Origin of the sequence: Pseudomonas sp. RIT-PI-o, assembly GCF_001297215.1 — a bacterium.
Classification (GTDB): Bacteria; Pseudomonadota; Gammaproteobacteria; order Pseudomonadales; family Pseudomonadaceae; genus Aquipseudomonas; species Aquipseudomonas moraviensis_A.
Window position 1 is genome coordinate 172110 of record NZ_LHPA01000044.1, and the last position, 113493, is coordinate 285602.

General features: G+C 60.4%; 107 protein-coding genes (2 of these 107 running past the window's edge). 49 read left to right on the forward strand and 58 right to left on the reverse strand.

Going from position 1 to position 113493, the window contains the following annotated elements:
- Together AEQ63_RS24690 and AEQ63_RS24695 are read left to right on the forward strand one after the other, a co-directional pair.
- Positions 1-642 carry the 3' portion of a FecR domain-containing protein gene (locus AEQ63_RS24690; RefSeq protein ID WP_064365202.1) on the forward strand. It extends 306 nt beyond the left edge of the window, so the window shows 642 of its 948 coding nt (coding positions 307-948); its start codon lies off the left edge, out of view; the stop codon is at positions 640-642.
- A gap of 118 nt (positions 643-760) precedes the next feature.
- A complete protein-coding gene (locus AEQ63_RS24695; protein WP_064365203.1) occupies positions 761-3196 on the forward strand; it encodes a TonB-dependent siderophore receptor in 2436 nt (811 codons plus the stop codon).
- Positions 3197-3240: 44 nt separating this feature from the next.
- Here AEQ63_RS24695 and mnmE read toward each other — a convergent pair whose 3' ends face one another.
- The 5 genes from mnmE to rpmH form a co-directional block, all read right to left on the reverse strand.
- Positions 3241-4608: a tRNA uridine-5-carboxymethylaminomethyl(34) synthesis GTPase MnmE gene (gene mnmE / locus AEQ63_RS24700; RefSeq protein ID WP_064365204.1), complete on the reverse strand. Its 1368-nt coding sequence runs from the start codon at positions 4606-4608 to the stop codon at positions 3241-3243.
- An 81-nt stretch (positions 4609-4689) separates the two neighbouring features.
- Positions 4690-6372 (reverse strand): membrane protein insertase YidC, encoded by a 1683-nt coding sequence (gene yidC, locus AEQ63_RS24705; protein ID WP_064365205.1) that lies wholly within the window; start codon positions 6370-6372, stop codon positions 4690-4692.
- Positions 6373-6374: 2 nt separating this feature from the next.
- Positions 6375-6620: a membrane protein insertion efficiency factor YidD gene (yidD, locus tag AEQ63_RS27490; protein ID WP_027901580.1), complete on the reverse strand. Its 246-nt coding sequence runs from the start codon at positions 6618-6620 to the stop codon at positions 6375-6377.
- Entirely contained in the window at positions 6613-7014 is a 402-nt protein-coding gene (gene rnpA, locus AEQ63_RS24710) for a ribonuclease P protein component (RefSeq protein ID WP_064365270.1), read from the reverse strand. The genes yidD and rnpA overlap by 8 nt, the downstream gene beginning before the upstream one ends.
- 16 nt (positions 7015-7030) lie before the next feature.
- Positions 7031-7165, reverse strand: a complete 135-nt coding sequence (gene rpmH, locus AEQ63_RS27495) for a 50S ribosomal protein L34 (protein WP_003213577.1) — start codon at positions 7163-7165, stop codon at positions 7031-7033.
- A gap of 566 nt (positions 7166-7731) precedes the next feature.
- Between rpmH and dnaA the strand changes: the two genes are divergently transcribed.
- The 4 genes from dnaA to gyrB are packed head-to-tail and all read left to right on the forward strand — an operon-like array spanning position 7732 to position 13933.
- Complete coding sequence (dnaA, locus tag AEQ63_RS24715) at positions 7732-9249, forward strand: chromosomal replication initiator protein DnaA (protein WP_064365206.1); 1518 nt, start codon at positions 7732-7734, stop codon at positions 9247-9249.
- A gap of 39 nt (positions 9250-9288) precedes the next feature.
- Positions 9289-10392, forward strand: coding sequence for a DNA polymerase III subunit beta (dnaN, locus tag AEQ63_RS24720; protein WP_016772390.1), 1104 nt, complete (start codon positions 9289-9291; stop codon positions 10390-10392).
- A gap of 14 nt (positions 10393-10406) precedes the next feature.
- A complete protein-coding gene (recF, locus tag AEQ63_RS24725) occupies positions 10407-11510 on the forward strand; it encodes a DNA replication/repair protein RecF (protein WP_042607980.1) in 1104 nt (367 codons plus the stop codon).
- Between the two features lie 5 nt (positions 11511-11515).
- Complete coding sequence (gene gyrB, locus AEQ63_RS24730; protein ID WP_024014948.1) at positions 11516-13933, forward strand: DNA topoisomerase (ATP-hydrolyzing) subunit B; 2418 nt, start codon at positions 11516-11518, stop codon at positions 13931-13933.
- Between the two features lie 70 nt (positions 13934-14003).
- On the opposite strand, the gene AEQ63_RS24735 is transcribed toward gyrB, so the two are convergent.
- Both AEQ63_RS24735 and AEQ63_RS24740 read right to left on the reverse strand, forming a co-directional pair.
- Positions 14004-15194: a CgeB family protein gene (locus tag AEQ63_RS24735; RefSeq protein WP_064365271.1), complete on the reverse strand. Its 1191-nt coding sequence runs from the start codon at positions 15192-15194 to the stop codon at positions 14004-14006.
- Between the two features lie 47 nt (positions 15195-15241).
- Entirely contained in the window at positions 15242-15961 is a 720-nt protein-coding gene (locus AEQ63_RS24740) for a response regulator transcription factor (RefSeq protein ID WP_064365207.1), read from the reverse strand.
- A 164-nt stretch (positions 15962-16125) separates the two neighbouring features.
- Between AEQ63_RS24740 and AEQ63_RS24745 the strand changes: the two genes are divergently transcribed.
- Positions 16126-17661, forward strand: coding sequence for a sensor histidine kinase (locus tag AEQ63_RS24745; protein ID WP_064365208.1), 1536 nt, complete (start codon positions 16126-16128; stop codon positions 17659-17661).
- 167 nt (positions 17662-17828) lie between these two features.
- Here AEQ63_RS24745 and AEQ63_RS24750 read toward each other — a convergent pair whose 3' ends face one another.
- The 4 genes from AEQ63_RS24750 to glyQ all read right to left on the reverse strand — a co-directional run bounded on the left by AEQ63_RS24750 (position 17829) and on the right by glyQ (position 22240).
- Positions 17829-18608, reverse strand: coding sequence for a lysophospholipid acyltransferase family protein (locus AEQ63_RS24750; protein WP_042607977.1), 780 nt, complete (start codon positions 18606-18608; stop codon positions 17829-17831).
- An 83-nt stretch (positions 18609-18691) separates the two neighbouring features.
- Positions 18692-19231, reverse strand: a complete 540-nt coding sequence (gene gmhB, locus AEQ63_RS24755) for a D-glycero-beta-D-manno-heptose 1,7-bisphosphate 7-phosphatase (protein WP_177330619.1) — start codon at positions 19229-19231, stop codon at positions 18692-18694.
- A 4-nt stretch (positions 19232-19235) separates the two neighbouring features.
- Positions 19236-21290 (reverse strand): glycine--tRNA ligase subunit beta, encoded by a 2055-nt coding sequence (glyS, locus tag AEQ63_RS24760; protein ID WP_064365210.1) that lies wholly within the window; start codon positions 21288-21290, stop codon positions 19236-19238.
- Positions 21287-22240, reverse strand: a complete 954-nt coding sequence (glyQ, locus tag AEQ63_RS24765) for a glycine--tRNA ligase subunit alpha (protein ID WP_003187265.1) — start codon at positions 22238-22240, stop codon at positions 21287-21289. Before glyQ ends, glyS begins: the two co-directional genes overlap by 4 nt.
- 81 nt (positions 22241-22321) lie before the next feature.
- On the opposite strand from glyQ, the gene tag reads away from it, so the two are divergent.
- Both tag and AEQ63_RS24775 read left to right on the forward strand, forming a co-directional pair.
- Positions 22322-22879 (forward strand): DNA-3-methyladenine glycosylase I, encoded by a 558-nt coding sequence (gene tag / locus AEQ63_RS24770; RefSeq protein ID WP_042607974.1) that lies wholly within the window; start codon positions 22322-22324, stop codon positions 22877-22879.
- Positions 22880-22919: 40 nt separating this feature from the next.
- The gene (locus AEQ63_RS24775; RefSeq protein WP_024014955.1) at positions 22920-23807 is read left to right on the forward strand and encodes a lysophospholipid acyltransferase; all 888 of its coding nucleotides are present in this window, start codon (positions 22920-22922) and stop codon (positions 23805-23807) included.
- Between the two features lie 51 nt (positions 23808-23858).
- Here AEQ63_RS24775 and AEQ63_RS24780 read toward each other — a convergent pair whose 3' ends face one another.
- The 5 genes from AEQ63_RS24780 to def form a co-directional block, all read right to left on the reverse strand.
- The gene (locus AEQ63_RS24780; RefSeq protein ID WP_064365211.1) at positions 23859-24173 is read right to left on the reverse strand and encodes a tetratricopeptide repeat protein; all 315 of its coding nucleotides are present in this window, start codon (positions 24171-24173) and stop codon (positions 23859-23861) included.
- A gap of 149 nt (positions 24174-24322) precedes the next feature.
- Positions 24323-25699, reverse strand: a complete 1377-nt coding sequence (trkA, locus tag AEQ63_RS24785) for a Trk system potassium transporter TrkA (RefSeq protein ID WP_042608251.1) — start codon at positions 25697-25699, stop codon at positions 24323-24325.
- Positions 25700-25720: 21 nt separating this feature from the next.
- Positions 25721-27031, reverse strand: a complete 1311-nt coding sequence (gene rsmB / locus AEQ63_RS24790; RefSeq protein WP_064365212.1) for a 16S rRNA (cytosine(967)-C(5))-methyltransferase RsmB — start codon at positions 27029-27031, stop codon at positions 25721-25723.
- Positions 27028-27987, reverse strand: coding sequence for a methionyl-tRNA formyltransferase (gene fmt / locus AEQ63_RS24795; RefSeq protein WP_064365213.1), 960 nt, complete (start codon positions 27985-27987; stop codon positions 27028-27030). The genes rsmB and fmt overlap by 4 nt, the downstream gene beginning before the upstream one ends.
- A 57-nt stretch (positions 27988-28044) precedes the next feature.
- Positions 28045-28551 (reverse strand): peptide deformylase, encoded by a 507-nt coding sequence (gene def, locus AEQ63_RS24800; RefSeq protein ID WP_042608254.1) that lies wholly within the window; start codon positions 28549-28551, stop codon positions 28045-28047.
- Between the two features lie 159 nt (positions 28552-28710).
- Here def and AEQ63_RS24805 point away from each other — a divergent pair, with 159 nt between their 5' ends.
- The 4 genes from AEQ63_RS24805 to AEQ63_RS24820 all read left to right on the forward strand — a co-directional run bounded on the left by AEQ63_RS24805 (position 28711) and on the right by AEQ63_RS24820 (position 32461).
- Entirely contained in the window at positions 28711-29736 is a 1026-nt protein-coding gene (locus AEQ63_RS24805) for a LysM peptidoglycan-binding domain-containing protein (RefSeq protein WP_064365214.1), read from the forward strand.
- A gap of 84 nt (positions 29737-29820) precedes the next feature.
- Entirely contained in the window at positions 29821-30918 is a 1098-nt protein-coding gene (gene dprA / locus AEQ63_RS24810; protein WP_064365215.1) for a DNA-processing protein DprA, read from the forward strand.
- A 54-nt stretch (positions 30919-30972) separates the two neighbouring features.
- A complete protein-coding gene (locus AEQ63_RS24815) occupies positions 30973-31530 on the forward strand; it encodes an L-threonylcarbamoyladenylate synthase (RefSeq protein ID WP_042608257.1) in 558 nt (185 codons plus the stop codon).
- A 184-nt stretch (positions 31531-31714) separates the two neighbouring features.
- Complete coding sequence (locus AEQ63_RS24820; protein ID WP_236562764.1) at positions 31715-32461, forward strand: hypothetical protein; 747 nt, start codon at positions 31715-31717, stop codon at positions 32459-32461.
- A 171-nt stretch (positions 32462-32632) separates the two neighbouring features.
- Here the strand turns inward: AEQ63_RS24820 and AEQ63_RS24825 are convergent, their stop codons facing one another.
- Positions 32633-33610 carry a quinone oxidoreductase family protein gene (locus tag AEQ63_RS24825; protein WP_064365217.1) on the reverse strand — a complete coding sequence of 326 codons (978 nt, stop codon included), beginning with the start codon at positions 33608-33610 and terminating at the stop codon, positions 32633-32635.
- Positions 33611-33760: 150 nt separating this feature from the next.
- Here AEQ63_RS24825 and hemF point away from each other — a divergent pair, with 150 nt between their 5' ends.
- Together hemF and aroE are read left to right on the forward strand one after the other, a co-directional pair.
- Positions 33761-34675, forward strand: coding sequence for an oxygen-dependent coproporphyrinogen oxidase (hemF, locus tag AEQ63_RS24830; protein ID WP_064365218.1), 915 nt, complete (start codon positions 33761-33763; stop codon positions 34673-34675).
- Positions 34676-34684: 9 nt separating this feature from the next.
- On the forward strand, positions 34685-35506 hold the full coding sequence (gene aroE / locus AEQ63_RS24835) for a shikimate dehydrogenase (protein ID WP_042608261.1): 822 nt from the start codon (positions 34685-34687) through the stop codon (positions 35504-35506).
- Between the two features lie 108 nt (positions 35507-35614).
- Here the strand turns inward: aroE and AEQ63_RS24840 are convergent, their stop codons facing one another.
- The 3 genes from AEQ63_RS24840 to betC form a co-directional block, all read right to left on the reverse strand.
- Entirely contained in the window at positions 35615-37183 is a 1569-nt protein-coding gene (locus AEQ63_RS24840; protein WP_064365219.1) for a SulP family inorganic anion transporter, read from the reverse strand.
- 254 nt (positions 37184-37437) lie between these two features.
- The gene (choX, locus tag AEQ63_RS24845; RefSeq protein WP_064365220.1) at positions 37438-38358 is read right to left on the reverse strand and encodes a choline ABC transporter substrate-binding protein; all 921 of its coding nucleotides are present in this window, start codon (positions 38356-38358) and stop codon (positions 37438-37440) included.
- 16 nt (positions 38359-38374) lie between these two features.
- Positions 38375-39889 carry a choline-sulfatase gene (betC, locus tag AEQ63_RS24850; RefSeq protein ID WP_064365221.1) on the reverse strand — a complete coding sequence of 505 codons (1515 nt, stop codon included), beginning with the start codon at positions 39887-39889 and terminating at the stop codon, positions 38375-38377.
- Positions 39890-40003: 114 nt separating this feature from the next.
- On the opposite strand from betC, the gene AEQ63_RS24855 reads away from it, so the two are divergent.
- On the forward strand, positions 40004-40954 hold the full coding sequence (locus AEQ63_RS24855; protein WP_064365222.1) for a choline sulfate utilization transcriptional regulator: 951 nt from the start codon (positions 40004-40006) through the stop codon (positions 40952-40954).
- 44 nt (positions 40955-40998) lie between these two features.
- On the opposite strand, the gene AEQ63_RS24860 is transcribed toward AEQ63_RS24855, so the two are convergent.
- Positions 40999-41664: an NAD(P)-dependent oxidoreductase gene (locus AEQ63_RS24860; RefSeq protein WP_064365223.1), complete on the reverse strand. Its 666-nt coding sequence runs from the start codon at positions 41662-41664 to the stop codon at positions 40999-41001.
- An 81-nt stretch (positions 41665-41745) separates the two neighbouring features.
- Here AEQ63_RS24860 and AEQ63_RS24865 point away from each other — a divergent pair, with 81 nt between their 5' ends.
- A complete protein-coding gene (locus tag AEQ63_RS24865) occupies positions 41746-42072 on the forward strand; it encodes a DOPA 4,5-dioxygenase family protein (RefSeq protein WP_042608267.1) in 327 nt (108 codons plus the stop codon).
- Here the strand turns inward: AEQ63_RS24865 and AEQ63_RS24870 are convergent.
- Positions 42069-42473 carry a GFA family protein gene (locus tag AEQ63_RS24870; RefSeq protein WP_064365272.1) on the reverse strand — a complete coding sequence of 135 codons (405 nt, stop codon included), beginning with the start codon at positions 42471-42473 and terminating at the stop codon, positions 42069-42071. The genes AEQ63_RS24865 and AEQ63_RS24870 overlap by 4 nt on opposite strands.
- 334 nt (positions 42474-42807) lie before the next feature.
- Between AEQ63_RS24870 and AEQ63_RS24875 the strand changes: the two genes are divergently transcribed.
- Both AEQ63_RS24875 and AEQ63_RS24880 read left to right on the forward strand, forming a co-directional pair.
- Positions 42808-44115: a CitMHS family transporter gene (locus AEQ63_RS24875; RefSeq protein WP_064365224.1), complete on the forward strand. Its 1308-nt coding sequence runs from the start codon at positions 42808-42810 to the stop codon at positions 44113-44115.
- An 85-nt stretch (positions 44116-44200) separates the two neighbouring features.
- Positions 44201-44968, forward strand: coding sequence for a TerC family protein (locus AEQ63_RS24880; protein ID WP_042608270.1), 768 nt, complete (start codon positions 44201-44203; stop codon positions 44966-44968).
- A gap of 129 nt (positions 44969-45097) precedes the next feature.
- Here the strand turns inward: AEQ63_RS24880 and AEQ63_RS24885 are convergent, their stop codons facing one another.
- Positions 45098-45463 (reverse strand): DUF6124 family protein, encoded by a 366-nt coding sequence (locus tag AEQ63_RS24885; RefSeq protein WP_064365225.1) that lies wholly within the window; start codon positions 45461-45463, stop codon positions 45098-45100.
- A 545-nt stretch (positions 45464-46008) separates the two neighbouring features.
- Between AEQ63_RS24885 and AEQ63_RS24890 the strand changes: the two genes are divergently transcribed.
- From AEQ63_RS24890 to AEQ63_RS24935, 10 genes are all read left to right on the forward strand, one after another.
- Positions 46009-46506 (forward strand): PAAR domain-containing protein, encoded by a 498-nt coding sequence (locus AEQ63_RS24890; RefSeq protein WP_064365226.1) that lies wholly within the window; start codon positions 46009-46011, stop codon positions 46504-46506.
- 17 nt (positions 46507-46523) lie between these two features.
- On the forward strand, positions 46524-47681 hold the full coding sequence (locus tag AEQ63_RS24895; RefSeq protein ID WP_042608273.1) for a DUF2515 family protein: 1158 nt from the start codon (positions 46524-46526) through the stop codon (positions 47679-47681).
- Positions 47681-48310, forward strand: a complete 630-nt coding sequence (locus AEQ63_RS24900) for a hypothetical protein (protein ID WP_042608274.1) — start codon at positions 47681-47683, stop codon at positions 48308-48310. The genes AEQ63_RS24895 and AEQ63_RS24900 overlap by 1 nt, the downstream gene beginning before the upstream one ends.
- A 245-nt stretch (positions 48311-48555) precedes the next feature.
- Complete coding sequence (locus AEQ63_RS24905) at positions 48556-50214, forward strand: Na/Pi cotransporter family protein (RefSeq protein WP_042608278.1); 1659 nt, start codon at positions 48556-48558, stop codon at positions 50212-50214.
- Between the two features lie 165 nt (positions 50215-50379).
- Positions 50380-51774 carry a M16 family metallopeptidase gene (locus tag AEQ63_RS24910; RefSeq protein WP_064365227.1) on the forward strand — a complete coding sequence of 465 codons (1395 nt, stop codon included), beginning with the start codon at positions 50380-50382 and terminating at the stop codon, positions 51772-51774.
- Positions 51775-52004: 230 nt separating this feature from the next.
- Entirely contained in the window at positions 52005-53033 is a 1029-nt protein-coding gene (locus AEQ63_RS24915) for a DUF5924 family protein (RefSeq protein ID WP_064365228.1), read from the forward strand.
- Positions 53034-53087: 54 nt separating this feature from the next.
- On the forward strand, positions 53088-54236 hold the full coding sequence (locus AEQ63_RS24920; RefSeq protein WP_064365229.1) for an ABC transporter permease: 1149 nt from the start codon (positions 53088-53090) through the stop codon (positions 54234-54236).
- Positions 54233-55036, forward strand: a complete 804-nt coding sequence (locus AEQ63_RS24925) for an ABC transporter ATP-binding protein (protein ID WP_064365230.1) — start codon at positions 54233-54235, stop codon at positions 55034-55036. The genes AEQ63_RS24920 and AEQ63_RS24925 overlap by 4 nt, the downstream gene beginning before the upstream one ends.
- 1 nt (position 55037) lies before the next feature.
- Positions 55038-55976 (forward strand): MlaD family protein, encoded by a 939-nt coding sequence (locus AEQ63_RS24930; RefSeq protein WP_042608283.1) that lies wholly within the window; start codon positions 55038-55040, stop codon positions 55974-55976.
- Positions 55973-56599, forward strand: coding sequence for an ABC-type transport auxiliary lipoprotein family protein (locus tag AEQ63_RS24935; RefSeq protein ID WP_064365231.1), 627 nt, complete (start codon positions 55973-55975; stop codon positions 56597-56599). The genes AEQ63_RS24930 and AEQ63_RS24935 overlap by 4 nt, the downstream gene beginning before the upstream one ends.
- A gap of 115 nt (positions 56600-56714) precedes the next feature.
- On the opposite strand, the gene AEQ63_RS24940 is transcribed toward AEQ63_RS24935, so the two are convergent.
- From AEQ63_RS24940 to AEQ63_RS24955, 5 genes are all read right to left on the reverse strand, one after another.
- Positions 56715-57944, reverse strand: coding sequence for a nucleoside recognition domain-containing protein (locus AEQ63_RS24940; protein ID WP_042608285.1), 1230 nt, complete (start codon positions 57942-57944; stop codon positions 56715-56717).
- A gap of 199 nt (positions 57945-58143) precedes the next feature.
- Positions 58144-59475 (reverse strand): glutamate/aspartate:proton symporter GltP, encoded by a 1332-nt coding sequence (gene gltP / locus AEQ63_RS24945; RefSeq protein ID WP_039757150.1) that lies wholly within the window; start codon positions 59473-59475, stop codon positions 58144-58146.
- Between the two features lie 715 nt (positions 59476-60190).
- Entirely contained in the window at positions 60191-60655 is a 465-nt protein-coding gene (locus AEQ63_RS24950) for an inhibitor of vertebrate lysozyme family protein (protein WP_042608286.1), read from the reverse strand.
- A 2-nt stretch (positions 60656-60657) separates the two neighbouring features.
- Positions 60658-60822: a DUF1328 domain-containing protein gene (locus tag AEQ63_RS27500; RefSeq protein ID WP_003177151.1), complete on the reverse strand. Its 165-nt coding sequence runs from the start codon at positions 60820-60822 to the stop codon at positions 60658-60660.
- Positions 60823-60897: 75 nt separating this feature from the next.
- A complete protein-coding gene (locus AEQ63_RS24955) occupies positions 60898-61182 on the reverse strand; it encodes a hypothetical protein (protein WP_039757148.1) in 285 nt (94 codons plus the stop codon).
- A gap of 428 nt (positions 61183-61610) precedes the next feature.
- Between AEQ63_RS24955 and algB the strand changes: the two genes are divergently transcribed.
- Both algB and AEQ63_RS24965 read left to right on the forward strand, forming a co-directional pair.
- Entirely contained in the window at positions 61611-62957 is a 1347-nt protein-coding gene (gene algB / locus AEQ63_RS24960) for a sigma-54-dependent response regulator transcription factor AlgB (RefSeq protein WP_024014980.1), read from the forward strand.
- 10 nt (positions 62958-62967) lie between these two features.
- On the forward strand, positions 62968-64758 hold the full coding sequence (locus AEQ63_RS24965; RefSeq protein ID WP_064365232.1) for an ATP-binding protein: 1791 nt from the start codon (positions 62968-62970) through the stop codon (positions 64756-64758).
- Here the strand turns inward: AEQ63_RS24965 and AEQ63_RS24970 are convergent.
- The 7 genes from AEQ63_RS24970 to AEQ63_RS25000 form a co-directional block, all read right to left on the reverse strand.
- Complete coding sequence (locus AEQ63_RS24970; protein ID WP_064365233.1) at positions 64755-66368, reverse strand: EAL domain-containing protein; 1614 nt, start codon at positions 66366-66368, stop codon at positions 64755-64757. The genes AEQ63_RS24965 and AEQ63_RS24970 overlap by 4 nt on opposite strands.
- Before the next feature lie 75 nt (positions 66369-66443).
- Positions 66444-67226: an N-acetylmuramoyl-L-alanine amidase gene (locus tag AEQ63_RS24975; protein ID WP_042608289.1), complete on the reverse strand. Its 783-nt coding sequence runs from the start codon at positions 67224-67226 to the stop codon at positions 66444-66446.
- Between the two features lie 101 nt (positions 67227-67327).
- Positions 67328-69346 carry a diguanylate cyclase gene (locus AEQ63_RS24980; RefSeq protein ID WP_064365234.1) on the reverse strand — a complete coding sequence of 673 codons (2019 nt, stop codon included), beginning with the start codon at positions 69344-69346 and terminating at the stop codon, positions 67328-67330.
- On the reverse strand, positions 69343-70221 hold the full coding sequence (locus tag AEQ63_RS24985; RefSeq protein WP_024014985.1) for an endonuclease/exonuclease/phosphatase family protein: 879 nt from the start codon (positions 70219-70221) through the stop codon (positions 69343-69345). Before AEQ63_RS24985 ends, AEQ63_RS24980 begins: the two co-directional genes overlap by 4 nt.
- A gap of 14 nt (positions 70222-70235) precedes the next feature.
- Positions 70236-70877, reverse strand: coding sequence for a thiol:disulfide interchange protein DsbA/DsbL (locus AEQ63_RS24990; RefSeq protein ID WP_064365235.1), 642 nt, complete (start codon positions 70875-70877; stop codon positions 70236-70238).
- A gap of 199 nt (positions 70878-71076) precedes the next feature.
- Positions 71077-71688, reverse strand: coding sequence for a c-type cytochrome (locus AEQ63_RS24995; RefSeq protein ID WP_064365236.1), 612 nt, complete (start codon positions 71686-71688; stop codon positions 71077-71079).
- 30 nt (positions 71689-71718) lie between these two features.
- Positions 71719-72024, reverse strand: coding sequence for a c-type cytochrome (locus tag AEQ63_RS25000; RefSeq protein WP_039757140.1), 306 nt, complete (start codon positions 72022-72024; stop codon positions 71719-71721).
- A 191-nt stretch (positions 72025-72215) separates the two neighbouring features.
- On the opposite strand from AEQ63_RS25000, the gene yihA reads away from it, so the two are divergent.
- On the forward strand, positions 72216-72860 hold the full coding sequence (gene yihA, locus AEQ63_RS25005) for a ribosome biogenesis GTP-binding protein YihA/YsxC (protein ID WP_056791221.1): 645 nt from the start codon (positions 72216-72218) through the stop codon (positions 72858-72860).
- Between the two features lie 416 nt (positions 72861-73276).
- On the opposite strand, the gene polA is transcribed toward yihA, so the two are convergent.
- Positions 73277-76081: a DNA polymerase I gene (gene polA, locus AEQ63_RS25010; protein WP_064365237.1), complete on the reverse strand. Its 2805-nt coding sequence runs from the start codon at positions 76079-76081 to the stop codon at positions 73277-73279.
- A gap of 74 nt (positions 76082-76155) precedes the next feature.
- Here polA and AEQ63_RS25015 point away from each other — a divergent pair, with 74 nt between their 5' ends.
- The gene (locus tag AEQ63_RS25015) at positions 76156-76446 is read left to right on the forward strand and encodes a DUF2782 domain-containing protein (RefSeq protein WP_042608295.1); all 291 of its coding nucleotides are present in this window, start codon (positions 76156-76158) and stop codon (positions 76444-76446) included.
- A 53-nt stretch (positions 76447-76499) separates the two neighbouring features.
- Positions 76500-77453 (forward strand): homoserine kinase, encoded by a 954-nt coding sequence (locus AEQ63_RS25020; RefSeq protein WP_042608296.1) that lies wholly within the window; start codon positions 76500-76502, stop codon positions 77451-77453.
- Positions 77454-77543: 90 nt separating this feature from the next.
- On the opposite strand, the gene AEQ63_RS25025 is transcribed toward AEQ63_RS25020, so the two are convergent.
- Positions 77544-78464: a zinc ABC transporter substrate-binding protein ZnuA gene (locus AEQ63_RS25025; RefSeq protein ID WP_082367967.1), complete on the reverse strand. Its 921-nt coding sequence runs from the start codon at positions 78462-78464 to the stop codon at positions 77544-77546.
- A 66-nt stretch (positions 78465-78530) separates the two neighbouring features.
- On the opposite strand from AEQ63_RS25025, the gene AEQ63_RS25030 reads away from it, so the two are divergent.
- From AEQ63_RS25030 to AEQ63_RS25045, 4 genes are read left to right on the forward strand one after another with little or no spacing between them, the layout of a single operon-like run.
- Positions 78531-79013 carry a Fur family transcriptional regulator gene (locus tag AEQ63_RS25030; RefSeq protein ID WP_042608298.1) on the forward strand — a complete coding sequence of 161 codons (483 nt, stop codon included), beginning with the start codon at positions 78531-78533 and terminating at the stop codon, positions 79011-79013.
- Entirely contained in the window at positions 79013-79798 is a 786-nt protein-coding gene (gene znuC, locus AEQ63_RS25035; protein ID WP_039757132.1) for a zinc ABC transporter ATP-binding protein ZnuC, read from the forward strand. The genes AEQ63_RS25030 and znuC overlap by 1 nt, the downstream gene beginning before the upstream one ends.
- The gene (znuB, locus tag AEQ63_RS25040) at positions 79791-80579 is read left to right on the forward strand and encodes a zinc ABC transporter permease subunit ZnuB (protein WP_016772340.1); all 789 of its coding nucleotides are present in this window, start codon (positions 79791-79793) and stop codon (positions 80577-80579) included. The genes znuC and znuB overlap by 8 nt, the downstream gene beginning before the upstream one ends.
- A gap of 37 nt (positions 80580-80616) precedes the next feature.
- On the forward strand, positions 80617-81330 hold the full coding sequence (locus AEQ63_RS25045) for a PA5502 family lipoprotein (RefSeq protein WP_042608299.1): 714 nt from the start codon (positions 80617-80619) through the stop codon (positions 81328-81330).
- A gap of 95 nt (positions 81331-81425) precedes the next feature.
- Here the strand turns inward: AEQ63_RS25045 and katE are convergent, their stop codons facing one another.
- Entirely contained in the window at positions 81426-83567 is a 2142-nt protein-coding gene (gene katE, locus AEQ63_RS25050) for a catalase HPII (protein WP_024014993.1), read from the reverse strand.
- Between the two features lie 262 nt (positions 83568-83829).
- Between katE and AEQ63_RS25055 the strand changes: the two genes are divergently transcribed.
- From AEQ63_RS25055 to AEQ63_RS25065, 3 genes are all read left to right on the forward strand, one after another.
- Positions 83830-84837 carry a methionine ABC transporter ATP-binding protein gene (locus AEQ63_RS25055; RefSeq protein ID WP_016772338.1) on the forward strand — a complete coding sequence of 336 codons (1008 nt, stop codon included), beginning with the start codon at positions 83830-83832 and terminating at the stop codon, positions 84835-84837.
- The gene (locus AEQ63_RS25060; protein ID WP_016772337.1) at positions 84837-85511 is read left to right on the forward strand and encodes a methionine ABC transporter permease; all 675 of its coding nucleotides are present in this window, start codon (positions 84837-84839) and stop codon (positions 85509-85511) included. The genes AEQ63_RS25055 and AEQ63_RS25060 overlap by 1 nt, the downstream gene beginning before the upstream one ends.
- A 65-nt stretch (positions 85512-85576) precedes the next feature.
- On the forward strand, positions 85577-86347 hold the full coding sequence (locus AEQ63_RS25065) for a MetQ/NlpA family ABC transporter substrate-binding protein (RefSeq protein WP_042609011.1): 771 nt from the start codon (positions 85577-85579) through the stop codon (positions 86345-86347).
- A gap of 281 nt (positions 86348-86628) precedes the next feature.
- Here AEQ63_RS25065 and AEQ63_RS25070 read toward each other — a convergent pair whose 3' ends face one another.
- From AEQ63_RS25070 to AEQ63_RS25090, 5 genes are read right to left on the reverse strand one after another with little or no spacing between them, the layout of a single operon-like run.
- Entirely contained in the window at positions 86629-87264 is a 636-nt protein-coding gene (locus AEQ63_RS25070; RefSeq protein WP_042609010.1) for an SCO family protein, read from the reverse strand.
- On the reverse strand, positions 87261-88160 hold the full coding sequence (gene cyoE / locus AEQ63_RS25075; RefSeq protein WP_042609009.1) for a heme o synthase: 900 nt from the start codon (positions 88158-88160) through the stop codon (positions 87261-87263). Before cyoE ends, AEQ63_RS25070 begins: the two co-directional genes overlap by 4 nt.
- Positions 88148-89227, reverse strand: coding sequence for a COX15/CtaA family protein (locus AEQ63_RS25080; RefSeq protein ID WP_064365239.1), 1080 nt, complete (start codon positions 89225-89227; stop codon positions 88148-88150). The genes cyoE and AEQ63_RS25080 overlap by 13 nt, the downstream gene beginning before the upstream one ends.
- A gap of 10 nt (positions 89228-89237) precedes the next feature.
- Complete coding sequence (locus AEQ63_RS25085; protein WP_064365240.1) at positions 89238-89831, reverse strand: hypothetical protein; 594 nt, start codon at positions 89829-89831, stop codon at positions 89238-89240.
- A complete protein-coding gene (locus AEQ63_RS25090; RefSeq protein WP_064365241.1) occupies positions 89797-90537 on the reverse strand; it encodes an SURF1 family protein in 741 nt (246 codons plus the stop codon). Before AEQ63_RS25090 ends, AEQ63_RS25085 begins: the two co-directional genes overlap by 35 nt.
- 70 nt (positions 90538-90607) lie before the next feature.
- Here AEQ63_RS25090 and AEQ63_RS25095 point away from each other — a divergent pair, with 70 nt between their 5' ends.
- Positions 90608-90811: a twin transmembrane helix small protein gene (locus AEQ63_RS25095; protein WP_016772330.1), complete on the forward strand. Its 204-nt coding sequence runs from the start codon at positions 90608-90610 to the stop codon at positions 90809-90811.
- 83 nt (positions 90812-90894) lie between these two features.
- Here AEQ63_RS25095 and AEQ63_RS25100 read toward each other — a convergent pair whose 3' ends face one another.
- The 4 genes from AEQ63_RS25100 to coxB form a co-directional block, all read right to left on the reverse strand.
- Positions 90895-91782, reverse strand: a complete 888-nt coding sequence (locus AEQ63_RS25100; RefSeq protein WP_042609005.1) for a cytochrome c oxidase subunit 3 — start codon at positions 91780-91782, stop codon at positions 90895-90897.
- 25 nt (positions 91783-91807) lie between these two features.
- Positions 91808-92359: a cytochrome c oxidase assembly protein gene (locus AEQ63_RS25105; protein WP_064365242.1), complete on the reverse strand. Its 552-nt coding sequence runs from the start codon at positions 92357-92359 to the stop codon at positions 91808-91810.
- A gap of 155 nt (positions 92360-92514) precedes the next feature.
- On the reverse strand, positions 92515-94101 hold the full coding sequence (gene ctaD, locus AEQ63_RS25110; RefSeq protein WP_042609004.1) for a cytochrome c oxidase subunit I: 1587 nt from the start codon (positions 94099-94101) through the stop codon (positions 92515-92517).
- Positions 94102-94183: 82 nt separating this feature from the next.
- Positions 94184-95311, reverse strand: a complete 1128-nt coding sequence (gene coxB, locus AEQ63_RS25115) for a cytochrome c oxidase subunit II (protein ID WP_042609003.1) — start codon at positions 95309-95311, stop codon at positions 94184-94186.
- 370 nt (positions 95312-95681) lie between these two features.
- Here coxB and AEQ63_RS25120 point away from each other — a divergent pair, with 370 nt between their 5' ends.
- On the forward strand, positions 95682-96332 hold the full coding sequence (locus tag AEQ63_RS25120) for a hypothetical protein (protein WP_042609002.1): 651 nt from the start codon (positions 95682-95684) through the stop codon (positions 96330-96332).
- 129 nt (positions 96333-96461) lie between these two features.
- On the opposite strand, the gene AEQ63_RS25125 is transcribed toward AEQ63_RS25120, so the two are convergent.
- From AEQ63_RS25125 to AEQ63_RS25135, 3 genes are all read right to left on the reverse strand, one after another.
- Positions 96462-97988, reverse strand: a complete 1527-nt coding sequence (locus tag AEQ63_RS25125) for a SulP family inorganic anion transporter (RefSeq protein WP_064365243.1) — start codon at positions 97986-97988, stop codon at positions 96462-96464.
- Between the two features lie 90 nt (positions 97989-98078).
- The gene (locus tag AEQ63_RS25130; RefSeq protein WP_064365244.1) at positions 98079-98807 is read right to left on the reverse strand and encodes a carbonic anhydrase; all 729 of its coding nucleotides are present in this window, start codon (positions 98805-98807) and stop codon (positions 98079-98081) included.
- Positions 98808-99044: 237 nt separating this feature from the next.
- Positions 99045-100103 carry a PA0069 family radical SAM protein gene (locus AEQ63_RS25135; protein ID WP_064365245.1) on the reverse strand — a complete coding sequence of 353 codons (1059 nt, stop codon included), beginning with the start codon at positions 100101-100103 and terminating at the stop codon, positions 99045-99047.
- Positions 100104-100350: 247 nt separating this feature from the next.
- On the opposite strand from AEQ63_RS25135, the gene AEQ63_RS25140 reads away from it, so the two are divergent.
- Entirely contained in the window at positions 100351-100653 is a 303-nt protein-coding gene (locus tag AEQ63_RS25140) for a hypothetical protein (protein ID WP_064365246.1), read from the forward strand.
- 67 nt (positions 100654-100720) lie between these two features.
- Here AEQ63_RS25140 and AEQ63_RS25145 read toward each other — a convergent pair whose 3' ends face one another.
- From AEQ63_RS25145 to AEQ63_RS25155, 3 genes are read right to left on the reverse strand one after another with little or no spacing between them, the layout of a single operon-like run.
- Positions 100721-102022 (reverse strand): c-type cytochrome, encoded by a 1302-nt coding sequence (locus AEQ63_RS25145; RefSeq protein WP_064365247.1) that lies wholly within the window; start codon positions 102020-102022, stop codon positions 100721-100723.
- 12 nt (positions 102023-102034) lie between these two features.
- Positions 102035-103819 carry a GMC family oxidoreductase gene (locus AEQ63_RS25150; RefSeq protein WP_064365248.1) on the reverse strand — a complete coding sequence of 595 codons (1785 nt, stop codon included), beginning with the start codon at positions 103817-103819 and terminating at the stop codon, positions 102035-102037.
- Between the two features lie 2 nt (positions 103820-103821).
- Entirely contained in the window at positions 103822-104568 is a 747-nt protein-coding gene (locus AEQ63_RS25155) for a gluconate 2-dehydrogenase subunit 3 family protein (protein ID WP_064365249.1), read from the reverse strand.
- A 278-nt stretch (positions 104569-104846) separates the two neighbouring features.
- Here AEQ63_RS25155 and AEQ63_RS25160 point away from each other — a divergent pair, with 278 nt between their 5' ends.
- The gene (locus AEQ63_RS25160) at positions 104847-105494 is read left to right on the forward strand and encodes a phosphatase domain-containing protein (RefSeq protein WP_064365250.1); all 648 of its coding nucleotides are present in this window, start codon (positions 104847-104849) and stop codon (positions 105492-105494) included.
- Between the two features lie 5 nt (positions 105495-105499).
- Here AEQ63_RS25160 and AEQ63_RS25165 read toward each other — a convergent pair whose 3' ends face one another.
- The 3 genes from AEQ63_RS25165 to prlC form a co-directional block, all read right to left on the reverse strand.
- A complete protein-coding gene (locus tag AEQ63_RS25165; protein ID WP_064365251.1) occupies positions 105500-107521 on the reverse strand; it encodes a M3 family metallopeptidase in 2022 nt (673 codons plus the stop codon).
- Positions 107522-107634: 113 nt separating this feature from the next.
- A complete protein-coding gene (locus AEQ63_RS25170; protein ID WP_064365252.1) occupies positions 107635-107925 on the reverse strand; it encodes a YheV family putative zinc ribbon protein in 291 nt (96 codons plus the stop codon).
- The gene (gene prlC / locus AEQ63_RS25175) at positions 107922-109973 is read right to left on the reverse strand and encodes an oligopeptidase A (RefSeq protein ID WP_064365273.1); all 2052 of its coding nucleotides are present in this window, start codon (positions 109971-109973) and stop codon (positions 107922-107924) included. Before prlC ends, AEQ63_RS25170 begins: the two co-directional genes overlap by 4 nt.
- 89 nt (positions 109974-110062) lie before the next feature.
- Between prlC and AEQ63_RS25180 the strand changes: the two genes are divergently transcribed.
- On the forward strand, positions 110063-110608 hold the full coding sequence (locus AEQ63_RS25180; RefSeq protein WP_064365253.1) for a gamma carbonic anhydrase family protein: 546 nt from the start codon (positions 110063-110065) through the stop codon (positions 110606-110608).
- Between the two features lie 28 nt (positions 110609-110636).
- Positions 110637-111287 (forward strand): HAD family hydrolase, encoded by a 651-nt coding sequence (locus AEQ63_RS25185; RefSeq protein WP_064365254.1) that lies wholly within the window; start codon positions 110637-110639, stop codon positions 111285-111287.
- A gap of 111 nt (positions 111288-111398) precedes the next feature.
- Here the strand turns inward: AEQ63_RS25185 and AEQ63_RS25190 are convergent, their stop codons facing one another.
- Positions 111399-112481: an aminopeptidase gene (locus AEQ63_RS25190; RefSeq protein ID WP_064365255.1), complete on the reverse strand. Its 1083-nt coding sequence runs from the start codon at positions 112479-112481 to the stop codon at positions 111399-111401.
- A 58-nt stretch (positions 112482-112539) separates the two neighbouring features.
- Here AEQ63_RS25190 and AEQ63_RS25195 point away from each other — a divergent pair, with 58 nt between their 5' ends.
- Positions 112540-112962, forward strand: coding sequence for a PA0061/PA0062 family lipoprotein (locus AEQ63_RS25195; RefSeq protein WP_042608989.1), 423 nt, complete (start codon positions 112540-112542; stop codon positions 112960-112962).
- A 40-nt stretch (positions 112963-113002) separates the two neighbouring features.
- Entirely contained in the window at positions 113003-113422 is a 420-nt protein-coding gene (locus AEQ63_RS25200; protein WP_064365256.1) for a PA0061/PA0062 family lipoprotein, read from the forward strand.
- Here the strand turns inward: AEQ63_RS25200 and AEQ63_RS25205 are convergent.
- Positions 113419-113493, reverse strand: the 3' end of a protein-coding gene (locus AEQ63_RS25205) for a DUF1161 domain-containing protein (RefSeq protein WP_064365257.1). The gene runs 168 nt beyond the window's last position; 75 of the gene's 243 nt are visible here — the last part of the coding sequence; the start codon falls outside the window, past its right edge; it ends in the stop codon at positions 113419-113421. The two genes, AEQ63_RS25200 and AEQ63_RS25205, sit on opposite strands and share 4 nt — an antisense overlap.

The window sequence follows — 113493 nt, forward strand, 5'->3', positions numbered from 1 at the left end:
AACGTCTGGGCCGACTATAAAACCGGGGTGGGCCAGCGTCGCACCATCAGCCTGGCCGATGGCAGCCAGATCCAGCTCAACACCGACTCTGCGATCGATGTTTCTTTCGACGCAGCGCAACGCCTGATTCGACTGCGCGGCGGTGAAATTCTCGTTCAAACCGGCAAGCTCGGGGATCAGCGACCCTTCTATGTGCAGACCCGTGACGGGCGGATCCAAGCGTTGGGCACCCGCTTCTCGGTGCATCAAATGCCCAACTCAACACGGGTCGGGGTGCTGGAAGATCGAGTCAGCGTTCAACCTGCGCAGTCCTCCATTGCTCCGCTCATGCTGAAGGCAGGCGAAGGTGCGGATTTCGATAGTCGGCATGTCGGCCTTGTTCATCCCTTCCAGTCAGCAGAAGTGGCCTGGATCAACGGCCAGTTGATCGTCCTCGATGCCCGCTTGGGCGATGTCCTCGAAGAGTTGGGACGCTATCGCAGCGGTGTATTGCATTGCGATCGTCGGGCAAGGGATCTGCGCGTCTCCGGGACCTTCCGGCTCGATTCGACCGACGCGGTGCTGGCCAACCTTCAGGCTTCGTTGCCAATCAACGTGCGCTATTTCAGCCGTTACTGGGTCTTGATCAGCTACAGCGCTTGATTGAAACAAGGCCAGGGAAAAATAATTGCCGACAGGGTTATCTTTTTTTGCCCTGACCCGGCCCTACAGGTAATCGCGATAAACGCGGCTCTTCGCCACCTTCAGGGCTAATCCACACATGCGTCTTCCCACGTTCCGTCAGCGTTTTTCTCCCCACTGCATTGCCTACAGCTTATTGATGGCCAGCGCTGTGTCCTGTCTGGTCACCGGCCACAGCGCCTTCGCGGCGACCGCATCCCAGCGCTATGCCATCGCTGCCGGCCCGTTGGACAATGCGTTGAGCCAGTTCGCCTCTACCGCGAATGTGATTCTGTCGTTCTCGCCGCAACAGACCAGCCGCCTGCGCAGCGCCGGGTTAAGCGGTGACTTCAGCGTCGAACAAGGCTTCGCCCAGTTGCTGCAAGGTTCTGGTTTACAGGCGGTGCCGCAAGCACCCGGCAGCTACATCCTGCAGCCCTTGCCTGAGGGAGATACCCTGGAACTGGCGCCGACCAACATCAATGCACAGTTGGCCAATCCAATGGATCTGGATTACGCCGCCGACGTTGGCTACAAAGCGCAAAACAGCCGGATCGGTACGAAAACCAGCACACCGCTGTCGGAAACGCCGCGTTCGGTGTCAGTAGTGACCGGGCAGCGCATCAAGGATCAGAAATCCCAGACACTTACCGACGTACTCGGCTACGTGCCGGGAATCTTCGCCCCGCCGTTCGCTGCCGGCGACAGTCTGGCCGGCGATCTGTTTTACATCCGCGGTTTCAACGCCACCGATTACGGCTATGGCCTGCTCCGGGATGGACTGCGCGTGCAGGGCAATCGCTATGACACCAGCACCGAGCCGTACGGACTTGAACGCGTCGAAGTATTCCGTGGTCCTTCTTCGCTGTTGTATGGCGAAAACGCGCCGGGCGGTCTGGTCAATCTGGTCAGCAAGCGCCCGACGGCCGCGCCACGGGGCGAAGTGCAATTGGGCTACGGCTCGAACAACCGCCGGCAGATCGGCGTCGATGTCTCCGGCCCGCTCAATGACAGCGGTAATGTGCTCGGGCGCGTGGTGATGCTCGGACGCAAATCCGATACCCAGACCGATCACGTTCCTGACGACCGCATTTATATCGCCCCTTCGCTGACCCTGAATTTCGACGACTTCAATACGCTGACGCTGTTGGCCAACTACCAGAAAGACCATACCAATATGGAGCTCGGTCTGCCGGCCGCCGGCACGTTGCTGAGCAACCCCAACGGCAAGCTGTCCAAGGACACCATGCTCGGTGACCCCGACTGGAATACTTTCGAGCGCGAAACCTGGAGCACCGGGTACGAGTTCAGCCACTCGTTCAACGATGACTGGCAGTTCCGCCAGAACTCGCGCTACATGCAGTCGCGTATCACCCGCCACGAAACCTGGCCGGGCAATTTGAACAACGCAGGCTTCGGCACGCGGTTGAACATGACCGCCTATGATCGCTTCAACAAATCCATGGTGTATTCGCTGGATAACCAGCTGGAAGGCAAATTCCAGGCGGGCGATCTGGAAAACACCGTGTTGTTTGGCGCCAGCTACGATCGCACCTCGTTCAACCAGGACTGGAATGCCGGGATTGTCGGGCCGATCAATGTCTATGACCCGGTTTACCTGCGCGATCCGACCACGCCGATTGCCGTGCAAAACACCTTGCTCGAGCAGCAGATGAAGGGCGTCTATGCACAGATCCAGAGCAAGTACGACCACTGGCTGTTCCTGCTGGGAGGGCGTCAGGACTGGGTCGACAGTGACTTCCGCGACAAGGTAGCCCGAGGCAGCAACATCAGCTCCGAAGACAAGAAGTTCACGTACCAGGGCGGTGTGATGTATCAGTTCGACAACGGCATGACGCCGTATGTCAGCTATTCCACAGCATTCGTGCCGGTGCAGCAGATTTCCAATGCCGGCGCCCCACTTGATCCGATTACCAGCAGCCAGTACGAAGTGGGCCTCAAATACGAACCGATCGGCTGGGATACCGCCTTCACCGCTTCGGTGTATGACCTGCGCAAGAAGGACGACACCTATTTCGACGCAACGACGTCGACCTATCGCCAGGTGGGTGAAAGCCGTGCCAAGGGTGTGGAGCTGGAACTCAACAGCAATCTGACGCAGAACCTCAATGTCACGGCGGCTTATACCTACACCGATGCAAAAATCACCAAGGATGCGGCGACGTCGCTGGTCAAGGGCCATCAAATGACCGGAGTGCCGCGTAATCAGGCCTCGGTCTGGGCGAAATACCGCTTCCTCGACAGTGATCTGAAAGGCTTGTATGTCGCGGGTGGTGTGCGTTCTTTCGATAGCGCATTCGCTTATACATCGCCTTCGCTGTACGGAAAGCTGGATGCCGGCGACGTCACGTTGGTAGACGCGGCGGTTGGTTATCAGATCGATACACACTGGAGTGTCGATCTGAATGCGAAAAACCTGTTCGACAAGGAATATGTGTCGGGCTGCAACGACGCAGGCCGCTGTTATTGGGGTGAGGATCGCACCCTGCTCGGTACGGTGTCTTATAACTGGTGAACAAAAAAAGGGACTGTGGATGAATTATCCACAGCCCCTTTTCATTATTTGCCGATGCAGAAGCTGGAGAAAATCCTCCCCAGCAAATCATCCGAGCTGAACGCACCGGTAATTTCCCCCAGCGAATGCTGAGCCTGGCGCAAATCCTCGGCGAGCAGTTCGCCCGCACCGGCCAACGTCAGTTGGGCGCGGCCGTGCTCCAATGCCGCGCTGGCGTGACGCAGTGCTTCCAGATGCCGGCGACGTGCGCTAAAGCTGCTTTCCGACGTCTGCTCGTAACCCATGCACGCCTTGAGATGGTCCCGCAGCAGGTCGAGGCCTTCCGCGGACTTGGCGCTGAGGCTGATGGTTACATGACCGTCGTCACTGGTTTCCAAAGCGATCGCTTCGCCCGAGAGGTCGGACTTGTTACGGATCAGCGTCACTTTTGCCGGGTCCGGTCGGGTTTCGAGGAATTCCGGCCAAAGAGCAAAGGGATCCAATGCCTCCGGTGCGGTCGCATCGACCACCAGTAAAACCCGATCCGCTTCACCAATGGCTTTCAACGCCCGTTCCACCCCGATCTTTTCCACATGATCATCGGTATCCCGCAGCCCTGCAGTATCGACCACGTGCAATGGCATGCCGTCGATGTGGATATGTTCGCGCAGGATATCCCGCGTGGTACCGGCAATCTCGGTGACGATGGCGGCTTCGCGCCCCGCCAATGCATTCAACAGGCTGGATTTGCCGGCATTGGGTCGGCCGGCGATAACGACGGTCATGCCATCGCGCAACAGCGCACCCTGCCCGGCTTCGCGAAGCACTGTGGATAACTCATTGCGCACTTTGTCGAGCATGCTCAGCACGTGGCCATCGGCAAGGAAATCGATTTCCTCTTCCGGAAAGTCGATCGCGGCTTCGACGTAGATACGCAGGCCGATCAACTGTTCGGTCAAGTTATGCACACGCTGGGAGAACGCACCCTGTAACGAACGCAAGGCATTGCGCGCAGCCTGTGCGGAACTCGCTTCGATCAAATCGGCAATCGCCTCGGCCTGGGCCAGATCGAGTTTGTCATTGAGAAAAGCACGTTCGCTGAATTCACCTGGCCGGGCGAGGCGACAACCCAGTTCCAGACAGCGCTTGAGCAACATGTCCAATACGATCGGGCCACCGTGGCCCTGCAATTCCAAAACGTCTTCGCCGGTGAACGAGTTCGGACCCGGGAAATACAGAGCCAGACCTTCATCCAGTACCTGCTGATCGTCACTGAAAAACGGCCCGTAATGGGCGTAACGCGGTTTCAGTTCGCGGCCGCTGATGGCTTTTGCCGCCACGCTGGCCAACGGCCCGGAAATACGGACGATGCCCACACCGCCGCGACCTTGAGCGGTGGCGACAGCGGCGATGGTTTCACGGGGTGTGCTCATAAAGCGGCATCCAGACAAAAGTGGCAGATAGCAAAACGCCCCACTAGGGGGCGTTTTGAGTGGTGTTATCCACAGTGCAAGTTACGCCTCGGCTTTTTTCGTCGCCGCTTCGATCTTACGCGTGATGTACCACTGTTGTGCAATCGACAGGCAGTTGTTCACAACCCAGTACAGTACCAGGCCCGCCGGGAACCACAGGAAGAAGAAGGTGAAGATGATTGGCATCATTTTCATCACTTTCGCCTGCATCGGATCCGGAGGAGTCGGGTTCAACTGCTGCTGGATGAACATGGTCGCGCCCATGATGATCGGCAGAATGAAGAACGGATCCTTGATCGACAGGTCAGTGATCCACAGCATGAACGGCGCCTGGCGCATTTCCACGCTTTCCAGCAGAACCCAGTACAGCGACAGGAACACCGGCATCTGCACGAGGATCGGCAAGCAGCCGCCCAGCGGATTGATCTTCTCTTTCTTGTATAGCTCCATCATGGCTTGCGACATTTTCTGCCGGTCATCGCCATGTTGCTCTTTCAGTGCTGCCAGTTTCGGTGCCACGGCACGCATGCGCGCCATCGATTTGTAGCTGGCCGCCGACAGAGGGAAGAAAATCCCTTTGATCAGCATGGTCAGGAAAATGATCGACCAGCCCCAGTTACCAACGATGGCATGGATGTGTTGCAGCAACCAGAAGATCGGCTGGGCAATGAACCACAGGATGCCGTAGTCGACGGTCAGTTCCAGACCTGGGGACAACTCTTTCAGTACCGCCTGACTTTTCGGACCGGCATACAGCACAGCGCTGGTTTCAACCTTGGCGCCCGGAGCAGCGGTCAAGGTAGGACCGGTGTAACCGATGATGTAGTTGCCTTTGCTGTCTTTACGGGTCTGGACGATGTTGTTTTCGCCCTTCGCCGGAATCCACGCGGTCACGAAGTAGTGCTGCAGCCAGGCCACCCAACCACCGGTTACGGTTTCCTTGAGCTGCGCCTTGTCCATGTCCTTCATCGACACTTTCTTGTACGGCTCGGAACTTGTCCACAGGGCGGCGCCCAGGTAAGTCGCGGTGCCAGTAGCAGTTGTCGACGATGGATCAGCGCTGGCGTCGCGCTTCAACTGGGCAAACATTGCGCCGTTCCAGGGCTGAGCGCTCTGGTTATCCACAATGTAGGAGACAGCCACGTCGTACAGGCCACGTTTCACGGTGAAACGCTTGATGTAGTTGACGCCATCCTTGCTGAATTTCAGGTCAACGACGAGTTGATCCTGACCGTCAGCCAGTTGGTAAACCTTCTTCTCCGACGAGTAAACCGGACGACCGGCCGGATTTGCATCCGGGCCGTTGGTGCCGATCAGACCGCTCTGCGCCAGATATACACGTTCGCCGCCGTTATCGAACAACTGGAACGGCACGTCAGGACGGTCCTGGCGACGTGGATACAGAGGCAGAGTCAGTTGTGCAACGTCGCCACCCTGTGGATCGATCGCCAGATCGAGCACATCGGTCTTGACCTGAATCAGGTCCTTGCTGGCGGCGACCGGCGTTTCGGCTGGTGCGGTGGTATCGCTGGCGGCGCGCGGAATATCGTCACTGGCGGCAGTACTGGTGCCAGTGGCGGTGTCCGGCAAACCGGATGTAGTCGTACTGGAAGCAACATTCTGAGTCGGCAGGGCAGCCTGGCCATAATCCTGGTTCCATTTAAGAACCATGACGTAGGACACGATTGCCAGGGCGACGATCAGGATCGTGCGTTTGATATCCATGATTACTCGGCCATCGAAGAAGAACGGGAGGTAGGGACAGGTGGAACCGGGTCATAACCACCGGGATTCCACGGATGACAGCGACCTAAACGACGAAAGGTCAGCCAGCCACCGCGCAGAAGGCCATGATTTTCAATGGCTTCATACGCGTAGCAGGAACAACTGGGGTAGAAGCGACAGTGGCTGGCCATTAAAGGACTAATGGCATAGCGATAAAACTGGATCGGAACGAGGGCCAGTTTACGCATCGGAACTGTCTACCCCTACAGTTTCGGTTTTGACTGCCGGAACGGGCTTGTTGCGCGCCAGACGCTTCCAGAGTTTGCCGAAATGCTGAATCAATTCGGGGTTTTCTACATCACCCAAACCTTTGCGCGCGACGATAACGATGTCCCAGCCGACCAGTGAATCCTGGTGCAGACGGAACGATTCGCGCATCAGACGTTTGAGGCGATTGCGCTCAACGGAAAGCTTTACGCTCTTTTTCCCGATAACCAGCCCGAGACGGGGGTGATCAAGATCGTTGTCGCGTGCAAGGAGCAGGAGATTTTTCCCCGGAACCTTGCCGGTAGGGGAGTCAAAGACTGCCTTGAAATGCCGGGGGGTAAGCAGACGCTTTTCCCGACTGAAGTCCTGACTCACCTCCAGTACCGGATTATCAAACTGCCAGACGCGCACGACCTTTGGCGCGACGACGCGACAGGACTGCGCGGCCGTTCTTAGTAGCCATGCGAGCACGGAAACCGTGGGTACGAGCGCGTTTGATAGTGCTTGGTTGGAAAGTACGTTTCATGTCGTGTTACCTGGTTCGTCCACAACGGGCCGGAATGGCCCCCGTTTTAAGAGACCGGGGATTCTAGAGAAAGCAAGCCTTCAGGTCAATTTCCAACCAGCGTTTCCTTATAAATAGATCTCGGCACGGTTTCAGCTCGAAAGCCTGTCCGCCAGATATAGAAATAAAGAAGGGAAGTATTTAAAGCTTTTCTGTAAAGCTTGTAAAAGCTAGACACGGCATCTTCTGTGGATAAGTGCCACCAGGCCTTGTTGCTTCTGGTGTACAGAGAATGACAACTACAGTGGAAAACCGTGTTCAGCCTGTGCTGCGCCCTCGGATAAGCTGTGTGTGGAATGCGTGGTTATCCACAGCGAGGTTATCCACCGAGTTCACCCCCCAGTTGTCCAGTGCCCTCAAGGGCGTTTATCCACAGGGCTTATTCACACGCCGTTGGTCGCTTTTAGCAGCGATAGTGCATTGATAAATGATGGCGACGGCGCTACCTGCATGTGGATAAGTGAACCGCTCGCCGCTACAATGGCCGCTTGTTTTTGCCTCACCGGCTTTCAACTTAGGGGATATCCGTGTCAGTGGAACTTTGGCAGCAGTGCGTGGAGCTTTTGCGCGAAGAGCTGCCTGCCCAACAATTCAACACCTGGATCCGTCCACTACAGGTCGAAGCCGAAGGCGACGAGTTGCGCGTCTACGCACCGAATCGTTTCGTGCTGGACTGGGTCAACGAAAAGTACCTGGGTCGCGTCATTGAGTTGCTGGATGAGCACGGCAATGGCTCGACGCCGGCGTTGTCCTTGTTAATAGGCAGCAAACGCAGCTCGGCACCCCGTGCCGCACCGAACGCGCCACTGGCGGCCGCGCAGGTTTCCCAGGCGCAGGCCAATAACGTACCTGCGAGTAACCCGGCGCCCGCACCCGCTCCGGCCAAGCGTGCCACGCAGAAAACCGCTGAAGTCAGCGAAGAGCCGTCCCGCGACAGCTTCGACCCGATGGCCGGTGCCGCTTCGCAGCAGGCCCCGGTTCGCGCCGAACAGCGCACCGTGCAGGTGGAAGGTGCGCTCAAGCACACCAGTTATCTCAACCGCACGTTCACCTTCGAGAATTTCGTCGAAGGCAAGTCGAACCAGCTCGCCCGTGCGGCGGCCTGGCAGGTGGCGGACAATCCCAAGCACGGTTACAACCCGCTGTTCCTTTATGGTGGTGTCGGTCTGGGTAAGACCCACTTGATGCATGCGGTGGGCAACCATCTATTAAAGAAGAATCCGAATGCCAAGGTCGTGTACCTGCATTCCGAGCGTTTCGTGGCCGACATGGTCAAGGCGCTGCAACTGAACGCGATCAACGAGTTCAAGCGTTTCTATCGTTCGGTGGACGCTTTGCTCATCGACGACATTCAGTTCTTTGCCCGCAAGGAGCGCTCCCAGGAAGAGTTTTTCCACACCTTCAATGCTCTGCTTGAAGGTGGCCAGCAGGTCATTCTCACCAGTGACCGCTACCCGAAAGAAATCGAAGGTCTTGAGGAACGCCTCAAATCCCGCTTCGGCTGGGGCCTGACGGTGGCCGTCGAGCCGCCGGAACTCGAAACCCGCGTGGCGATCCTGATGAAGAAGGCCGACCAGGCCAAAGTCGAGTTGCCCCATGACGCCGCGTTCTTCATTGCCCAGCGCATCCGTTCCAACGTCCGCGAACTGGAGGGCGCGCTGAAACGCGTGATCGCCCACTCGCACTTCATGGGCCGCGACATCACCATCGAGCTGATTCGCGAATCCCTGAAAGACCTGTTGGCATTGCAGGACAAACTGGTCTCTGTGGATAACATTCAGCGCACCGTCGCCGAGTATTACAAGATCAAGATTTCCGACTTGCTGTCCAAGCGGCGTTCGCGCTCGGTGGCACGTCCGCGTCAGGTGGCCATGGCGTTGTCCAAGGAGCTGACCAACCACAGCCTGCCGGAAATCGGCGATGTGTTTGGCGGCCGCGACCACACCACCGTGCTGCATGCCTGCCGCAAGATCAACGAACTTAAGGAATCCGACGCGGACATCCGCGAGGACTACAAGAACCTGCTGCGTACACTGACCACTTGATGAACACCAGCGCAGCTTATTAAGGCAAGGGACGAGACCATGCATTTCACCATTCAACGCGAAGCCCTGTTGAAACCCCTGCAACTGGTCGCAGGCGTCGTCGAGCGTCGACAGACCTTGCCGGTACTGTCCAACGTGCTGTTGGTCGTCGAAGGCCAGCAATTGTCGCTGACCGGTACCGACCTTGAGGTCGAACTGGTCGGTCGTGTGCAACTTGAAGAGCCGGCCGAAACTGGTTCCATTACCGTGCCTGCGCGCAAGTTGATGGATATCTGCAAAAGCCTGCCCAACGATGCGCTGATCGACATCAAGGTCGACGAGCAGAAGCTGGTGGTGAAGGCCGGCCGTAGCCGTTTCACCCTGTCGACCCTGCCGGCCAACGATTTCCCGACCGTCGAAGAAGGCCCGGGCTCGCTGACCTGCAGCCTGGAGCAGAGCAAACTGCGTCGACTGATCGAGCGCACTAGCTTCGCCATGGCTCAGCAGGACGTGCGTTATTACCTCAACGGCATGCTGCTGGAGGTTTCCGCGGGCGTGATCCGCGCCGTGGCCACCGATGGTCACCGTCTGGCCATGTGCTCGATGCAGGCCGATATCGGTCAGCCGGATCGTCATCAGGTGATCGTGCCGCGCAAAGGTATCCTCGAACTGGCGCGTCTGCTCACCGAGCCCGATGGCAATGTCAGCATCGTCCTCGGTCAGCACCATATCCGCGCTACCACCGGCGAGTTCACCTTCACCTCGAAACTGGTCGACGGTAAATTCCCGGATTACGAGCGCGTACTGCCGAAAGGTGGCGACAAGCTGGTACTCGGCGATCGTCAGGCATTGCGTGAAGCGTTCAGCCGTACCGCGATTCTGTCCAACGAGAAGTACCGCGGTATCCGTCTGCAACTGGCCAGCGGTCAGTTGAAAATCCAGGCCAACAACCCCGAGCAGGAAGAAGCGGAAGAAGAAGTGGGTGTTGAATACAACGGCGGTTCCCTGGAAATCGGCTTTAACGTCAGCTACCTGCTCGACGTGCTGGGCGTGATGACCACCGAGCAGGTACGCCTGATCCTGTCCGACTCCAACAGCAGTGCGCTGGTGCAAGAGTCCGACAATGACGACTCGGCTTACGTTGTCATGCCGATGCGTCTGTAATCAGCTGATCCTGAATGTCGTTAAGTCGTGTTTCGGTCACCGCGGTGCGCAATCTGCACCCGGTGACCTTCTCCCCCTCCCCCCGCATCAACATCCTTTACGGCGCCAACGGCAGCGGCAAAACCAGTGTTCTGGAAGCCATTCACCTGCTGGGGCTTGCCCGTTCGTTTCGTAGCACGCGGCTGTTGCCTGTCATTCAGTACGAACAACTCGCCTGTACCGTATTCGGTCAGGTTGAACTGGCGGAAGGTGGTCAGAGTGCCTTGGGGATTTCTCGAGACCGTCAGGGCGAGTTCCAGATTCGCATCGATGGCCAGAACGCCCGCAGCGCTGCACAACTGGCCGAGATCCTGCCACTGCAGTTGATCAACCCGGACAGTTTCCGTCTGCTGGAAGGTGCGCCGAAGATTCGCCGGCAGTTTCTCGATTGGGGCGTGTTCCACGTCGAACCGCGTTTCATGGCCACATGGCAGCGGCTTCAGAAGGCCTTGCGCCAGAGAAACTCTTGGCTGCGGCATGGTACACTTGACGCCGTTTCGCAAGCGGTTTGGGACAGGGAACTGTGCCAGGCCAGCGCTGAAATCGATGAATACCGCCGCGCTTACATCACAGCCTTGAAACCGGTCTTCGAACAGACCTTGAGCGAACTGGTTGAGCTCGAGGGTTTGACGCTCAGCTATTACCGAGGCTGGGACAAGGACCGCGATTTGAGCGCCGTACTGGCTGGATCCGTGCAACGGGACCAGCAGATGGGGCATACCCAGGCCGGCCCGCAACGCGCTGATTTGCGTCTCAGATTGGGCGCACACAATGCCGCGGACATCCTGTCCCGGGGTCAGCAGAAGCTGGTGGTCTGTGCGCTGCGGATTGCCCAAGGCCACCTGGTCAGCCAGGCCCGCCGCGGGCAGTGTATTTATCTGGTGGATGACTTGCCGTCCGAACTGGACGAGAGCCATCGTCGCGCGCTGTGCCGCTTGCTGGAAGACTTACGCTGCCAGGTGTTCATCACCTGTGTAGATCACGAATTACTGAGGGAAGGCTGGCAGACGGAAACGCCGGTCGCTTTGTTCCACGTGGAACAGGGCCGTATCACCCAGACCCACGACCATCGGGAGTGAAGGCATTGAGCGAAGAAAATACGTACGACTCAACGAGCATTAAAGTGCTGAAAGGCCTGGATGCCGTACGCAAACGTCCCGGTATGTACATTGGTGACACCGACGATGGCAGCGGTCTGCACCACATGGTGTTCGAGGTGGTCGACAACTCGATCGACGAAGCCCTCGCCGGCCATTGCGACGACATCAGCATCATCATCCACCCGGACGAGTCCATCACCGTTAAAGACAACGGTCGTGGCATTCCGGTAGATGTGCATAAAGAGGAAGGCGTCTCCGCCGCCGAGGTCATCATGACCGTCCTCCACGCTGGCGGTAAGTTCGACGACAACTCCTACAAGGTATCCGGCGGTCTGCACGGTGTAGGTGTGTCGGTAGTGAACGCGCTGTCCGAAGAGCTGGTTCTGACCGTTCGCCGTAGCGGCAAGATCTGGGAACAGACCTACGTCCACGGCGTACCTCAGGCGCCAATGGCCATCGTTGGCGACAGCGAGACCACCGGTACGCAGATTCACTTCAAGGCTTCCAGCGAAACCTTCAAGAACATTCACTTCAGCTGGGACATCCTCGCCAAGCGCATTCGTGAACTGTCCTTCCTCAACTCCGGTGTCGGCATCGTCCTCAAGGATGAGCGCAGCGGCAAGGAAGAGCTGTTCAAGTACGAAGGCGGCCTGCGTGCATTCGTTGAATATCTGAACACCAACAAGACTGCGGTCAATCAGGTGTTCCACTTCAATATCCAGCGTGAAGACGGCATCGGCGTGGAAATCGCCCTGCAGTGGAACGACAGCTTCAATGAGAACCTGTTGTGCTTCACCAACAACATTCCGCAGCGCGACGGCGGTACTCACCTGGTGGGCTTCCGTTCGGCCCTGACCCGTAACCTGAACAACTACATCGAGCAGGAAGGTCTGGCGAAGAAGCACAAAGTCGCCACAACCGGTGACGATGCCCGTGAAGGCCTGACCGCAATCATCTCGGTGAAAGTGCCGGATCCGAAGTTCAGCTCGCAGACCAAAGACAAGCTGGTGTCTTCCGAAGTGAAAACTGCGGTTGAGCAGGAGATGGGCAAATACTTCTCCGACTTCCTCCTGGAAAACCCCAACGAAGCCAAGCTGGTGGTCGGCAAGATGATCGATGCCGCCCGTGCCCGTGAAGCCGCGCGCAAGGCGCGTGAGATGACCCGCCGCAAAGGCGCGCTGGACATCGCCGGCCTGCCGGGCAAGCTCGCCGACTGCCAGGAAAAAGACCCGGCGCTGTCCGAACTGTACCTCGTGGAAGGTGACTCCGCGGGCGGCTCTGCCAAGCAGGGACGTAACCGCAAGACCCAGGCGATCCTGCCGTTGAAGGGCAAGATCCTCAACGTCGAGAAGGCCCGTTTCGACAAGATGATCTCGTCCCAGGAAGTGGGCACGCTGATCACCGCGCTGGGCTGCGGCATCGGCCGCGAAGAGTACAACATCGACAAGCTGCGCTATCACAACATCATCATCATGACCGATGCTGACGTCGACGGTTCGCACATCCGTACCCTGCTGCTGACCTTCTTCTTCCGTCAGTTGCCGGAGCTGATCGAGCGCGGCTACATCTACATCGCCCAGCCGCCGCTGTACAAGGTCAAGAAAGGCAAGCAAGAGCAATACATCAAAGACGACGACGCCATGGAAGAGTACATGACTCAGTCGGCCCTGGAAGATGCAAGCCTGCACCTGAACGAAGAAGCCCCGGGCATTTCCGGTGAAGCGCTGGAGCGTCTGGTGAATGACTTCCGCATGGTCATGAAGACCCTCAAGCGTCTGTCGCGCCTGTACCCACAGGAGCTGACCGAGCACTTCATCTACCTGCCAGCCGTCAGCCTGGAAACACTAGGCGACCACGCAGCGATGCAAGAGTGGCTGGCCCAGTACGAAGTTCGCCTGCGTACCAACGAGAAGTCCGGCCTGGTCTACAAGGCCAGCCTGCGCGAAGACCGTGAACGTGGCGTCTGGCTGCCAGAGGTCGAGCTGATCTCCCACGGCCTGTCGAACTACGTCACCTTCAACCGCGACTTCTTCGGCAGCAACGACTACAAAACCGTGGTCACCCTGGGCGCGCAACTCAGCACCCTGCTCGACGAAGGTGCGTACATCCAGCGTGGAGAACGCAAGAAAGCCGTTACCGAGTTCAAGGAAGCGCTCGACTGGCTGATGGCCGAAAGTACCAAGCGCCACACTATCCAGCGCTATAAAGGTCTGGGCGAAATGAACCCGGATCAACTGTGGGAAACCACCATGGACCCAAGCGTGCGCCGCATGCTGAAAGTCACCATCGAAGACGCCATCGGCGCAGATCAGATCTTCAACACCCTGATGGGTGATGCGGTCGAACCTCGCCGGGACTTCATCGAAAGCAACGCGTTGGCGGTATCCAACCTGGACTTCTGATCCTGGTTGCTGCCCGCTCAGAAAAACCCCGGCCAGTGCGCCGGGGTTTTTTATGTCTGAAGGAACGAGCTCAGCGATACCAGCGGCTGAGCGCCCCCGGCTCTCCGCGCAGCTCGCTCTGCACCGTGGTCAACATGTCGCTCATGCGCTGCACAAACGTATGGTTTTGCGCCAATGTCACCCGCCCCTGCCGGGCAATCGTCCTGCGCTCATCATCGTGCTCGAGGTAATAAGCGCAGATCTCCAGCAAGTCCTGAGTGTCCCGGTAGATCACCAGATCTTTGCCATCGGTGAACAGCCTGTGCAGATCCTCCTTGTCGTTGGTGACAAGAAAGCCGCCACAGCTGAGCACATCGAAGACGCGCATCGGCAGGCCGGATTCGACGAACGAACGGATGATGTTGAGGTTGATTTTCGAGCGCTGGAAAATCCTTGGCATCTCAGTGAAGTGCTCGGCATGTTGGACATAGCTGCTTACCTGGGACTGCCATTCATCATTGCCATACACGGCAACCCTGAAACGTTTTTCAAGCCGCTGGATGACCTCGATGCGTTCCTGCCACGAGTGCTCTCTACCCAGCAGGTAAGCGAGTTTTTCCGCCACCGACAAATAGCGATCGCCCGCCAGCGGGTAGTTGGACTCCAGCTTGATGGTGCTGATGAACTCATCAGCCAGTTGCGCCGACAGGTTCAAGAAACCGTCGGGCTGATCCAGCGAGTCGATCAGTCGCTTGCAACGCTCACGGGTCTGCGACGACAGATGCGGCAATATCGAGGTGCGAAATTCAGTGCGGGTCAGGTTCGCAACGAAGCTGATGTCATGTTCCGCCAGTGAATGCTGCTCGTGAACATCGATCTGGCTGATGCGCTCCAGGTTCGCCGCGACCGGCAGATGGTAAACCTGACGAACCCCGCTCTGCCTCAGCCGCCGGGCCACTGCCGCGTCGTAGATAAAGGTAAAGCTGTGCGAATGATTGATGGCCTTGTCGTAGATCGGGTAACACGGGGTATCGATCACCCAAGCCAGGTAAGGGATTTTCAGCAGCTCGCAGACTTCACTGATGTACTGATTGAAGTTGATGGTGAGCACATAGTCGGGTCGCGTGCTCATCAGGCCCATGACGTTGTCTTCGTTCAGCGCCAGCGTTGTCACGCGCAGACCCAGGGCCTGCAATGCCTCGGCACAGTCAGCCGAGATGACGGTGGCCTCGAACACCACAATAGAGGCGGCGGTTTTTGATTGTTCGGAATACGCAGTCAATTCCCTCAGACCTTTTTCATCTTTGATAATTTTCCGGCCGTCGTGGCTCACTCATTCCCGGTCGCCACACTCTCCAACCGATACCCATATCCATAAATCGTCAGCAGTTGCCAACCCCGATCCGCGGTCAGCCCGAGCTTGTTGCGCAGCCGGTAGATGTGCGTATCCAGCGGTCGCGAGGAAGTGGTCTCTTCGTTTGGCCAGAAGCGCTCATACAGATAATCCCGCGACAACGGCCGACCCAGATTACTGAACAGACACCGCGCCAGGCGATACTCGCGTTCAGTCATGAGAATCGGTTTGCCTTCACGGGTGACGGTCAGTTCGGCGTCGTCGAAAGTCAGATCGTGAAAGGTCTGCACTTCACCCGCCGCGCTGCGCGGTTGGCTATGTCGACGCAATACCGCCGCCACCCTCGCCTTCAACTCGTTGGGGCGAAACGGCTTGCTGACATAATCATCGGCGCCGGCATTCAAGGCTTGAACGATATCGCTCTCGCCATCGCGGCTGGTCAGCATGATCGCTGCCGGTGGCGCATCCATGTGTTCGCGAGTCCAGCGCAGCAGCGCCAGACCTGTCAGGTCGGGAAGTTGCCAGTCGAGGATCAGCAGGTCGAAAGTCTCCCGACGCAGCTGGCGCAACAAGTCTTCGCCGCGCTCGAAGCTGTGCAGTGACCATGGCTGTTCTCCGGCCTCGGCCATTTGCTCCAGGGTTTGCTCGACCCGGCGCAGCTCGGCGGGTTCGTCGTCCAGAATGGCAACGCGCATCGGCGGTGTTCCTTGTCGCTGGGGCTGGGATGTCGACAATAACCACTCTACAGCCACGATGAAAGAAGCGGCCCGTTGGCGTTCGACGTCCGCTATGATTCTTCGGGTCCACGCCTCAGACCTGAGACCTATGAAACCCACCACACGGCCTTGCCGTTCGCGCCATGCGTAAACCTCAACGCCGACATGAAAGTCGTGAGCCAAGCCAGGTGCAGCGTCTATTCCGGCGACTGGTGCGCGAGTGGTTGTGGATAAGTCTAGTGCTATTGCCGCTGACTGCTCTGTTGTCTTATCGCGCCCAGGACAATCTGCACAATCCCTCTCCTGCCTCTGGCGCGCTGCTGTCGGTGGCGATGGTCGCGGGTGTGCTGGGATTATTGCTGTGGCGGCCGCGTTGGGCGCTGTGGGTAACCTTGACTGGTATGGCGTGTACGCTGATCAGCAGCGCCATACTCGCTGAGATTCGCTACTGGTGGTCGCCCACGTCTGCCGCGCTGGGCATGTTGTTCGGTTACCTGATCTGGAACTGGCGGCGCCTGAGTGTGGTGCTCACCTACTTCGGCTGGGAGCTGGCGCGTCTGGACAGCGAACCGAAGGTCTTCCCGGAGCGACGCCGAACCCGCTTCACCGGCGCTGACCGTTTGCAGGGACAGATCATGGCGCTCGAACAAGCCATGAGCCGCACCCGCGATACCCGGCGCTTCATTGCCGATGGCCTGGAGTATTTGCCTGTGGCGACGCTGATCAGCGACCCGCAGGGCAAGATCCTGCTAGGCAATCGTAAAGCACGTGAGTTGTTCGACGATCCGTTGGTGGGCGATGACGTACTCGATCAACTGGCACGACTCGGCTATCCGGAATTATCCACAGCGCCGCGACCAGCGCTGGCAACGCTGGCGCTGCTGGAATTTCGTGATCAAAAGGAACGCAGTCTGCGCCTGGAGAGAGCCGCGCTGCTGCCGGTCGACGGCGATACGCCGATCGGTTGGCTGCTCAGCCTGACTGACTTGAGCGCTGAACGCGCGGCGGAGGAACAGCGCGGCGTGCTGCTGCGTTTTCTCTCCCACGACCTGCGCGCGCCCCATTCGGCGATCCTCGCTCTGCTCGATGTGCATCGTCACCAAGCGGGGGCTGACGCACCGTTGTTCGAGCAGATCGAACGCCAGGTTCGCCGCGCGCTGGATCTGACCGATGGTTTTGTCCTGTTGGCGCGAGCCGAGTCCGAGACCTACCAGTTTCGCCCGACGTTATTCGCGATGCTGGTCTTGGACGTGCTGGATCAGGCCTTACCCATCGCCCAGCAGAAACGTATCGAACTGCTGAATCAAGTCGACGAGGAATGTCAGGAGCGGCTGATTCTCGCCGATCAGGGGTTGCTGACGCGCGCCCTGTTCAATCTGCTGGAGAACGCGATCAAGTACAGTCCGGCAGACACAACTGTGCAACTGAAGGTGACTTGTCACGGGCCATGGCTGCGCTGCGAATTGACCGACCAGGGCAAGGGCATCGCTGCCGATGAATTGCCTGACCTGTTCAGCCAGTATCGGCGCTTCTCCTCGGCCCAAGGCATCGACGGCGTGGGCCTGGGCCTGTCGATGGTCAAGGCGGTGATCGATCATCATGGCGGCACAATCGAGTGTCACAGCATGGTCGATGCGGGAACCACCTTCTGCATCGAGTTGCCGCTGATTGCGGAATGAAGGGGCACAAAAAAACCGGCTATAACGGCCGGTTTTTTTACATCCGAATAAAACTTATGCACGGATTTCGTTCAACTTATCGATTTTGAAATATGTATAAAAATCAGTAAGTTATAGAACGATTACGGTCATTTCAGGCGAAAGCGTACACAGGTTATCCACAAAATTCAGACAGCCAGTCGATCACTTGCGGCCGGCGCCTGTGGCGCCGGTGGCAGCGAGCCCATCTCGCGTTGGGTTTTCTCGTTCCACGCTTGCACTCGGTCATTCAGATCAGCGATGGCCCGCGGCCCACTACCTTCGGCATACATCGGTTCGCCAATGACCACGGTGATCACTCCGGACTGTTTGCCCCAGCCGATTTTCGGCCAGAATTTGCCGGCATTGTGTGCAATCGGCAGAACCGGAAGCGCCGCATTCACTGCCAATGCGCTGCCACTGCGGGAGAATTTTCCGACGGTGCCGTAGGGCACTCGTGTGCCTTCAGGGAAGATCAGCACCCAGACGTTGTCCTTGAGCAGCTCGTCGCCTTTGGCCGCGACTTGTTTGAGCGCGGCTTTGGGGTTGTCGCGGTCGATGGCGATCGGGCGCAGCATGGCCATGGCCCAGCCGAAGAACGGTACGTAAAGCAGTTCGCGCTTGAGCACCTGGCTCAAGGGCGAGAAATAAGCGGAGAGAAAAAACGTCTCCCAAGTGCTCTGGTGGTTCGACTGAATCACACAGGGCCGGTCCGGCACGTTTTCCGCACCTTTGATTTCGTAGCGGATACCGAGGAACACCTTGGTCAGCCACAGGGCGCAACGGCACCAGTACACGTTGATAAAACGATAGCGCGCCTTGAAAGACAGAAAGGGCGCAATGAAAAAGCTCAGGCTGCACCACAGCAACGCTGTTGTGCCCAGCAGCAGATAGAAAAGAAAGATTCTGAAGGCCCGCAGTATCGACATGGCGACGGTTACCGTTACGGGGCAATGCCCGACTGTTCAAGCGCACTCCCGAGCAATCCCTGGCCAGGAAATTCAGAAGTACTCTAGTTGTGGATAAGTTCTGCGGCAATCGCCGCCAGATCGTCAAAAATCAGAGTGCCAACCGGCAGGGTCTTGCCCTGAGTCTTCTCGCCTTTTCCGGTCTTCACCAAAACTGGCTGTGAATCGACGGCTTTGGCGGCCTCCAGGTCACCAAGGCTGTCGCCGACGAACCAGACATTGGCCAGCTCGACGTTGTAATGCGCGGCGATGGTTTTCAGCATCCCCGGTTTCGGCTTGCGGCAATCGCAACCTTCATCCGGGCCATGCGGGCAATAAACGATCAAGCCGACTTCACCGCCCTGCTCCGCCACCAGCTCGCGCAGGCGCGCGTGCATTGCGTCGAGGGTGGCGAGGTCGTAATAGCCGCGAGCAATGCCCGACTGGTTGGTGGCCACCGCCACCGTCCAGCCGGCCTTGCTCAACTGCGCGATCGCTGCGATCGAGCCGGGCAGCGGAATCCACTCCTCCACCGACTTGATGTAGGCATCGGAGTCGTAATTGATCACGCCGTCACGATCGAGAATCAGCAGTTTCAACAGCAGTCCCTCAACCCAGCAGCGAAATGTCGGCAACGCCGAGGAACAGGCCACGCAGGCGCGCCAGCAGCGCGTAACGGTTGGCCCGCACATTGGCATCGTCGGCATTGACCATCACCGCGTCGAAGAACGCGTCGACCGGCTCGCGCAGTGCCGCCAGGCGCGCCAGCGATTCGTTGTACTGACGCGCCGCGGCCATCGGCTGCACCGCCTGATCCGCTTGCTGGATCGCCGAATACAGCGAGAACTCGTTGGCATTGTCGAAGTACTTGGCTTCGACCACGGTCGGTACCGAGCCTTCGACTTTGCTCAACAGGTTCGACACACGCTTGTTCACCGCTGCCAGCGCTGCCGCTTCCGGCAGTTTGCGGAAGGCCTGCACCGCTTGTACACGCTGGTCGAAGTCCAGCGCCGAACCCGGCTTCAGTGCACGTACCGACAGGTAAGTGGCGACGTCGACGCCTTCGTCTTCATAGCGCGCGCGCAGACGGTCGAAGATGAACTCCAGCACCGCCTCGTTGAGGCCGGCCGCCTTGACCTTGCCGCCGAACGCATTCACCGCGAAGGCGACGGCGTCGTTCAGGTCGAGATCGAGTTTCTTTTCGATCAGGATACGCAGCACACCCAGTGCCGCGCGGCGCAGGGCATACGGGTCTTTGCTGCCGGTTGGCAGCATGCCGATACCGAAGATACCGACCAGGGTGTCGAGCTTGTCGGCGATGGCGACGGCTGCACCGGTCAGGGTCGCCGGCAATTCCGCGCCGGCACCGCGTGGCATGTACTGCTCGTTCAATGCCAGCGCGACGTCCTGCGGCTCGCCGTCATTGAGGGCGTAGTAGTAACCGGCGACACCTTGCATCTCCGGGAACTCGCCGACCATTTCGGTGGCCAGGTCGCACTTCGACAGCAGGCCCGCGCGGGCAGCCCACGAAGCGTTGCCGCCAATGCGTGCGGCGATGTACGCGGCCAGTTTCGATACGCGCTCGGCCTTGTCGTAGACGCTGCCGAGTTTTTCCTGGAACACCACGTTCTGCAGGCGCAGGTTGAACGCTTCGAGCTTCTGCTTCTTGTCCTGCTTGAAGAAGAATTCGGCGTCGGTCAGACGTGGGCGCACGACTTTCTCGTTACCGGCGATGATCTGCTGCGGATCTTTGCTTTCGATGTTGGCTACAGTGATGAAACGTGGCAGCAACTTGCCGTCGGCATCCAGCAGGCAGAAGTACTTCTGGTTGTCCTGCATGGTGGTGATCAGCGCTTCCTGCGGCACGTCGAGGAAACGTTCTTCGAACGAGCACACCAGCGGCACCGGCCATTCGACCAGTGCGGTCACTTCGTCGAGCAGCGTCGGCGGCACGATTGCCGTGCCTTCCTGGCGCGTGGCCAGTTCTTCGGTACGCTTGCTGATGATTTCGCGACGCTCGTTGGCGTCGGCCAACACATACGCGGCACGCAGGTCGGCGAGGTAGCTCGACGGCGAACCGATGCGCACGGCTTCCGGATGATGGAAACGGTGACCACGGGAATCGCGGCCAGCCTTCTGCGCGAGGATCGTGCAGTCGATGACCTGGTCACCGAGCAGCATCACCAGCCACTGGGTCGGACGCACGAACTCTTCCTTGCGCGCACCCCAACGCATGCGTTTCGGGATCGGCAGGTCGTTCAACGAATCTTCGACGATGGTTGGCAGCAGGCTCGCGGTCGGCTTGCCGGCGATGTTCTGGCTGTAGCGCAGTTTCGGGCCGCTCTGGTCGATTTCGCTCAAGTCGACGCCGCACTTCTTGGCGAAGCCGAGGGCGGCCTGAGTCGGATTGCCGTCAGCGTCGAACGCGGCCTGACGTGGCGGGCCGTCGAGGTTGATGCTGCGATCCGGCTGCTGAGTGGCCAGCGCAGTGATCAGCACGGCCAGGCGACGCGGCGCGGCATAAACGGTCTTGCTTTCGTAGCTCAGGCCGGCGGCTTGCAGGCCCTTGTCGATACCGGCGAGGAACGCTTCAGCCAACGTGTTGAGGGCTTTGGGTGGCAGTTCTTCGGTGCCCAGTTCAACCAGAAAATCTTGCGCACTCATTGTGCAGCCTCCAGCTTGGCCAGTACTTCGTCACGCAGGTCCGGGGTCGCCATCGGGAAGCCCAGCTTGGCGCGTGCCAGCAGGTAGGCTTGCGCAACGGAACGCGCCAGGGTGCGCACGCGCAGAATGTATTGCTGACGCGCAGTCACCGAGATCGCCCGGCGCGCATCCAGCAGGTTGAAGGTATGCGAAGCCTTCAGCACCATTTCGTAGCTTGGCAACGGCAGCGGCTGGTCGAGTTCGATCAGGCGCTTGGCTTCGCTTTCATAGAAGTCGAACAGTTCGAACAGTTTGTCGACGTTGGCGTGTTCGAAGTTGTAGGTGGACTGCTCCACTTCGTTCTGGTGGAACACGTCGCCGTAGGTGACTTTGCCGAACGGGCCGTCAGCCCAGACCAGGTCGTAGACCGAATCGACGCCTTGCAGGTACATGGCCAGGCGCTCGAGACCGTAGGTGATCTCGCCGGTCACCGGGTAGCACTCGATGCCCCCCGCTTGCTGGAAGTAGGTGAACTGGGTGACCTCCATGCCGTTGAGCCAGACTTCCCAGCCCAGACCCCAGGCGCCGAGGGTCGGCGATTCCCAGTTGTCTTCGACGAAACGGATGTCGTGGACCAGCGGATCGAGGCCGACATGCTTGAGCGAGCCCAGATACAGTTCCTGGAAGTTGTCCGGGTTCGGCTTGAGCACCACCTGAAACTGGTAGTAGTGCTGCAGACGGTTCGGGTTTTCGCCGTAACGGCCGTCAGTCGGACGGCGGCTTGGCTGTACGTAAGCGGCGTTCCAGGTTTCCGGGCCGATGGCGCGCAGGAAGGTCGCGGTGTGGAAAGTGCCGGCGCCTACTTCCATATCGTAGGGCTGAAGTACCACACAACCTTGCTCGGCCCAGTATTGCTGGAGCGCGAGGATCAAGTCTTGGAAGGTACGCACGGCTGGCGTAGGCTGGCTCACGAAATTCACCTGTTTCTTGGGCTGCGATTTAAAGAGCGGGAGTATACCCGATTCGTTGCTGCGCACGCCCCCTGGAGCCTTATGCCACGCTGCTTTTGGTGTACCGAAGATCCGCTGTACATGGCTTATCACGATCAGGAGTGGGGCACGCCGCTACGCGATGCGCAGGGTTTGTTCGAGTTGCTTTTGCTCGAAGGGTTCCAGGCCGGGCTGTCGTGGATCACCGTGCTGCGCAAGCGCGAGCGTTATCGTCAGGTGCTCTTCGGCTTCGATGTGCAGCGCGTGGCGCAGATGAGCGACGCCGAGATCGATGAACTGATGCTCGACCCTGGCATCATCCGCAACCGCCTGAAACTCAACGCTGCCCGGCGCAATGCGCAAGCCTGGCTGGCGCTGGAGGATCCGGTGGCGTTCCTCTGGTCGTTCGTTGGCGACCGACCGATCATCAATCATTTCAAGGATCGCAGCGAAGTCCCGGCGATCACCCCCCAAGCGCTGGCGATGAGCAAAGCGCTGAAAAAGGCCGGCTTCACCTTCGTCGGCCCGACCATTTGCTACGCGCTGATGCAGGCCTCGGGCATGGTCATGGACCACACCCAGGATTGCGACCGCTACGCGCAGCTTGCCAACGGCGGTTAGAATGCCCGCCTCGCGCATCGCACATAATCAGGAGTGACCTGTGGAAAAGTTTAAAGGCGCCTTGCTGGTAGGCGCTCTGCGGCTGTTTGCCCTGCTGCCATGGCGAGCCGTGCAAGCCGTGGGCTCGGCGATCGGCTGGATCATGTGGAAAACCCCCAACCGCTCCCGCGACGTGGTGCGGATCAACCTTGCCAAGTGTTTTCCACAGATGGATGCGGCCGAGCGCGAGCGTCTGGTCGGTCAGAGTCTGAAGGACATCGGCAAGTCGCTGACAGAAAGCGCCTGCGCATGGATCTGGCCGGCGCAGCGTTCGATTGATCTGGTCCGCGAAGTCGAAGGCCTCGATGTGCTCAAGGATGCGCTGGCTTCGGGCAAAGGCGTGGTCGGCATCACCAGCCACCTGGGCAACTGGGAAGTGCTCAACCATTTCTATTGCAGCCAGTGCAAACCGATCATTTTCTACCGTCCGCCGAAGCTCAAGGCTGTGGATGAATTGCTGCGCAAACAGCGCGTGCAATTGGGCAACAAGGTCGCTGCTTCCACCAAGGAAGGCATCCTCAGTGTGATCAAGGAAGTGCGCAAGGGTGGTGCAGTTGGCATTCCCGCCGACCCGGAACCGGCCGAGTCCGCCGGGATTTTCGTGCCGTTCTTCGCCACTCAGGCACTGACCAGCAAATTCGTGCCGAACATGCTCGCCGGCGGCAAAGCGGTCGGAGTGTTCCTGCACGCCCTGCGCCTGCCTGACGGCTCAGGCTACAAAGTGATCCTCGAAGCCGCGCCAGAAGCGATGTACAGCACCGATACCGCAGAGTCCTGCGCAGCCATGAGCAAAGTGGTCGAGCGTTACGTCGCGGCGTATCCGAGCCAGTACATGTGGAGCATGAAACGCTTCAAGAAGCGTCCACCGGGCGAGGCACGCTGGTACTGAGTGGACTCGATCTGGTGACGGTCAATGCAGACGCATTGCGCTGTCCGTAGCTCAAGGCGCCTGTCGCTCAAGCTTCTTGAGAAATACCGTCATCTCCTTCTCGGCCTGCTTGTCGCCATGGGCGCGGGCCGCTTCCAGGCCTTGCTCCCAGGCCTGACGCGCAGCGGCGTGATCGCCCAGCGCCAGCTGCGCCTTGCCCAGCAGTTTCCACGCTGCCGAGTATTTCGGATCGAAAGCGACACAACGCTGAAAATGCTCGGCAGCCCTGGCGTTTTCACCCAGGTCCAGATAACCCTTGCCCAGGCCGAAGCGCAGCAGAGCGTTATCCACACCCTTGGCGAGCATTTTTTCCAGGGATTCGAGCATTGGTGGATTCCTTTCTTTTGTTCGTCAGAGAACCTGCGAGTCTTTCATACCGCTTTCGCGAGCAGGCTCGCTCCCACATTGGAATGCATTCCCCCTGTGGGAGCGAGCCTGCTCGCGAAGGGGCCATCACGGGCAGCGTTGTCTTCAGGTCAGAAAAAGCTCAGACCCACATGAAACAGCTTCTCCACATCGCGAATATGTTTTTTATCCACAAGAAACAGAATCACATGGTCGCCCGCTTCGATCACCGTGTGGTCGTGGGCGATGATCACTTTCTCGTTGCGGATCACCGCGCCGATGGTGGTGCCCGGCGGCAGGCCGATCTTTTCGATTGGCTTGCCGATCACCTTGCTGGATTTCGCATCACCGTGGGCAATCGCTTCGATCGCTTCCGCCGCGCCCCGTCGCAGTGAGTGCACGCTGACGATATCGCCGCGGCGCACGTGGGCGAGCAAGGTGCCGATGGTCGCCAGTTGCGGGCTGATGGCGATGTCGATGTCGCCGCCCTGGATCAGGTCGACATAAGCCGGGTTGTTGATGATCGTCATGACCTTCTTCGCCCCCAGCCGTTTGGCCAGTAGCGAGGACATGATGTTGGCTTCATCGTCATTGGTCAGGGCGAGGAAGATATCGGCGTCGGCGATGTTCTCCTCCAGCAGCAGATCGCGGTCCGAGGCACTGCCCTGCAAGACCACGGTGCTGTCGAGGGTGTCGGAGAGGTAGCGGCAGCGCGCCGGGCTCATCTCGATGATCTTCACCTGATAGCGGCTTTCGATGGCCTCGGCCAGGCGCTCGCCGATCTGCCCGCCACCGGCGATGACGATGCGTTTGTAGGTCTCGTCGAGACGGCGCATTTCGCTCATCACCGCGCGAATGTCTTCGCGGGCGGCGATGAAGAACACTTCGTCATCGGCTTCGATCACCGTGTCGCCCTGAGGCAGGATCGGCCGGTCACGGCGGAAGATCGCCGCCACGCGGGTTTCGACGTTCGGCATGTGCTCGCGCAACTGGCGCAGTTGCTGACCCACCAGCGGCCCGCCGTAATAGGCGCGCACCGCCACCAGTTGCGCCGCGCCTTCGGCGAAGTCGATCACCTGCAAGGCGCCGGGATGCTGGATCAGGCGCTTGATGTAATTGGTCACCACTTGCTCGGGGCTGATCAGCACGTCGACCGGGATCGCTTCGTTCTGGAACAGCTGTTCCTCGCGGTTGAGGTACGACGCTTCGCGCACCCGGGCGATCTTGGTCGGCGTGTGGAACAGCGTGTGCGCGACCTGGCAGGCGACCATGTTGGTCTCGTCGCTGTTGGTCACGGCGACCAGCATGTCGGCGTCGTCGGCACCGGCCTGACGCAGCACCGACGGCAGCGAGCCCCGGCCCTGCACGGTGCGGATGTCGAGGCGGTCGCCGAGGTCGCGCAGGCGCTCGCCGTCGGTGTCGACCACGGTGATGTCGTTGGCCTCGCTGGCCAGATGTTCGGCCAGCGAACCGCCGACCTGTCCCGCACCGAGGATGATGATTTTCATCCAGTCACTCCATGAATCCGTTTAGCCGCGCGCGGCAGCGATCTTGATCAGCTTGGCGTAGTAGAAACCGTCATGCCCGCCCTGCTGGGCCAGCAATTGGCGACCATGGGGCTGCTTGATCCCGGCGCTGGTGGCCAGATCCAGTTCGCGGGCGCCGGGCGTGCGCTCGAGGAACGCGGCAATCACTTCGGTATTCTCGGTCGGCAGTGTCGAGCAGGTGGCGTAGAGCAGGATGCCGCCGACCTCGAGGGTTTTCCACATCGCGTCGAGCAGTTCGCCTTGCAATTGCGCGAGGGCGACGATGTCGTCGGGCTGGCGGGTCAGCTTGATGTCCGGATGGCGGCGGATCACCCCCGTGGCCGAGCACGGTGCATCGAGGAGGATGCGCTGGAACGGTTTGCCGTCCCACCACTTATCGATATCGCGACCGTCGGCAGCGATCAGTTCAGCGTTGAGGCCAAGGCGTTCGAGGTTTTCCTTAACGCGCACCAGCCGTTTGGCTTCCAGATCCACGGCCACCACGCCGGCCAGCGCCGGTTCGGCTTCGAGGATATGGCAGGTCTTGCCGCCCGGGGCGCAGCAGGCGTCGAGCACCCGTTGGCCGGGCGCCAGATCGAGCAGATCGGCGGCCAGTTGCGCGGCTTCATCCTGCACGCTGATCCAGCCTTCGGCGAAACCCGGGAGGCTGCGTACATCGGCGGCGGCTTCGAGGACGATGCCGTCGCGGCTGTACACGCAAGGTGTCGCGGCGATCCCGGCTTCCCCCAGCAGCGCGAGATAAGCGTCGCGATTGTGATGGCGGCGGTTGACCCGCAGGATCATCGGCGGATGCGCGTTGTTCGCTGCACAGATCGCTTCCCATTGTTCCGGCCAGAAGGCTTTCAGGGATTTTTGCAGCCAGCGCGGGTGAGCGGTGCGCACTACGGGGTCGCGTTCGAGTTCGGCGAAAATCGTCTCGCTTTCGCGCTGGGCATTTCGCAGCACGGCGTTGAGCAGACCTTTGGCCCAAGGCTTTTTCAGCTTGTCGGCGCAACCGACGGTTTCGCCGATGGCGGCGTGGGCCGGTACACGGGTGTAGAGCAATTGATACAGACCAACCAGCAGCAGCGCCTCGACATCGGCGTCGGCGGCTTTGAATGGTTTCTGCAGCAGTTTTTCCGCCAGCGCTGAAAGACGCGGCTGCCAGCGTGCGGTGCCGAAGGCCAGATCCTGGGTGAAACCGCGATCGCGATCCTCGACCTTGTCCAGTTGCGTCGGCAGTGAGCTGTTCAGCGAAGCCTTGCCGCTGAGTACGGCAGCGAGGGCCTTGGCGGCGGCCAGACGCGGGTTCATTGCGCGTCCACCGCTGCGCCGAGCACGCTGCCGACGGCGAACTTCTCGCGGCGGCTGTTGAACAGATCGCTGAAGTTCAGGGCTTTGCCGCCGGGCAGTTGCAGGCGGGGCAGGCATAGCGCTTGGGCACCGCAGGCGACGATCAGGCCGTCCTTGCTGGCGCTGAGGATTTCGCCCGGAGCGCCAGTGCCTTCGGCCACTGTCGCGGCCAGCACTTTCAACGCTTCGCCATTGAGCGTGCTGTGGGTGATCGGCCACGGGTTGAAGGCGCGTACCAGACGTTCAAGCTCAAGCGCCGGACGGCTCCAGTCGATGCGCGCTTCGTCTTTGTTCAGTTTGTGCGCGTAGGTGGCGAGCTCATCGTTTTGCACCTCGCCTTCAAGCGTGCCGGCAGCCAGACCGGCAATCGCCTGGACCACGGCGGGCGGACCCATCTCGGCGAGGCGATCATGCAGACTGCCGCCGGTATCTTCGGCGCTGATCGGAGTGACGACCTTGAGCAGCATCGGCCCGGTATCGAGGCCGGCCTCCATGCGCATCACGGTTACGCCGCTTTCGGCATCGCCGTGTTCGACGGCGCGCTGGATCGGCGCCGCACCGCGCCAGCGCGGCAGCAGCGACGCATGGCTGTTGATGCAGCCCAGGCGCGGAATATCCAGCACCGCCTGCGGCAGGATCAGACCGTAGGCGACCACCACCATCAAGTCCGGCTTGAGCGCGGCCAGTTCTGCCTGGGCGTCGGCATTGCGCAAGGTTGGCGGCTGCAACACCTGGATATTATTTTCCAGCGCGAGTTGTTTGACCGGGCTCGGCATGAGTTTTTGCCCACGGCCGGCCGGGCGATCCGGCTGGGTGTAGACCGCGACGATCTCGTACGGGCTGCTCAGCAGGGCCTTGAGGTGTTCGGCGGCAAATTCCGGGGTACCGGCAAAAACAATGCGCAGTGGCTCAGTCATGAAAGGCGTCTCATAAAAAGAAAAAGGCTTGCCGCAGCAAGCCTTTGAAGAGGGGCATCAAGCGTTCTGGCGGTGCAGCTTTTCCAGCTTCTTCTTGATCCGGTCGCGTTTGAGCGTGGACAGGTAATCGACGAACAATTTGCCGTTGAGGTGGTCGCATTCGTGCTGGATGCACACCGCGAGCAGACCTTCGGCGATCAGCTCATAGGGCTTGCCGTCGCGGTCCAGCGCCTTGATTTTGACCTTCTGCGGGCGGTCGACGTTTTCGTAGAAGCCCGGTACCGAGAGGCAGCCTTCCTGGTACTGGTCCATGTCGTCGGTCAGCGGTTCGAACTCGGGGTTGATGAACACCCGTGGCTCGGTTCGGTCTTCGGACAGGTCCATCACGACGATACGTTTGTGCACGTTGACCTGGGTCGCGGCGAGGCCGATGCCCGGCGCTTCATACATTGTTTCAAACATGTCGTCGACCAACTGACGCACTTCGTCGTCCACTACGGCCACTGGTTTGGCGATAGTGCGCAGACGTGGGTCCGGAAATTCGAGGATGTTTAAAATGGCCATAGGCTTCGATTGCTGCACACGTTGAGTAAAGTCGGGTCGATGGCCTGGCGGGTCCGAAGATGCAGGCTACCGTTGTGAAGCGTAGCTTCTGAAAAACAGAAGCGAGCCACGGGGGCTCTGACGATTCACGCGAATGCACATGATAAAGGGATTCACTGCATGAGGAAAACACTACTCGCCCTGCTGCTTCTGGCTTCGGCCGGCGCCGCTCAAGGGCAAGTGCAACTCAGGGATGGTTTTCCACAGCAATACACGGTGGTTTCCGGAGACACCCTCTGGGACATTTCCGGCAAATACCTGCGCGAGCCCTGGCAATGGCCACAACTGTGGCGCGCCAACCCGGGGATCGAAAACCCCAACCTGATCTATCCCGGTGACACGCTGACCCTCAGCTACGTCGACGGCCAGCCGCAACTGACCGTCAATCGTGGCGAGTCGCGCGGCACCATCAAGCTCTCGCCACGAATTCGCACCAGCCCGGTGGCCGAGGCGATTCCGAGCATTCCGCTGAAATCGATCAACAGCTTTCTGCTGAGCAACCGCATCGTCGACAAGGCCGAAGACTTCGAGAAGGCGCCGTACATCGTCGCCGGCGATGCCGAGCGGGTGCTCAGTGGCACCGGTGACCGCATCTTCGCACGCGGCCATTTCGATCCGGAGCAGCCGGTGTACGGCATCTTCCGCCAGGGCAAGGTCTACACCGACCCGCAAACCAAGGAGTTTCTCGGCATCAACGCCGACGATATCGGTGGCGGCGAGATTGTTGCCACTGAAGGCGACGTCGCTACCCTCGCCCTGCAGCGCACCACCCAGGAAGTGCGCCTCGGTGACCGCCTGTTCGGCGGTGAAGAACGCTCGATCAATTCGACTTTCATGCCCAGCGCGCCGAAGCGTTCGATCGACGGTCTGATCATCGATGTGCCCCGCGGTGTCACGCAGATCGGCGCGATGGACGTGGTCACCCTGAACAAGGGCAAACGCGACGGACTGGCCGAAGGCAACGTACTGGCTGTGATGAAAACCGGTGAAACGGTGCGTGACCGGATAACCGGCCAGCCGCTGAAGATTCCCGATGAACGCGCCGGCCTGCTGATGGTGTTCCGCACCTACGACAAACTCAGTTATGGCCTGGTGCTCAACGCTTCGCGCTCGCTGGCGGTGCTCGACAAGGTGCGAAATCCGTAAGCTTGCTTAACAAGTTACCAACAGAGTTATCCACAGCTTGTTCCGAATGGTTCGGAGCATAGAACGATCAAGGATGATCCATTCATGTTGTCTGTCAGTACGGCCATTTCCCCGGCGGAACTGGAGGCGCGTCTGCGCCTGCACCGCATGCCGGATATCGGCCCCAAGCGTTTTGCCAAACTGCTCGAAGCTTTCGGCTCGGCGTCGAAGGCCATCAGTGCGTCGGCCAGTGCCTGGCGCTCGCTGGGGTTGCCGGCGGCCTGTGCCGAGGCACGGCGTTGTCCGATGGTGCGCGACGGCGCCAGCCACGCAATGCGCTGGCTAGAGCGTCCCGACCAGCATTTGCTGATGTGGGATCAAGCGGATTACCCAGCGTTGCTGGCGCAAATCCCCGATCCACCGCCGCTGTTGTTCGTCGCCGGCGATCCGTCGATTCTGGAAAAGCCGCAGCTGGCGATGGTCGGCAGCCGCCGCGCTTCGCGTCCGGGCATGGACACGGCGGCTGCGTTTTCCCGCAGTCTGGCCGGGGCCGGTTTTGTCATCACCAGTGGGCTGGCGCTGGGCATCGATGCTGCTGCGCATCAGGCGGCATTGGACGTCGGCGGGCTCACCGTGGGCGTGCTCGGCACCGGGCTGGAAAATTTTTATCCACAACGCAATAAACGCCTGGCTGAGGCGATGATTGCCTCGGGCAGCGCGGTGCTTTCCGAGTTCCCGTTGGACGCCGGGCCAACCGCGAGCAACTTTCCACGGCGCAACCGCATCATCAGCGGTTTGTCCCTCGGTGTGCTGGTGGTCGAGGCCAGCGTAGCCAGCGGCTCATTGATCACCGCGCGACTGGCGGCTGAGCAAGGACGTGAAGTTTATGCGATTCCGGGCTCGATCCATCATCCCGGTGCGCGTGGTTGTCACCAGTTGATCCGCGACGGCGCGGTGCTCGTGGAAACCATCGAACACATCCTCGAAGCCCTGCGTGGCTGGCAGCAGCCGCTGTTATCCACAGCGCCAACCCAGGCCGACCATCCGTTGCTTGCGCTGCTTCACGCGGCGCCGCACACCAGCGAAGCCTTGGCCGCGAGCTGTGGCTGGGCGCTGTCCAAAGTGCTGGCGACGCTGACCGAACTTGAGATCGACGGCCGGGCGGTATGCGAAAACGGTCGCTGGCTGGCACGGTCGAGCTAGGTTTTACGGGGAAGATCGGTAAACTGCGCGAAACCTGTTTGTGGAGAGTTTTTCATGGTCAACAGTTGGCGTGTGCAACAAGCCGCGCGTGAAGTTCGCGCCGGCGCGGTGATTGCCTATCCAACCGAAGCCGTCTGGGGGCTGGGTTGCGACCCGTGGAATGAAGACGCAGTGGATCGCTTGCTGGCGATCAAGAATCGCTCGGTCAGCAAAGGGCTGATCCTGGTCGCCGACAATATCCGCCAGTTCGATTTCCTGTTCGAAGACTTTCCGCAGGACTGGATCGACCGCATGGCCAGCACCTGGCCAGGGCCGAACACCTGGCTGGTACCCCATCAGAACCTGTTGCCGGAATGGGTGACAGGTGTGCATGACACCGTGGCGCTGCGGGTCAGTGACCACCCGCAAGTGCGCGATTTGTGCTCGCTGGTCGGGCCGCTGATCTCGACATCGGCCAATCCCCAGGGGCGACCGCCAGCGCGCACGCGCTTGCGCGTCGAGCAGTATTTCCGTGGGCAGGTCGACCTGGTGCTGGGCGGCAGCCTTGGCGGACGCAAGAATCCCAGCGTGATCCGCGATCTGGCCAGCGGTAACGTCATTCGTCCTGACTGACGCCATTCTTTTATATTTTTTGCGCACTCCTCTGCGGTATAGACGAGGAGTTCTGCGCATGCCTGCAATTTAGTCCTGCATCTGTTTAACACTTATCCGTCGCCATTGTTCTTTCCTGCGTCAGATGAATCTCTGAGTCTGAAATAGCCGTAAATTTTCCCACGGGATTATCAGAACGCGTGCAGTGGCGAGATTTCCAAAAGCATCCATTCTTTCAATGTGCTTGAAACAACTTCGAAATGTTAATGGCTGCGGAGAAGTAATGGATATTACGGATTTACACCTCAAGGATTATCTGCAGGGCTTTCAGGAGACACTCAAGAATCAACAGGCTGATTACCGTGTGGCCATTCTTGAGGCCGGGTCGGATGCCGGGGAATTTGAACGCTTCATCAATCGGCAGTTTCGCCTGCGATTGCAGCATTACATGCTGACCTCCAGAGCCCGGGCACTGGATACCCGCTTGGCGATCGCCTCACGCAGCACGCACTTTTTGCTGTACCAGCGAGATCAACTCATTGCAGTGCTGCGGGCAACCCCGGCGCCGTTCGAATGGGCCTCACTGGCGCAGCATCATGTTTCTCCTACCGTGGCATTGGCCCGGCACGTCGAGTTCAGTCGCCTGATCACCCATTCTCAACAGCACCGCCCAGTGTCGATCAATGGCCTGCTCGCCACCGCCGCGCAATGGGCGATCGATCGTGGCTATCAGGGGGTGACGGCTCTGTGCAGAACGCCGCAGCGGCAACTGTTTCAGCGATTCGGCCTGAGTCCGATCGCTTCGCACGCGATGCATATCGAACAACGGGCCCGGGGCGATTATTGGCTGTTGTCCGCCGAGTGGCGACAGATATTGATGGCTCTGGATCAGCCTGTGAACATGAACGCGCATCAGCCGGAGTATCGTGATGAATATAACCGTCAGTATTGATCCGCCAGTGATCGAAGAGTGGGCGGAGAAATGGCTTGTATATGAATCGAAGAAGTTGCGCAGGAAGTTTGCCGGTCGTAGGCCGGCGGCGAAGAAACTTCACCGGAAGATGTATTTGATATAGCTGGAAGATAATCGGCGAACTCATGGAAGAGTTCGCCGATTATCAACTTACGGCAACAGAATCGTGGAGCCGGTGGTGCGCCGTGCCGACAGTTCGGTTTGTGCCTTCGCCGCATCCGCCAATGCATGGCGCTGGCTGATGTCGACCTTCAGCTTGCCGCTGATGATCATCTCGAACAGCTCGTCGGCCATGCGCTGCAGGTTCTCGGCGCTGTTGGCGTAGGTCGCCAGCGTAGGCCGGGTGACGTACAGCGAGCCCTTCGCGGCAAGAATGCCCAGATTGACGCCGTCGACCGCGCCCGAAGCATTGCCAAAACTCACCAGCAGGCCACGTGGCGCCACGCTGTCCAGGGATGTGAGCCAGGTGTCCTTGCCGACGCCGTCATACACCACCGGGACTTTCTTGCCGTCAGTCAGGGCCAGCACGCGCTCGGCCACGTTCTCATGGCTGTAATCGATGGTGGCCCAGGCGCCGTTGGCCTTGGCCAGTTCGGCTTTTTCCTTCGAACTGACGGTACCAATCAGCTTCACGCCGAGCGCCTTGGCCCACTGGCAGGCCAGCGAGCCGACGCCGCCCGCCGCGGCGTGGAACAAAATGGTTTCGCCGCCCTGCAGTTCGTAGGTCTGGCGCAGCAGGTACTGCACGGTCAGACCTTTGAGCATGACCCCGGCGGCGGTGTCAAAACTGATTTCATCGGGCAGGTGCACGAGATTGTCCTGCGGTAGCACATGCACCTGGCTGTAGGCGCCGAGCGGGCCGCTGCCGTATGCCACGCGATCGCCGACTTTGAACCGGGTGACGTCGCTGCCCACTGCCTCGACGGTGCCGGCGCCTTCCGAACCCAGGCCAGACGGTAACGCGGGTGGGGCATAGAGGCCGCTGCGGTAATAGGTGTCGATGAAGTTCAGGCCGATCGCCTGGTTGGCCACGCGCACCTGATTCGGTCCGGGCGCAGCGGGTTCGTAGTCAACATACTCGAGCACTTCGGGACCGCCGTGGGCGCGGAACTGGATACGCTTTGCCATCTGCCTGCTCTCCTTGGGTCTTCGGTAAGCCCTCTATCCAACTCCGCTGGTTGATCTTCGTCAACTGCGGCGCGCCGGTCTGCGATGGTATGCTGTGCGCCCATTTGCGCCGCCCGCCTGCCGGGGCGCCGCCCGATTCAAGGTGAAGCCATGACGACCCGCACCGACGCCGTAAAGGCCTATCTGCTCGATCTGCAAGACCGCATCTGCGCTGCGCTGGAAACCGAAGACGGCGGAAAATGCTTCGTCGAAGACGCCTGGACCCGGCCGGCGGGCGGTGGCGGGCGTACCCGTGTGCTGGAAAACGGCACGCTGATCGAAAAGGGCGGCGTCAATTTCTCCCACGTGTTTGGCAGCGGCTTGCCACCCTCGGCCAGCGCCCATCGGCCGGAATTGGCCGGGCGTGGTTTCGAGGCGCTCGGTGTGTCGCTGGTGATCCACCCGCACAACCCGCATGTGCCGACCTCCCACGCCAACGTGCGCTTTTTCATCGCTGAAAAAGAAGGCGAAGAAGCGGTCTGGTGGTTCGGCGGCGGTTTCGACCTGACCCCGTATTACGGCGTTGAGGAAGATTGCATTCATTGGCACCGCGTCGCCGAGCAAGCCTGTGCACCGTTCGGTGCGGACGTCTATCCGCGTTACAAGGCCTGGTGCGACACCTACTTTCACATCAAGCACCGGCACGAGCCGCGCGGCATTGGCGGATTGTTCTTCGATGATCTGAACGAGTGGGATTTCGACACCAGTTTTGCGTTCATGCGGGCTATCGGCGACGCCTACATCGAGGCGTACCTGCCGATTGTGCAACGGCGCAAGAAAGACGCGTTCACCGCTCAGCAGCGCGAATTCCAGGAATTCCGCCGTGGCCGCTACGTCGAGTTCAACCTGGTTTACGACCGTGGCACCCTGTTCGGCCTGCAATCTGGCGGGCGTACCGAATCGATTCTGATGTCGCTGCCGCCGCAAGTGCGCTGGGGTTATGACTGGCAGGCTGAACCGGGCAGCGCAGAAGCACGCCTGACCGAGTACTTCCTGCAGGATCGCGACTGGCTGGCCGAGGCCTGAGGACGGGTGATGGATCGTTACGTCGTTTTCGGTAACCCGATCGGCCACAGCAAGTCGCCGATGATTCACCAGCTGTTCGCCGAGCAGACCGGTCAGCGCCTCGACTACAGCACGCTGCTGGCACCGCTCGACGATTTTGCTGGCTGCGCCACCGCGTTCTTTCGAGAGGGGCGCGGCGCCAACGTGACGGTGCCGTTCAAGGAAGACGCTTACCGTCTGGCCAACAGCCTGACCGCACGCGCGCAGCGCGCCGGTGCGGTGAACACCTTGAGCAAACTGGACGACGGCTCACTGCTCGGCGACAACACCGACGGCGCCGGGCTGGTCCGCGATCTGACGGTGAATGCCGGGTTCAGCCTGACGGGTAAACGTATCCTTTTGCTTGGCGCCGGTGGCGCGGTGCGGGGTGCGCTGGAGCCGTTGCTGGCGGAGAAACCGGCCTCGGTGATCATCGCCAATCGCACGGTGGACAAGGCTGAGCTGCTCGCCGAGTTGTTCTGCGACCTGGGACCAGTGTCGGCCAGTGGTTTCGACTGGCTGCGCGAGCCGGTGGACGTGATCATCAACGCCACCTCCGCCAGTCTGACCGGCGACGTGCCGCCGATCGCGCCAAGCCTGATCGAGCCGGGCCAGACCCTGTGCTACGACATGATGTACGGCAAGGAACCGACCGCGTTCTGCCGCTGGGCCACTGAGCACGGCGCGGCGCTGGCGATGGATGGGCTGGGCATGCTCGCCGAACAGGCGGCCGAGGCGTTCTGGCTGTGGCGCGGTGTGCGCCCGGATACCGCGCCGGTACTGGCCGAGCTGCGCCGCCAGTTGGCGCAATAATATCCTGTAAGAGTGAGCCTGCTCGCGATTGCGGTGTGTCAGACACAAAATTTCAACTGACACACCGCAATCGCGAGCAGGCTCACTCCTACAGGGGGGCATGCGGTGTCAGTCTTCAAACCGGATCGGACACTTCTGCGCCCCTTCCAGCTTCCTCAACTCCTCCACCACCGGCGGCCGTGCCCGGCGCAAGGTCAGGCTGCGACCCTGGCCCAGCAGGCGCCGCGCTTCCTGATGCAGCATCTCCACCCCCGAGTAATCGATGAAGTTGATCTGCTGCGCCTCGATCACCACTCGCGCGCCCTTCAGTCGTTGCAGGCGCACTTGCAGATAATGGCTGGCGCCGAAAAAGATCGAGCCGCCCACCCGCAGCACATCGTCGTCACCGTCGCGCCAATGCTGCACCCGTGGTTGCGAGGTGCGCTTGAGGTAGAAGAACAGCGACGCCAGCACCCCGGCGTAGATCGCCGTCTGCAATTCCAGCAGCAAGGTCGCAAGGCAAGTCAAAGCCATCACCACGAACTCGGCGCGGCTGACTCGCAGCAAGGCGCGGATGCCGCGGTGATCGATCAGGCCCCAGGCGATCAACAGGATGCTGCCGGCCATGGCCGGGATCGGAATGTGCGCGATCAGCCCCGCGCCGAACACTGCGAACAACGCCACCCAGATCGCCGAGAACACCCCGGCCAGCGGCGAGCAGGCGCCCGCCTCGTAGCTCAGGCCCGAACGGGTAAACGATCCGGCTGAGAGCGACCCGGAAAAGAACGCACCGACAATGTTCGACAAGCCCTGTGCGCGGACTTCCTGATTGGCGTCGAGCAGCTGCTGGGAGCGCGCCGAAATCGAACGGGCGATCGACAGACTGGTAACCAGCGCGAGCATGCCCACCGCCACGGCGCTCGGCAGCAGGCGCAGGATCACTTCAACATCCAGGGGCAAAGTGCTGAACGGCGGCAAGCGCCCGACGAAAGCGCTGACCAGATGCACATGGCCGAACATCGCCGGCCACAGCCACACCAGCACACTGGCCAGCACCAGCGTGAGCAACAGCGTCGGCCAGCGCGGCAGAAGTTTTTTCAGTATTACGCCGACGATCACCGTTGCGACGCCAAGCATCAGCGACGGTTTATCCACAGCCCCCAGATGCCGCAACAGGTCCATCAGGCTGGCGAGCGCCGTGGTGTTGGCCGGCAATTCCAGCCCCAACAGATTGGGCAATTGCCCGATGGCGATCACCACGGCGGCACCGAGGGTGAAGCCGAGCACCACCGAATGCGAAACGAAATTCACCAGCGCGCCGAAGCGCAGCAGACCGAGCAGCCACTGGAAAATCCCGGCGAGGAACGTCAGCAGCAGGATCAGGGTGATGTAGTCCTCGGACGCCGGCACCGCGAGCGGGCTGACGCTGGCGTACAGGACAATCGAAATTGCCGCCGTCGGACCGCAGATCAGGTGCCATGAGGAACCCCACAGGCAGGCGATCAACACCGGGATGATCGCCGCATACAGGCCGTATTCCGGCGGCAGACCGGCGATCAGTGCGTAGGCGATCGACTGGGGTAACGCGAGAATCGCACCGCTGAGGCCGACAATCAGGTCCCGCCCGACGCTGGCGCGAGTCTGTCGTGGCAGCCAGGTCAGGAACGGGAATAGGGAATGACGGCTGGGAAAGGCCATGGGTCCTCGCGGTTGGGTTTTGTTCAAGGTTATCAGGGTGTCAGGTGGAAAAGCCCCTCACCCTAGCCCTCTCCCGGAGGGAGAGGGAACTGACCGAGCTGTTTGTTGAAGATTCACCGACCTGCGATTCGGCGTTGAACGCACGTTTTGATCCAACAGCGATCGGCTCCCTTTCTCCCTCGCCCCCTTGGGGGCGAGGGCTGGGGTGAGGGGGCAAAAATCTCCAGCCGAACGCTATTCCAGCAACCCTGAGATCAAAGCTTGGCCTTCACCGCCGCCAACGCATCCTTGCCATCCATGGTCTTCACGCCATCCAGCCACTTGTCCAGCACCGCGGGGTTCGCCTTGATCCACGCTTTTGCCGCTTCGGCATTGCTGACTTTCTTGTTCACCACCTCGGCCATGATGCTGTTCTCCATGTCCTGGGTGAATGCCAGATTGGTCAGCAACTTGCCCACATTCGGGCAGGCCTCGGCGTAGCCCTTGCGGGTCAGGGTAAAGACGTTGCCGGTGTCGCCGAAGTATTTTTCGCCGCCCTTCAGGTAGTGCATTTTCAGCTGCACGTTCATCGGGTGCGGGGTCCAGCCGAGGAAGGTGACGAATTTCTGTTTCTTCACCGCCCGCGACACTTCGGCGAGCATCGCCTGCTCGCTGGATTCGATCAGCTTCCACTGACCCATGTTGAAGTCGTTCTTCTTGATGATTTCCTGCAACGAAATGTTCGCCGGCGCCCCCGAACCGATGCCGTAGATTTTCTTGTCGAACTTGTCGGCGAATTTGTTCAGGTCGGCAAAATCATGCACGCCTGCCTCCCAGACATAGTCAGGAACGGCGAGGGTGAATTCGGTGCCTTCCAGATTTTTCGCCAGCTGCGTCACGTCGCCGGTGGCGACGAACTTGTCGTAGAAGCCCTGCTGCGCGGGCATCCAGTTGCCGAGAAACACGTCAACCTGACCATCCTTCAATCCGCCAAAGGTGATCGGCACCGCAAGGGTGTCGACCTTGGCCTTGTAGCCCATGCCGTCCAGCAGAAAACCGGTGATGGCATTGGTCGCGGCGATGTCGCTCCAGCCCGGATCGGCCATTTTCACGGTTTCGCAGCCCTGTTCGGCGAAGGCCGAAGCGCTGCTCAACGCAATCAGGCCGACGGTCACAGCTGTGGATAACTTGCGCATGGACTTCCCCTTAACATTATTGGTTTTGGCAGGGTTGTGGATAACGGGCCTTGCGCTCCAGGTCATCGAGATCGATGTGGTTGCGCATGTACTGCTGACTGGCATCGACCAGCGGCTGGTGATCCCAGCTCTTCAGCTTGCCGATGGTTAAAGCGTCGGCGACGAAACGGCGTCGGCGCTGGCTGGCCAGGACATCCCGATGGATCGCTGGAATGTCCCATTTGGCCCGCGCTTCAGCGAGGAACTCTTCGAACAGCTGACGATGTTGCGCCGATTGGCTCAGTTCCTCTTCTTCGCGCGGGTCGTTATGCACATCGAAGAGTAGGCATGGGTCGCTTTCGCTGTAGATAAATTTATAGGCGCCCCGGCGAATCATCATCAACGGGCTGACGGTGCCTTCGGCCATGTACTCGCCGAACACCTCGTCGTGCCCGCCCTGCCCTTGCAGATGCGGCAGCAACGAACGGCCGTCCAGGGGCAAGCCCGGTTCGAGCGTGCCACCGGCCAGGTCAACGAAAGTCGGCAGCAGGTCGGCGGTGGAAACGGCGGCGCTGACCCGGCCGGCCTCGAACTGGCCCGGTGCGCTGATCAGCAGCGGGACCCGCGCAGCCATCTCGAACCAGTGCATTTTGTACCAGAGGCCCTTCTCGCCGAGCATGTCGCCATGGTCACCGGAGAAGACGATGATGGTGTCATCGATCAACCCGGTTTCCTCGAGGGTTTGCAGCAGTTTGCCAACATTGGCATCGATATAGCTGCAAGCACCGAAGTAGGCGCGACGGGCATCGCGGATCTTATCCACAGGCAGCGGCTTGTCCCACAGGTCGTAAACTTTGAGCAGCCGTTGCGAGTGCGGATCGAGTTCGTCCTGGTTCAAGGCTGTAGGCAACGGGATATCGGCGTCGTCATACAAATCCCAGAATGCCTTGGGAATCGTGTAGGGGTCGTGCGGGTGGGTCATCGACACGGTGAGGCAGAACGGCTGGTCGCCATCCTCGCGGATGTGATCGAACAGGTACTGCTGGGCCTTGAACACCACCTCTTCGTCGAAATCCAGCTGATTGGTGCGCACGCACGGCCCGGCCTGAAGTACCGACGACATGTTGTGATACCAGCTCGGCCGTACATCCGGCTCGTCCCAGTTCACCGCCCAACCGTAATCGGCCGGATAGATATCGCTGGTCAGGCGTTCTTCATAACCGTGCAACTGATCCGGCCCACAGAAGTGCATCTTCCCCGACAACGCGGTGCGGTAGCCGAGACGGCGCAGGTAGTGCGCGTAAGTCGGGATATCGGCAGGGAAATCAGCAGCGTTGTCGTAGGCGCCGATCTTGCTCGGCAACTGACCACTGACCAGGGTGAAACGCGACGGCGCGCACAGCGGGCTGTTGCAATAGGCAGCGTCAAAGACCACGCCTTGGGCGGCGAGGCGGGACAGATTCGGCAGTTTGATGGGCGATGGGCCGTAAAACGGCAACATTGGCGCGGCCATTTGATCGGCCATGATGAAAAGAATGTTCTTGCGCTTCATGTGATCGCGGCATTCCATGTTGAATATTTATGCGAGAGTGCTGCAATCGAGCATGGAGTCCATGCCTGTTCCGGTAAAGCCCGCGCCGGACAATGACTAGGATAAGCACAGCTTATGTATGACGCCCTCGGTGACCTGTCCCTCGATCTACTGCGCGCCTTTGAGGCGGCGGCACGTCATCGCAGCTTTACCGCCGCTGCGGTAGAGCTCGGTACCACGCAACCGGCGATCAGCCAGCAGATGAAGCGCCTGGAAGAACAGCTCGGCACGCGTCTGTTCGACCGGATTTATCGGGGCATCGAATTGACAGAAGTCGGCGCCCTGCTCTTCGAGCAAGTTGCCCTCGGTTTGCAGAATATCGACGCAGGCTTGAACGCAATCAGCGCGCAGCAGCAACATGAAGTGCTTCAGGTAGCCACGGATTTCGCTTTCGCCGCCTATTGGTTGATGCCGCGCCTGCACCGCTTCCACGAGGCCAATCCGCACATTGATGTCAGCTTGGTCACCAGCGAGCGCAACCACAATATGCTGCGCACCGATATCGACGTGGCGATCCTGTTTGGCGACGGTCGATTCAAGCAGGGCGAGAGCCATTGGCTGTTCAGTGAAGAAGTCTTCCCGGTGTGTAGTCCGCTGTTGCTCAAGGACCGCTCACTGCCGCTGCCCGCGCAGGCTTTGCTGGAATTTCCACTGCTGCATTTGCGCGGCGAAAACAGCAGCAACTGGTTTGACTGGAGCGGGCTGTTCCGCCAACTGGGCCTGACCACGCCACCGGCGCCGGGGCAGTTGCGCTTCGACAATTACACGTTGTTGATCCAAGCGGCGATCGGCGGGCAAGGCGTGGCGATCGGCTGGCGTCACCTTGTGGATAACTTGCTGGTGCAGGGGCTGCTGTGCCGGCCGCTGGCGCAAACCACGTTGTCGCGGCTGGGGTATTACGTGGTGCTGCCGCAACGCAAACGCCGGCGTGCGCTGATTCAACAGTTCGTTGACTGGTTGATGGCCGAGCAGGCCAGCAGTGCGGAATCTCTCAACGGTCTGACTCTGCCTTCAATTGCGGTTTGAAGAGAAAAGATCGCAGCCTTCGGCAGCTCCTACAGGTGCGATCTTTAAATATTTGAAGCCGCCACAAAATTCACATGTTCACCGACATGCAGATTCAACCGCAGCTCATCGGCAATCCCCACCGCCACACGGTTCAAGCGTTCCAGCGGTTCGGCCAGACCCGGTTCGAGATTGCCGCCAACCTGACTGAAGTGCTCAATGCTCAACCCGGCAACGCCATGCGGCGCGTTGACCAAGGTCCAGCGCAGTGAGCTGCTTTGCACCGCTTCGAGGATTTCTTCGGCGGCGTGCCGTTGCAGGCGATCATCACTGTCAGGCTCGTCGAGCACGCCAAAGTTGCCCACCAGGAACAAGCGCGGCACGCTGGCCAGTTGCAAACCTTCCACCAGTGCGTCGACTGCCAGCACCTGCTCGACCGGCCCCAGTGTCACCGAGCGCTCGACATGGTCGCTGCTGAACGGCAGCCCCGGCGCGTCCAGCAGGCAAATCACCGCCGAACTGCCGGCGACGCTCTGATTGACCCGCTCGGCATCGAACAGATCGCCGGTCTTGGTGCGCAACCCCGGACGCGGCGCGAGTGCGGTGAGATCGTCGAGAATGGCGATGACTTCGTGTTGGCGGCGCAGCAATTCAGCCATCAACGCACCGCCCAGGCTGGCCATGGCACCATAGAGCACCACTTTCACCACTGGGGTTTCGGCATTTTTCATGGCTGTTTTCCTTATAGTTGTCCTATATGGCCTGTGACGGTGGAAACAGCCAAGGGTTCGAACCGATTGAGAGGCGACACGATGCAAGGGATCAAGGGCTATCACGCCCATGTCTATTTCGACGCGAAAACCATCGACCAGGCGCGGGCCTTGTGCGAACAGGCCGCGCAGTTGTTTGCGCTGAAAATGGGCCGCGTGCACGAACGCCCGGTAGGGCCGCACCCCGACTGGAGCTGCCAACTGGCCTTCGGCCCCGAGCTGATCGGCGAGGTGCTGCCGTGGCTGGCGCTCAACCGTAAGGGCCTGGTGGTGTTCCTGCACCCGGACACGGGCGATGACTTGCTCGACCACACCGAACATGCGATCTGGATGGGCGCGGTGCGGCCTCTGAATCTGTCGGTGTTTTAATCGAGGGTTTCTTCGGCTTCGCCGGGCAGATGTTCATCCAGATGCAGCCAGGATAAGCGGCTGTCGGTCCAGATATGCCGCTCGGCCGGCGCCGTTTGCGGGTGGTCCAGCGTGGCGATGGTCACGTCTATGCTGTCGGGGCTGAGCGAGGTCACCAACGCCAGTTGTGCGCCGCAGTTTGCGCAGAAGAACCGCGCGCAACTGGCCGACGAGTCATAGCGTGCCGGCGTCCCGGCCAGCCATTGAAAGTTCGCCGCCGGCACGGTGATCCAGGTGGTGACGATGCCGCCGCTGACCTTGCGGCAGATCGAACAGTGACAATGAGCGATATCGCGCAACGGACCGCTGAACTGATAGCGGATGTGTCCGCAGTGACAGCCGCCGTTGTATGCATGGTTGATTTCCACCGCCCTTCTCCCGTTTTTATTGACGCTCGCGGCATCCGACCGCCGGTTGACCGTTCATTCTTCGTGTTCATTAGCGAAAGGTAGCTGAAAGCTTCCCCGATTAGGATCGCCTCACTCCCGGCAACAGACCGGTTGGCCCAAGACCTGTGTCAGTTCCACAGGCCCGGCCCAATTAACAACAACAATGGTGATTCTGATGTCCTCTGCAACCCGCCGTCTCTCCCGCTTCCTGCTTATTACTCCGCCCGTACGCCTCGCGCCTCCCGTTCTGCGCTGATCCCGCCCGATCCGCTCATTCCATTAGCCGCGCTACGCCTGGAGTATTCCCATGCTGACTTTCCTTGGCTTCGCCATGGTCATCACGTTCATGTTCCTGATCATGACCAAGCGCCTGTCTGCGCTGATCGCCCTGATCATCATCCCGATTCTGTTCGCCCTGTTCGGTGGTTTCGCGCCGAAGATCGGTCCGATGATGCTCGAGGGCATCACCAAACTGGCGCCGACCGGCGTGATGTTGATGTTCGCTATTCTGTATTTCGCCCTGATGATCGACTCCGGCCTGTTCGACCCGGCCGTGCGCAAGATCCTCAAACTGGTCAAGGGCGATCCGCTGAAAGTTTCGGTCGGCACCGCCGTTCTGGCGCTCGTCGTTTCCCTCGATGGTGACGGCGCGACCACTTATATGATCTGCGTGGCCGCGATGCTGCCGCTGTACAGCCGCATCGGCATGAGCCCGCGGATCATGGCCGGTCTGATCATCCTCGCTGGTGGCGTGATGAACATGACCCCGTGGGGCGGCCCGACCGCCCGCGCCGCGAGTGCGCTGCATGTCGATCCGTCGGACATTTTCGTACCGATGATCCCGGCCATGGCCGCGGGTGTCGTGGCGATCCTGCTGATTGCCTACTTCTACGGTAAACGCGAACGTGCCCGCCTCGGCGAGCTGCATCTGGTCGGCGACGAGATCGATCACAGCGAAATCAGCGTCTCGCAATTCCCCGACGCACGCCGTCCTAAGCTGATCTGGTTCAATGCCGCGCTGACCTTCGGCCTGATGTGCACGCTGATCGGCGGCCTGTTGCCGCTGCCGGTGCTGTTCATGGTGGCGTTCAGTATCGCGATGATCGTCAACTACCCCTGCCTGCAAATGCAGAAAGATCGCGTCGCCGCGCATTCCGGCAGCGTGCTGGCAGTGGTCGGGCTGATCTTTGCGGCCGGTATCTTCACCGGTATCCTGTCGGGCACCGGCATGGTCGATGCGATGTCGAAAAGCCTGTTGGCGGTGATTCCGGAGTTCCTCGGCCCGTACCTGGCGGTGATCACGGCGCTGGTGAGCATGCCGTTCACCTTCTTCATGTCCAACGACGCGTTCTACTATGGCGTGTTGCCGGTGCTGGCCGAAGCGGCCAGCCACTATGGGATCACTGCGGTGGAAATGGCCCGTGCCTCGATCGTCGGCCAGCCCGTCCACTTGCTGAGCCCGCTGGTGCCGTCGACCTATCTGTTGGTGGCGCTGGCCGGCATCGATTTTGGTGATCACCAGCGTTTCACCCTGAAATGGGCGATCCTGGTGTGTATCTGCATTCTGATTGCTGCACTGCTGTTGGGGACTTTCCCGGTGTTAAGCACTCTATAAGCCCAAGACTCACCGTTGCGGGTCCTGGCTTCGCGGTTTGAAGCCCGGACCTTTTGCGGTTCAACAATTGCTCAAAGGAATACACATGGATTGGCTGACCAACCCCGAAATCTGGGTTGCCTTCTTTACCCTGACCGCCCTGGAAATCGTCCTCGGCATCGATAACATCATCATGATTTCGATCCTGGTCAGCCGCATGCCCAAGCACATGCAGCAGCGCACCCGGATCTTCGGGCTTGGCCTGGCCATGGTCACGCGGATCCTGTTGCTGCTGTCGATCACCTGGGTCATGCGCCTCACCGCCGACCTCTTCGAAGTGTTCGGCCAGGGTATTTCCGGTCGTGACCTGATCCTGTTCTTCGGTGGCCTGTTCCTGCTGTGGAAAAGCTCGCAGGAGATGTACCACGCGCTGGAAGGCGAAGACGAAAGCGACGACGCGCCTTCGGGCAAGGGCGGCAACTTCCTCTACACCATCATCCAGATCGCGATCATCGATATCGTCTTCTCGCTGGACTCGGTGATCACCGCAGTCGGCATGGTTTCCCATGTGCCGGTGATGGTCGCGGCGATCATCGTGGCGGTGCTGGTGATGATGCTGGCGTCGGGCAAGATCAGCGAATTCATCGACAAGCACCCGTCGCTGAAAATGCTCGCCCTGTCGTTCCTGCTGGTGGTCGGCACCGTGCTGATCGCCGAATCGTTCGACGTGCACGTGCCAAAGGGCTACGTCTACTTCGCCATGGCGTTCTCCCTGGCGGTGGAAGCGATCAACATCAAACTGCGCGGCGCGATGGCCAAGAAGAAACAACAGCAGGATCCAGTGAAACTGCGCAAGGATGTGCCGGGCCAATAACCCGGTAGTCTTCAGGCAACACCCCTTGTAGGAGTGAGCCTGCTCGCGATAGCGGTCTGTCAGTCAACGATGATGTTGAAGCTGAGGGCCCTATCGCGAGCAGGCTCACTCCTACATTTGTTTCTGCGTTCAGGCAGGAGGAACGAGGTTGTCGAGGACGCGGTTGACGGCCAGCTCACCCAACATGATGACTTGCTGGATCCCCAGCAGTGAATTGCGTTGCGGTCCATCAATAAACCCGGCCAGATCGCTGGCCATGATGCTCGCCGACGCCAAAGATTCGCAGGCGTGCACCAGCAGCGTTTCGTTATCCACAGCCGGATCGACGAGGAAAATGGTGCTGGGCTTGCGCGCGGCGCCGGGGTCTTGCTTGAGACCGGGACATAGGTAGAAATCGAGGGCGCGGTCGGCGGCTTGTTTGAGTCTTTGCGCTTCGAGGTCGGGGTCGTGGCGGGAGAAATCGGGATCGGGGGGGTCGGGCGTTATCTTTGTCATTGGCTCTATTCTCTTTACAGAGTGAGGCTGCAAACCGCTCGCGACTAAACGAATGGGAGGCAGCTGTACGCAGGTTAGTCGACCGATGAGCCACGAAATCGGCGCGCCCGAAGGCGCCCTGCGCACAGCCACCATCAAGTGCAGGAAGAGATACCTGACTGACAGAGATTTGTACGTCGTGGAACAAACGGGCGACTAAACCCGACCACTGATGAGCAGTGGTCAGCAAACGATAGAGACCAGCCCCAAAGCGCACAAGCCGGCGGATTCTGGCGTAGCCGTAGGCAACGGCGCAAGGATTTGTAGCCTGTCGCCGCGTAACACGGCGTGTGCATAAACACCCAGCGCAATCCGTGTTTATCCCCATTCAAAACATCACCGCAAAACCTGTAGGAGTGAGCCTGCTCGCGATAGCATTTTCTCATTCAACAGTAATGGTGGCTGTCAGACCGCAATCGCGAGCAGGCTCACTCCTACAGGTTGACGCCCAAAGCAATGATCGTTAGCGTCCCCCGCTCGCCTCAAACGACAAACAAGGAACGTTCATGTCTGGAAAACCCGCCGCGCGCGTCACGGACCCGACCACTTGCCCGATTCCCGGCCACGGCACCAACCCGATTGCCAGCGGTTCGGGCGACGTTTTCATCAACGGCCTCGCCGCCGCTCGCCTGGGCGACAAATGCACCTGCGGCCAAGCGCTCAGCGGTGCCTTTTCGTCCACCGTGTTCATCAATGGCAAGAACGCCATGACCCTCGACAGCACCGCCAGCCATGGCGGTGTCGTGATTGGTGGTTCAGGTAATGTGATCATCGGCAGCTCGCACACCCCTGCTCCGTTCGTTCCACCGTTGCCGATCATCGGCCAGCCCTTGGTCGAATTCAAAGCAGTCAGCGCCGGCAATGGCGAACCCATCGCCGAACAGGGTTATGAAATCGAAACCGCCGAAGGCCGTATCGTCACAGGCCTGACCAATGCGCAGGGCATGACCCAGAGCGTCGCCACCCTGCAGCCCGATCTCGCCGTCGTTCGCTGGACCGCCTGAGCTCCAAGGAAGAAACAATGACCGGACAATGCATCGCTCCAGACGACCTGGACATGAAAAAGCTCTGGGACAGCACCTGTGAGCTGCCCACTTGCAAACGGGAAACCAGCACCGCCGGCCCCAACCCGAAAACCCGCGTCGAAGTCCCGCTGCTGACCTGCAACTGCCTGTGGCGCCGCTTCCAGAAAGAAGCCGAAGACTGGGTCGCCCCCGGCGGCGTCCTCATCGCCGACCCCCAGGCCCGCAACCGCAAGATCAACGCTGCTTACGCGCAATTGTGGCTGGCGGATAACCGCTTTCAGTGGGCAGGGTTGGCGGCGTTTGCTTCGAAGCAGGTGGGGTGTGGGCTGATCCACGCCACCAAACTGCAAACCGCCATCGCTGCACAGAAGGCGGCACAGGAAAAGCTGCGAACCGCACCATCGGAAACTCTGTTCGAAGGCTTTGGGTTCAAGTTCAGCAAGACCAATCCCGAGGCAGAGCAGGAGCTGGCCAAGGCTCGGGCAGCCAATCCGATGCCGACGGAGGACATCACCTTCGGCGACAACCCACGCTCAGTGGTTCAGCAGCAACTGGACTATGTGTACGAGATGTTGGCGCTGGGTAATACGTCGCTGTTTCTCGACGTTTATCCGTTGCACCGGTTTTTCATGGTGCGGGGGTACAAGGAAATGGAAAAGTGTTTGAGAAGCCGGCGTGGCATTGTGAAGGATGTAATGTGGCCGATTGCTGAGAAGGTAGAGTTTGGCCGTGATAATCCTGAGATTTACGCGACCTTCAAAGCCATTGATCAAGGGAACATTTCAGGTAGCGTTGAACAAATGGCGCTCCATGAACAAGTCAACATCCTTCAGCCGGCGATGTACGACGAAACCCACTTTGCCCTGTTGATGCGAGGCACACATGGCGGTGACGTGATTTCTGTTGTGACCGGATTGTTGCCAGGTGCTGCCGAGGAGATCCAGCTTACTCTCGCTAGCCAATGTAAAGCGCCCGACAGTCGAAAAGTCGCGTTTGGCAGCAATCCGCTGGCTAACCTTGCCGATAAGGATCAGCGAATGGAGTTCGTACTGCGCGCTGCCACTCAATTTAACGAACTGCTTAAACAGCCGTCCTCTCGCGCAAAACTTGAGCAATCTATCCGAGAAATTGCAGCTGGCGGGGGGGTTAAGTGATGCATAGACGCAGTTTCTACGTTGCTGCCGCCGCCGTGTTGGGAGCTATCGCGCTAACCTTCTATTTCGGAAGAGGTCCGCAACAAATTTCTTTCCACATTGGAAAAACATATGACGATGTCGTGCGCGACTCATCATTTCCTGTGACGGATAAAACTGCCATCTATCCCGGTGATCCACCTCACCCAAGTTCGACTTGGATCAGTAGCCCAGTGGTCATCACATTCGATGACGAACAACACGGGTTCACGTTGCCCGTTACAAAATTCGGTGCGATTGGCTGGTCTGATTTCAAAGCGATCACCCTTTCTACCTCACCAATGCTGGAAACGTTACCTTTCGAGCAGGCAGTGAATCTGCTGGGAGTGCTACAGCAGACGTTCAAAAAGGCAGGCTGGTCGCCAGAAGCTGTTGAAGGGAATGATTGGCTCAAGACTGAAACTCAAGAAGACAAGGTGCGCCTTCAAGCCAAGCTTTTTGACCAGTTGGACGGTGTCATTCTGTTGATTCCGCATAAGTACAGCCTGTTCCTCCACATCAAATGCTACGCACGTTGCGACGAACGAAATCCTGATACGGCCAAATATTTGATTGATGTGGGTTTTGGTGAAGATCACTTCAGTGATTGACCGTTTTCAATCGTCTCAGAGGAAGTCGACGGCTTTGGCAGGTAAGCATTGGCTGTCGATGGGCGCCGCTCCGATTTTGCTGGGTGGTGAACTTGTTCATGACACTTTTGTTTCAATCCACGCTTTAGCTGTGCAATGCTGGCGCCGAGACCGTTAGCCAACTACAGCTTAAGTATCAAAAACGTAGAAACCGCGCGGTGCCGTCCACTTGCCCCTCTGGGGCGCTGCTACTACAGGGGGTCTGCATGCTCACCCTGCTCAATCTGCTATCCGCCGTCGCTCTGTTGATCTGGGGCACGCACATCGTCCGAACCGGCATCCTGCGGGTTTACGGCACCAATCTGCGACATGTGATCGGCCAGAACATGTCGAGGAAATGGCTGGCGTTCATCGCCGGTATTCTCGTCACCGCGATGGTGCAGAGCAGCAACGCCACGGCGATGCTGGTCACCTCGTTTGTCGGCCAGGGCCTGATGGCGCTGACCCCGGCGCTGGCGACCATGCTTGGCGCCGACGTCGGTACCGCGTTGATGGCGCGGGTGCTGACGTTTGACTTGTCGTGGCTGTCGCCGCTGCTGATTTTCCTCGGGGTGATTTTCTTTCTGTCGCGCAAACAGACGCGGCTCGGACAGATGGGTCGAGTGTCGATCGGGCTGGGGCTGATCATTCTCGCCCTGCAATTGATCGTCGAGGCCGCTGCGCCTATCACCCATGCGCAGGGGGTGAAGGTGATTTTTGCCTCGCTGACTGGCGACATCCTCCTTGATGCGCTGGTCGGCGCGTTGTTCGCGATGATTTCCTACTCCAGCCTCGCCGCCGTGCTGCTCACCGCCACCTTGGCCGGCGCTGCGGTGATCAGCCTGCCGGTGGCGATCGGTCTGGTGATCGGCGCGAACATCGGCAGCGGCATCCTCGCCTTCATGAGCACCAGCATGCAGAACGCTGCCGGCCGCCAGGTGGCGCTGGGCAGTCTGTTGTACAAACTGATCGGCCTGCTGCTGATCATCCCGGTGCTCGACCCGCTGGTGCACTGGATCGACAGCCTCGATTTCAGCCCGCAGGAAATGGTCATCGGCTTCCACCTGCTCTACAACACCGCGCGCTGCCTGATCCTGCTGCCGAGCGTCGGGCCGATGGCGCGGCTTTGTGCGTGGCTGCTGCCGGAGCGCCCGGAAGTCAACGGCACCGCCAAACCGCGTCATCTCGACCCGACCGCGCTGGTCACGCCGAGTCTGGCGCTGGCCAATGCCGCGCGGGAAACCCTGCGCATGGGCGATCTGCTCGACAACATGCTCGACGCTTCCCTCGATGTGCTGCGCGGCAAGCAGACCGCCGTCACTCAGGAAATGCGTCGACTGACCGACGACGTCGAGGCGCTGTACAGCGCGATCAAACTGTATCTGGCGCAGATGCCTCGCGAGGATCTCGGCGAGCAGGACAGTCGGCGCTGGGCCGAAATCATCGAGCTGGCGATCAACCTGAAGCTCGCCGCCGACCTGATCGAGCGCATGCTGCGCAAGATCCAGCAGCAGAAGACCTCGCAACGCCGTTCGTTTTCCGAAGAGGGCCTGGAAGACCTCGCCGGGCTGCAACAGCAACTGATCGCCAACCTGCGGCTCGGCCTGTCGGTGTTTCTCAGTGGCGACCGCGAAAGCGCGCGGCAGTTGTTGCGGGAGAAACGCCGGTTTCGTGCGCAGGAACGGCGTCTGGCCCATGCGCATGTCAGCCGTTTGCAACGCAAGATCGTCCAGAGTCTGGAGACCAGTTCGCTGCATCTGGAGTTGATCGCCGACATGAAGCGGCTCAATTCGCTGTTCTGCAGCAGCGCCTATGTAGTGCTGGAAACGGCGGACACTGGCGCGCTGGCGGTGGATGACATGGCGGACATTACGCATTCGCCTTGAACGTCTGGGGCTGGGGTCAGTCAGTTACAGTGGTTCAGCCTTGAGACCGCTATCGCGAGCAGGCTCACTCCTACAGGGATTGCATTCCAAATGTAGAGTCGGGTCAGCCCGCGCTGGTGGCTGACCACGACACGGATCTCCAAATCAGCCGTATGGAAGCCTGTTATGCGTTGCCTGTTGTTCGCCTGTCTGTTGCTCGGTTCCCTGCCCGCCTTCGCCCTGGATCGGTTTCAGGTCGAAGGCTATGCGCTGCCCAACGGTTTGCAACTGATGCTCAAACCCGGCACCGAACGTGGCCATGTGGCGATCCGGCTGGTGGTCGGCGTCGGTCTCGATGACTTCGACTGCGACGAAAAGGAGCTGCCGCATTTGCTCGAACACCTGCTGTTCAGCGGCATCGATGCCACCGGTGAAGGCGGTCTGGAAGAGCGCATGCAGGCGTTGGGTGGTGACTGGAACGCGTTCACCAGCAATGCCGACACCACGTTCGTCATCGAAGCCCCGGCGAAGAACCAGCGCAAGGTGCTCGACCTGCTGCTCGCGCTGCTGACCCAGACACGCATTGACGACAACGCAATCAACGCGGCGAAACGGGTGGTCGAGCGTGAGGACGGCGGGCACTACACCAAACTGCAGCGTTTCCTCGACCGTCAGGACCTCGGCCACACTGCGAGCAATCAGCTGGCTGTCGAGCTGGGACTGAAATGCCCGCAGCGCGCCGAAGTCGGCCATCTGACCCAAGAGCAATTGGAGAAAGTGCGCAAGGCCTGGTACGCACCGAACAACATGACCCTGATCGTCGTCGGCGAACTCGACAAGCTGCTGCCGGCCTATCTCGAGCGTACCTGGGGCGAGCTGGAGCCGGTCGAGCCCACCGAACACCGGGCGTTGCCGGACATCCGCGCCAGCGCCGCCCATGAACGCACCCTCACCCGGGGCTTCATCGGCGACAGCGCCAAGCTGCACTGGCTGGTGCCGGAACCGGTGCTCAACGATCAGTACGACCAGACGTTCGACATCCTCAAGGATTACCTCGACTGGGCGCTGTATCGGCAGATTCGCCTCAACCACGGTTTGTCGTACGGGCCATGGGCCGAGCGCGAAGTGTTCGGCGGGGTCGGCTTCATGAGCCTCAACGCTGACCTCGATCGCGATGACGTCGACGAAGCCATTCAAGTGCTGGAAGACCTCAAGGCCGACTTGCTGAAAAACGGCCTCGATGCAGACACCTTCGCCCGCATCAAACAAGCCGCCATCGCCCATCAGGCCTGGGCCGTGCAGGGCAACAGCGCACTGGCGGACTATTACTGGAGCGCCCTGAGCGATTATCAGGACGGCCGCTTTGCCAACCCGGCGCGTGAGCTGCAAGGGGTTACGCTGGACGCGGCGAACAAGGCCATGCGCGAACTGTTGTTACAGCCGGGGTACATCAGGATCGAGAAGCCCTTGATCAGTGATGATCAGGTGTTGTGGCTGGTCGCGGGGGGTGTCGGGCTGTTGCTGCTGATCGTGATCGGCTGGCGCCTGCATCGCCACCGAAAACCAGCGGGAAACACCTGATCACAGTGGCGAGGGGGCTGGTCCCGCGGGGGGGGGACGCAGCCCCGATGCCGGCGACGCCACATTCCAGAGACCCGGGTCCGCAAATCCTGCGCCTGCTGCGCGGCCGGGCGGGGGCAACCCCCCTCGCCACAGGTTCTCGTGGGGGTTGCTAACCGTGAACCTCGCCACAACGCCCGGCGGACGCTACTCTGTCGGGGTATTTCCTTAGCCTGCAGTGAAGCGCCCACATGTCGAAACTAACCCTCCTGGTCCAGCGCATTCTCGAGCTGATCAAGCGCTACCCCGGGGTTATTGCGGCGGGGGGGTTCATTTCCGGGGTCGGCAGTTTCATCCTGGTTGATCGCCGACAGGGGCTGGCGAGCTGGATCACGGTGATCATGCTGCTCAGCTGGATCTGGCTGATGCTGGAAAACACCCTGACCGGGCTATTCACGCGGATCTTCAAGCGCGAGATTCCCCAGCCGCTGCTGCGCTACGCGACGCAGATGATCCATCAGGAAAGTCTGTTTTTCGTTCTGCCGTTCTTCTTCATCACCACCACCTGGAACAGCGGCCAGTTGATTTTCACGGGGCTGCTCGGCATTGCCGCACTGATCTCCATCGTCGATCCGCTGTACTACAAATGGCTGGCGCCACGGCGCTGGGCGTTTCTCGCGCTGCATACCCTGACCCTGTTCGCCGCCCTGCTCACCGCGTTGCCGGTGATCATGCACCTGACCACCGCGCAGAGTTTCAAATGGGCGCTGGGGATTGCCGTGCTGCTGTCGTTCCCGAGCCTGGCGTCGATCTTCCCGATCCGCACCGTGCGCAACGCCCTGGCGATTCTGTTCATCACCTTTGGCATCGGCGGCGTCGGTTGGGCGCTGCGTTCGTGGGTGCCGCCGGCGACGCTGTGGATGACCGACGTGGCGATCAGCACGCAACTGCAGGACCGCACCCCCGGCGCCAGCCTCGATACCGTCAGCGCCGAGCAGATCCGCAGCGGCGGGCTCTACGCCTACACCGCGATCAACGCGCCGCGCGGTCTCGACGAGCGCATTTATCACGTCTGGACTTTTAACGGCAAAGAGGTCGACCGCATTGCCCTCGATATCCATGGCGGGCGCAAGGAGGGTTACCGGGCGTGGACGCACAAGCAGAACTTCCCCGGCAACCCGGCGGGCAAGTGGCAGGTGCGGGTGCTGACCGAGGACGGGCAGTTGATCGGTGTGCTGCGCTTCGCGATCACTGACAGCACACCGGCCAAAGAAAAGTAATCCGGTTCGTGCTATTACGTAGGATCTCGTAACGGCCGTACAAGCACGGAGCTTATGACCAGCAGCCCAACCCCCGGCAGTGCCCACCTGGACACCGCGCTCAGCCCTGCCCGCCTGCGGGTCAGCGGTGACTGGACGCTTGCCCACTACACGGCGCTCAAGCACCTGAGCGAAAAGCTCCACGGCCAGTACGACGCCAATACCCCGATCGACCTCAACGGCCTCGGTGCCCTCGACACCGCTGGCGCCTCTTTGTTGGTCGAACTGCTCGGGTCGGAACGCCTGGGCAAGACCGCTGAACACCCCGATTGCACCCTTTCCACGGCCGACCGCGCGTTGCTGCAAACCGTGTATTGCTCGCTGAACGATTTCTGCGTGCCGATCAAGGAGCCGGAAGTCAGCGTCAGCGTGCAATTGCTGACGCGCATTGGCCGCGCAGTAGATAAGGTCTGGAACGACACGCTGCAGCTGCTCGGCTTCGTCGGGTTGATTCTCGAAGTCATCGCCCGTGGCCTGTTCCGGCCCAAGCGCTGGCGCATCACGCCGATGATCGCGCACATCGAGCAGACCGGCCTCGACGCGGCGCCGATCGTGGCTTTGCTGACGTTCCTGGTTGGCGCGGTGGTGGCGTTTCTCGGTGCCACAGTACTGGCCAGTTTCGGCGCAACGATTTTTACCGTGGATCTGGTCGGCTTCTCGTTCCTGCGCGAATTCGGCGTGCTGCTTACGGCGATCCTGATGGCAGGGCGCACCGCCAGTGCGTTCACCGCGCAGATCGGCTCGATGAAGGCCAACGAAGAGATCGACGCAATCCGCACCCTCGGCCTCGACCCGATCGAATTGCTGGTGGTGCCGCGGGTGCTGGCGCTGCTGGTGGCGCTGCCGATGCTGACGTTTCTGGCGATGCTCTCGGGGATCGTCGGCGGCGGCGTGGTCTGCGCAGTGTCGCTGGACATCTCGCCGGCGATGTTCCTTTCGCTACTGCAATCGGACATTGGCATTCAGCATTTTCTGGTCGGGCTGGTGAAGGCGCCGATCTTCGCCTTCCTGATCGCCGCGATTGGTTGCCTGGAAGGCTTCAAGGTCAGCGGCAGCGCTGAATCGGTCGGCGCGCACACCACCTCCAGCGTGGTCCAGTCGATTTTCGTGGTGATCGTGCTCGATGCGGTGGCTGCGCTGTTTTTCATGGAGATGGGCTGGTGAGTCGTCTACCCCGCGCGCCTTCCGAGGCGGTGATCGAAGTCCGTGGCCTGTGCAATCGCTTTGGCCCGCAGAGCGTGCACGAGAACCTTGATCTGGACGTGTACAAAGGCGAAATCCTCGCCGTGGTTGGCGGCTCCGGCACCGGTAAATCGGTGCTGCTGCGCAGCATCGTCGGGCTGAATCGGCCCAGCGAAGGCATGGTCAAAGTCTTCGGCCAGAACCTGCCGAATCTGCCCGAGCATGAACGCTCGCTGATCGAACGGCGCTTCGGTGTGTTGTTCCAGAAAGGCGCGCTGTTCTCGTCGCTGACCGTGACCGAGAACGTCGCCCTGCCCCTTATCGAACACGCCGGCCTCAGCCGTCAGGACGCCGAGCATCTGGCGGCGGTGAAACTGGCGCTGGCCGGGCTGCCGCTGTCGGCGGCGGACAAGTACCCGGCGTCGCTGTCCGGCGGCATGATCAAGCGCGCGGCGCTGGCGCGGGCCCTGGCGCTGGACCCGGACATCCTGTTTCTCGACGAACCCACCGCCGGCCTCGATCCGATTGGCGCGGCGCAATTCGATCAACTGATCCTGACCCTGCGCGATGCGCTGGGTCTGAGCGTGTTTCTGGTCACCCACGACCTCGACACGCTGTACACCATCACTGATCGAGTGGCGGTGCTGGCGCAAAAGAAAGTGCTGGTGGCCGGCCCGATCGACGTCGTCTCGGAAACCGACGACGCCTGGATTCACGAATACTTCCACGGCCCGCGCGGCCGCTCGGCGCTGGACGCCGCCAAACTGCTCAACGAGGTCTGATATGGAAACCCGAGCCCATCATGTGTTGATCGGCCTGTTCACGGTGATCGTCGTGGCCGGCGCCCTGCTCTTCGGCCTGTTTCTGGCCAAATCCAGCGTCGACACCGAGTTCAAGGATTACGAAGTGGTGTTCAACGAGGCGGTCAGCGGTCTGTCCAAGGGCAGCTCGGTGCAGTACAGCGGGATCAAGGTCGGTGATGTGGTCAGCCTGCGCCTCGACCCGCAGGACCCGCGTCGGGTCCTGGCGCGGATTCGTCTGGCGGGTGACACGCCGGTCAAGGAAGACACCCAGGCGAAACTGGCACTGACCGGGATCACCGGCACCTCGATCATCCAGCTCAGTGGCGGCACCCCGCAGAGTCCGAAACTGCGCGGGCATGACGGTCAGTTGCCGACCCTGATCGCCTCGCCCTCGCCGATTTCGCGTCTGCTCAACGACAGCAGCGACTTGATGACCGGCATCAGCGCTCTGCTACAGAACGCCAACCATATGTTCTCCGCGGAAAACGTCGAGCGCGTGAGCAAGACCCTCGCTCATCTGGAGCAAACCACCGGCACCATCAACGACCAGCGCGGTGACATCAAACAAGCGATGCAGCAACTGGCGACGGTGGGCAAACAGGCCGGCAGCATGCTCGAGCAGACCTCGCTGCTGATGCGCAACGCCAATGGCTTGCTCAACGATCAGGGCAAGCAGGCCTTGGGCAGCGCCGAACAGGCGATGAAATCGCTGGAGCAAAGCAGTGTGACCATCAATGGTTTGCTCAGCAAAAACCAGAATTCGCTGGATAACGGCATGCAGGGTCTCAACGGCCTGGCCCCGGCGATTCGCGAACTGCGCGAGACGCTGACCTCGCTGCGTGCCATTTCCCAACGCCTCGAGGCCAATCCCAGCGGGTATCTGCTGGGCAGCGACAAGAACAAGGAATTCACCCCATGAAGTTGACTCGAATCGCCCTCCTCGGCGCCGGCCTGATCCTGATTGGCGCGTGCTCGATTTTGCCCGAGTCGGAACCCTCGGATGTCTATCGCCTGCCCGCCGCACCGGCGTCCGCCTCGGCCAGCCCGACGACGGCTCAGTCGTGGTCGCTGCGCTTGAATAAATTGCAGGCCAGCGAAGCGCTGAACCGGCCGAGCATTGCTGTGATCCCACAGGGCGATGTGATCAGCAGCTACAAGGGCTCGCGCTGGAGCGATCCGGCGCCGGTGCTGCTGCGCAATCGCTTGCTGGATGGCTTTGCGCGGGATGGTCGGGTGACGCTGCTGAGCACCGACGACAGCAACTTCCAGGCGGATCTGGAGCTGGGCGGCAGTTTGCAGGCTTTCCAGACCGAATATCAGGGCACCCAGGCCGGCGTCGTGGTGCGGGTCGATGCGTTGCTGGTGCGCGGCTACGACCAGCGCATTCTCGCCAGCCGCCGTTTTGAAGAGCGCCAGACGTTGAATGATGTGCAGGTGCCGGCGGTGGTTGCCGGGTTTGGCCAGGCCAGTGATCGCCTTACGGCCAGGGTTGTGGCCTGGGCAGTCGAACAAGGCCAGAAATTAGCCCCACAACCCCGCTGACACACCACAATCCCTGTGGGAGCGAGCCTGCTCGCGATAGCGGTATATCAGTCACCCATGAAGGCACCAACAAACCGCTATCGCGAGCAGGCTCACTCCTACAGTGGATCTGTGATCAGCCGAAGAACCAGTAGCAGACGCCGATGGCGCCAACCACACCAGCAAATTCCGCCAGCAACGCGCAGCCCACCGCATGCCGCGCTCGCTGAATCCCCACCGCGCCGAAGTACACCGCCAGCACATAGAACGTGGTCTCGGTACTGCCCTGAATCGTTGCGGCGACGAGTGCCGGGAAACTGTCGACGCCTGAGGTCTTCATGGTTTCAATGAGCATTGCCCGCGCGGCGCTGCCGGAAAACGGTTTGACCATCGCCGTCGGCAATGCGTCGACGAAGCGCGTGTCCCAACCGGCCCACTCGACCAGATGGCGAATGCCGTCCAGGCCAAAATCCAGCGCTCCAGAGGCGCGCAACACGCCAACCGCACATAGCATCGCGACCAGATACGGCAGAAGATTTTTCGCCACATCGAAGCCTTCTTTCGCGCCTTCGACAAACGCTTCGTAAACCTTGACCTTGCGCATTGCACCGATCAGCAGAAACAGCATGATCAAGCCGAACAGCGTAAGATTGCCGAGGATCGACGACAATCCCGCCAGCGCAGTGGCGGAAAGCGTGCCGAGCAGCGCCATGAAGCCGCCGAGGATCAGCGCGCCGGGTACCAGATAGGCCAGCACCACCGGGTCCCAGATCCGTAGCCGTTGCATGAAGGCCACGGAGAGAAAACCGACGATGGTCGAGCAACTGGTCGCCAGCAGAATCGGCAGGAACACCAGGGTTGGGTCCGGCGCGCCTTGTTGAGCGCGGTACATGAAGATGGTCACGGGCAGCAGGGTGAGCGACGAGGCATTGAGCACCAGGAACAGGATCTGCGCATTGCTGGCGATGGTGGCGCTGGGATTGAGCTCCTGCAGCGCTTTCATGGCTTTGAGGCCGATCGGCGTGGCGGCATTGTCCAGGCCGAGGCCATTGGCAGCGAAGTTCAGCGTGATCAAGCCAAGGGCAGGGTGACCGGCGGGGACTTCCGGCATCAGCCGCAGGAATAGCGGGCCGAGCACCTTGGCCAGCCATTCGACGATCCCGGCTTTCTCGGCAATGCGCAGAAAGCCCAGCCATAGGGTCAGGGTGCCGAACAGCAGCACCATGACTTCGACCGAGAGCTTGGCCATGGCGAAAATGCTCTCCACCATCGCCGCGAAGATCCCGGCATTGCCGCCGATCAGCCACTGCGCCAGCGCCGACACGGCTGCCACGATGAAGAAGCCAAGCCACAGGCCATTAAGCATCAGTCAAATCCCCCGAAGAATGCGGCGAATGATAGCGGGGTCGCCAGAAACGACAAACCCCGGATTGCTCCGGGGTTTGTATGGCTGACTCGGTCCACTGTAGGAGTGAGCTTGCTCGCGATGAGGGCGGCACATTCAACATCTCTGTTGTTTGATACACCGCCATCGCGAGCAGGCTCACTCCTACAGGGTTTTTGTGTCAGTTCTTCGAGATTTCTCCAGCCGGCAGTTTTTCCTTGCTGCGCCAGTGCGGCAGGGAGTTCCAGTAGCGCTCGCCCTTGGCGTCGTCGTACATGCCTTCCCAGCGCGCGATAACCAGCACCGCCAGGGCATTACCGATCACGTTCAGTGCGGTACGCGCCATGTCCATGATGCGGTCGACACCGGCGATGAACGCCAGGCCTTCCAGCGGAATGCCGACGCTGCCCAGCGTCGCCAGCAGCACCACGAAGGACACGCCCGGTACGCCGGCGATGCCTTTGGAGGTGACCATCAGGGTCAGCACCAGCAGCAGTTGCTGGCTGATCGACAGGTCGATGCCGTACAGCTGGGCAATGAAGATCGCCGCGATCGACTGGTACAGGGTCGAGCCGTCGAGGTTGAACGAGTAACCGGTCGGCACCACGAAGCTGCAGATGGCTTTCGGCGCGCCGTAGGCTTCCATTTTCTCGATCACCCGTGGCAGCACGGTTTCCGAGGAAGCGGTGGAGTAGGCCAGCACCAGCTCATCCTTGAAGATGCGCATCAGCTTGAGCACCGAGAAGCCGAACAGCTTGGCGATCAGGCCCAGCACGACGAAGGCGAAGAAGGCGATGGCGACGTAAACCAGGATCACCAGTTTCGCCAGCGGCAGCAGCGAGGCGAAGCCGAAGTTGGCGACAGTCACCGCGATCAGGGCGAACACGCCGATAGGGGCGTAGTTCATGATCATGTGGGTGACTTTGAACATGCTTTCCGAGACGCCCTGGAACATCTTCACCAGCGGCTCGCGCAGGTCCGACTGCAGGCTCGACAGGCCGAGACCGAACAGGACGGAGAAGAAGATGATCGGCAGCATTTCGCCGCGGGCCATGGCTGCGAAGATGTTCGACGGGATCAGGTTGAGGATGGTCTCGATGAACGCATGCTCATGCTGCACTTCGGCGGCGGTCGCCTGGTACTTGGAGATATCCACAGTGCCCAGGGTGCTCATGTCGATGCCGGTGCCCGGGTGGAACACGTTGGCCAGCACCAGACCGACCACGATGGCGATGGTGGTGACGATTTCGAAATAGATGATGGTCTTCAGGCCGATACGCCCGAGCTTCTTGGCGTCGCCCACGCCGGCGATGCCGACGATCAGAGAAGAAATGACGATCGGGATGACGATCATCTTGATCAGACGGATAAAGATATCGCCTGCCGGTTGCAGGACGTTGCTGATCCACCAGGCCTTCTCGGCGCTGAAGTGGTTGAGCAACGCACCCAGTGCAATCCCCAGAACCAGACCTATCAGGATCTGCCAGGCGAGGCTGATTTTTGCCTTCTTCATTATCTTTACCCTTACTTGCGTTTGACTCAGGCACATGCAGGAACTGGAACGCTCATCAGCGGAAAAGTCTGTGCATCTGCCTCCGTATAAGGTGCCCCGAAGTGCGTATTTACGGCTCTTCGGCAAGCGAAAAAAGGCGCAACTATTCCGATGCAAGGTGGCGCCGTCTAATGCCGTAAACGCCTACCCTATGCCGAATCGGCATGAGCTTTTTCAATTGAAACTGGCGTCCCAAGCGGTTCGATTGTGACATTTCAGCCGGCATAAGTGCCGTGAACCGGCCATTACAGCGTAGGCGGGTGAAATTTCGCACAGCGAGAATCGGCGGAAATTTCTGGAAAAAGTCTGAATTGAAAGCCTATAAGTCACACGAATCGAGCGCGATCTTTGTCGATATACGGTCGTCAGGAAACACCGCGAAATGTTTTCTCACGCAGTGTCGACGATGCGAAGAAGGGGATTAGCGTGTTGGATCAATGATTTGGCTGATTCAAAGCCCAGCGCAGATTCGTCAGACCATCGGGTCGACGAACCTGCGGCGCAGCTTTTACCCTGACCCGGCCCTTGCGCAGGTACTCCCTGTACCCGTAGGTCACTCCGACCCTGTAGCAGTCAGAACGTCCCGGCCCCCTGGTCATGCACCGGCCCTCATCGGGTGGCGCAATGGAAAGCAGCGGGCGCTGCTTTCGTGTTCAAGAATCCTGTGCGTCCTGCGTCAGTACCACTTGGGATCTTTCTTCAGGGTTTCCATCAGCAGATCCTGCATGCCCTGATCAGGTTTGCCGAAGAATCGATACGTCGCGTGTCGCGTTGGCGACTTGTCCTGCGGCAGACCTTCCGGGACATCGACCAGCATGGCGTAGGCGTCATCCTTGTCGAAGCTGAAGGCAACGATCAAACGGTGATTCAGGCACTTGTCCTGACTCTCGCAGAGCGGCCCGACCAGATACTTGTCGCCATCTTCCGTAACGGCATTCATCTGTTGCTCGGAGGTTCCGGACAGGTTGATCACCCACTCCGGTACGCGCTCTTCCTTTTTGATCACACCTTCCCAGGTTTCGCGATACTGCTCGTCGGAAGCGAGCAGTTCGTTGACCCGGGCCTGGCCGTCATTGGCCGCCATGGCCATGGCACTGCCGCCCAGAAGCAGGGCGGCGGCCAATGTCTTGAGACCGATCATCGTTAACCTCGGCCGCGACGGCCAAAGAAGAAGGAAGCGATGAACATCACCAGGAACACGACAAAGAGAATCTTGGCGATACCCGTGGCGGTGCCCGCGATACCACCGAAGCCCAGTACGGCGGCGATGATGGCAATGATCAAGAATGTAATTGCCCAGCTCAACATGGTGATTCTCCTTACTTGTCTATTTAGGGGTGTTTGCGGTTTCCGACGCTCAGGCGTCCGAATTTGTTCAACGACTTAGAAAACCCAGCGCTCTTCCCGTGGCAGTTGATCCAGCGGTTGCGCCTGGTCTACATCGATCATGTGCATCGAAGCGTTTTCGGCTTGGCTGCTGCTCACGGCACTGAAGTGCTTTTGAGTGCTGTGCTGCATCGAAATGAGTGGCTCGGGTTTGCGGCTGTTTTCCCAGCTCATGTATTGCTGGCAGACGATCAGGGTAATCAACAACGCCAGTACGCCGAACAGACCTTGCTGGATCTGCAGTGGCGAGATACGTACTTGGGCGGCAGTTGGGCGAGTCATCCTGTGTTCCTCACGCTTGTTCGGTTGGGGCAGTGCTGATCTGCCCGGGCTGAGTGAGGTATTGCAGCCTGCATGCCAGTTTTTTGTTGTCTGAAAATATCAATAAAAACAATGGCTTACGTACGCTTGAGAAATTTCCTGCGACGCATCCTGCACGATGGCTCTTCTGCGGTCGTGCGCAATGCACGATTATTTCGTGGGAAATTTCGATGATATGGAATTGCTACCGGTACGCAGATGTCAGAAGAGGACGCAGGATCTGCCCTGCAAATCGCTGGCTGTTTTAAAACTCAACGAAATCAATGAATTGGCCGTTATGGCAGTAGAGAGCTACCCTCCTATGGCTGGTATCGTTCAGAATCAACCATGCAACTTGCCCGATTTTTCCGGGACTAACCCAAGACTAATCACTATGGAGCGTAGGAAAAATGGAATCTGCCACTGAGCAACAAGGCCGCATTCTGCTGGTGGACGATGAATCCGCCATCCTGCGTACGTTTCGTTATTGCCTCGAAGACGAAGGCTACACGGTCGCCACGGCCAACAGCGCGGCGCAAGCCGATGCTTTGCTGCAACGCCAGGTCTTCGACCTGTGCTTCCTCGATTTGCGCCTGGGCGAGGACAACGGTCTCGACGTCCTCGCGCAAATGCGCATTCAGGCGCCTTGGATGCGCGTGGTGATCGTCACCGCGCATTCGGCGGTCGACACCGCCGTTGATGCCATCCAGGCTGGCGCCGCCGACTATCTGGTCAAACCGTGCAGCCCCGACCAACTACGTCTGGCCACCGCCAAGCAGCTGGAAGTGCGGCAGCTGTCGGCGCGTCTTGAAGCCCTCGAAGGCGAGATCCGCAAACCGAAAGACGGCCTCGATTCCCATAGCCCGGCGATGAAGGTCGTACTGGAGACAGCCCGCCAGGTCGCGAGCACTGACGCCAACATTCTTATCCTCGGCGAATCCGGCACTGGTAAAGGTGAACTGGCCCGTGCAATCCACGGCTGGAGCAAGCGCGAGAAGAAGTCCTGCGTAACCATCAACTGTCCGTCGCTGACTGCCGAGCTGATGGAAAGCGAGCTGTTCGGCCATAGCCGTGGCGCCTTCACCGGGGCCAGCGAAAGCACGCTCGGTCGGGTTAACCAGGCTGACGGTGGTACGCTGTTTCTCGACGAGATCGGCGACTTTCCACTGACGTTGCAACCCAAGTTGCTGCGTTTCATCCAAGACAAGGAATATGAGCGGGTGGGCGACCCGGTGACTCGCCGTGCCGATGTGCGCATTCTCGCCGCGACCAACCTGAACCTCGAAGACATGGTCCGCGACGGTCGCTTCCGCGAGGATCTGCTCTATCGCCTCAACGTCATCACCCTGCACCTGCCGCCATTGCGTGAGCGCGCCGAAGACATCCTGACCCTTGCCGATCGCTTCCTCGCACGTTTCGTCAAAGAGTACGCGCGCCCGGCGCGCGGCTTCAGCGATGAGGCGCGCGAAGCGCTGCTCGGTTATCGCTGGCCGGGCAACATTCGCGAGCTGCGCAACGTGGTCGAGCGGGCGAGCATCATCTGCCCGCAGGAGCGCGTGGAAATCAGCCACCTGGGCATGGCCGAACAACCGGCCAACAACGCGCCACGGGTCGGTGCGGCGCTGAGCCTGGATGAGCTGGAGAAAGCGCACATCGGGGCGGTTCTGGCCACCGCTGGCACACTGGATCAAGCGGCGAAAACCCTCGGCATCGACGCCTCGACCCTGTATCGCAAACGCAAGCAGTACAACCTGTGAGCACTGCGCGATGAAACTGGCGATCAAGCTGCGCACGCGCCTGTTCCTGAGCATTTCTGCACTGATCACCGTGGCCTTGCTCGGGCTTCTGCTCGGGCTGGTCAGCGTGATGCAGATGGCCGGGTCGCAGGAAGCGCTGGTGCGCAGCAACTTCGTCACCCTGGATCTGGGCCTCAAATTGCGCCAGACCCTCGGCGATCAGTTGATCATCATGCTCGCGGAAAAGCCCGACCCCGTTGCCTTCGAAGCGTCCAAGCAGCATTACTTCCAGTTGCTCGACCAAGGCATCGCCCAGCAGTCGGAGAGTGAAGATCAGCCTTACGGTTTCCGCCAGGCCAAGGCCGATTACCTTAACTTCCTCGACTCCTTCGATGTCAGCGCCGAAGCGGCGAAGGATGCCAGTACCAGCGCGGATTTCCGCGAGCGCTTCAATATCCTGCGCAACGGTTTGATTGCGGAACACAAGCACGCGCTGGACAGTATCAACGAGGTGCAGCACGCCGCCCGCGAACGTGCCTTGCTGATCGCCGGGCTGCTCGGTCTGGTCGGGCTGGCGGTGCTGATCATCGGTTTTGTCACAGCGCAAGGCATTGCCCGCCGCTTCGGCGCGCCGATCGAAGCGCTGGCCAAGGCTGCCGATAACATAGGGCAGGGTAACTATGACGTGACCCTGCCGATTTCCACCGCCATGGAAGTCAACCTGCTGTCGCGGCGCTTCGGTCTGATGGCCGAGGCGTTGCGCGAACACCAGGCGATGAATGTCGACGAGCTGTTGGCCGGTCAGCAACGCCTGCAAGCGGTGCTCGACAGTATCGACGACGGTTTGTTGATGATCGATCGCCAAGGCCAGCTCGAACACCTCAACCCGGTCGCTCAGCGTCAGTTGGGCTGGGAAGATGATCGTCTCGGCCAGGGCTTGGGCACCGCACTCGGTCGCCCGGAACTGGATGCACAACTGCAACTGGTGCTGCGCGGCGGCACGCTGGAGCGGGCGCCGGAAGATCTGAGTATCGAAGTCGATGGTGAATCGCGCCTTCTGACTTATAGCCTGACGCCGGTCAGCCACACCCAGGGGCATATTCTCGGCGCGGTCATGGTGCTGCACGACGTCACCGAACAACGTGCGTTCGAGCGGGTTCGCAGCGAATTTGTTCTGCGCGCTTCCCATGAATTGCGTACGCCGGTGACGGGCATGCACATGGCTTTCGGGCTGTTTCGTGAGCGGGCCAAGTTTCCGGCGGAGTCGCGCGAGGCTGACCTGCTGGATACGGTCAACGAGGAAATGCAGCGCCTGATGCAGTTGATCAACGACTTGCTCAATTTCTCGCGCTACCAGAACGGTTTGCAGAAACTCACCCTGGCGCCATGTTCCATTGAGGACTTGCTGGAGCAGGCGCAGCTGCGCTTTGCCGAAGCGGCGGCGGCCAAAGGTGTTGCGCTGAACGTCGAGATTCAAGGGCCGTTGCCACGTTTGCAGGCCGATCAGGCGCAACTCGATCGTGTCCTCGACAACCTGATCGACAACGCGCTGCGCCACACTGCACGCGACGGGCAGATCCGTCTGCAGGCGCGTCGTCATGGCGAGCGGGTGATCATCAGCGTCGAAGACAACGGTGAAGGCATTGCCTACGGCCAGCAGGGGCGGATCTTTGAGCCGTTCGTGCAGGTCGGTCGCAAGAAGGGTGGCGCCGGGCTCGGCCTGGCGCTGTGCAAGGAAATCGTCCAGTTACACGGCGGACGCATGGGCGTTTATTCGCGGCCGGGGCAGGGCACCCAGTTCTACATGGCGCTGGCGGTTTAGGCTTCGTCGTCCATACGTCGTCCTGCGAGCCGGCGTCCGCGGGTGATCAGTTCGATGAACTGCACGGCGCTCAGCGCATGGGCGAACAACCAGCCCTGACCGAATTTCACCCCTTCACTGCTGAGCAAGGTCGCCTGGGATTCCAGTTCGATGCCTTCAGCAATTACCTTCAGATCCAGCGCCTGCGCCATGTGAATGATGTGCGGCGCGACGCCGCTGCTCGCCGCGTCATGGCCCAGCGCATCAATGAAGGCCTTGTCGATCTTCAGGCAATCCACTGGCAGGGTCTGCAGATAGGCGAGGCTGCAGTAGCCAGTGCCGAAGTCGTCGATCAGTACTTGATGGCCAACGTCGCGCAAGGCTTGCAGGTTTTCCCGAGCGACGACCACATCGATCAGGCCGCGCTCGGTGACTTCGAAGGCAATCTGCCGCGCCGCAACACGGTGCAGCGCCAGCAGGCGCGCCATGACCTGGCCGATGCGCGGCACCATGACATCGCACGCCGCGAGGTTCACCGAGATATACAGCTGCGGATTGGCGCGCAATAACTGGCCCAGTTGTTCGAGCAAACGCTGCAACACGAAGTCGGTCATCTGCCGGATCTGTCCGGTGTTCTCGGCCATCGGAATGAACAGGTCGGGGCTGGTCAGCGTGCCGTCCGGGCGCCGCCAGCGCAGCAGGGCTTCGGCGCCGACGCAGTTGCGGCTGTCGAGGTCGAAGATCGGTTGATACAGCACCTGTAACTCACCCCGACGGATCGCCCCGTGCAACTCGGCATCCAGCGATTGCCGCTGGCGCACCAGCAGGAAGGTCAGAAACCCGACAATGGCCCCGGCAATCAGGCACACCGGCAACAGCCACCACCACACCGCAGGGATATGCACGCCAGTGCGCGGCGTAATCAATACCAGCTGGTATTCCGGATTATCGGTGGGCATGCGATAGATCAACCGCGTTTGCGTCACCTGCAGTGCATCACGACTTTTCGGTGGCCAGGGTTCGGTGGGCGGCCAGACCTGTGCAAAGCCAAGTACCGGGATCGCGCGAGTGCCGTGATCGAGCACCACCAGCAGGCTGCTACCGGGCGACAGATCGACCATGTCGGTCAAATGCCCGCGCGAGGTGGCGACGCGAAAATTGCCGCGACCGAGCATGAGCGCCGCGCGGTTTTCATCAGGTTCAGTGGTGGTGTTCAGCCAATAACTGTATGTCGGGCCCTGGATGTCCGGAGCACGATCCAGCGACAGGCCTTCCTGACGCGGACGATTGGAGCAGAACCGCGAGGCGTCCATGTAGGCGGCTTCGTAGACGAAGCGATAGTTGAAAGTGACTTGCTGCAAGGTCGCGATCATTTCTTCGTCGCAGCCGCGCAGGGGCTGGGCTTCGAGATCGTCGAGGCTTTCGCGCAACTGGCCGAACAATTGTTCGAGGCGGGCGAGGAAACGCTCACCCTGCGCGTTCATTTCCTGGCTCTCGCGCAACTCCATCTGCCGCATCGCCGCGAACATACTGCCGGCGATCAACAGGCTGGCACTGAGGACAGCCGCGATCATCGCCAAAAAACCGGGGCGATAAAACCAGCTACGCAACGTTTCTCGGGTAGCAGCCATCAAGGAATTTCCGAAGAATTACCATGAGTTATAGCTGCTGATTGCGATTTCGCCCTGACCGTCGGGCGGGCGTCATTATTTTGTCTGGTTGAGCACCAGGAGAAGTGCTGCCGTTTGCGCATCCGGCGTGCCGTCGAAACGGGCGGGGCGGTAATGCATCTGGAATGCGGCAAGGACGTGGCGGGTGGCTACATCCAGCTCACCGGTCTGCGGCGTGTCGTAGCCCAGCCGGGCGAGTTGCGCCTGGAACCAGCCGATTTCCGGCAGTGGACTGCTGTTGAACACCGCTTGCTGACGCGCCACGGCTTGTTCGTTCGGCCATAGGCCCAAGCCCTCATCCGCGAGACGTTTCCACGGGAACAGTGGACCCGGATCGAGCTTGCGCAGAGGCGCGATGTCGCTGTGACCAATGATGTGTCGGGGACTGATGCCGTTGCGTTGGCTGATGTCCTTGAGCAGGGTGATCAGCGACTGGATTTGCGCTTCGCTGTACGGGTACCACAGGCGCCCGGTCGGGGTGTCCTTGTAGCCGGGATTGACGATTTCAATGCCGATGGAGCTGGAGTTAAGCCAGGTACGGCCCTGCCACTGACTTTCGCCGGCGTGCCAGGCGCGCTGGTTTTCGTCCATCAACTTATAGATCGTGGCGCCCTTGTCATCGCCGATCAGGTAATGGCTGCTGACCTCGCCATGGGTCAGCAATTGCAGCGAACGCTCCAGCGATGCCGAGGTGTAATGCACCACGACGAACTGGATGCGGCTGTCGTAATTGGTCGAAGGATGGCTGGTGTCGTAGCGCGGGCCGCTGGCGCAACCAGCGAGGACGAGCAGCGAGGCAAACAGGGCAAAGAATTTCATGGCAAAGGACGATACGCAAAAGACAATAATGCAACAGTGTAACGTACGGATCTGGCCAGAGTCCGCCAGCGGGCGGATTTAAACAAAATGGAACAATTGCCTCAGCCCAGCTCCACGCGGTTGCGTCCGGCGTTTTTCGCCCGATACAGCGCCTGATCGGCTCTTTTCAGCACCAGATCGCTGTGTTCGCCCACCCTGAAAGAAGCCAGCCCCATGGAAATCGTTATGGTCACCCGCTCGCCCTTGAAGTGAAACGGGCAGGCCTCGATCGCCGCACGCAGGGTTTCCAGGAGTTTCGCGCCTGCCGCTGGCGGCGTTGCCGGCAGTAACAGCACGAACTCTTCGCCGCCGAAGCGAGCAATGAAATCCGAGCCGCGCAGGCGTTTGCGCAGCACCGTGGCGATGATCTTCAGGACTTTATCGCCGGCCAGGTGGCCGTAGCTGTCGTTGATGCGCTTGAAGTGATCGAGGTCGAGCATGGCCAGGCTCAGGGTATTGCCGTGTTGCTGCCACTGCTGGATTTCATGCTCGAGGCGTTCACTCCACGCCGCGCGGTTGGGCAGGCCGGTCAGCGGGTCGATCAGGGCTTTCTGCCGCTGCTCCTCAAGATGTTCGCGGAAACCCAGAGCTTCCTGTTCCATATGCGCCACGCGCTCCGACAGGCTCTTCAGTCTGGCGGCGACTTCCTGCTCGCGGGCGTCGCGCTGTTTCTGGTGCTGATCCATGGTGCCGAGCAGGCCTTCCAGATGATTCTCCAGCACATGCTTGAGGTCATCGAGGTCGGCAGCTTGCTGGACGCTGCTCTGCAAGCCGTCGACCTGTTCACGGATCTGCGAATCCATGGCCCGCGCCGCCGAGCTGTTGTCGGCATGCCCTTCGCTGGCCGCTTGCAGGTTGCTCTGAAACGCTTCGAGGCGTTCGTTGAGCTGTTGCAGATAGGCTTCGAACTCATGTTGACCGCTGTCAGTAATCGCCAGCATCAAGGTTGCGAGATCGTCGAGGATCGGCAGCAATTCGTACCAGTTCAAGCCGTGCTTCAGCCGTTCGCGCATGGCTTCGGCTTGGGGCCGATGACGCTCGGGCAGGGTCAGGTCGTCGAGCAGGCCGATCAGCGTGTCTTCGATATGCCTGGCCACGGAGCTGTAGGACGGCTCCGGCGAGTCCGGCAGGGCGAAGAGGATGTCGTGTTCCGGCTGATCCGGGTCGATGGCGGCCAGGGCCTGGGCGATCGGCTCGGGCAAGGGCAGGCTGTCGAGAATCAACGCGGCCGGATCGCCGGGGTGGCTCAGTTCGTCGGGATTGACTGCCTCGGTGGTGGGCGATTGCGCCGAGGCGCCTGGCGCCGCGGATGCGCCTGGCTCAATCTGCGCTGGTTCGGCTTCAACAGTGACAACAGGCGTCGCGAACGCGACGACTTCCGGTTCGGGCGCGACCTGCACAGGCGTCTCGACGGTCGCGGCGGGAGCCTCAATCGCCGGTTCAGGGTCTGTGACCGCTGCCGTTTGCGTGGGTTGCGGTTCGGGTTGCTGAGCTTCGACCGGCTGCGGCACGGGTGGTGCTGGAATCTCTGCCGTGGGTGCGGTGGTTTCCTCACTCTCGCGACTGCCAAACAGACGCTGCAACAACCCCGGCCGGCCCGGTTCGGCAGGCGTCTCTAGCTGACTCAAGGCCTTGCCCTGCAAGCCACTGAGCTCGCTCAGCAGCAGGGGCATTTCCCGCGCCTGACCGACGCGGCTGTCCAGTTGTTTGGCAAATTTCTTCAGCGGTTGCGCGACTTCCCGCGGCAAGGGAAGGGCCTGCAACTGGGTGACCAGTGCGGTCAGCGCGGTGCTGACCTGATCGATGCGGGTTTCGCGGCGCTGCTCGGAGTCGAGCACGGCTTTTTCCAGACGCGGCAGCAGGGCGGCGAGGCCGGCGTCCATGTCATCGGTGCGCACGACTTCGCGCATTTCCTTCATGCACTGATCGACAGCCTTGTCGGTGCCTTCGGCCGCCAGCGTGCTGCGCACCAGCCCGCGCCGCAGCAGGTCGAGTCGCGCGGCCCAGCGGCGTTCGAGCTTGTCCTGCTGTTCGATGCTCTTGAGGTACTTCTCTTTCCAGCGCTGGGCGTCGTCGCTCATTCACAGGTTCCGCGAGGGGCAGGGCTCAACGCGGGCAATGCGTCGGCCGTGAGCGAACCCGGCAGACGAATTTCCACCGCGACCGGCAGGTGATCGGAAATGGGCTGGGCCAGCACCTCGACCTTTTCCAGGGTCAGGGTCGGGCTGAGCAGAATATGATCAAGGCAACGCTGTGGGCGCCAGCTGGGGAAGGTCGCTTCCACCTGCGGGGCCAGCAGGCCGAGATCGCGTAACGGCGAGTGTTCGAGCAGGTCGCTGGCGTGGGTGTTCATGTCACCCATCAGCACCTGATGCTTGTAGCCGCTGATCAAATCACGAATGTAGGCCAGTTGCAGGCTGCGCGTCCGCGCGCCGAGGGCCAGATGCATCATCACCACCACCAGCGCTTCCGGACCTTCGCCGAAGCGCAGCAGGATTGCGCCGCGACCTTTCGGACCGGGCAGCGGGTGATCCTCGATCGCCCACGGCTTCAGGCGGCTGAGCACGCCATTGCTGTGCTGGGCCAGCCGGCCGAGGTTGCGATTGAGTTGTTGATACCAGTAGGGGAAGGCGCCGAGATGGGCCAGGTGCTCGACCTGATTGACGTAGCCCGAACGCAGGCTGCCGCCATCGGCTTCCTGCAGGGCGACCAGATCGAAGTCGCCGAGCAGGTCACCGATCTTCTGCAGATTGCCGGAACGCCCGGTGTGCGGCAGCAGATGCTGCCAGCTGCGGGTCAGGTAATGCCGATAGCGCTCGGTGCTGATGCCGACCTGAATGTTGAAACTGAGCAAGCGCAGACGCTGGTCTGCGGGCAGGCCCGTAGACGCCAGATGATGCTCGTTGACCTGCGGATCATGCAGGCCAACGATGCGTTCGGACTTCCAGCGGCGCATGGCGAATGCCGCGCTTAGTTGGCAGCCGCCTTGGTTGCTGCTCGCTCTTTGGCGACCAGATCGTCAGCCAGCTTCAACGCTTGCTCGGCACCGCCGGCAGAGCCGATGTCGAAGCGATATTTACCGTTGACGATCATGGTTGGCACGCCGGTGATTTCGTACTTCTTGGCCAGCTCTTTGGCCTTGTTGATCTGACCTTTGATCGCGAACGAGTCGAAGGTGGCGAGGAACTTGTCCTTGTCCACGCCTTGAGTGGCGAGGAAGTCAGCCATGTCGTTCTTGTCGGTGAGCTTCTTGTGTTCTTTCTGAATGGCGTTGAATACCGCAGCGTGAACCTGGTGCTCGACACCCATCGCTTCGAGGGTCAGGAACATCTGGCCGTGAGCGTCCCACGGTCCGCCGAACATCGCCGGAATGCGCACGAAGTTGACGTCGGACGGCAGTTTTTCAACCCACGGGTTGATGACGGGTTCAAAGGCGTAGCAATGCGGGCAGCCGTACCAGAACAGCTCGACCACTTCGATCTTGCCAGGCACTGCAACCGGGACCGGGTTGGCCAGTTCGACATAAGGGGCGGCAGGGGCTTCAGCGGCCTGGGCGGTGAAGCCGAACAGGCTGGCAGCGACGAGGGCGGCGCTGATGATCAGATTACGCATGCTTTACTCCTGGACAATTTGGGTCGCCTCGCTCGACCTGTTTCGACACAGATCCTGGCGGGCATGAGTGCTGTAGTGTAACGGTAGCGGCCACAAAAAAGGGCGGCCAAAGCCACCCTTTTTATACTTGCTGCGAAGGATTAATCGAGCGTTAACGTGGCAGGCGTTGCGCGCCTCGCTCAACACTCGAACAAGGGCCTCAGTGCAGGCCCTGGATGTAGCTGGAAACCGCAGCGATGTCTTCGTCGCTCAGCTTGCGCGCGATGGTGCGCATGGTCATGGCATCACCGTCATTGGCACGACCGTCGACTTCCTTGCGGAAATCGGTCAGCTGCTTGGCGATGTATTGAGCGTGCTGGCCACCCAGATGCGGGAAGCCTGCGGCGGCGTTGCCGGCGCCATTCGGCGAGTGGCAACCGGTGCAGGCTGGCAGGCCTTTTTCCAGGTTGCCGCCACGGAACAGCGCTTCACCGCGCGCGACGATCTTCGGATCGGCGGCGCCGACGCTGCCTTTCTGGCTGGCGAAGTATGCGGAGATATCGGCCAGATCCTGATCATTCAGGTTGGTCAGCAGCCCGGTCATTTCCAGAACCACGCGTCTGCCCGACTTGATGTCGTGCAATTGCTTGTCGAGGTAGCGTTCACCCTGACCTGCCAGTTTCGGAAAGTTCGGCGCCATGCTGTTGCCGTCCGGGCCATGGCAGGCCCCGCACACGGCGGCTTTGGCCTGGCCTGCTGCGGCATCGCCGGCAGCATGGGCGACGCCTGAAATTCCCACGGTCAACAGCAGACTCACGATCAATTTGTTCATCAGCTAATCCAACTACGGCTAAGGGTTAAGTTATGGACCGGGCTTACTCTCGCTCATCCACAGGATGATGGCCTGGTAATCCTCGGCACTGCAGTCCATGCACAAACCACGCGGCGGCATCGCCTTGAAACCCTGGGTTACGTGTTGCACCAGCGTCCCCATACCTTTCGCCAACCTCGGCGTCCAAGCTTCCTGATCGCCTCTTGCGGGCGCCATGGGTAGTTGGCCGGAATGACAGGCACCACAAACACGGTTGTACACAGCTTCCGGATCCTGTGTAGCCTGTGCGCTGTAAAGCGGCACCAAGACTCCGGCAGCCAGCAGCCATTTCGTCATAAAACGACCTTTTCAGGGTTGAGAGCGTTCTGCGTTCTAATGCGCAATCAAAGTCTGGCGCTCTCGTGAACTTCATCCTTCGCTGGGACAAAGCACACACAAAATCTGCGGCATTATATACTGGCGTCACTGAAACGGAAGCGACACCGCGTTCCGCGCCCATTCCCGGCGCCGCCCACATCGGAAATCCCATGCAACTCAAGAATCCCATCCTCGGCCTGTGCCAACAGTCCACATTCATGCTCAGTGCCGCCAAAGTCGACCAATGCCCGGACGACGAAGGCTTCGAAGTGGCGTTTGCCGGTCGTTCCAACGCTGGCAAATCCAGCGCGCTGAACACCCTGACCCACGCCAGTCTGGCGCGCACCTCGAAAACTCCGGGTCGCACACAGCTGTTGAACTTCTTCAAGCTAGACGATGATCGCCGTCTGGTCGACCTGCCGGGCTACGGTTATGCAAAAGTACCGATCCCGCTCAAGCAACACTGGCAGCGCCACCTCGAGGCTTACCTCGGCGGTCGAGAGAGTTTGAAAGGTCTGATTCTGATGATGGACATCCGCCATCCGATGACCGACTTCGACCTGCTGATGCTCGATTGGGCCGTCGCCGCCGGCATGCCGATGCACATCCTGCTGACCAAGGCCGACAAGCTCACCTACGGCGCAGCCAAGAACACCCTGCTGAAAGTACAGTCGGAAATCCGCAAAGGCTGGGGCGACTCGATCACCATCCAACTCTTCTCTGCGCCAAAACGCATGGGCCTGGAAGAGGCTTACACCGTACTGGCCGACTGGATGGAACTGGCAGACAAAAACACCGAGGCCGCCGCCGAGTAAGACAAGTTCAAAACTGTCTGTGGTGCTGTCAGGCAAGGCAAAAGCACCGCTAAAACGGCCGGGGTCGCGCTCGACTTTAGGGGACCTAAATGAGCATTTTTAGCGGTGCTTTTAACGCAGCATGACGGCATCACAGCCAGTTTTGAGGCAAAAAAAGCCCCGGGATTCATTGGGGAGGGAGAATTCCGGGGTCTAAGTTCCGAACCGCTAGGGCGGGGTTCAGATATCTGCCAACACTTAACACAACATAGGAGCATCGAAGGGCTTCACCAGCCATTCAGTACCTCTGAGTGTTCCACCGGCAGATTAGTTCAGATTTTTTTCAAAAAGCTTTGGAATAGCCTCAAGCATTTATCGGTCTAAGCCGGTTTCCCGGGCTTGCCGCGACGCCGTGTCGCGGCCACGCTGCACCCTGCTCAGTGCGCCTCATCCCAATTGTTGCCGACGCCGACTTCCACCAGCAGCGGCACGTCCAGTTTCGCCGCTTCGCTCATGTGCAGGCGAATCTCGGTGCTGACCTGCTCGACCAGATCCTCGCGAACCTCCAGCACCAGTTCATCGTGCACTTGCAGGATGACCCGGGCATCCAGCCCCGACGTCGCCAGCCAGTTGTCCACGGCGACCATGGCTTTCTTGATGATGTCCGCCGCCGTGCCCTGCATCGGCGCGTTGATCGCCGTGCGTTCTGCGGCGGCGCGTTCCTGCGGCTTGTTCGAGTTGATCTCCGGCAGGTACAGGCGACGACCGAAGAACGTTTCAACGTAGCCCTGATCGGCCGCCTGTGCGCGGGTGCGCTCCATGTACTCGCGAACGCCTGGATAACGGGCGAAGTACGTATCGATGTAGGCCTTGGCGGTCTTGGTGTCGACGCCGATGTCCTTGCCGAGCTTCTGCGCGCCCATGCCATAGATCAGACCGAAGTTGATCGCCTTGGCGCTGCGGCGCTGGTCCGAGGTCACTTGCTCAAGCTCGACCTTGAACACTTCGGCGGCGGTCGCGGTGTGCACGTCGAGGTTGTTGCGGAAGGCGTTCATCAGGCCTTCGTCGCGGGACAGGTGCGCCATGATCCGCAACTCGATTTGCGAGTAGTCCGCCGCCAGCAGTTTGTAACCCTTCGGCGCGACGAACGCCTGACGAATGCGCCGGCCTTCGGCGGTGCGCACCGGGATGTTCTGCAGGTTCGGATCACTGGAGGACAAGCGACCGGTCGAGGCCACCGCCTGATGATACGAGGTATGAATGCGTCCGGTGCGCGGGTTGATCTGCTCCGGCAGACGATCGGTGTAAGTGCTTTTCAGCTTGCTCATCGAACGGTGCTCCATCAGCACTTTCGGCAAGCGGTGATCGTCTTCGGCGAGTTTCGCCAGCACTTCTTCAGCGGTGGACGGCTGGCCTTTGGCAGTTTTCTTCAGCACCGGCAGGCCAAGCTTTTCATAGAGGATCACCCCCAGTTGCTTGGGCGAGCCGAGGTTGAATTCCTCCCCGGCAATCTCGAAGGCCTCTCGCTCGAGCGCGACCATTTTGTTGCCCAGCTCGATGCTCTGGATCCCGAGCAGCTCGGCATCGACGAACGCGCCCTGGCGCTCGATGCGCGCCAGCACGGGCACCAGCGGAATCTCGATGTCGGTCAGCACGCTGGCCAGGCTCGGAATCGCGCTTAGCTTCTCGAACAGAGCCTGGTGCAGACGCAGGGTGATGTCGGCATCTTCGGCGGCGTAGGGACCGGCCTGTTCCAGGGCGATCTGGTCGAAGGTCAGTTGCTTGGCACCTTTGCCGGCGATGTCCTGAAAGCTCACCGTGGTGTGGTCGAGGTACTTCTGCGCGAGGCTGTCCATATCGTGACGGGTCGCGGTGGAGTTGAGCACGTACGACTCAAGCATGGTGTCGAAGGCGATGCCGCGCACGCTGATGCCTTCGTTCTGGTCGCCGCCGATGGCGCAGTTGGCCAGAATATTCATGTCGAACTTGGCGTGCTGGCCGACCTTGAGCTTGTTCGGGTCTTCCAGGATCGGCTTGAGTGCGCGCAGCACGGTGTCGCGATCCAGTTGCTCCGGTACGCCGATGTAGGAGTGGGTCAGCGGAATGTAGGCGGCTTCGTTGGCCTGTACGGCGAACGACAGACCGACCAGTTGTGCCCGCTGCGCGTCGATGCCGGTGGTTTCGGTGTCGAAGGCGATCAGCTTGGCGTTGCGCAGTTTTTCCAGCCAGACGTCAAAGCGGGCCTGATCGAGGATGGTTTCGTACGCGGCTTCGGCAGGGGCAGTGGCTGCCTCGGCTTGTGGAGCACTGAACAGATCATGGGTGGGCGCAGGTTCGGCAGCCGCACTCAGTTCCAGGCGTTTGGCATCGCGATCGAGGTCGTTGAGCCAGCTCTTGAATTCCAGCAGGGTGTAGAGCTCGTAGAGTCTGGCCGGGTCTTCCTGACCCATCTGCAGATCATCGAGGCCGATATCCAGCGGCACATCGATCTTGATGGTTGCCAGTTGATAGGAGAGGAAAGCCATTTCCTTGTGCTCTTCGAGCTTGGCCACCAGGGTTTTCGCCCCACGAATCGGCAGGGTCGGCACGATATCCAGATTTTCGTACAGCTCTTTAAGACCGCCGTTGACGCCGACCAGCAGGCCGGACGCCGTCTTCGGGCCGATGCCCGGCACGCCCGGAATGTTGTCGGAGGAATCGCCCATCAGCGCCAGATAATCGATGATCTGCTCCGGTGCGACGCCAAATTTCTCTTTGACGCCCTCCACATCCATCGAACTACCGGACATGGTATTGACCAAGGTAATGTGGCCGTCGACCAATTGCGCCATGTCCTTGTCACCGGTGGAGATGATCACCGGGCGGTCCGCCGCCGCGCTGCTGCGCGCCAGGGTGCCGATCACGTCGTCGGCCTCGACGCCGTCCACGCACAGCAGCGGGAAGCCGAGGGCGATCACACTCTGGTGCAGCGGCTCGATCTGCACGCGCATGTCATCGGGCATGCTCGGGCGGTTGGCCTTGTATTCGGCGTACATCTCATCGCGAAATGTCCCGCCTTTGGCGTCGAATACCACGGCGAACGGGCTGTCCGGGTACTGCTTGCGCAGACTCTTGAGCATGTTCAGCACGCCTTTGACCGCACCGGTCGGCAGGCCTTTGGACGTGGTCAGTGGTGGCAGTGCATGAAAGGCGCGGTACAGGTAAGACGAACCGTCCACCAGGACGAGGGGGGCTTGGCTCATGAGCAGGATCAACCTTTTCGGCGGGTCCGGGGCTAGAATAGCGGGACCGTTGACGACAAAGGGACAAGGTTATCATGCGTACGTTAAATCGCTTGCTGCTGGTCGGGTTGATCGCTGTCTCACCACTGGCCGCGATGGCGGCGGATGATGCGCCTGGCGCCGACCCCGACGTCACCATCCGCACGGAGGGCGACAAGACCATTCAGGAGTACCGCCAGAACGGTTTCCTGTATGCGATCAAAGTCACGCCGAAGGGCGCGCCGCCGTATTTTCTGGTGCGCGCCGACGGGACGGATGCCAATTTCATCCGCTCGGATCAGCCGGATATGCTGATCCCGTCATGGAAGATCTTCGAATGGAAGTAGGTTTTTAATTCACCCGGCGCCGCCGTTGCGGCGCCCGTACTGGCAGTTAAGACATGTCTGTGTTCACTCCCCTGGCTCGGCCCGAGCTGGAAACCTTTCTCGCCCCATACGGGCTTGGCCGCCTGCTTGATTTCCAGGGGATCGCCGCCGGCAGCGAAAACACCAACTTCTTTATCAGCCTGGAGCAGGGCGAATTCGTCCTGACCCTGGTCGAGCGCGGTCCGGTGCAGGAGATGCCGTTCTTCATCGACCTGCTCGACGTGCTGCACGAAGCCGACCTGCCGGTGCCGTATGCCCTGCGCACCAGTGACGGCGTGGCGTTGCGTGAACTCAAAGGCAAGCCCGCGCTGCTGCAACCGCGCCTGTCGGGCAAGCACATCAAGGTCGCCAATGCCCAGCATTGCGCCCAGGTCGGCGAATTGCAGGCACATCTGCACCTGGCGACCCAGGGCGAGCGCATGATCAAGCGCAAGACCGATCGCGGTCTGGACTGGATGCTGGAGGAGGGCGGCGAGTTGTTGTCCCACTTGAGCGAAGAGCCGCAGGCCTTGCTGCAAAAGGCGCTGGACGAAATCACCGCGCAGAAGGAAAGAATTCTCGCGCTGCCGCGGGCAAACATCCACGCCGATCTGTTCCGCGACAACGCGATGTTCGAAGGCACGCACCTGACCGGGTTGATCGACTTCTACAATGCCTGCTCGGGGCCGATGCTGTACGACGTGGCAATCGCGTTGAACGACTGGTGCTCGGATGAAGCGGGTGTGATCGATGGCCCGCGGGCCCGAGCGTTTCTCGGTGCCTACGCCGCGCTGCGCCCATTCACGGCGGCGGAAGCTGAACTGTGGCCGACGATGCTGCGCGTGGCTTGTGTGCGGTTCTGGCTGTCACGCTTGATCGCCGCCGAGCAGTTCGCCGGGCAGGACGTGTTGATTCACGACCCGCGGGAGTTCGAGCAGCGGCTGGTACAGCGGCAGAAGGTCAGCACACCGTTGCCTTTCGCCCTTTAAAAGCTTCGCGAGCAGGCTCACTCCTACAAGGGAATGCATTCCAAATGTAGGAGTGAGCCTGCTCGCGATTGAGGCGAAGCCGAATCAGCCCTAAAGCGATTCCAGGCATCCGGCGAGATCATTGCCGAGTTTTTCCAGCACCTGCTCATACCCCTGAGCCGTCGCCGGGGTGTACCCACCCAGCGCATCCAGCTCGGCCAGTTTCACCGGCAAACCGGCCACCAGCGTTTCCGCCAGACGCGGACGCAACGGTGGCTCGCTGAATACGCAAGTCTTGCCCACTTCCTGCAAGCGCTTGCGCATCGCCGCCACATGCTGAGCGCCTGGCTGCACTTCAGCCGCGACGGCGAACACCCCGGCGTGCTTCAAGCCGTAAGCGTCTTCGAAATAATCAAACGCCTCGTGAAAGACGAAGTACGGCTTGCCTTCGACATTGGCCAGACGCTTCTTCAAGCGCTGATCCAGCGCACCCAGACGTTCATCGAAGGCTTTGGCGTTGCTCTGATAACGCTGGGCATTGGCCGGGTCGGCGGCGCTGAGATCGGCGGCCATTTTGTCGGCGATCACCCGGGCGTTGATCGGTGACAGCCATAAGTGCGCGTCCAGCGAGCCGGGGCGATGGTCGTGGTCATGCTCATCGGCCTCTTCGGCGTGGGAATGGTTGTCTGCGCCGAAATGGCGCAATTTCAGCCCCGGCAGATCCTGCACCGCGACACTCGGCAGGCTGCGACCGCTGAGCACCCGCGGCAGGAAGCCTTCCATGTCCGGGCCGATCCAGTAGAGCAGATCGACCGACTGCACCTTCCGTACGTCGGAGGGGCGCAGGGCGTAATTGTGCGGCGAGGCACCCGGTGGCAACAGCACCTCGGGAATCGCCACGCCGTCCTGCACGGCAGCGGCAATCAACTGCAACGGTTTGATGCTGGTGAGCACTTTGACCTCGGCCTGAGCCGTACCGGTCAGCAGAAAAACGGCAACAAAGGCCACAAAAACAGAAAAAAGTCGGGACACGATGACCACTCAAGGAAGCGAGAACGGGTAACATAATAACGTCTCCAGCAAATCTCGTCGCCGCTCATGCCTATTACACCGATTGCCAGCCGTCCCCACGACCACTCCCATTGCGTGCACAGCGCTTTGTCCGAGGCCGATACCTTGTGCGCGCAAAAAGGTTTGCGTCTGACCGCTCTGCGCCGCCGCGTGCTGGAATTGGTCTGGCAGAGCCACAAGCCACTGGGTGCCTACGACATCCTCGCCGTGCTCAGCGAGCAGGACGGCCGCCGGGCCGCGCCGCCGACCGTGTACCGCGCGCTGGATTTCCTCCTGGAAAACGGCCTGGTTCATCGCATCTCGTCGCTCAACGCCTTCGTCGGCTGCGTGCATCCGGAGCATGCGCATCAGGGTCAGTTCCTGATCTGCCGCGACTGTCACGCCGCTATCGAACTTGAGCAAAAAGTGATCAGCGACGCAATTATCAGCAGCGCCAAAGACGTCGGCTTCATCGTCGAAGCGCAGACGGTCGAAGTGGTCGGCCTGTGCGCCGGTTGCCAGGGGGCCTGATGAGCAATGCGCTGATCCGTCTGGAGCAGGTCGCCGTCACGTTTGCCGGGCAGACTGTGCTGGACAACATCGAGCTGAGCGTCGAGCCGGGGCAGATCGTCACCCTGATCGGCCCCAACGGCGCCGGCAAGACCACGCTGGTGCGCGCCGTGCTCGGGCTGTTGAAGCCGAACAGCGGCAGCGTCTGGCGCAAGCCGAAACTGCGCGTTGGCTACATGCCGCAGAAGCTGCACGTCGATCCGACGCTGCCGCTGTCAGTCCTGCGGTTTCTGCGCCTGGTACCCGGTGTGGATCGCCCGCGTGCCTTGGCGGCATTGAAGGAAGTCGGCGCCGAACACGTGATCGACAGCCCGGTGCAGAGTGTTTCCGGCGGCGAAATGCAGCGCGTGCTGCTGGCTCGGGCCCTGCTGCGTGAGCCTGAGCTGCTGGTGCTCGACGAACCGGTGCAGGGCGTCGACGTGGCTGGGCAGGCCGAGCTGTACAGCCTGATCACCCGTCTGCGCGACCGCCACGGTTGCGGCGTGCTGATGGTGTCCCACGATTTGCATCTGGTGATGAGCACCACCGATCAGGTGGTCTGCCTCAACCGCCACGTCTGCTGCTCCGGGCATCCCGAGCAGGTCAGCGGTGATCCGGCATTCGTCGAGCTGTTCGGCAAGAATGCGCCGAGCCTGGCGATCTATCACCACCATCACGACCACGCCCACGACCTGCACGGTTCGGTGGTCAAAGGCCCGCTGAGCGGGCAACCTCATGTTCATGGAGACGGCTGCAAGCATGGCTGATTTTCTCTTGTATGCCCTGCTTGCAGGTCTGGCGCTGGCGCTGGTGGCCGGACCGCTCGGCTCGTTTGTGGTGTGGCGGCGCATGGCCTATTTCGGCGACACCCTGTCCCACGCCGCGCTGCTCGGCGTGGCACTGGGCTTTCTGCTGGATGTCAGCCCGACTGTAGCGGTGACGGTCGGGTGCCTGCTGCTGGCGGTGCTGCTGGTGACCCTGCAACAGCGCCAGCCACTGGCGTCTGACACGCTGTTGGGAATTCTTGCGCCGAGCACGCTCTCTCTCGGCCTGGTGGTACTAAGCTTCATGCATGAAGTGCGGATCGACCTGATGGCTTATCTGTTTGGCGATCTGCTGGCGATCAGTCCGAGCGACCTGGCGTGGATCCTCGGCGGCACCGCGGCGGTGCTGGTGTTGCTGGTGACGCTGTGGCGGCCGCTGCTGGCGGTCACCGTGCACGAAGAACTGGCGCGGGTCGAGGGCCTGCCGGTGGCCGGTCTGCGCTTGGCACTGATGTTGTTGATCGCGGTGGTGATCGCAGTGGCGATGAAAATCGTCGGGGTATTGTTGATCACTTCGCTGCTGATCATTCCGGCCGCTGCGGCACAGCGTCACGCCCGTTCGCCGGAGCAGATGGCCCTGGGCGCGAGCCTGCTGGGCATGCTCGCGGTGTGCGGCGGGCTGGCGTTGTCATGGTTCAAGGACACCCCGGCGGGGCCGTCGATCGTGGTGACGGCGGCCGCGCTGTTTCTGTTGAGTTTTGTTCTGCCCCGTCGTGGGGTGTAGACTTGGCCGCTTTTTGCGCAATTAGAGAGTCGCAGGAATGAAGCCGTTCGCCTCCCGTTATCTGCTCCTTGTCGCATTTTCAGTGCTGCTGGGCGCCTGCCAAAGCACGCCGCCGGTGGCTGAAGTCCCGGATGCGCGGGCTACGGCCATCGCACAGCTGGAGCAAAGCCTGGCCAGCAGCGAACTGGCCACCGCCGAAGACCAGTTGGCCGCGTTGCAGGCCGAAACCCCTAACGATCAATCCCTCGAGCAGTATCAGCGGCAGTTGGCGGAGGCGTACCTGCGCCGCAGCCAGATCGTCCTGCAGAAAGGTGATGTCAACGCTGCCGCCACTGCATTGAGCCGTGCCCGCGCCTTGATGCCCAAGGCCCCCGCGCTGACTGGCGGTGTCAACGGCGCGATCACTGAAGCGCGCAAGGCCGAGCTGGAAAAGGCTGAAGCCGCGCTGCTGGCTGCCGAGGCCCGGCCGAAAGCCAAGGTCATCGACCCCACTGCCGAGAGCACCACGGTTGCGCTGAACATTGGTGATATTCACAAGCTGCAACGCCAACTCGATGCGATTGCCGCCGATGTGGTGAATTATGAGTGCGCCGTCAGCATCCAGGCCCCACGCACCGCGGATTATCCGTGGCTGGCGACCTTGCTGACCAAGCGAGTGAAGAAGCTCGATCCTGACTTTGATTTGCAGATCGAGAAGCAGATCTTGCGCACGGTGCCGGCGCAGATGGTGTTGAGCCCGCGTAAACCCTAAAAAAGCTTCGCGAGCAGGCTCGCTCCCACAGGTGCAGCAATGTATCTGTGGGAGCGAGCCTGCTCGCGAAAGCGTCCTCTCAGCCAATAAAGATCTTAAGCCGGAATCGCCTTGGCCTTAGGCTCCCGCGCCCAGACCCGATGCTCGCCAATCGCGGCGAAGAACGGCTTGGTCAACGCGCCGACATCAGCGCCCTGCAACAACCCCGCATCCGCATCCAGCTTCAACAAGTCCTGCAATTGCTTGGCCTCGCCGTGCAGTGCGATCGCCTTCAGGTGCTTGTACGCTTCGAGCAGGTAATGCAGCGCCACACCGTCACCGCTCAACGCGGTAATCGACGCTGCGCCACCCGGTACGAACACCGCATCGAACGCAATTGAAGGCATGCCTTCCATCGACGCATCCACCGGCAATGCCTTGCCGTCAGCGGTCTTCACTGGCGCCGAGGTCGGGCCAAGTAGTTTCGCGTGGGCGCCTTCGGCTTCAAGTGCTTTCTTCATCGCATCGATGGCCGCAGCGTCAACACCGTTGGCAGCAAGGATCGCCACTTTGCGCGTCTTGATATTGCCGGGCAGCAGGTTGGCCTGGCTCAGCGCTGGCGACTGCTCAAGCGAGGTCTTGCGCACTTCGACCGTGCCTTTGGCTGGCGCCGGCAAACCGAGGTTCTCCGCCACGCGTTTGGCCAGGGTCAGGTCGATATTGGCGAGGATCTCGTTCACTTCACGTGCACGGATGAACTCACGCTCGACCTTGCCCAGTTCGAAGCTGTACGCGGCGATGATGTGCTCTTTCTCATGGTCGCTCATGCTGTTGAAGAACAGCCGCGCCTGAGAGAAGTGATCGCTGAACGACTCACTACGCTGACGGATCTTCGCGGCGTCGATGCGCTCTGGATAGCTCTCGAAACCACCGTCCTGTGCCGCCGGCGGGGTCTCTTTCGGCCAGCCGCCGTCGATCGAGTTCGGCTCGTAGGAAGCGCGGCCCTTGTCGATAGTGGTGCGGTGTTGCGCGTCGCGCTGGCCGTTGTGGAACGGCGCGACCGGACGGTTGATCGGCAGCTCATGGAAGTTCGGCCCGCCGAGTCGGCTGATCTGCGTGTCGGTGTAGGAAAACAGCCGACCTTGCAGCAGCGGGTCGTTGGAGAAGTCGATACCCGGCACGATGTGGCCCGGGCAGAAGGCGACCTGTTCGGTTTCCGCGAAGAAGTTGTCCGGGTTGCGGTTCAGGGTCATTTTGCCCAGCGGGGTGATCGGCACGATTTCTTCGGGAATGATTTTGGTCGGGTCGAGGATGTCGAAGTCGAAGTCGTGTTCGTTCTCTTCTTCGACAATCTGCACGCCCAGTTCCCATTCCGGGTAGTCACCCATCTCGATCGCTTCCCACAGGTCGCGACGGTGGTAGTCGGTATCTTTCCCGGCGAGCTTCTGCGCCTCGTCCCACACCAGCGAACAGGTGCCGGCGGTTGGGCGCCAGTGGAATTTGACGAAGCGCGACTTACCCTCGGCATTGATCAGGCGGAAGGTGTGCACGCCGAAACCCTGCATGCTGCGCAGGCTTTTCGGGATGGCCCGGTCGGACATTGCCCAGATCACCATGTGCGCAGATTCCGGCACCAGCGAAACGAAGTCCCAGAACGTGTCGTGAGCCGAGCCGCCGGTGGGGATTTCATTGTGCGGCTCGGGTTTCACCGCGTGCACGAAATCAGGAAACTTGATCGCGTCCTGAATGAAGAACACTGGCATGTTGTTGCCGACCAGATCGAAGTTGCCTTCGTCGGTGAAGAATTTCACTGCAAAGCCGCGCACGTCTCGCACGGTATCGCCGGAACCCCGTGGCCCCTGCACCGTGGAAAAGCGCACGAACACTGGCGTCTTCTTGCCCGGATCCTGTAGGAAACCAGCCTTGGTCAGCGCTGCATGGTTCTCGTAGGTCTGAAAGAAACCGTGGGCGCCGGTACCGCGTGCGTGGACGATGCGCTCCGGAATCCGCTCATGGTCAAAGTGCGTGATCTTTTCACGCATGATGAAATCTTCCAGCAGCGACGGCCCGCGCGGCCCGGCTTTGAGGGTGTTCTGGTTGTCCGCGATCTTCACGCCCTGATTGGTGCGCAGGGCCTGACCGGTGGCGTCTGAACGGAACTCTTCCAGGCTGTCGAGCTTGGCGTTGGTGTTGGCGCGATCCGGGGTATCGGTCCCGGCCATTTCGCTTTTATCGGGTGCAGGCTTTTTGATGCTCATCAGACGTAAACTCCTCGTTTGGCCCCGGATGCCTTCCGCAGACCCTTGAGTGATTCCCGGGCACGGCACCCAGGGTTTCAAGTCGCTTAAGTAGTGACTGATGAGCGTTTCAGCCGTTCCGTTTATCTGACCTTTGATCGCGTTATTGCCAAATCGAAGGATAATTGCGAAATAAATGCTAAGAACCTCTATACGGACAGGCTAAAATGCGCGCCCGGCTAACCGCTGATCCTTTTCCAACGCGCCCCACAAGGTTCGCTACGTGATCGAGTTTCAAAACGTCCACAAGACTTACCGCGTCGCCGGTAAGGATATTCCCGCGCTGCACCCGACCAGTCTCGCCATCGAGAACGGCCAGGTGTTCGGCCTGATTGGCCATTCCGGTGCGGGCAAAAGTACCCTGCTGCGTCTGATCAATCGCCTGGAAGACTCCAGTGGCGGCAAGATCATCGTCGACGGCGAAGAAGTCACTGCACTGGACGCCAACGGCCTGCGCCGTTTCCGCCAGCAGGTCGGGATGATCTTCCAGCACTTCAACCTGCTCGCCTCCAAGACAGTCGCCGACAACGTTGCCTTGCCGCTGACCCTGGCCGGTGAGCTGTCGAGCAGTGAAATCAACCAACGCGTCGCCGAGTTGCTGGCGCGGGTCGGTCTGTCCGACCACGCGAAGAAGTACCCGGCGCAATTGTCCGGCGGCCAGAAACAGCGCGTCGGCATCGCCCGTGCGCTGGCGACCAAACCGAAGATCCTGCTGTGCGACGAGGCCACCAGCGCTCTCGACCCGCAGACCACCGCGTCGGTCCTGCAACTGCTGGCCGAAATCAACCGCGAACTGAAACTGACCATCGTCCTGATCACCCACGAGATGGACGTGATCCGTCGCGTCTGCGACCAGGTCGCGGTGATGGACGCTGGCGTGATCGTCGAGCAGGGTCCGGTAGCCGATGTGTTCCTGCATCCGCAGCATCCGACCACCAAGCGTTTCGTCCAGGAAAGCGAGCAGATCGACGAGAGCGAACAGCGCGACGATTTCGCCCATGTACCCGGGCGCATCGTGCGCCTGACCTTCCAGGGCGAAGCGACCTACGCGCCGCTGCTCGGCACCGTCGCCCGGGAAACCGGCGTTGACTACAGCATCCTTGCCGGTCGCATCGACCGCATCAAAGACATTCCGTACGGGCAACTGACCCTCGCTGTCACCGGTGGCGACATGGAGGCGGCGTTTGCCCGCTTCACCGCCGCTGACGTTCACATGGAGGTGTTGCGCTAATGGCTGATCTGATGAGTTTCTTCGCCAATATCGACTGGTACGAAATCTGGCTGGCGACTGGCGACACCATGCTGATGCTCGGCGGTTCGCTGCTGTTCACCGTGCTGCTCGGCCTGCCGCTGGGCGTGCTGCTGTTTCTCTGCAGCCCGCGTCAGTTGCTGGAGAACCGTGGCCTCTACGCCGTGCTGTCGCTGGTGGTGAACATTTTGCGTTCGCTGCCGTTCATCATTCTGCTGATCGTGATGATCCCGTTCACCGTGCTGATTACCGGCACCTCGCTGGGCGTGGCCGGGGCGATTCCGCCGCTGGTGGTCGGCGCCACGCCGTTCTTCGCGCGTCTGGTGGAAACCGCGTTGCGCGAAGTCGACCGCGGCATCATCGAAGCGACCCAGTCGATGGGCGCGACCACCCGGCAGATCATCATGAACGCCTTGCTGCCGGAAGCCCGTCCGGGCATCTTCGCAGCGATTACGGTGACAGCGATTACACTGGTGTCCTACACGGCGATGGCCGGTGTGGTTGGCGCTGGTGGTCTGGGTGACCTGGCGATCCGTTTCGGCTACCAGCGTTTCCAGACCGACGTGATGATCGTCACCGTGGTGCTGCTGTTGATTCTGGTGCAGGTGCTGCAAATGGTCGGCGACCGTCTGGTCGTGCATTTCTCGCGCAAATAACTGGTTTCGATCATCTAGAGAGGCGCTGGCCCAGATGGCGGGCGCCCTGAACAGGAGTTAGCTGAATGAAAAAACTGATCGCTGCTTTCGCTGCCGTTGCTGCGTTCTCGGCCCACGCCGAAACCCTGACCGTCGCCGCCACCCCGGTGCCGCACGCGGAAATCCTTGAGTTCGTGAAGCCGGCCCTGGCCAAGGAAGGCGTGGATCTTAAGGTCAAGGTCTTCACCGACTACATTCAGCCGAACGTACAGGTTGCGGAAAAGCGCCTCGACGCCAACTTCTTCCAGCACCAGCCGTACCTTGATGAGTTCAATAAGGCCAAAGGCACTGATCTGGTCGCTGTGACCGGCGTGCACCTGGAACCGCTGGGTGCGTACTCGAGCAAGCTTAAAAAAATCGAAGAGCTGCCTAGCGGTGCGAACGTGGTAATCCCGAACGACGCCACCAACGGCGGCCGTGCACTGATGCTGCTGGCCAAGGCGGGCGTGATCACCCTGAAGGACCCGACCAATATTCTGTCGACCCTCAAGGACATCGCGACGAACCCGAAAGACCTGAAATTCCGTGAACTGGAAGCCGCAACCATTCCGCGTGTGCTGACCCAGGTCGATCTGGCACTGATCAACACCAACTATGCGCTGGAAGCCAAGCTCGACCCGTCCAAGGATGCGCTGGTGATCGAAGGCAACGACTCGCCGTACGTAAACATTCTCGTGTCCCGCCCGGACAACAAGGACAGCGACGCGATGAAGAAACTGGCTGCTGCCCTGCACAGCCCGGAAGTGAAGCAGTTCATTACCGAGAAGTACAAAGGCGCGGTATTGCCGGCGTTCTGATTCCGGTTGCTGCAATGAAAAAGGGGACGCCATGAGCGTCCCCTTTTTTGTGTCTGGTGTTTGGCTGTGGACCTGCGGTGAAGCTGCCCCTCACCCCAGCCCTCTCCCGAGGGAGAGGGGGCCGATCGACGTGTCTTGCGTCATGCATCGATCTGAAAGATCGAATCGATTATGGATTCGGCACAGGACTTACAGGTTGGCGTATTTCTTCACCCTCCCCCAATCAGTCCCCTCTCCCTCCGGGAGAGGGCTAGGGTGAGGGGCTCTTGGCTTTTAAGCTGTCACTTGCGCTCAAGCATCCCCGGCAGTTGCGCAACCAGTTTGGCGTTGTTCAACGGCGCCCGAATAAACCCGCGCTGCGTGCCGTCCGGGCCGATCACTGCCAGATTGCCGCTGTGGTCGACGGTGTAATTCGGCTTGCTGGTATCGGCCGGAATGAACGGAATGCTCACTGCGTTCGCGACCTTCTGCAGCTCCTCGATCGACGTCGGTGTCAAGCCAATGAACTGCGGATCGAAGTAGCCCAGATACTGCTTCAACTGTTTCGGCGTATCGCGGTTGGGGTCAACGCTGACCAGCACGATCTGCAACTTGTCCACAGCGTCTTTCGGCAATTCGCTCTTGATCTGTCGCAGTTGTGCCAGCGTGGTCGGGCAGATGTCCGGGCAGAAGGTGTAGCCGAAGAACAACAGGCTCCACTTGCCTTTCAGCTCATCGATCGCAACCGGTTTGCCGTCCTGATCGGTCATGGTCACGTCCGGCAGGTTGCGGCTCTGCGGCAGCAGGATGATCCCGGCGTCGATCAGTGCCGTGGGGTCGCCCTGGCCTTTGCCGCTCAGCACCTTGTTGACGGTAAGTCCGAGGATCAACGCGATCACGGCGACGAGGATGAAGACGGTTTTCTGGGTTCGGGTCATAGGTTCAACAGTAAGTAGTGGTCTACGAGCAGGGCGATGAACAACAGGAACAAGTACCAGATAGAGTACTTGAAGGTGTTGATCGCCGCGTGCGGCCGACTGCCACGGTACAGCACCACGGCCCATTGCAGAAACCTCGCGCCCAGGGCCAGCGCACAGACCAGATAGAGCACGCCGCTCATGTGAATCACGTACGGCAGCAGACTCACCGCCAGCAGCGCAAAGGTGTACAGCAGAATGTGCACTTTGGTGTAGTGCTCGCCGTGAGTGACCGGCAGCATCGGAATGTCTGCCTTGGCGTATTCCTCCTTGCGATGAATCGCCAGCGCCCAGAAATGCGGCGGGGTCCAGGCGAAGATGATCAGCACCAGCAACAGCGGTTCGGCGCTGACATGGCCGGTGGCAGCGGTCCAGCCCAGCAGCGGCGGGGCTGCGCCAGCGAGGCCGCCGATGACGATGTTCTGCGGCGTCGCACGTTTGAGAAAACCGGTGTAGACCACCGCGTAACCGAGCAGCGAGGCGAGGGTCAGCCACGCGGTCAGCTGATTGGTGAAGGTCAGCAGCAGCGCCTGGCCAAGCAGCGCCAGCACCAGGGCGAAGCTCAGCGCCCCTGCAGGCGAAACCCGGCCTTCGGCCAATGGCCGTTTATGCGTGCGCGCCATTACCGCATCGATGCGCCGATCGACCACATGATTGACCGCCGCCGCACCACCGGCACACAAGGCGATGCCCAGATTGCCAAACACCAGCACTGTCCACGGTACGCCCGCGCGGGTGGCGAGGAACATGCCGACCAGCGAGGTGATCAGCATCAGCACCACGACTTTCGGTTTGGTCAGCTCCAGATAATCGCGCCACAGCGCTTGCGCCGGACGCTCGCCGATCAGACTCGCCATGGTGTTTCTCCTTTCAATGCGATGGGCGCGACGGCGGGTTTGTGCGCACTGAAGCGCCAGCGCGCGAGTACCGGTTGGGTCACCCGCAACAGGCTGGTGCGCGCGTGGTAATTGACCAGCACCATCGTCAGCAACAGCGCCGCACCGCCGGCGTTATGGGCGACGGCCACCGGCAGCGGCAGATGGAACAGCACATTGCTGATGCCGAGGGTGATCTGCGCGGCGAGGGCGATCAGCACCAGCCCGGCCAGGCGCGTCATGCCGACCATCTTCAATTGCCAGGCCAGACCGAGCAGCACGACCGTCACCAGCAGAGCGCCGATGCGGTGGGTCAGGTGAATCGCCGTGCGCGCGTCGCTGTCCAGTTGGCCGCCGAGATAATTCGGACCGATGTGCTGGGTCAGGTGAAAACCGTTGGCGAAATCCGCCGGCGGCAGCCATTGGCCATGGCAGGTGGGGAAGTCGATGCACGCCACCGCTGCGTAATTGGAGCTGACCCAGCCGCCCAACGCGATCTGGCCGATCACCAGCAACAGACCCGCCGTCGCCCAATATTGCAGGCGCTTGGGCACGGTCAGCGCTGGCAGCACGCCGGACAACCTCAGCGTCAACAGAAACAGCAGACTCAACGTGGCGAAACCGCCGAGCAAATGCCCGGTGACCACTTGCGGCCAGAGCTTGAGCGTCACCGTCCACATGCCGAACGCCGCCTGGGCGATGACGACTGCCAGCAGAAACAGCGGCAACTTTACCGGTTGCCCCGGATCGCGACGATTGACCCACGCGCGCCCGGCCAGCACTGAAATGAGCAAACCGAGGGTGCCGGCGAAGTAGCGGTGGATCATCTCGTTCCAGCCCTTGTGCGCCTCCACCGGCGCATCAGGGAAATGCAGTTCGGCATGGGCCAGTTGCGCCTCGCTTTTCGGCACGCTGATAAACCCGTAGCAGCCCGGCCAGTCCGGGCAGCCGAGGCCGGCGTGGGTCAGGCGGGTGTAGGCACCGAGCAGCACCACAACCAGTGCCAGCAGGGTGGCAAACAGCGCGAGGCGAAATCCAGGTTTGGCCATGACGATGCCCTTATCCGATGTTCGACAGTTTCAGCAGATGACGCAGGTCGTTGAGCAGATCCTTGCCCTTCACATTCGGCTCGTAACGCAATACCAGATTGCCGTGGGGGTCGACGATCCACAGCTGCGGCACGGCTTTGTCGCCGGTGGTCCTGGCGAACACCCCGGCATCCAGTGGGTAACGCTGCAGTTGCGGGTATTCACGGTCGAGCTTGGCGGCGTAGTCGGTGCTCAAAGGTTGCGCGGCGGCGAGGGCGTGGCTGGCGCGCCCGGCTTCGCGGCCGAGGCTGATCTGGATCTGCCGCGCCAGATACACCAGTTGCTGGCAATCGACAGCGCAGTCCTTCGGCGCCGTGACCAGAATCTGCCAGCGCTGCTCATCGGCCTGCACGCCAAGGCCGGCGCGGGTCTGGCCGTTGCCGATCAGTTCGCCGTGGTAGCTGCGTCCTTCCGGCACCCAGAACTGCAATTTGTACATGCCGGTGGCGAGGAGCATCGGCCCCACTACACCGAGCACAATCAACAGCAACTGAATGCGCCCGCGCCGGCGGCTGGGGGCAGGTTTGGCCTCAGACATGCTGGGTGGATTCATGGCGCTTCCCATGGCGTTTCTCCTTTGCGTTGTGCCAGCCCAAATAGAGGTAGAGACCGAGCAACGCCGTGGCCATGGCGAACCATTGCACGGCATAGCCGAGGTGTTTTTCCGGGCCCATCGCGACCACCGGCCAGTCCGTTTGATAGCTGGCCGGGCCGGGTTCGGCGCGCAGCTCAAAGGCGAAACCGTCGCGCTCCAGGGTCTGCCACAATTTGCTCGGCTCGACGGCGGTGATGGTTCGCGGCCAGACACTGCTGACTGGATCGGCGTGCAACTGGAACGTCGCGCCGGGAGCGACATAAACCCAGGCATCGAGCGTCAGTGTCTCGGCGGGTGTCGTGAATTGCGGCGGCACGCGCCGATCGGGCCATGGCAGCCAGCCGCGATTGACCAGCAGCCACAGGCCGCTGCGCTGATCCTGAAACGGTTGCAGCAACTCGACGCCGACCTTGCCGCCACGCTGGCGGTTGTCGAGCAACAGGCTGTGAGCGGCATCGAACTGACCGTGCAGGCGCACGCGGCGATAAGCCGGGTCGGCGCTGCCGAGCAATTCACTGCTGGCCACCGGTTCGCCTACCCGACGTTCGGCGTAACTGGCGAGCAGCGCAGTTTTCTCCGCGCCCCGGCCCAGTTGCCAGAAGCCCAGCGCAACCATCAGTGGCAGCAACAGTGCCACCACGACAGTGGGAATCACGCCCGGGCGAAAGCGCTTCATGGCCGCGCCATAAAGTCAGTCACCGCGATCGCTATACTCAAGTGCATCGCCTGTCCCCCGGAGTCTTGCCATGTTCAAAGCAGCGATCGTCCTGATGCTGATTGCCACGGTCGTCAGCCTGTTCAGCGGCCTGTTTTTCCTGGTCAAGGACGACAGCAGCTCCAATCGCCTGGTCATCGCCCTGAGTGTTCGGGTGGCACTGGCCGTGGTCACCGTCGGCCTGATGGCCTGGGGTTTCTACAGCGGCCAACTGGTGTCCCATGCGCCGTGGTAGCTGCAAGCTGCAAGCGGCAAGCTACAAGTTAGAAGCCATCCCGCTTTGACTTGAAGCTTGCAGCTCGCCACTTGCAGCTGCTGTCAAAGCACATAAACGAAGAAGAACAGGCCGATCCACACCACGTCGACGAAGTGCCAATACCAGCTCGCCGCTTCGAAGCCGAACTGGTGCTCGTTGTCGAAGTGGCCCTTCATGATCCGCATCAGCATCACGAACAGGATGATCGTGCCGATGGTCACGTGGGCGCCGTGGAACCCGGTGAGCATGAAGAACGTCGCGCCGTAGATGCCCGAGCCAAGGGTCAGCCCCAGCTCCTTGTAGGCGTGGATGTATTCCTCGGCCTGGAAACCGAGGAACGCGATGCCCAGCAGCACGGTAATCGCCAGCCACAGTTTCAGCGCGCCGCGATGGCCTTTCTTCAGCGCATGGTGGGCGATGGTGATGGTCACGCTGGAGCTGACCAGCAGGATCGTGTTGAGCAGCGGCAGGCCCCACGGGCTGATGACGTCCTTGGGCGGCGGGAACAGTTTCGGGTCTGGCGTGTGCAGCAGCGGCCAGACGAATTCGAAGTTCGGCCAGAGCATGTGCGCGATGCCTTTCGGCCCTTCACCGCCCAGCGCCGGCCCGGATACGTGGCGCACGTAGAACAGCGCGCCGAAGAAGGCGACGAAGAACATCACTTCGGAAAAGATGAACCAGCTCATGCCCCAGCGGAACGAGCGATCCAGTTGTGGGCTGTACAACCCTGCGCGACTTTCCTTGATCACCGCACCGAACCAGCCGAACAGCATGTACGCCAGCAGCAGGCCGCCGACGAAAAAGATCAGCGGGCCGTGGGATTCCGGACGCGCGGCCTTCAGATCGTTGAACCAGGTGGCGAGGCCGTACACGGTGACGAACATCCCGACCGTGGCGACGATCGGCCATTTGCTCTGGGCCGGGACGTAATAATGCTCATGAGTTGCCATTTATTGTTCTCCTTATCGGCCACGCTCAACCGCCAGTGTTAACAGCTACCGGAGGATGTCGGGCGGTGATATCGAACAGCGTGTAGGACAGCGTCAGGTGCTTCACTTCCTTGGGCATGTCGCGGTCAACGATGAAACGCACGGGCATCTCGATCTGTTCACCGGGCTGCAGCACCTGCTGGGTAAAACAAAAGCATTCGGTCTTGTGGAAAAACGCCGCCGCATTGCTCGGCGCGATGCTGGGCACCGCTTGCGCACTCATCGGTTTGTCGGTGGGATTGCGCGCGATGAATACCATCTCGTTGACCGCGCCGGGGTTGGCCGTCAGTTCCTCATGTTTTGGGTAAAAGTCCCAGGGCATGTCGGCGGTGTTGGTCGACAGGAACTGCACGCGCACCAGGCGCGAGGTGTCGACCACTTGCTCGCCTTCGTACTGGCCGCCGGTCTTGCCGTTGATGCCGAAGGCTTTGCACATCACGTCGTAGATCGGCACCAGCGCGAAACCGAAGACGAACATCGCCACTACCACCAGCAGCAGGCGAGTGACGAGTTTCTTCAGCGAGATCGAGTCAGCCATGGTTCATGCCTCCTCCGAAACTGCGAGCAAGCTTTTGTGGCGAGGGAGCTTGCTCCCGCTTGGGTGCGCAGCGCCCACAGAGTCTTTGGGGCTGCTGCGCAACCCAGCGGGAGCAAGCTCCCTCGCCACAGGGGATGTGGTAGCAGAAGAGCGTTTCATTTCACTTCCGGCGGTGTGGTGAAGGTGTGATACGGCGCCGGTGACGGCACGCTCCACTCCAGCCCTTCGGCGCCATCCCACGGTTTGGCCGGGGCCGGTTCGCCGCCACGGATGGTCTTGATGACGATGAACAGGAAAAAGATCTGCGTGGCGCCGAACATGAACGCGCCGATCGACGAGACCATGTTGAAGTCGGCGAACTGCAGGTTGTAGTCCGGAATCCGTCGCGGCATCCCGGCCAGCCCGACGAAGTGCATCGGGAAGAAGGTCAGGTTCATGCCGACGAACGACAGCCAGAAATGCAGCTTGCCGAGGGTTTCGTCGTACATGTGTCCGGTCCATTTCGGCAGCCAGTAATAGGCCGAGGCGAAGATGCCGAAGATCGCCCCGGGCACCAGCACATAGTGGAAGTGCGCGACCACGAAGTAGGTGTCCTGATACTGGAAGTCCGCCGGGGCGATCGCCAGCATCAGCCCGGAGAAACCGCCGATCGAGAACAGGATGACGAACGCCACGGCAAACAGCATCGGTGTCTCGAAGGTCATCGAGCCTTGCCACATGGTGCTCGCCCAGTTGAATACTTTCACCCCGGTCGGCACGGCGATCAGCATGGTCGCGTACATGAAGAACAACTCGCCCACCAGCGGAATGCCGACCACGAACATGTGGTGCGCCCAGACGATGAACGACAGGAACGCGATGCTCGCCGTGGCGTAGACCATCGAGGTGTAGCCGAACAGCGGCTTGCGCGCGAAGGTCGGGATGATCTGGCTGACCGCGCCGAACGCCGGCAGGATCATGATGTACACCTCGGGGTGGCCGAAGAACCAGAACACATGCTGGAACAGCACCGGGTCACCACCGCCGGCAGCGCTGAAGAAACTGGTGCCGAAGTGGATGTCCATGAGCATCATCGTCACGCACCCGGCGAGCACCGGCATCACTGCGATCAGCAGGAACGCGGTGATCAGCCAGGTCCAGACGAACAGCGGCATTTTCATCAGGGTCATGCCGGGTGCGCGCAGGTTGAGGATGGTTGCGACCACGTTGATCGCGCCCATGATCGAACTGATCCCCATCAAGTGGATGGCGAAGATGAAGAACGTCACGCTTTCCGGCGCATAGGTCGTCGACAGCGGCGCGTAAAAGGTCCAGCCGAAATTCGGCCCGCCACCGGGGGTAAACAGCGTCGAGACCAGCAGCAGGAATGCTGCCGGCAACAGCCAGAAGCTGAAGTTGTTCATCCGCGGCAGGGCCATGTCCGGCGCGCCGACCATCAGCGGAATCATCCAGTTGGCGAGGCCGACGAATGCCGGCATCACCGCACCGAACACCATGACCAGGCCGTGCATGGTGGTCATCTGGTTGAAAAATTCCGGCTGCACGATCTGCAGGCCGGGCTGGAACAACTCGGCGCGAATGACCATGGCGAACGAGCCGCCGAGCAGGAACATGCAGAAGGCAAACCACAGGTACAGCGTGCCGATGTCCTTGTGGTTGGTGGTCAGCACCCAGCGCATCAGGCCTTTGGCGGGGCCGTGGGCGTGGTCGGCGTGACCGTGGTCATCGATGACAGCGCTCATGGCCGGTCTCCTTCACGAAAGTGCACGGGGCAGGCCGGGACGTGCTGCCCCGACCGGTTCACTGAGTACGCAATTGACCGGCTCATTTGCTTTCCGCCTGTTTCAGCTCCAGCACTTCTTTTGGCGTGACCATGTCGCCCTTGTTGTTGCCCCAGGCGTTACGTTCATAGGTCACAACCGCTGCGATATCGACTTCCGACAGCTGTTTGCCGAACGCCGCCATGGCGGTGCCGGGTTTGCCGTGGAAGACAATGCCCAGGTGATCCTTGATCGGCCCGGTGGCGATTTTCGAGCCCTTGAGCGCCGGGAACATCGGCGGCAGACCCTGGCCTTCAGCCTGGTGACAGGCAACGCAAGTGGTGTGGTAGACCTTGTCGCCGCGCTCCTTGAGCTCGTCGAGGGTCCATTCCTTGCTGGTCAGTTCTTTGAGTTGCGCGGCCTCGGCCTTGCGCTCGGCGAGCCATTTTTCGTAATCGGCCGGTTCCTTGACCTCGACCACGATCGGCATGAAGCCGTGATCCTTGCCGCACAATTCGGCGCACTGGCCCCGGTAGAGGCCGGGCTTGTCGATCCGCGTCCAGGCTTCGTTGACGAATCCCGGGATCGCATCGCGCTTGACCGCAAACGCCGGTACCCACCAGGAGTGAATGACGTCGGCGGAGGTCACCAGAAAGCGCACCTTGGCGCCGGTCGGCAGCACCAGCGGCTTATCGACTTCGAGCAGGTAATGCTCGCCTTTGGCTTCCTTGTTGTGGATCTGCTCGGCGGGGGTGGCCAGGTTGCTGAAGAACTCGACGTCCTGGCCCAGGTATTTGTAGTGCCACTTCCACTGATAACCGGTGATCTGGATATCGATGTCCGGCTCGCTGGTGTCGTACATCTTGATCAGCGTCGCGGTGGCGGGCACGGCCATTGCCACGAGGATCAGCAGCGGCACGATGGTCCACATGATCTCGACGCCGGTGCTTTCATGGAATTTCGCCGCGACCTGGCCGGTGGAGCGGCGGTGCACCATCATCGACCAGAGCATGGCGCCGAAGACGACCACCCCGATCACCACACAGATCCAGAAAATGGTCATGTGCAGGTCGAATACTGCGTGACTGATTTCAGTCGCTCCAGGCGCCATATTCACAGTCCAGGCCGCATTGGCCGGGCTGAAAATCGACCACAACAGGAGGCCCATCCAGACATGTGGATGTCGCATCATTGCGGGTTCCCCTTATCGTTCTTGTTATCCCGCCGGCGTATCGCCTGCGGCAAGGGAGCGGCTGCATCAGACTACGAACTTGAATCGCCGGGCCTTGCTGCGGGTGCAGTCGGGCGTCATCAGCTAACTCCATTCATTGGCGAGTATAGACAGCGCCCGGGAAATGCAACTTGCGCAGGTAAATGAGCTGCAACAACTGGCGCTTGCGTTCAAGTGCCCGATTGGAGAAGGATGCAGACGAGTGGTGGCAAATGGATATAACGCAGCTGCATCAAGGATGAAATAATTATGACAAATGCGTCTTAGCGTTTTTTGTAAGCCAGCTAAGTTATGTCTTCCCTATTTCACTGCCTTGTTTCCTGGAGTTTTCATGAACACCGCCGCATTGCGCGAGCAGATCCAAAAAGCCCAACAGCACGAAAAAGACACCGGCCTGCTGACCCGTCAGCTGGAAAGCAAGCTGCCTCACCTGCACCCGGCGATCCAGTTGCCGGAAGCCGACGCCCAGGGCGTGCTGACGCGTTTTGTCGCCGCCTACATCGATGAAGTACCCGACCTGCTGGACGCAGCCAATGAAGTCGCCAGGGAAGCGGGAATCGAATCGCAGATCAAACCGGTGCTGAAAATCGCCGAGCAGTATTTCCTCCAGCCGCCGGCGATCATGGCCGGACATGTCGGCCTGGACAGCCTGCTCGACGAAGCCTACCTGGCGCACCGTTTTGTCGAAGAGGTCAACGACCTGTACATCAAACACTTCGGCCAGCCATTGATCCCGTTGGACATGACGGTCGCCAACCTGATTGCTCATCAGTTGATCGGTGAGGAGTTCGCCAACCAACTGGACGAGGCGGTGCATCACGCGATTGACGAGATGCTCAATGACGAGAGTTTTGCCCTGGAGTCGGTAGAAGCCTACCGCGAAAAACTCAGCAGCCCGGACACCGGCGCGGCGTGGAAACGCTGGCCGTGCATGAGCCGCCGGTTGGGTGTGGGGCTGGAGCTGGATCAGCCTGCTGCCTGAGTCATACACGATCCAATGTAGGAGTGAGCCTGCTCGCGATAGCGGTGGATCAATCAACGAAGATGTTGAATGTTCCATCGCCATCGCGAGCAGGCTCACTCCTACAGGGGTCGAGTTCAACCCGGAGATTTATCCTGCCGCACCAATCCCGGTATTGGTCCGCACCCGTCCTTCCAGCCTGCGCTTCAACCCGCGCGACTCGATCAACAGCTTCGAACCCTTCGCCGCATTCGCCCGGCCCCATTCTTCCAGCAATTCCAGGCACGAATGGTCGATGTAACTCAGGTTGTTCAGCGGCACATGCACCGTGGTGCCGTGAGGGATGCTGCCCAGCACCTGCGTCAGCGCCGGCACTTTGAGGAACGTCGCTGCACCCACCAGACGCAGTTCCATCTCGCCTTCCTGCGGCAGGTCGATCAGGCTGATCTTCAGACGCGAAGCCTTGAATGCCAGCTTCAACATGGTCAGACCGAAGCCGATCAGCACACCGGTGAGCAGGTCAGTGAAGATGATCGCCAACGCCGTGGCGGCATAGGTGAACATCGGCATCCGTCCGTAACGGCCGAGACCACGGAAGGCTTTGAGGTCGACCAGTTTGAAACCGGTATACACCAGCACACCCGCCAGGCTCGCCACCGGAATGCTCTGCAGCACACTCGACAGCAACAACACGAATGCCAGCAGCCACAGGCCATGGAAAATCGTCGAATAACGTGTGGTCGCCCCGGCCTGGACGTTGGCCGAGCTGCGCACGATCACCCCGGTCATCGGCAACGCGCCGACCAGACCGCAGAGCATGTTGCCGACACCTTGCGCCGACAGCTCACGGTCGAAATCCGAACGCACACCGCTGTGCATGCGATCCACCGCTGCGGCGGACAACAGAGTTTCGGCGCTGGCGATAAACGCCACGGCAAACGCGGCAATCAGCAGGGTCGGGTCGGCCAGATTCATCAGGTCGGCAGGTTTCAGCCAATCGATCGCCTCGGCCAGATTCGCCGGTACCTCCACGCGCTTGACCTGCAACGCCAGCATCAGGCTCGCCACTGTGGCCAGACCCACTCCGAGCAATGCGCCGGGAATGAAGCGCAGCGAATGCGGGCGGAATTTTTCCCACAGCCACATCACGGCAATCGTCGACAGACCGAGCAGACCGGCTTGCCAGCCGAACGATGGCAAGGCTTGCGCCACGGCTGCCGGGAACGCCGTGAGGTTGTCCAGACCTGACGGTTGCGGCTTGGCATCGAGCATCACATGCACCTGTGACAGCACGATCAACACGCCAATGCCCGCGAGCATGCCGTAGACCACCGCTGGCGCCGTCACCCGGAACCAGCAGCCAAGCTTCAGACGTCCGGCGACCAGTTGCAGAAATCCGGCGAGCAGCAGGATAGGCCCGAGCATCTCGATGCCGTGCTGGCGCCCCAGTTCGAAAACCAGCACCGCCAGCCCCGCCGCCGGACCGCTGACCTGCAACGGCGAACCCGCCAGCCAACCGACCACCAGACCGCCGATGATGCCGGTGATCAGACCCTTGGCCGGCGGCAGCCCTGACGCAATCGCGATGCCCATGCACAGCGGCAGGGCGACCAGAAACACAACCACGGAGGCGAGCAGCTCCCGTGGCAACACAGCTTTCAATTGAGCCGCACGCATGGCGATTCTCCCGAAGTTTTCTTCAGGCGTGGCGAGGCCGGGCCGCTGAATCAGCGGCCGGCGTCATACCACACAGATTGTTGGGAAGATTTAGAAGCGCGCTTTGGGCGTCGCCACAGGAATCGGATGGCTGCCGTCGAGAGGCAGGAAACGACCCTGGTCCGCGTCGTAAGCTTTGATTTCGCTGGTTTCGATGTTGTAGACCCAGCCATGGATGAACAGATGACCGTTCGCCATGCGCGAGGCTACCGAAGGATGGGTACGCAAGTGCTGCAGTTGGGCGATGACGTTTTCCTCAGTGAGGATCGGCATGCTTTCTTTTTCGTCGGTGCAGTTGCAGTTGTCGTGCACCATGGTTTTCGCGACTTCGGCGTGGCGCAGCCAGGCTTTGACCGTCGGCATTTTTTCCAGGCTGTCGGGGTTGAGTACCGCGCGCATGGCGCCGCAATCGGAGTGGCCGCAAATGATGATGTGTTGCACGCCCAGTGCCAGTACCGCGTACTCGATCGCGGTGGAGACGCCGCCGTTCATCTGACCGTAGGGCGGAACCACGTTGCCGACGTTACGGGTGACGAACAGATCGCCCGGTGAGCTCTGGGTAATCAGCTCGGGAACGATGCGCGAGTCGGCGCAGGTGATGAACATCGCCTTGGGCGCCTGGGCGGTGGCGAGCTTCTTGAACAGTTCTTCCTGCTGCGGAAAAACGTCATGGTGAAAGCGTAAAAAGCCATCAACGATCTGTCGCAGTGCTGCATCGGCGGATTGTGCTTCAGGGCTTTGCGCCGAGGCAGCCAGCGACTGTTTATCCTTGTCACTCATGATTCATCCTCTTGTGCGGATTCAGGGAGTCTTCCCCGGTATTCCGGTATGAAGCCAGTGGCTGTTTAAACCATCCGGGTCATCCCGACCCGTCAGTCACTCGATGAACAAGGTAGCCGCCGAAACTTAACTGAAACTGAATCAAACGCTCTAGAACGTGTGTTCCAGGTCACAAAAAACGTGACTGGCGTGTTTCGGCGGAAGGATTCCAACCCGTCAACCCAAAGCCAATTGTCGCTAAATCAACGACATCTGGCGACCCGGCGGACAGAAGGCCGTGCAATCGAGGTTATAGCCCTCGCGTTTGTTCAGCCCCAGCTTTTTGATGGCCTTGGCAAATCTTTGTGCGAGCAGGTCGGCAAACGGTCCTTCACCGCGCATGCGCGCACCGAAACGGCTGTCGTAGAGTTCGCCGCCGCGACTCTGGCGAATCAGGCTCAGCACATGCGCGGCGCGTTGTGGATAGTGCGCCTGCAACCACTCCTCGAACAGCGGCGCGACTTCCAGCGGCAGGCGCAACATCATGTAGGCGGCACTTTGCGCACCGGCAGCATGGGCTTCGCTGAGCAGGCTTTCGATTTCGCTGTCGTTGATCATCGGAATCATCGGCGAACACAGCACGCCCACCGGAATCCCCGCTTCGCACATCACCCGGATCGCGCGCAGGCGCGCCTTGGGCGCAGCGGCGCGCGGTTCGAGGATGCGTTTGAGTTCGCCGTCCAGGGTGGTCAGGCTGATCATCACCGAAACCAGCCGCTGTTGTGCCAGCTCAGTGAGCAGATCGAGATCGCGCAGAATCAGCGAACCTTTGGTGACGATGGTCACCGGATGGCGATAGCGCAGCAGCACTTCCAGAGTCTGTCGGGTGATCTGGTATTCGCGCTCGATCGGCTGATACGGGTCGGTGTTGGAACCGAGATTGATCGGCGCGCATTGATAGCCGGGTTTGCTCAACTGTTCTTCCAGGATCTGCGGGGCGTTGGTCTTGGCGATCAGCCGGGTTTCGAAGTCCAGGCCCGGCGACATGTCCCAGTAGGCGTGGCTGGGGCGTGCGTAGCAATAGATGCAGCCGTGTTCGCAGCCGCGATAGGGATTGAGCGAACGGTCGAAGGGCAGATCCGGCGAGGTGTTGCGGCTGATGATCGATTTGGCTTTTTCGATGATCACTTCGGTGTTTTGCGTCGCCGGCACTTCCTGATACCAGCCGTCGTCCTCGGCGACCGAACGACTGGGCGCAAAGCGGTTGTGCGGATTGCTGGCGGTGCCGCGACCGCGGGGCGGGACTGAAGTGATCATCGAACGAACCTCTGCTCTGTATATGCATACAGTATCCGAGGGCGTGCGCTGTGATCCAGTACCGTTCAGCGATGCTATTGAAAATGGCGGTGTCTTTCTTCGAGGAAGTTCTGGGTGCGACAAGTTTTTTCGCTGACTGACGACAAGCCAGGATACAGATGCCTAATTGCTGAACGCAGGCCCGCTATATAGGCTCTGGAACTACCGGCAACAGACTCCGGCCGACTAATTAAAAGGATTTGATTGAATGTCTTACTTGAATCAACGCGGTGTTTTCCTGCAAATGATGCAGCCGAATATTACCGATTCCAACACTATTGTTTCGCTGCAACTGGCACGCAAGGAACTGGGCTGGAACGCAGAGCAACAGCTGTCGACCGAAGCGCTGGTCGATTCGATTTACGTCGTGGCGGTATCGGCCGACAAAGGCAATACCTTTACCATTCGCACCGATAAGAAAGATGTCGACGGTGACGGCGATATTGATAGCGATGACAAGGCAAAGTTGATCGCCCTGGCCAAAGCTTATGTGGCCATCATTAACCCATAAGCTGAAATTATCGTCACAAACCCGATAAAAACCCCCTGCGTGAGTACATCATGCAGGGGGTTTGTTTTTAGTTATGTTGGGTGACCTGGCCGAGATCATCGCCGGAGGTATTTTGCATATCTTCGCTGCGCAGATGCGCAACGTCCTTGGCGCTGACCGGGGCGCCCTTGTTGCCCCAACTACCACGAATGAAGCTCACCACATCCGCCACTTCCTGGTCCGACAGGCGCCAGGCGAAGCCGGGCATGGTGAACGTCGATGGCGCCGTGTGAGTAGCCGGCAAGGTTCCGCCCTTGAGCACGATGTGGATCAGCGAAGTGGGATCGTCCGTCTGCAGCACCGGGTTGCCCGCCAGCGCCGGGAACACCCGGGTGTAGCCATGGCCGTCGGTGCGGTGGCAGGCCGCGCAGTTGTCGATGTACACCGACGCGCCACGCTGGCTGTCATCACCGTTCCACAGGGCTTTCGCCGCTTTCTCGTCGTACCGATGCGGCTGATCCGCAGGATCATTGGCCGGCAGTGACTTCAGATAGCGGGCAATCGCGGTGAGGTCGGCGTCGCTCATGTATTGCATGCTGTGAGTGACCACATCGCTCATGCCGCCGAACACCGCGCTGCGATCACTGCGTCCGGTCTTGAGGAATTGCACCAGTTGCTCTTCACTCCAGCTGCCGAGGCCATCCTTGTGATCACCACGCAGGCTCTTGGCGATCCAGCCTTCCAGCGGTGCACTGCCGGCAAGAAAATGTTCACCGTCCGCCGCGCTCAGGGCTTTTTCCTGCATGGTCAGCGCGCGCGGGGTGTGGCAGGCGCCGCAGTGGCCGAGGCCTTCGACCAGGTACGCGCCGCGATTGATCACCGCGTCGCTGCCTGTGGCCTGATAATCCTCGACCTTCGGTGCAAACAGCCAGCGCCAGCCCATCAGCGGCCAGCGCATGCTCAACGGCCATGGAATGTCGCTGGCTTTGTTCTCCTGCGCCACTGGTTCGACGCCGTGCATGAAATACGCATACAGCGCTTTCATATCGCTTTCGTTCACGCGGGCGTAGGACGGATAAGGCATCGCCGGATACAACGTACTACCGTTTTTGGCGACGCCATGGCGCACGGCCTGGTCGAAGTCCTCGAAGCTGTAATCGCCGAGGCCGGTTTTATCCGGGGTGATGTTGGTCGAGTAGATCGTGCCGATCGGGGTTTCCATTGGCAGGCCACCGGCGAACGGCTTGCCGCCCTTGGCCGTATGACAGGCTACGCAGTCACCCGCGCGGGCGAGGTATTCGCCTTGTTTGATCAGATTTTGATCAGCGTCAGCCGCATAAACTGCAGTGCTGCCGAGCAGGGCGAGGGTGGCGATAACGAAATTTTTCATGGTCATCGCTCCTTAAGCCTGCACCAGCGGGCCGGGGTTTTTCAGGTATTGCTCTCGGATCGCTTTCGCCGACCAGTAGGTCAGCGCCGCGACCAGACCGGTCGGGTTGTAGCCCAGGCCCTGCGGGAAGGCTGACGCGCCCGGGACGAACACGTTGTGCACATCCCAGCTCTGCAGGTAACGGTTGAGCGCGCTGGTCTTCGGATCGGTGCCCATGATCGCGCCACCATTGAGGTGGGTGGTCTGGTACGAGGCGGTGTTGAAGTGGTCGCCCACTTGCTTGCCGATCACCGCAATGGCTTTCGGGCCCATGGCTTCGGCGATCTTGCCCATTTTCTCGACCATGAAACGGTTCATCTTGATGTCGTTTTCCTGCCAGTCGAAGGTCATGCGCAGCAACGGCAAACCGTAGGCGTCGCGGTACACCGGATCGAGATCGAGATAGTTGCCGCGGTAGGACTGATGCGCGCCGTGGGCGTCCATCGACACCTGATGGGTGTAGTAATCGGCGGTAGCGCGTTTCCATGCACTGCCCCAAGCCGGTGTGCCTGGCGGGTTAGAGGTGCCGGCAATCGGCCGGCTGCCGGCCTGGTTGACCCACATGGGTGAGCCGCCGACGAAGCCGTGGGGGCCGTGATCGAAGTTGTCGGCGTTGAAATCGTCCACCGCCACGCCGTTGCCGCCAGCGCCGATGAAGTTGTTGGTGTGGGTGTCCTTGTCGAAGAACGCCTTGATGGTCGCCATGTTCTGGTAAGCGAAATTACGCCCGACCACGCCTTCGCCGCTGATCGGGTCGTAGGGTTTGCCGATCCCGGAGAGCAGCATCAGACGCACGTTGTGCAACTGGAACGCGCCGAGGATCACCAGATCCGCCGGCTGCTCGATCTCGCGGCCCTGGCCGTCGATGTAGGTGACCCCGGTGGCTTTGCTTTTGCTGCTGTCGAGGTTGACTCGCAGCACATGGGAGTTGGGGCGCAGCTCGAAATTCGCCAGCGGCTTGAGCGCCGGCAGAATGTTCACGTTCGGCGAGGCCTTGGAATACATGTAGCAGACGTAGCCGCTGCAGAATCCGCAGAAGTTGCACGGGCCCATCTGTGCGCCGTAGGGATTGGTGTACGGCCCCGAGGTGTTTGCCGAAGGCAGGTTGTAGGGTTTGTAACCGACTTCCGTCGCCGCTTTGCCGAACAGCTGGGCGGACACGGTGTTTTTCTGCGCTTCAAGCGGGAACGGGTTGGAGCGATCTGCCGCGTAGGGGTTGCCGCCCTTGCCCTGACCGACCAATTGGCCCTTCACGGTCCAGGCCTGGCCAGAGGTGCCGAAGACTTTTTCCGCAAAGTCGAAAAACGGCTCCAGCTCTTCATAGCTGACGCCGAAGTCCTGAATGGTCATGTCCTTGGGGATGAAGCTTTTGCCGTAGCGTTCTTCGTAATGGCTGCGCATGCGCAACTCGATCGGATCGACACGAAAGTGCACGCCGGACCAGTGCAGCCCGGCGCCACCGACGCCATTGCCCGGCAGGAACGCGCCCAGTTGGCGGTTGGGCAGGGCGATATCGTTGACGCTGTGGCGAATGGTCACCGTCTCTTTCGAGATGTCCTGAAAGAGTTTTTTGCGCACGCTGTAGGTGAGTTCGTCGATCACCTGTGGATAGTTGCCGTCGGGGTAGGTGTCCTGCATCGGCCCGCGCTCCAGCGCCAGCACGTTGAGACCGGCCTCGGTGAGTTCCTTGGCCATGATCGCGCCGGTCCAGCCGAAACCGACGATGACTGCATCCACCTTCTTCATTACCGTTGCCATGCTTACGCCCTCTCGCCGCGAATCGACACTGCCGGGAAGGGGTATTGCTCGTTGCGTTCCACCCAATCCATGAAATCGGCGCGGGCGCCGGGGAAACCGATCATGGTCCAGCCGACCATGCCTTTATTGCCACCGTGGATCGGGTCGCAGAAGAAACCTTCCTTGGTGTTTTGCAGCAACAGATTGAAGAAAATCTTCGCTGGGACGGCGTCGAATTGCGGTTTTCCGGCTTCGAGCTGCTTGAGCAAATCGTCTCGGGTAGCGCTGTCTTGCTCGGCAAATGTTTTACCGCTGAGACCTTTTACCCACTGATCCGTGGCGGCGATGCCGAGGCGGTAGATGTCTTTTGGCACCAGTTTGCTCTGCCAGCCCATTTCCGGCGCAGCGTCGGCATTGAACGGGCCTTGCATGTACCAAAGGGCGCCGGCGGCATACGGGGTGTTCATCTGCCGGTCGATGTATTCCGGCACGCCGGCTTCGAGGGCGCCGGGCCCTTGCGCATCGCTGGGGATCAACTGCGCAACGGCGGCGTTGATGAACGCCCATTCTTCGGCGGTGAAAAAGCTTGGCTGATAATCACCAGCGCCAGCAGCGGCCGGTTTTGCTGCGGCAGGCGCCGGTGCGCTTTCAGGGGCGGCTTGCAGCACGCTGCTGCCCAGGCCGGTACCGGCAAGCGTGACCACCGGAATCAGGGTCAGGGATTTGCGCAAGAATTCACGCCGCGGGTTGTCTCGATCTTGATCAGACATGGGGGTACCTCATCAGGCATAGATGGCAGCCGCTTCTGCGAGCGGCTCGAGAAATTTTGCGTCGCGATGACGAGGGTCTTGCCCGTCGAAGGGCGTCACGTCTGCAACATCATGTGACAAATGGTAGCAGGCTAAGCATCAAGAAATACTGCTTGAGCGGAAAAAAGCCCGGCGAGGCGACGATTCACGTTTCTTTGACGGCCGGCTCACGGTGCATTGACCGCTCACTAGCGAAGCTGCAATTCCCGCAATGATGATTGCCGAACGGTCAGCCCAGCATGTCTCGAGTGCGTTTTTTTCCCGCGTTGTGTCTTTCGCTTGTCGCGCTGCTGCATGGCATTGCCGCCCGGGCTGCCGACGCCACGCCGCCTCGCCCGGCCGAGTGGGCGCAGCCGGTCGAGGCGCAGTTCAATCTGTTTCGGATGTCGCCGACCCTGTATCGCAGCGCCTTGCCGAGTCGTAGCGCGGTACCCCTGCTGAACAGTCTGCATGTCGTCACGGTGATCAACTTCCTGCCTGATGCTGATAGCGACTGGCTCTCCGTGCCCGGAATCAGACAGGTGCAACTGCCGTATCGCACCAGTCACGTCGACGACAGCGACGTGCTTAAAGCCCTGCGGGCAATTCAGTCCGCCGAAGCTGAGGGCCCGGTGCTGATGCACTGCAAGCACGGTTCTGACCGCACCGGTCTGATGGCGGCGATGTACCGGGTGGTGGTGCAGGGCTGGAGCAAAGAGCAGGCGCTCAAGGAAATGACCGAGGGCGGATTTGGTGACAGCCAGCACTTTCATGACAGCGTGCGTTACGTGATGCAAGCCGACGTCGACCGCTTGCACGAAGCCTTGGTCAATGGCGAATGCAGCACCAGTGCATTCGCCATGTGCTCGATGAAGAACTGGTTCGACTCGGCGCATGTCCAGCGTTGATCGGCTCAGCCCGGCATCGCGGCAAATAGTTCTGGGTTGATCGGTTGGCCAAGAAAGGCTTGCAGCGCCTCGGGCAGTGACTTCATGTCACCCGAAAGCAGTGTTTCACGCAAATCGCGGCCCGTCCGGGGGTTGAATACGCCCTCGCGCTCAAAGCGTTTGAATGCCTCACTGGCCAGCACGCCGGACCATTTGTAGGCGTACACCGACGCTTCATAGCCGGTCGCCAGAAAATCGAAACTGTTGGCGAACCGGCAATCGGCGGGTACCGGCAGGTGGGCAAACTCCCGCTGCACATCATCGAACACCTGCTGAATGCTGCGACCGTCACCGCTATGTAGCTCCAGATCGAATAGCGCGCCCATCAACAAGATCGCCGTTTCCCGGCTTCGTTGCGCGCCCAGAGCGGACAACGCGACCTTGATCCGGGTCTCGGACAGACGTTCGGCGGTTTTGTGATGGATGCCCAGCCAGCGCAAAAACTCGGCTGACTGCGCCCAGTGTTCGAACAACTGCCCGATAAATTCGGCAGCGTCGCGGCTCAATTGCGAGATGCCGGACAGGTTGTAATGCGGGGAGCGAGTCAGCACGTGATGCAGGCAGTGCCCGAACTCGTGCAGCAGTACGCGCAGATCCTGGTGTGACAGCAGGTTTTCATGGCCGGCGGCTGCGGCGGTAAAGTTGCTGTGAAGCGAGGCAATCGGCAATGCTGGCCGGCCTTCGGCGTTGACCCGACGGTTACGCAACACGCCCGACCATGCAAAGTCATTGCCGGCCTCGCGGCGGAAGAGGTCGATATAAACGTAGCCGATCGGTTGACCGTGCTCGCTGACTTCGAACAGGCGGACGTCGTCGTCGAAGCGATCACGCTGGGTGTCTTCGCTGATCCTGATCCCAAGCAAATGCTCGCTGAACCGGCATAGGCTGCGCAATACGGTGTTCAACGGGAAATATTGGCGCAGGTCATCCAGTGCGCCGTCCGCCCGCTGGCGACGGAGTTGTTCAGCCAGAAAATCGTGATCCCATGGCTCGACCTGCTCGATACCCTGCTTCTGGGCAAACGTCTGCAGTTCCTTGGTTTCCTGGGCCAGCGAGGCTGCATTGAGGGCTATTTGCCGACGCAGGAAAGCGCCGACCTGCGAGGTGTCTGTAGCCATACGATCGTGCAAGCGCAATTGAGCGAAATTGTCGAAGCCCAATGTCCGGGCTTTTTCGTGACGCAAGAACAGCAACACCATCAATACCGGTTCATTGTCGAAGTGCTCCGCATCAGGCCCGTGATTCGAGGCGCGTGTGCAATATGCTTTGTAACATTCCTCGCGCAGCGCACGATTCTGCGCGAAGGTCATGATCTGCTGATGAGTGTTCTGCTCCAGCGTCAGCCGCCAGCCGGTGAGTCCTGCCTGTCTTGCGTTGGCAGCCAGATGCTCCTGCACATCGGGCCTCAGCCCTGCCAGCAACGTGATGTCTGCAATGTGTTTGCTCCAGGCGGCGCTGGCAGCTTTGAGATTGCTCATGAACAGTTTCTGCATGAGCGCGATCTCCGTGTTCAATTGCCCCAGTTTTTCGCTTTGAGCGTTGGCCAACCCGGCTCCCGCCATGTGGAATCCGCGCAGGATTTTCGCCAGTGAGGCTTTGCGTGAATCACTGAAACTGGCCGCGATCGAACTGCCTGCCAGCCGCTGAAAGGTCTGTGACAACGCAGGATTTCTGGCTTTTGCGCCCAGGAATTGCTCTGCGACTGCGCTGCTCAAGGCGCTCTGCTGTACCCAGTCGGGATCCTTGGAGCGGATCACCGTCAGGAACTCGATGACCGCCATGGTTTCTCCCAGGCGCGCGTCGGCTTCATCGATGGCGATGACCACATCATCCCAATTCGGATGATCGACCTGAGTGGCAATAACGTTTTCGATAATCAGCAGGTTGTCGGCGACGATGCGCTCGACCGCCGGCAGCAAGTGCTCGGCGCGTACCGCCGACCAGGGCGGCAACTGCCATTGTTGCAGGAGGGGATTGGTGTCAGGCATGGCGTCTTCCGTGAGAGAGGGCTGGATTGACCAGACTAATCAGGAAGCGCGGGGGCGAAGGGGTAGATAGTTACCGCCACCTGCCGACGATCATCGGCACATGGCGATAGTTGTTACTGTTGCTCGTCAGGCTTTTTCTTCAGCTTCGGGTTCGGGAAAAACTGCACGGCCTGAACCTTTTTGTCGGCGGCAGGCTTCAGCGCGCTGGTATTGACCCGTGTACCCAGCTCTTTGGGCACCGACAGGCCCTGCTCGTTGAGTGTGTCGGAGTAACCGCAGGCCACGCACTCGCGGTGCGGCACGCCGCCCTCGTTCCACATCATCAACTTGTCCGGCTCGCTGCACGCCGGGCAGACCGCCCCGGCGATAAAGCGCTTCTTGGTGATCACAGGGCCGTCACTCATGCTGCCGCGTCCTCACTCAGACCGCTGTGGCGCAACAGCGCGTCGATCGATGGTTCACGGCCACGGAAGTCGACGAACAGCACCATCGGTGCCTGCGAACCGCCGCGCGCCAGAATCGCTTCGCGGAAGGCGCGACCGGTTTCTGCGTTGAGCACGCCGTCTTCTTCAAACTTGGAGAAGGCATCGGCGGACAACACTTCGGCCCACTTGTAGCTGTAGTAACCGGCTGCGTAACCACCGGCGAAAATATGCGCGAAGCTGTTCGGGAAGCGGTTGTACGCCGGTGGACGCATCACCGAGACCTCGTCGCGCACGCCCTCGAGCACTTGCGCCACGCTGCGGCCATCGCCGTGGGTGGCGTGCAGTTCGAAGTCGAACAGCGAAAACTCCAGCTGACGGACCATCATCAGGCCGGACTGGAAATTCTTCGCCGCGAGCATTTTTTCCAGCAAGTCCTGCGGCAGTGGTTCGCCAGTCTCGTAGTGGCCGGAAATCAGCGCCAGGCCTTCCGGCTCCCAGCACCAGTTTTCCATGAACTGGCTTGGCAGCTCGACCGCGTCCCATGCCACGCCGTTGATGCCGGAAACGCCGGCGTGATCAACGCGGGTCAGCAGGTGATGCAGGCCATGGCCGAATTCATGGAACAGGGTGGTGACTTCATCGTGGGTCAGCAGCGCCGGTTTGCCGCTGTCGGCCGGGGTGAAGTTACACACCAGATTGGCCACCGGGCTTTGCAACACGCCGTCGACGGTGCGGCGCCGGTCGCGCGCGCCGTCCATCCATGCGCCGCCACGCTTGTTGGCGCGGGCATACAGGTCGAAGAAGAAGCGGCCGACGTGCTGACCGTTTTCCTTGATCTCGAACAGGCGTACGTCCGGGTGCCAGGTATCAAAGCCTTTCTGCTCGGCGATCTCGATCCCGTACAGACGCTGGACGATAGCGAACAGGCCGCTCAGGACTTTATCGATCGGGAAGTAGGCACGCAGGGTTTCCTGAGCGACGCTGTAACGCTGCTCGCGGAGTTTTTCGCCGTAGAAGCCACTGTCCCAGCTTTGCAGATCGGCGCAGCCCTGTTCGGCGGCGTATGCACGCAACTGTTGCAGATCCTGGGCGGCGAACGGCTTGCTGCGCTGGGCCAGATCACGCAGGAAGCTCAGCACCTGATCGCTGGATTCGGCCATTTTTGTCGCCAGGCTCAGCTCGGCGAAACTGGCGAAGCCCAGCAGTCGTGCCAGTTCCTGGCGCAGGTCGAGAATCTCTTCCATCACCGGGCCGTTGTCGTTCTGGCCGGCATTCGGGCCCTGGTCCGAGGCGCGGGTGCAGTAGGCGGCGTAGACTTCTTCACGCAGCGCGCGGTCTTGTGCGTAGGTCATCACCGCGTAGTAGCTGGGGAATTCCAGGGTGATCAGCCAGCCGTCGAGGCCTTTGGCCTGGGCAGCAGCAGCCATTTGCGCCTTGGCCGAATCGGTCAGGCCGGCGAGGGCGGCTTCGTCGGTGACGTGTTTGGTCCACGCCTGGGTGGCGTCGAGCAATTGGTTGGAGAAGCGGCTGCCGAGTTCGGACAGCTTGCTCTGCACTTCGGCGTAACGTTTCTGCTCGGCTTCCGGCAGGTCGATACCCGACAGGCGGAAATCGCGCAGTGCGTGTTCCAGAATGGTTTTTTGCGCGACGTCGAAATTGGCGGCTTCCGGGCTGTTGGCCAGCGCCTCGTAGGCCTGGAACAGTTCGCGGTTCTGGCCCATCTCGGTGGAGTAGGCGCTCAGGGCCGGCAGGCACGACTCGTAGGCATCACGCAATTCGGCGCTGTTGCACACAGCGTTAAGATGACTGACCGGGCTCCACGCTGCACCGAGGCGATCGTTGAGTTCGTCCATCGCCAGCACCAGACCGGCCCAGGTCGGGTTCTTGCCCTGGGTCTTGAGGATTTCGGCGATGGCGGCGCGGTTGTCCGCGAGGATGGTTTCGATGGCGGGCAGGACGTGTTCGGCACGGATCGTGGAGAACGGTGGCAGGTCGTAGGACTGCAAAAGAGGGTTGTTCACGCTCACGGTTGGCACCTTGGCTGGAAGAAACATGCGCCCATCTTAATTACAATCGCCACTCACCGCAGCTATCGGCGACAGAGAGAGAACTAATCGTGTCCCTTCGCAACTATCAGAATCACACCCCCCGCTTGAGCAAAGGCGCATTCGTCGACGGCTCGGCGGTGGTGATCGGCGACGTCGAGATCGGTGAAGACAGCTCGGTCTGGCCGCTGACGGTGATCCGTGGCGACATGCACCGCATCCGCATCGGTGCGCGCACCAGCGTGCAGGACGGCTGTGTGCTGCACATCACCCACGCCGGCCCGTTCAACCCGGACGGTTTTCCCTTGCTGATCGGCGATGACGTGACCATCGCCCACAAGGTCATGCTGCATGGCTGCACGGTCGGCAATCGCGTGTTGATCGGCATGGGCAGCATCGTCATGGACGGCGCCGTAGTCGAGGACGACGTGATCATCGGCGCCGGCAGTCTGGTGCCGCCGGGCAAGCGCCTGCAAAGCGGCTTCCTGTATGTCGGCAGCCCGGTGAAACAGGTGCGAGCGCTGACCGACAAGGAAAACGCCTTCTTTACCTACAGCGCGGCGAACTACGTCAAGCTCAAGGACCTGCATCTGGCCGAAGGCTACGACCAGCTCTGAATTGCCCTACACCTGCTCAGGATTTCTCATGCATTACCAGACTGTACTGTTCGACCTCGATGGCACCTTGACCGATCCGCGTGAGGGCATCACTCGCTCAATTCAATTTGCCTTGGCCAACCTCGGCATCGACGAACCTGATCTGAGCAAACTGGAACACTTCATCGGCCCGCCGCTGTTGCAAGCGTTCATGCAGTTCTACGATTTCGACGAGGCCAAGGCCTGGGAAGCGGTGAATTTCTACCGCGAGCGCTTCAAGGTCACAGGTCTCTACGAGAATCGTGTGTTCGACGGCGTGACGCCGCTGCTGGAAACCTTGAGCGGGCAAGGGCGGCAGTTATATATCGCAACGTCCAAGCCGTGGGTGTTCGCCCGCGAAATCGCCCGGCATTTTGATTTTGCCCGGCATTTCAAAGTGATCTACGGCAGCGAGCTGGACGGCACGCGGACGAACAAGGTTGAGCTGATCGCGCATCTGCTCGAGGCAGAAGGCCTGGATCCGGCGCAGACCCTGATGATCGGTGATCGCAAGCATGACCTGATCGGCGCGCGCAGCAATGGCATCGATGCAGCGGCGGTAGGGTATGGGGTTGGCAGTTTTGAAGAGTTGAATGCCGAGGCGCCGGCATATCACTTTGAAACTTTGGATGAGTTGCATCAGGCGTTTTTGCAGCGCTGATCAGATGGCTATCGCGAGCAGGCTCACTCCTACAAGGGATCGCATTTATCCATTTGGAATGCGATCAACTGTAGGAGTGAGCCTGCTCGCGATGTGGCCCTCCCAACCACCTCAGCTATCTGGACCTGCCAAGGCCTTCAAAGCCGCCTTGCGCTCATCAACCGGCAACTTCCCCAACCGCTCAACCTCGGCATAAAACCTCAACCAATCCCCACCCACCTGCCGGAACACCGCCGCGAACGCCGGCACCCACTGGTCATACAGCCCGAACGGTAACAAGCGGGCATTGTTCAGCGGCGCATTGACCCAGGCGTCATAACGTTTGTCCCCGGCCCACTGGCTGTCGCGCATTGCCCGATAGTCCCTGCGCAAGCGCTCGAACTCGGCTGCTTTGCGCTCACGCATCTGCTCGATGGACAACGGCTGCGCATACAGCTTCTCCAGCCGTGAGCGTGTGTCGAGCACCAGGCCGATGAACTGGTCACGCTGCTTGAGCCTGGCATCGGATTCCGCCGGCAAGCCGCGAAACGCGCGCCATTGCCGCGTGCCTTCCTGCTCGACAAACGTGGCGAATGACTCGTTGAACTCGGTGTCGTCCTTCACATAGAACCGCTGATGCGCCAGCTCATGAAAAATCAGCGTGGCCAGCCGTTCATCGCCCCAGCCCGTCATTGAATTGAGGATCGGGTCGTTGAACCAGCCAAGGGTCGAATACGCTTCGACACCGCCGATCGTCACGTCCATGCCCTGCAGGCGCTGAATCGCCGCTTCGCCACGGGCAGCGTTCTGGCTGTAGTAGCCGCGATAGGCCACGCAGCCGGCAATCGGGAAGCAGTGATTCTGCGGCGTGAGGGAAAATTCGGCGGTGGCGAAGACGTTCCACACCACGAACGGTCGGCCAATGTCGGCATATAGCCGATAGCTCCGGTTGTCCGGCAGGTGCAGATGCTCACTGGCAAACGTGCGGGCCTTCTGCGACTGGGCCAGATGCGCGCGCAATCTGGCGTCGCGGCTGGGGTCGGCAATGACTTTCTCGACCGGCTCCCGCGCGCGCAGCAATTGCAATTGTCCGCTGGCGAGCTGGCTGTAATAGCTGACGCTGGCGCAACCGTTGAGCAACAAAAACAACACACCCGGAAACAAAATCGGAAAAACGCGATCAAGTAACCCAAGGCTGGAAAACGGCCTGATCAAAATAAGAAATTCCCCGGAAAGTCTGCCCCAAGACTATCCCGCCTCAAGGAGCACCGCTATGCGCATGTTGATGCTGACAGGAGGCCTGCTGACGCTGGCCGGTTGTGCTGGATTCGGAATGCCCGATCCCGACCCCTCGCAAGCCTGGATCGATCTCGACGCCCACCAACACGACACGGCGCTGCAAGCCGTGCAAGTCGATGCCACCCAGGCCATCGATAAACGCTATTTCGAAGTGCAGCCCGGCAGCCATGAGCTGAAGGTGCGCTATCAATTTCCGGTCGAGGCCACCAACATCGGCCCGAATGCCGAACCGCTGTGGCGTGATTGCCAGATGAGCGTGAAATTCAAGGATTTCAATGCCGGCCAGCGCTATCAGTTACAGGCTGGCAGTATCGGCTTCCGGCCTTGGGCCAAGCTTTATGACGAACAGCGCAAAGTGGTCGGTCAGGGCACGCCGGCGGGCTGTCAGAGCAGCTGATCGGCGCTATGCTGGCGGTTCAGATCTGTGGATATCCATCATGCGCACCTTGCTGCCGTTGCTCGTTGTCGGTCTTGTCGCCGGTTGCCAGACGCCGTTACCCGCGGTCGACCCGCAAATGGCCTGGGTCGACTTCTCCACGCCAAGCCCCGGCGGCAAATTGCTGATGGCCGAACGTCTCGATAATCAGCGATTGAACGACGGCCGATTCTTCCAGGTGACCCCCGGCAGCCATGAGCTGCGGGTGCGCTTCGACTTCGAAGTGTTCGGCGGTGGCGGCAGCCTGCTCACGGGACCTGTAGAACGTTTGTGCTACCTGACGATCCGTTATGACCACTTCGAGGCCGGCCAGCGTTACCTGCTGGAAGGGCGTTCGTTGGCGTTCACGCCGAGCGCGCGTTTGTACAATGCCAAGCGCGAAGTCGTTGCTGAAGACCGCGAGTTCAACTGCATCATCTAGCTGTTGTCGTTTCTCTGATAGACGATTCGCTTGGTGCCGTTCTCGCAAGTACCGACGATCATGGCGGAGTC

Excerpts from the sequence above, each read along its gene's own strand:
- AEQ63_RS25095 (WP_016772330.1), top strand. The coding sequence starts at position 90,608 with ATGTTCAAAGCAGCGATCGTCCTGATGCTGATTGCCACGGTCGTCAGC.
- AEQ63_RS25145 (WP_064365247.1), bottom strand. The coding sequence starts at position 102,022 with ATGAAAAATTTCGTTATCGCCACCCTCGCCCTGCTCGGCAGCACTGCA.
- AEQ63_RS25060 (WP_016772337.1), top strand. The coding sequence starts at position 84,837 with ATGGCTGATCTGATGAGTTTCTTCGCCAATATCGACTGGTACGAAATC.
- AEQ63_RS25140 (WP_064365246.1), top strand. The coding sequence starts at position 100,351 with ATGTCTTACTTGAATCAACGCGGTGTTTTCCTGCAAATGATGCAGCCG.
- AEQ63_RS24885 (WP_064365225.1), bottom strand. The coding sequence starts at position 45,463 with ATGACAAAGATAACGCCCGACCCCCCCGATCCCGATTTCTCCCGCCAC.
- dnaN (WP_016772390.1), top strand. The coding sequence starts at position 9,289 with ATGCATTTCACCATTCAACGCGAAGCCCTGTTGAAACCCCTGCAACTG.
- AEQ63_RS24995 (WP_064365236.1), bottom strand. The coding sequence starts at position 71,688 with ATGAACAAATTGATCGTGAGTCTGCTGTTGACCGTGGGAATTTCAGGC.
- AEQ63_RS24750 (WP_042607977.1), bottom strand. The coding sequence starts at position 18,608 with ATGTCGATACTGCGGGCCTTCAGAATCTTTCTTTTCTATCTGCTGCTG.
- AEQ63_RS24695 (WP_064365203.1), top strand. The coding sequence starts at position 761 with ATGCGTCTTCCCACGTTCCGTCAGCGTTTTTCTCCCCACTGCATTGCC.
- coxB (WP_042609003.1), bottom strand. The coding sequence starts at position 95,311 with ATGATGCGACATCCACATGTCTGGATGGGCCTCCTGTTGTGGTCGATT.
- AEQ63_RS24880 (WP_042608270.1), top strand. The coding sequence starts at position 44,201 with ATGGATTGGCTGACCAACCCCGAAATCTGGGTTGCCTTCTTTACCCTG.
- yidD (WP_027901580.1), bottom strand. The coding sequence starts at position 6,620 with ATGCGTAAACTGGCCCTCGTTCCGATCCAGTTTTATCGCTATGCCATT.
- AEQ63_RS24855 (WP_064365222.1), top strand. The coding sequence starts at position 40,004 with ATGTATGACGCCCTCGGTGACCTGTCCCTCGATCTACTGCGCGCCTTT.
- AEQ63_RS25000 (WP_039757140.1), bottom strand. The coding sequence starts at position 72,024 with ATGACGAAATGGCTGCTGGCTGCCGGAGTCTTGGTGCCGCTTTACAGC.
- choX (WP_064365220.1), bottom strand. The coding sequence starts at position 38,358 with ATGCGCAAGTTATCCACAGCTGTGACCGTCGGCCTGATTGCGTTGAGC.
- AEQ63_RS25185 (WP_064365254.1), top strand. The coding sequence starts at position 110,637 with ATGCATTACCAGACTGTACTGTTCGACCTCGATGGCACCTTGACCGAT.
- AEQ63_RS25135 (WP_064365245.1), bottom strand. The coding sequence starts at position 100,103 with ATGATCACTTCAGTCCCGCCCCGCGGTCGCGGCACCGCCAGCAATCCG.
- aroE (WP_042608261.1), top strand. The coding sequence starts at position 34,685 with ATGGATCGTTACGTCGTTTTCGGTAACCCGATCGGCCACAGCAAGTCG.
- AEQ63_RS24745 (WP_064365208.1), top strand. The coding sequence starts at position 16,126 with ATGCGTAAACCTCAACGCCGACATGAAAGTCGTGAGCCAAGCCAGGTG.
- AEQ63_RS25015 (WP_042608295.1), top strand. The coding sequence starts at position 76,156 with ATGCGTACGTTAAATCGCTTGCTGCTGGTCGGGTTGATCGCTGTCTCA.
- ctaD (WP_042609004.1), bottom strand. The coding sequence starts at position 94,101 with ATGAGCGCTGTCATCGATGACCACGGTCACGCCGACCACGCCCACGGC.
- AEQ63_RS25150 (WP_064365248.1), bottom strand. The coding sequence starts at position 103,819 with ATGGCAACGGTAATGAAGAAGGTGGATGCAGTCATCGTCGGTTTCGGC.
- AEQ63_RS25130 (WP_064365244.1), bottom strand. The coding sequence starts at position 98,807 with ATGAGTGACAAGGATAAACAGTCGCTGGCTGCCTCGGCGCAAAGCCCT.
- gltP (WP_039757150.1), bottom strand. The coding sequence starts at position 59,475 with ATGAAGAAGGCAAAAATCAGCCTCGCCTGGCAGATCCTGATAGGTCTG.
- AEQ63_RS24970 (WP_064365233.1), bottom strand. The coding sequence starts at position 66,368 with ATGGCTGCTACCCGAGAAACGTTGCGTAGCTGGTTTTATCGCCCCGGT.
- AEQ63_RS25155 (WP_064365249.1), bottom strand. The coding sequence starts at position 104,568 with ATGTCTGATCAAGATCGAGACAACCCGCGGCGTGAATTCTTGCGCAAA.
- znuC (WP_039757132.1), top strand. The coding sequence starts at position 79,013 with ATGAGCAATGCGCTGATCCGTCTGGAGCAGGTCGCCGTCACGTTTGCC.
- AEQ63_RS25070 (WP_042609010.1), bottom strand. The coding sequence starts at position 87,264 with ATGACCCGAACCCAGAAAACCGTCTTCATCCTCGTCGCCGTGATCGCG.
- AEQ63_RS25125 (WP_064365243.1), bottom strand. The coding sequence starts at position 97,988 with ATGCGTGCGGCTCAATTGAAAGCTGTGTTGCCACGGGAGCTGCTCGCC.
- AEQ63_RS24955 (WP_039757148.1), bottom strand. The coding sequence starts at position 61,182 with ATGACTCGCCCAACTGCCGCCCAAGTACGTATCTCGCCACTGCAGATC.
- algB (WP_024014980.1), top strand. The coding sequence starts at position 61,611 with ATGGAATCTGCCACTGAGCAACAAGGCCGCATTCTGCTGGTGGACGAT.
- AEQ63_RS24825 (WP_064365217.1), bottom strand. The coding sequence starts at position 33,610 with ATGGCAAAGCGTATCCAGTTCCGCGCCCACGGCGGTCCCGAAGTGCTC.
- AEQ63_RS25030 (WP_042608298.1), top strand. The coding sequence starts at position 78,531 with ATGCCTATTACACCGATTGCCAGCCGTCCCCACGACCACTCCCATTGC.
- yidC (WP_064365205.1), bottom strand. The coding sequence starts at position 6,372 with ATGGATATCAAACGCACGATCCTGATCGTCGCCCTGGCAATCGTGTCC.
- rsmB (WP_064365212.1), bottom strand. The coding sequence starts at position 27,031 with ATGAACCCGCGTCTGGCCGCCGCCAAGGCCCTCGCTGCCGTACTCAGC.
- AEQ63_RS25100 (WP_042609005.1), bottom strand. The coding sequence starts at position 91,782 with ATGGCAACTCATGAGCATTATTACGTCCCGGCCCAGAGCAAATGGCCG.
- tag (WP_042607974.1), top strand. The coding sequence starts at position 22,322 with ATGCCACGCTGCTTTTGGTGTACCGAAGATCCGCTGTACATGGCTTAT.
- AEQ63_RS25165 (WP_064365251.1), bottom strand. The coding sequence starts at position 107,521 with ATGCCTGACACCAATCCCCTCCTGCAACAATGGCAGTTGCCGCCCTGG.
- AEQ63_RS24860 (WP_064365223.1), bottom strand. The coding sequence starts at position 41,664 with ATGAAAAATGCCGAAACCCCAGTGGTGAAAGTGGTGCTCTATGGTGCC.
- AEQ63_RS24975 (WP_042608289.1), bottom strand. The coding sequence starts at position 67,226 with ATGAAATTCTTTGCCCTGTTTGCCTCGCTGCTCGTCCTCGCTGGTTGC.
- trkA (WP_042608251.1), bottom strand. The coding sequence starts at position 25,699 with ATGAAAATCATCATCCTCGGTGCGGGACAGGTCGGCGGTTCGCTGGCC.
- AEQ63_RS24990 (WP_064365235.1), bottom strand. The coding sequence starts at position 70,877 with ATGCGTAATCTGATCATCAGCGCCGCCCTCGTCGCTGCCAGCCTGTTC.
- AEQ63_RS24840 (WP_064365219.1), bottom strand. The coding sequence starts at position 37,183 with ATGGCCTTTCCCAGCCGTCATTCCCTATTCCCGTTCCTGACCTGGCTG.
- AEQ63_RS24740 (WP_064365207.1), bottom strand. The coding sequence starts at position 15,961 with ATGCGCGTTGCCATTCTGGACGACGAACCCGCCGAGCTGCGCCGGGTC.
- glyS (WP_064365210.1), bottom strand. The coding sequence starts at position 21,290 with ATGAGTGCGCAAGATTTTCTGGTTGAACTGGGCACCGAAGAACTGCCA.
- AEQ63_RS25195 (WP_042608989.1), top strand. The coding sequence starts at position 112,540 with ATGCGCATGTTGATGCTGACAGGAGGCCTGCTGACGCTGGCCGGTTGT.
- AEQ63_RS24865 (WP_042608267.1), top strand. The coding sequence starts at position 41,746 with ATGCAAGGGATCAAGGGCTATCACGCCCATGTCTATTTCGACGCGAAA.
- fmt (WP_064365213.1), bottom strand. The coding sequence starts at position 27,987 with ATGACTGAGCCACTGCGCATTGTTTTTGCCGGTACCCCGGAATTTGCC.
- hemF (WP_064365218.1), top strand. The coding sequence starts at position 33,761 with ATGACGACCCGCACCGACGCCGTAAAGGCCTATCTGCTCGATCTGCAA.
- AEQ63_RS25170 (WP_064365252.1), bottom strand. The coding sequence starts at position 107,925 with ATGAGTGACGGCCCTGTGATCACCAAGAAGCGCTTTATCGCCGGGGCG.
- AEQ63_RS24805 (WP_064365214.1), top strand. The coding sequence starts at position 28,711 with ATGAGGAAAACACTACTCGCCCTGCTGCTTCTGGCTTCGGCCGGCGCC.
- AEQ63_RS25045 (WP_042608299.1), top strand. The coding sequence starts at position 80,617 with ATGAAGCCGTTCGCCTCCCGTTATCTGCTCCTTGTCGCATTTTCAGTG.
- rpmH (WP_003213577.1), bottom strand. The coding sequence starts at position 7,165 with ATGAAACGTACTTTCCAACCAAGCACTATCAAACGCGCTCGTACCCAC.
- AEQ63_RS24965 (WP_064365232.1), top strand. The coding sequence starts at position 62,968 with ATGAAACTGGCGATCAAGCTGCGCACGCGCCTGTTCCTGAGCATTTCT.
- AEQ63_RS25080 (WP_064365239.1), bottom strand. The coding sequence starts at position 89,227 with ATGGCCAAACCTGGATTTCGCCTCGCGCTGTTTGCCACCCTGCTGGCA.
- AEQ63_RS24940 (WP_042608285.1), bottom strand. The coding sequence starts at position 57,944 with ATGCTTAATGGCCTGTGGCTTGGCTTCTTCATCGTGGCAGCCGTGTCG.
- AEQ63_RS25200 (WP_064365256.1), top strand. The coding sequence starts at position 113,003 with ATGCGCACCTTGCTGCCGTTGCTCGTTGTCGGTCTTGTCGCCGGTTGC.
- AEQ63_RS24950 (WP_042608286.1), bottom strand. The coding sequence starts at position 60,655 with ATGATCGGTCTCAAGACATTGGCCGCCGCCCTGCTTCTGGGCGGCAGT.
- AEQ63_RS24920 (WP_064365229.1), top strand. The coding sequence starts at position 53,088 with ATGACCAGCAGCCCAACCCCCGGCAGTGCCCACCTGGACACCGCGCTC.
- AEQ63_RS24875 (WP_064365224.1), top strand. The coding sequence starts at position 42,808 with ATGCTGACTTTCCTTGGCTTCGCCATGGTCATCACGTTCATGTTCCTG.
- AEQ63_RS24900 (WP_042608274.1), top strand. The coding sequence starts at position 47,681 with ATGCATAGACGCAGTTTCTACGTTGCTGCCGCCGCCGTGTTGGGAGCT.
- polA (WP_064365237.1), bottom strand. The coding sequence starts at position 76,081 with ATGAGCCAAGCCCCCCTCGTCCTGGTGGACGGTTCGTCTTACCTGTAC.
- AEQ63_RS24935 (WP_064365231.1), top strand. The coding sequence starts at position 55,973 with ATGAAGTTGACTCGAATCGCCCTCCTCGGCGCCGGCCTGATCCTGATT.
- AEQ63_RS25105 (WP_064365242.1), bottom strand. The coding sequence starts at position 92,359 with ATGGCTGACTCGATCTCGCTGAAGAAACTCGTCACTCGCCTGCTGCTG.
- AEQ63_RS25065 (WP_042609011.1), top strand. The coding sequence starts at position 85,577 with ATGAAAAAACTGATCGCTGCTTTCGCTGCCGTTGCTGCGTTCTCGGCC.
- yihA (WP_056791221.1), top strand. The coding sequence starts at position 72,216 with ATGCAACTCAAGAATCCCATCCTCGGCCTGTGCCAACAGTCCACATTC.
- AEQ63_RS25090 (WP_064365241.1), bottom strand. The coding sequence starts at position 90,537 with ATGAAGCGCTTTCGCCCGGGCGTGATTCCCACTGTCGTGGTGGCACTG.
- AEQ63_RS24980 (WP_064365234.1), bottom strand. The coding sequence starts at position 69,346 with ATGAGCGACGACGCCCAGCGCTGGAAAGAGAAGTACCTCAAGAGCATC.
- AEQ63_RS24910 (WP_064365227.1), top strand. The coding sequence starts at position 50,380 with ATGCGTTGCCTGTTGTTCGCCTGTCTGTTGCTCGGTTCCCTGCCCGCC.
- AEQ63_RS24895 (WP_042608273.1), top strand. The coding sequence starts at position 46,524 with ATGACCGGACAATGCATCGCTCCAGACGACCTGGACATGAAAAAGCTC.
- AEQ63_RS24930 (WP_042608283.1), top strand. The coding sequence starts at position 55,038 with ATGGAAACCCGAGCCCATCATGTGTTGATCGGCCTGTTCACGGTGATC.
- mnmE (WP_064365204.1), bottom strand. The coding sequence starts at position 4,608 with ATGAGCACACCCCGTGAAACCATCGCCGCTGTCGCCACCGCTCAAGGT.
- AEQ63_RS24815 (WP_042608257.1), top strand. The coding sequence starts at position 30,973 with ATGGTCAACAGTTGGCGTGTGCAACAAGCCGCGCGTGAAGTTCGCGCC.
- AEQ63_RS25120 (WP_042609002.1), top strand. The coding sequence starts at position 95,682 with ATGAACACCGCCGCATTGCGCGAGCAGATCCAAAAAGCCCAACAGCAC.
- AEQ63_RS24905 (WP_042608278.1), top strand. The coding sequence starts at position 48,556 with ATGCTCACCCTGCTCAATCTGCTATCCGCCGTCGCTCTGTTGATCTGG.
- AEQ63_RS24985 (WP_024014985.1), bottom strand. The coding sequence starts at position 70,221 with ATGCGCCGCTGGAAGTCCGAACGCATCGTTGGCCTGCATGATCCGCAG.
- AEQ63_RS24890 (WP_064365226.1), top strand. The coding sequence starts at position 46,009 with ATGTCTGGAAAACCCGCCGCGCGCGTCACGGACCCGACCACTTGCCCG.
- katE (WP_024014993.1), bottom strand. The coding sequence starts at position 83,567 with ATGAGCATCAAAAAGCCTGCACCCGATAAAAGCGAAATGGCCGGGACC.
- recF (WP_042607980.1), top strand. The coding sequence starts at position 10,407 with ATGTCGTTAAGTCGTGTTTCGGTCACCGCGGTGCGCAATCTGCACCCG.
- znuB (WP_016772340.1), top strand. The coding sequence starts at position 79,791 with ATGGCTGATTTTCTCTTGTATGCCCTGCTTGCAGGTCTGGCGCTGGCG.
- betC (WP_064365221.1), bottom strand. The coding sequence starts at position 39,889 with ATGAAGCGCAAGAACATTCTTTTCATCATGGCCGATCAAATGGCCGCG.
- AEQ63_RS24915 (WP_064365228.1), top strand. The coding sequence starts at position 52,005 with ATGTCGAAACTAACCCTCCTGGTCCAGCGCATTCTCGAGCTGATCAAG.
- AEQ63_RS25085 (WP_064365240.1), bottom strand. The coding sequence starts at position 89,831 with ATGGGAAGCGCCATGAATCCACCCAGCATGTCTGAGGCCAAACCTGCC.
- dprA (WP_064365215.1), top strand. The coding sequence starts at position 29,821 with ATGTTGTCTGTCAGTACGGCCATTTCCCCGGCGGAACTGGAGGCGCGT.
- AEQ63_RS27500 (WP_003177151.1), bottom strand. The coding sequence starts at position 60,822 with ATGTTGAGCTGGGCAATTACATTCTTGATCATTGCCATCATCGCCGCC.
- cyoE (WP_042609009.1), bottom strand. The coding sequence starts at position 88,160 with ATGGCGAGTCTGATCGGCGAGCGTCCGGCGCAAGCGCTGTGGCGCGAT.
- def (WP_042608254.1), bottom strand. The coding sequence starts at position 28,551 with ATGGCCATTTTAAACATCCTCGAATTTCCGGACCCACGTCTGCGCACT.
- AEQ63_RS25020 (WP_042608296.1), top strand. The coding sequence starts at position 76,500 with ATGTCTGTGTTCACTCCCCTGGCTCGGCCCGAGCTGGAAACCTTTCTC.
- AEQ63_RS24780 (WP_064365211.1), bottom strand. The coding sequence starts at position 24,173 with ATGCTCGAATCCCTGGAAAAAATGCTCGCCAAGGGTGTGGATAACGCT.
- AEQ63_RS25160 (WP_064365250.1), top strand. The coding sequence starts at position 104,847 with ATGTCTCGAGTGCGTTTTTTTCCCGCGTTGTGTCTTTCGCTTGTCGCG.